At 71.2% G+C, this 82,086-nt stretch carries 81 protein-coding genes and 1 pseudogene; 38 read left to right on the plus strand and 44 right to left on the minus strand.

The features are described from left to right. Together ACGFYU_RS33205 and ACGFYU_RS33210 are read left to right on the plus strand one after the other, a co-directional pair. A partial coding sequence (locus ACGFYU_RS33205; RefSeq protein ID WP_393831009.1) for an RHS repeat-associated core domain-containing protein occupies positions 1 to 4,503 on the plus strand: 4,503 nt, incomplete at its 5' end. A 17-nt stretch (positions 4,504 to 4,520) separates the two neighbouring features. Continuing rightward, positions 4,521 to 4,931 carry a hypothetical protein gene (locus ACGFYU_RS33210; protein WP_393831010.1) on the plus strand — a complete coding sequence of 137 codons (411 nt, stop codon included), beginning with the start codon at positions 4,521 to 4,523 and terminating at the stop codon, positions 4,929 to 4,931. 74 nt (positions 4,932 to 5,005) lie between these two features. Here the strand turns inward: ACGFYU_RS33210 and ACGFYU_RS33215 are convergent, their stop codons facing one another. Next, entirely contained in the window at positions 5,006 to 5,956 is a 951-nt protein-coding gene (locus tag ACGFYU_RS33215) for a DeoR/GlpR family DNA-binding transcription regulator (RefSeq protein WP_393831011.1), read from the minus strand. Between the two features lie 175 nt (positions 5,957 to 6,131). Continuing rightward, positions 6,132 to 7,571 (minus strand): NAD(P)H-quinone dehydrogenase, encoded by a 1,440-nt coding sequence (locus ACGFYU_RS33220; protein ID WP_393831012.1) that lies wholly within the window; start codon positions 7,569 to 7,571, stop codon positions 6,132 to 6,134. Between the two features lie 194 nt (positions 7,572 to 7,765). Here ACGFYU_RS33220 and ACGFYU_RS33225 point away from each other — a divergent pair, with 194 nt between their 5' ends. The 4 genes from ACGFYU_RS33225 to ACGFYU_RS33240 all read left to right on the plus strand — a co-directional run bounded on the left by ACGFYU_RS33225 (position 7,766) and on the right by ACGFYU_RS33240 (position 12,862). Beyond that, the gene (locus ACGFYU_RS33225; RefSeq protein WP_007266087.1) at positions 7,766 to 8,203 is read left to right on the plus strand and encodes a gamma-glutamylcyclotransferase; all 438 of its coding nucleotides are present in this window, start codon (positions 7,766 to 7,768) and stop codon (positions 8,201 to 8,203) included. Positions 8,204 to 8,496: 293 nt separating this feature from the next. Beyond that, positions 8,497 to 9,303 carry a purine-nucleoside phosphorylase gene (locus ACGFYU_RS33230; RefSeq protein WP_393831013.1) on the plus strand — a complete coding sequence of 269 codons (807 nt, stop codon included), beginning with the start codon at positions 8,497 to 8,499 and terminating at the stop codon, positions 9,301 to 9,303. A gap of 35 nt (positions 9,304 to 9,338) precedes the next feature. Beyond that, complete coding sequence (locus ACGFYU_RS33235) at positions 9,339 to 10,991, plus strand: phospho-sugar mutase (RefSeq protein WP_393831014.1); 1,653 nt, start codon at positions 9,339 to 9,341, stop codon at positions 10,989 to 10,991. 1,244 nt (positions 10,992 to 12,235) lie between these two features. Then, entirely contained in the window at positions 12,236 to 12,862 is a 627-nt protein-coding gene (locus tag ACGFYU_RS33240) for an XRE family transcriptional regulator (RefSeq protein ID WP_393831015.1), read from the plus strand. An 800-nt stretch (positions 12,863 to 13,662) separates the two neighbouring features. On the opposite strand, the gene ACGFYU_RS33245 is transcribed toward ACGFYU_RS33240, so the two are convergent. From ACGFYU_RS33245 to afsQ1, 3 genes are all read right to left on the minus strand, one after another. Beyond that, positions 13,663 to 14,232, minus strand: coding sequence for a hypothetical protein (locus ACGFYU_RS33245; RefSeq protein ID WP_393831016.1), 570 nt, complete (start codon positions 14,230 to 14,232; stop codon positions 13,663 to 13,665). A gap of 76 nt (positions 14,233 to 14,308) precedes the next feature. After that, positions 14,309 to 15,793, minus strand: coding sequence for an ATP-binding protein (locus ACGFYU_RS33250; RefSeq protein ID WP_393831017.1), 1,485 nt, complete (start codon positions 15,791 to 15,793; stop codon positions 14,309 to 14,311). Then, positions 15,790 to 16,467, minus strand: coding sequence for a two-component system response regulator AfsQ1 (afsQ1, locus tag ACGFYU_RS33255; RefSeq protein ID WP_063754818.1), 678 nt, complete (start codon positions 16,465 to 16,467; stop codon positions 15,790 to 15,792). The genes ACGFYU_RS33250 and afsQ1 overlap by 4 nt, the downstream gene beginning before the upstream one ends. 192 nt (positions 16,468 to 16,659) lie before the next feature. On the opposite strand from afsQ1, the gene ACGFYU_RS33260 reads away from it, so the two are divergent. Then, entirely contained in the window at positions 16,660 to 17,355 is a 696-nt protein-coding gene (locus ACGFYU_RS33260; protein WP_393831018.1) for a SigE family RNA polymerase sigma factor, read from the plus strand. 160 nt (positions 17,356 to 17,515) lie between these two features. On the opposite strand, the gene ACGFYU_RS33265 is transcribed toward ACGFYU_RS33260, so the two are convergent. Beyond that, positions 17,516 to 18,151: a uridine kinase gene (locus ACGFYU_RS33265; protein WP_393831019.1), complete on the minus strand. Its 636-nt coding sequence runs from the start codon at positions 18,149 to 18,151 to the stop codon at positions 17,516 to 17,518. A 146-nt stretch (positions 18,152 to 18,297) separates the two neighbouring features. Between ACGFYU_RS33265 and ACGFYU_RS33270 the strand changes: the two genes are divergently transcribed. After that, a complete protein-coding gene (locus tag ACGFYU_RS33270) occupies positions 18,298 to 18,654 on the plus strand; it encodes a hypothetical protein (protein WP_393831020.1) in 357 nt (118 codons plus the stop codon). Positions 18,655 to 18,808: 154 nt separating this feature from the next. On the opposite strand, the gene ACGFYU_RS33275 is transcribed toward ACGFYU_RS33270, so the two are convergent. Genes ACGFYU_RS33275 through deoC form a run of 3 tightly spaced genes read right to left on the minus strand, consistent with a single transcriptional unit; the run spans position 18,809 to position 22,105 of the window. Then, positions 18,809 to 19,708 (minus strand): aldehyde dehydrogenase family protein, encoded by a 900-nt coding sequence (locus tag ACGFYU_RS33275; RefSeq protein ID WP_393831021.1) that lies wholly within the window; start codon positions 19,706 to 19,708, stop codon positions 18,809 to 18,811. Beyond that, the gene (locus ACGFYU_RS33280; RefSeq protein ID WP_393831022.1) at positions 19,701 to 21,137 is read right to left on the minus strand and encodes an aldehyde dehydrogenase family protein; all 1,437 of its coding nucleotides are present in this window, start codon (positions 21,135 to 21,137) and stop codon (positions 19,701 to 19,703) included. The genes ACGFYU_RS33275 and ACGFYU_RS33280 overlap by 8 nt, the downstream gene beginning before the upstream one ends. Positions 21,138 to 21,142: 5 nt before the next feature. Then, a complete protein-coding gene (gene deoC, locus ACGFYU_RS33285) occupies positions 21,143 to 22,105 on the minus strand; it encodes a deoxyribose-phosphate aldolase (protein WP_393831080.1) in 963 nt (320 codons plus the stop codon). Positions 22,106 to 22,359: 254 nt separating this feature from the next. Here deoC and ACGFYU_RS33290 point away from each other — a divergent pair, with 254 nt between their 5' ends. The 6 genes from ACGFYU_RS33290 (at position 22,360) to ACGFYU_RS33315 (ending at position 26,118) form a co-directional block, all read left to right on the plus strand. Then, positions 22,360 to 23,310: a hypothetical protein gene (locus tag ACGFYU_RS33290; RefSeq protein ID WP_393831023.1), complete on the plus strand. Its 951-nt coding sequence runs from the start codon at positions 22,360 to 22,362 to the stop codon at positions 23,308 to 23,310. A gap of 77 nt (positions 23,311 to 23,387) precedes the next feature. Beyond that, complete coding sequence (locus ACGFYU_RS33295; protein WP_393831024.1) at positions 23,388 to 24,002, plus strand: class F sortase; 615 nt, start codon at positions 23,388 to 23,390, stop codon at positions 24,000 to 24,002. A gap of 25 nt (positions 24,003 to 24,027) precedes the next feature. Further along, positions 24,028 to 24,675 (plus strand): PH domain-containing protein, encoded by a 648-nt coding sequence (locus ACGFYU_RS33300; protein ID WP_393831025.1) that lies wholly within the window; start codon positions 24,028 to 24,030, stop codon positions 24,673 to 24,675. 80 nt (positions 24,676 to 24,755) lie between these two features. Beyond that, complete coding sequence (locus ACGFYU_RS33305) at positions 24,756 to 25,226, plus strand: hypothetical protein (RefSeq protein ID WP_393831026.1); 471 nt, start codon at positions 24,756 to 24,758, stop codon at positions 25,224 to 25,226. A gap of 69 nt (positions 25,227 to 25,295) precedes the next feature. Next, positions 25,296 to 25,880, plus strand: a complete 585-nt coding sequence (locus ACGFYU_RS33310; protein ID WP_393831027.1) for a VanZ family protein — start codon at positions 25,296 to 25,298, stop codon at positions 25,878 to 25,880. Between the two features lie 37 nt (positions 25,881 to 25,917). Beyond that, entirely contained in the window at positions 25,918 to 26,118 is a 201-nt protein-coding gene (locus ACGFYU_RS33315; protein ID WP_393831028.1) for a PspC domain-containing protein, read from the plus strand. Between the two features lie 25 nt (positions 26,119 to 26,143). Here the strand turns inward: ACGFYU_RS33315 and ACGFYU_RS33320 are convergent, their stop codons facing one another. From ACGFYU_RS33320 to ACGFYU_RS33330, 3 genes are all read right to left on the minus strand, one after another. Then, a complete protein-coding gene (locus ACGFYU_RS33320) occupies positions 26,144 to 26,899 on the minus strand; it encodes a hypothetical protein (protein ID WP_393831029.1) in 756 nt (251 codons plus the stop codon). Positions 26,900 to 27,041: 142 nt separating this feature from the next. Then, a complete protein-coding gene (locus tag ACGFYU_RS33325) occupies positions 27,042 to 27,302 on the minus strand; it encodes a hypothetical protein (protein ID WP_393831030.1) in 261 nt (86 codons plus the stop codon). 139 nt (positions 27,303 to 27,441) lie between these two features. Further along, the gene (locus tag ACGFYU_RS33330; RefSeq protein WP_393831031.1) at positions 27,442 to 28,590 is read right to left on the minus strand and encodes an adenosine deaminase; all 1,149 of its coding nucleotides are present in this window, start codon (positions 28,588 to 28,590) and stop codon (positions 27,442 to 27,444) included. Between the two features lie 113 nt (positions 28,591 to 28,703). Between ACGFYU_RS33330 and ACGFYU_RS33335 the strand changes: the two genes are divergently transcribed. Both ACGFYU_RS33335 and ACGFYU_RS33340 read left to right on the plus strand, forming a co-directional pair. Further along, complete coding sequence (locus ACGFYU_RS33335; RefSeq protein WP_393831032.1) at positions 28,704 to 29,429, plus strand: alpha/beta hydrolase; 726 nt, start codon at positions 28,704 to 28,706, stop codon at positions 29,427 to 29,429. A 75-nt stretch (positions 29,430 to 29,504) separates the two neighbouring features. Then, positions 29,505 to 29,873, plus strand: coding sequence for a cupin domain-containing protein (locus ACGFYU_RS33340; protein WP_393831033.1), 369 nt, complete (start codon positions 29,505 to 29,507; stop codon positions 29,871 to 29,873). Between the two features lie 19 nt (positions 29,874 to 29,892). Here the strand turns inward: ACGFYU_RS33340 and ACGFYU_RS33345 are convergent, their stop codons facing one another. Then, positions 29,893 to 31,098, minus strand: coding sequence for an ATP-grasp domain-containing protein (locus ACGFYU_RS33345; protein WP_393831034.1), 1,206 nt, complete (start codon positions 31,096 to 31,098; stop codon positions 29,893 to 29,895). A gap of 155 nt (positions 31,099 to 31,253) precedes the next feature. Between ACGFYU_RS33345 and ACGFYU_RS33350 the strand changes: the two genes are divergently transcribed. After that, positions 31,254 to 32,267, plus strand: a complete 1,014-nt coding sequence (locus tag ACGFYU_RS33350) for a LuxR C-terminal-related transcriptional regulator (protein WP_393831035.1) — start codon at positions 31,254 to 31,256, stop codon at positions 32,265 to 32,267. 121 nt (positions 32,268 to 32,388) lie between these two features. On the opposite strand, the gene ACGFYU_RS33355 is transcribed toward ACGFYU_RS33350, so the two are convergent. Then, complete coding sequence (locus tag ACGFYU_RS33355) at positions 32,389 to 33,327, minus strand: LysR family transcriptional regulator (protein WP_393831036.1); 939 nt, start codon at positions 33,325 to 33,327, stop codon at positions 32,389 to 32,391. 98 nt (positions 33,328 to 33,425) lie between these two features. Here ACGFYU_RS33355 and ACGFYU_RS33360 point away from each other — a divergent pair, with 98 nt between their 5' ends. From ACGFYU_RS33360 to ACGFYU_RS33370, 3 genes are all read left to right on the plus strand, one after another. Then, on the plus strand, positions 33,426 to 34,709 hold the full coding sequence (locus ACGFYU_RS33360) for an MFS transporter (protein ID WP_393831037.1): 1,284 nt from the start codon (positions 33,426 to 33,428) through the stop codon (positions 34,707 to 34,709). A 114-nt stretch (positions 34,710 to 34,823) separates the two neighbouring features. Beyond that, a complete protein-coding gene (locus tag ACGFYU_RS33365) occupies positions 34,824 to 35,537 on the plus strand; it encodes a L,D-transpeptidase family protein (protein WP_393831038.1) in 714 nt (237 codons plus the stop codon). A 93-nt stretch (positions 35,538 to 35,630) separates the two neighbouring features. After that, on the plus strand, positions 35,631 to 36,629 hold the full coding sequence (locus ACGFYU_RS33370) for a sigma-70 family RNA polymerase sigma factor (RefSeq protein ID WP_393831039.1): 999 nt from the start codon (positions 35,631 to 35,633) through the stop codon (positions 36,627 to 36,629). Here the strand turns inward: ACGFYU_RS33370 and ACGFYU_RS33375 are convergent. Then, positions 36,525 to 36,860, minus strand: coding sequence for an STAS domain-containing protein (locus ACGFYU_RS33375; protein WP_393831040.1), 336 nt, complete (start codon positions 36,858 to 36,860; stop codon positions 36,525 to 36,527). The two genes, ACGFYU_RS33370 and ACGFYU_RS33375, sit on opposite strands and share 105 nt — an antisense overlap. A gap of 55 nt (positions 36,861 to 36,915) precedes the next feature. Between ACGFYU_RS33375 and ACGFYU_RS33380 the strand changes: the two genes are divergently transcribed. Further along, positions 36,916 to 37,482 carry a ferredoxin gene (locus ACGFYU_RS33380; protein ID WP_393831041.1) on the plus strand — a complete coding sequence of 189 codons (567 nt, stop codon included), beginning with the start codon at positions 36,916 to 36,918 and terminating at the stop codon, positions 37,480 to 37,482. Between the two features lie 57 nt (positions 37,483 to 37,539). Here ACGFYU_RS33380 and ACGFYU_RS33385 read toward each other — a convergent pair whose 3' ends face one another. The 11 genes and pseudogenes from ACGFYU_RS33385 to ACGFYU_RS33435 all read right to left on the minus strand — a co-directional run bounded on the left by ACGFYU_RS33385 (position 37,540) and on the right by ACGFYU_RS33435 (position 51,121). Further along, positions 37,540 to 38,817: a thymidine phosphorylase gene (locus ACGFYU_RS33385; protein WP_393831042.1), complete on the minus strand. Its 1,278-nt coding sequence runs from the start codon at positions 38,815 to 38,817 to the stop codon at positions 37,540 to 37,542. A gap of 87 nt (positions 38,818 to 38,904) precedes the next feature. Continuing rightward, positions 38,905 to 39,303, minus strand: coding sequence for a cytidine deaminase (locus tag ACGFYU_RS33390; protein WP_393831043.1), 399 nt, complete (start codon positions 39,301 to 39,303; stop codon positions 38,905 to 38,907). After that, positions 39,300 to 40,565 (minus strand): ABC transporter permease, encoded by a 1,266-nt coding sequence (locus ACGFYU_RS33395; RefSeq protein ID WP_393831044.1) that lies wholly within the window; start codon positions 40,563 to 40,565, stop codon positions 39,300 to 39,302. The genes ACGFYU_RS33390 and ACGFYU_RS33395 overlap by 4 nt, the downstream gene beginning before the upstream one ends. After that, positions 40,562 to 41,677: an ABC transporter permease gene (locus tag ACGFYU_RS33400; RefSeq protein ID WP_393831045.1), complete on the minus strand. Its 1,116-nt coding sequence runs from the start codon at positions 41,675 to 41,677 to the stop codon at positions 40,562 to 40,564. Before ACGFYU_RS33400 ends, ACGFYU_RS33395 begins: the two co-directional genes overlap by 4 nt. Then, entirely contained in the window at positions 41,674 to 43,344 is a 1,671-nt protein-coding gene (locus ACGFYU_RS33405; protein WP_393831081.1) for an ABC transporter ATP-binding protein, read from the minus strand. The genes ACGFYU_RS33400 and ACGFYU_RS33405 overlap by 4 nt, the downstream gene beginning before the upstream one ends. 227 nt (positions 43,345 to 43,571) lie before the next feature. Further along, positions 43,572 to 44,627 (minus strand): BMP family protein, encoded by a 1,056-nt coding sequence (locus ACGFYU_RS33410; protein WP_393831046.1) that lies wholly within the window; start codon positions 44,625 to 44,627, stop codon positions 43,572 to 43,574. A 229-nt stretch (positions 44,628 to 44,856) separates the two neighbouring features. Next, a complete protein-coding gene (locus tag ACGFYU_RS33415; protein WP_393831082.1) occupies positions 44,857 to 46,101 on the minus strand; it encodes an amidohydrolase in 1,245 nt (414 codons plus the stop codon). 137 nt (positions 46,102 to 46,238) lie between these two features. Then, the gene (locus ACGFYU_RS33420) at positions 46,239 to 47,432 is read right to left on the minus strand and encodes a hypothetical protein (RefSeq protein ID WP_393831083.1); all 1,194 of its coding nucleotides are present in this window, start codon (positions 47,430 to 47,432) and stop codon (positions 46,239 to 46,241) included. Between the two features lie 150 nt (positions 47,433 to 47,582). Continuing rightward, entirely contained in the window at positions 47,583 to 48,494 is a 912-nt protein-coding gene (locus ACGFYU_RS33425; protein WP_393831084.1) for an N-acetylneuraminate synthase family protein, read from the minus strand. A 345-nt stretch (positions 48,495 to 48,839) separates the two neighbouring features. Continuing rightward, positions 48,840 to 49,589 (minus strand): annotated as a pseudogene (locus ACGFYU_RS33430) (cytidylyltransferase domain-containing protein); the annotation flags it as partial. Between the two features lie 44 nt (positions 49,590 to 49,633). Then, positions 49,634 to 51,121: a DUF6716 putative glycosyltransferase gene (locus tag ACGFYU_RS33435; protein WP_393831047.1), complete on the minus strand. Its 1,488-nt coding sequence runs from the start codon at positions 51,119 to 51,121 to the stop codon at positions 49,634 to 49,636. A gap of 176 nt (positions 51,122 to 51,297) precedes the next feature. Between ACGFYU_RS33435 and ACGFYU_RS33440 the strand changes: the two genes are divergently transcribed. Then, positions 51,298 to 52,332 (plus strand): glycosyltransferase family 2 protein, encoded by a 1,035-nt coding sequence (locus ACGFYU_RS33440; RefSeq protein WP_393831048.1) that lies wholly within the window; start codon positions 51,298 to 51,300, stop codon positions 52,330 to 52,332. Further along, complete coding sequence (locus ACGFYU_RS33445) at positions 52,332 to 53,654, plus strand: polysialyltransferase family glycosyltransferase (RefSeq protein WP_393831049.1); 1,323 nt, start codon at positions 52,332 to 52,334, stop codon at positions 53,652 to 53,654. Before ACGFYU_RS33440 ends, ACGFYU_RS33445 begins: the two co-directional genes overlap by 1 nt. A gap of 6 nt (positions 53,655 to 53,660) precedes the next feature. Here the strand turns inward: ACGFYU_RS33445 and leuE are convergent, their stop codons facing one another. Further along, positions 53,661 to 54,311: a leucine efflux protein LeuE gene (gene leuE, locus ACGFYU_RS33450; protein ID WP_393831050.1), complete on the minus strand. Its 651-nt coding sequence runs from the start codon at positions 54,309 to 54,311 to the stop codon at positions 53,661 to 53,663. Positions 54,312 to 54,356: 45 nt separating this feature from the next. Beyond that, on the minus strand, positions 54,357 to 55,937 hold the full coding sequence (locus ACGFYU_RS33455; protein ID WP_393831051.1) for a methylmalonyl-CoA mutase: 1,581 nt from the start codon (positions 55,935 to 55,937) through the stop codon (positions 54,357 to 54,359). A gap of 207 nt (positions 55,938 to 56,144) precedes the next feature. Between ACGFYU_RS33455 and ACGFYU_RS33460 the strand changes: the two genes are divergently transcribed. Then, complete coding sequence (locus tag ACGFYU_RS33460; protein ID WP_393831052.1) at positions 56,145 to 57,011, plus strand: peptidoglycan-binding protein; 867 nt, start codon at positions 56,145 to 56,147, stop codon at positions 57,009 to 57,011. Between the two features lie 204 nt (positions 57,012 to 57,215). Here the strand turns inward: ACGFYU_RS33460 and ACGFYU_RS33465 are convergent, their stop codons facing one another. Together ACGFYU_RS33465 and ACGFYU_RS33470 are read right to left on the minus strand one after the other, a co-directional pair. After that, positions 57,216 to 58,244 (minus strand): hypothetical protein, encoded by a 1,029-nt coding sequence (locus tag ACGFYU_RS33465; RefSeq protein ID WP_393831053.1) that lies wholly within the window; start codon positions 58,242 to 58,244, stop codon positions 57,216 to 57,218. After that, positions 58,244 to 58,975: an RNA polymerase sigma factor gene (locus ACGFYU_RS33470; RefSeq protein WP_393831085.1), complete on the minus strand. Its 732-nt coding sequence runs from the start codon at positions 58,973 to 58,975 to the stop codon at positions 58,244 to 58,246. The genes ACGFYU_RS33465 and ACGFYU_RS33470 overlap by 1 nt, the downstream gene beginning before the upstream one ends. A 328-nt stretch (positions 58,976 to 59,303) precedes the next feature. On the opposite strand from ACGFYU_RS33470, the gene ACGFYU_RS33475 reads away from it, so the two are divergent. From ACGFYU_RS33475 to ACGFYU_RS33520, 10 genes are all read left to right on the plus strand, one after another. After that, positions 59,304 to 59,909: a 2-oxo-4-hydroxy-4-carboxy-5-ureidoimidazoline decarboxylase gene (locus ACGFYU_RS33475; RefSeq protein WP_393831054.1), complete on the plus strand. Its 606-nt coding sequence runs from the start codon at positions 59,304 to 59,306 to the stop codon at positions 59,907 to 59,909. 152 nt (positions 59,910 to 60,061) lie between these two features. Further along, positions 60,062 to 60,442, plus strand: coding sequence for a succinate dehydrogenase, cytochrome b556 subunit (gene sdhC, locus ACGFYU_RS33480; RefSeq protein WP_365917729.1), 381 nt, complete (start codon positions 60,062 to 60,064; stop codon positions 60,440 to 60,442). 5 nt (positions 60,443 to 60,447) lie between these two features. Further along, positions 60,448 to 60,930 carry a succinate dehydrogenase hydrophobic membrane anchor subunit gene (locus ACGFYU_RS33485; RefSeq protein ID WP_393831055.1) on the plus strand — a complete coding sequence of 161 codons (483 nt, stop codon included), beginning with the start codon at positions 60,448 to 60,450 and terminating at the stop codon, positions 60,928 to 60,930. Between the two features lie 23 nt (positions 60,931 to 60,953). Further along, positions 60,954 to 62,708, plus strand: a complete 1,755-nt coding sequence (sdhA, locus tag ACGFYU_RS33490) for a succinate dehydrogenase flavoprotein subunit (protein ID WP_393831056.1) — start codon at positions 60,954 to 60,956, stop codon at positions 62,706 to 62,708. Next, positions 62,708 to 63,475, plus strand: a complete 768-nt coding sequence (locus ACGFYU_RS33495) for a succinate dehydrogenase iron-sulfur subunit (protein WP_393831057.1) — start codon at positions 62,708 to 62,710, stop codon at positions 63,473 to 63,475. Before sdhA ends, ACGFYU_RS33495 begins: the two co-directional genes overlap by 1 nt. Positions 63,476 to 63,627: 152 nt before the next feature. Next, a complete protein-coding gene (locus ACGFYU_RS33500; protein WP_393831058.1) occupies positions 63,628 to 64,758 on the plus strand; it encodes a serine hydrolase domain-containing protein in 1,131 nt (376 codons plus the stop codon). A gap of 49 nt (positions 64,759 to 64,807) precedes the next feature. Continuing rightward, positions 64,808 to 65,332 (plus strand): hypothetical protein, encoded by a 525-nt coding sequence (locus tag ACGFYU_RS33505; RefSeq protein WP_393831059.1) that lies wholly within the window; start codon positions 64,808 to 64,810, stop codon positions 65,330 to 65,332. Positions 65,333 to 65,802: 470 nt separating this feature from the next. Further along, positions 65,803 to 66,207: a hypothetical protein gene (locus tag ACGFYU_RS33510; protein WP_393831060.1), complete on the plus strand. Its 405-nt coding sequence runs from the start codon at positions 65,803 to 65,805 to the stop codon at positions 66,205 to 66,207. A 36-nt stretch (positions 66,208 to 66,243) separates the two neighbouring features. Then, on the plus strand, positions 66,244 to 66,636 hold the full coding sequence (locus ACGFYU_RS33515; protein ID WP_393831061.1) for a thiol-disulfide oxidoreductase DCC family protein: 393 nt from the start codon (positions 66,244 to 66,246) through the stop codon (positions 66,634 to 66,636). Positions 66,637 to 66,647: 11 nt separating this feature from the next. Then, positions 66,648 to 67,394: a TetR family transcriptional regulator gene (locus ACGFYU_RS33520; protein ID WP_393831062.1), complete on the plus strand. Its 747-nt coding sequence runs from the start codon at positions 66,648 to 66,650 to the stop codon at positions 67,392 to 67,394. 35 nt (positions 67,395 to 67,429) lie between these two features. Here ACGFYU_RS33520 and ACGFYU_RS33525 read toward each other — a convergent pair whose 3' ends face one another. Genes ACGFYU_RS33525 through ACGFYU_RS33535 form a run of 3 tightly spaced genes read right to left on the minus strand, consistent with a single transcriptional unit; the run spans position 67,430 to position 69,743 of the window. Beyond that, a complete protein-coding gene (locus ACGFYU_RS33525) occupies positions 67,430 to 68,080 on the minus strand; it encodes a LysE family translocator (protein WP_393831063.1) in 651 nt (216 codons plus the stop codon). 47 nt (positions 68,081 to 68,127) lie between these two features. Next, positions 68,128 to 69,432: a metallophosphoesterase gene (locus ACGFYU_RS33530; RefSeq protein ID WP_393831064.1), complete on the minus strand. Its 1,305-nt coding sequence runs from the start codon at positions 69,430 to 69,432 to the stop codon at positions 68,128 to 68,130. Further along, positions 69,429 to 69,743 (minus strand): SCO4848 family membrane protein, encoded by a 315-nt coding sequence (locus ACGFYU_RS33535; protein WP_393831065.1) that lies wholly within the window; start codon positions 69,741 to 69,743, stop codon positions 69,429 to 69,431. The genes ACGFYU_RS33530 and ACGFYU_RS33535 overlap by 4 nt, the downstream gene beginning before the upstream one ends. Positions 69,744 to 69,864: 121 nt before the next feature. Between ACGFYU_RS33535 and ACGFYU_RS33540 the strand changes: the two genes are divergently transcribed. After that, positions 69,865 to 71,127 (plus strand): D-alanyl-D-alanine carboxypeptidase family protein, encoded by a 1,263-nt coding sequence (locus ACGFYU_RS33540; protein ID WP_393831066.1) that lies wholly within the window; start codon positions 69,865 to 69,867, stop codon positions 71,125 to 71,127. A gap of 39 nt (positions 71,128 to 71,166) precedes the next feature. Here ACGFYU_RS33540 and ACGFYU_RS33545 read toward each other — a convergent pair whose 3' ends face one another. The 5 genes from ACGFYU_RS33545 to glyA form a co-directional block, all read right to left on the minus strand. Next, on the minus strand, positions 71,167 to 71,610 hold the full coding sequence (locus tag ACGFYU_RS33545; RefSeq protein WP_393831067.1) for a hypothetical protein: 444 nt from the start codon (positions 71,608 to 71,610) through the stop codon (positions 71,167 to 71,169). 117 nt (positions 71,611 to 71,727) lie between these two features. After that, complete coding sequence (locus ACGFYU_RS33550) at positions 71,728 to 72,642, minus strand: YihY/virulence factor BrkB family protein (RefSeq protein WP_393831068.1); 915 nt, start codon at positions 72,640 to 72,642, stop codon at positions 71,728 to 71,730. Positions 72,643 to 72,808: 166 nt separating this feature from the next. Further along, entirely contained in the window at positions 72,809 to 73,405 is a 597-nt protein-coding gene (locus tag ACGFYU_RS33555; protein WP_393831069.1) for a 2'-5' RNA ligase family protein, read from the minus strand. A 140-nt stretch (positions 73,406 to 73,545) separates the two neighbouring features. Beyond that, a complete protein-coding gene (gene trpS / locus ACGFYU_RS33560) occupies positions 73,546 to 74,559 on the minus strand; it encodes a tryptophan--tRNA ligase (protein ID WP_393831070.1) in 1,014 nt (337 codons plus the stop codon). A 364-nt stretch (positions 74,560 to 74,923) separates the two neighbouring features. After that, entirely contained in the window at positions 74,924 to 76,192 is a 1,269-nt protein-coding gene (gene glyA, locus ACGFYU_RS33565; RefSeq protein WP_393831071.1) for a serine hydroxymethyltransferase, read from the minus strand. Between the two features lie 234 nt (positions 76,193 to 76,426). Here glyA and rocD point away from each other — a divergent pair, with 234 nt between their 5' ends. Next, positions 76,427 to 77,632: an ornithine--oxo-acid transaminase gene (gene rocD, locus ACGFYU_RS33570; protein WP_393831072.1), complete on the plus strand. Its 1,206-nt coding sequence runs from the start codon at positions 76,427 to 76,429 to the stop codon at positions 77,630 to 77,632. A 52-nt stretch (positions 77,633 to 77,684) separates the two neighbouring features. Here the strand turns inward: rocD and ACGFYU_RS33575 are convergent, their stop codons facing one another. Next, the gene (locus ACGFYU_RS33575) at positions 77,685 to 78,875 is read right to left on the minus strand and encodes a glutathionylspermidine synthase family protein (protein ID WP_393831073.1); all 1,191 of its coding nucleotides are present in this window, start codon (positions 78,873 to 78,875) and stop codon (positions 77,685 to 77,687) included. Between the two features lie 14 nt (positions 78,876 to 78,889). After that, positions 78,890 to 79,192, minus strand: coding sequence for a hypothetical protein (locus ACGFYU_RS33580; RefSeq protein ID WP_393831074.1), 303 nt, complete (start codon positions 79,190 to 79,192; stop codon positions 78,890 to 78,892). A 116-nt stretch (positions 79,193 to 79,308) separates the two neighbouring features. Between ACGFYU_RS33580 and ACGFYU_RS33585 the strand changes: the two genes are divergently transcribed. Then, the gene (locus ACGFYU_RS33585; RefSeq protein ID WP_393831086.1) at positions 79,309 to 80,127 is read left to right on the plus strand and encodes a hypothetical protein; all 819 of its coding nucleotides are present in this window, start codon (positions 79,309 to 79,311) and stop codon (positions 80,125 to 80,127) included. On the opposite strand, the gene ACGFYU_RS33590 is transcribed toward ACGFYU_RS33585, so the two are convergent. From ACGFYU_RS33590 to ACGFYU_RS33605, 4 genes are read right to left on the minus strand one after another with little or no spacing between them, the layout of a single operon-like run. Further along, positions 80,114 to 80,299: a DUF397 domain-containing protein gene (locus tag ACGFYU_RS33590; RefSeq protein WP_393831075.1), complete on the minus strand. Its 186-nt coding sequence runs from the start codon at positions 80,297 to 80,299 to the stop codon at positions 80,114 to 80,116. The genes ACGFYU_RS33585 and ACGFYU_RS33590 overlap by 14 nt on opposite strands. Beyond that, the gene (locus ACGFYU_RS33595; protein WP_393831076.1) at positions 80,296 to 80,490 is read right to left on the minus strand and encodes a DUF397 domain-containing protein; all 195 of its coding nucleotides are present in this window, start codon (positions 80,488 to 80,490) and stop codon (positions 80,296 to 80,298) included. Before ACGFYU_RS33595 ends, ACGFYU_RS33590 begins: the two co-directional genes overlap by 4 nt. Further along, complete coding sequence (locus tag ACGFYU_RS33600) at positions 80,487 to 80,684, minus strand: DUF397 domain-containing protein (RefSeq protein WP_393831077.1); 198 nt, start codon at positions 80,682 to 80,684, stop codon at positions 80,487 to 80,489. Before ACGFYU_RS33600 ends, ACGFYU_RS33595 begins: the two co-directional genes overlap by 4 nt. Continuing rightward, positions 80,681 to 81,508 (minus strand): helix-turn-helix domain-containing protein, encoded by an 828-nt coding sequence (locus ACGFYU_RS33605; protein ID WP_393831078.1) that lies wholly within the window; start codon positions 81,506 to 81,508, stop codon positions 80,681 to 80,683. Before ACGFYU_RS33605 ends, ACGFYU_RS33600 begins: the two co-directional genes overlap by 4 nt. 108 nt (positions 81,509 to 81,616) lie before the next feature. Between ACGFYU_RS33605 and ACGFYU_RS33610 the strand changes: the two genes are divergently transcribed. Next, on the plus strand, positions 81,617 to 82,086 hold a 470-nt coding region (locus ACGFYU_RS33610), incomplete at its 3' end, for an ATP-binding protein (RefSeq protein WP_393831079.1).

Here is an 82,086-nt window from a genome sequence, read left to right on the forward strand (position 1 = left end):
GGCGCCCTCGAAGCGGCCACGACCTACACCCCGTGGATCTACGGCCCCACGGCAACGCGCCTCCGCAAGGGCGCCACGCCCGAGGAGGACATCGAACCCCAGCAGTCCTTCGTCCAGCAGACCACAGGGGTCAACTCCCGCATCCTGCTCTCCGACGGACGCGGCTGGCGCCGCACCGCCATGGAAACCAAGTACGACACCCGAGGCTTCGCCGAATGGGTCTCGAACAAGGGAGACCTCGCTGATCCGTCCGACGACAGCTGCAGCCGCTACGAGTACGACTCGGACGAGACGCGCTGGATCATCGCCCGCCAGAAGCGGGTCGAGTCAGTCGCCAAGGCCTGTGACGCCACCAACCTTCAGCGCCCGGCGGACGTGACCGCGGACATCCGCATCTCCTACGACGCCGCCGGCAACGTGAAGTCCACGGAGTCGCTGACCGGGTACTCCAACGGCGCTCCGGTCTACCAGGTGGACGGCAGCGCGACCTTCGACGCCTACGGTCGCCCCAAGACCAGCACCGACGTGTTCGGCAAGGTCACCAAGCTCGACTACACCCCTGCCTCGGGTCAGATCGTCACCAAGGTCGTCACCACCAACCCGGCGGGTCACACCCAGACGACCGAGACCGACCAGGGCCGCGGATCGATCCTGGCCAAGCAGGACACCAACGGCCGCCGTCAGGTCATGCAGTACGACGGCCTCGGCCGCCTGCTCAAGGTCTGGTCCCCGGACCGCGACCCGCTCTCGAAGTCGCCCGACGGCGAGTTCTCCTACGACGTCCGCACCGACGGTCCGGTCGTCATCTCCAACAAGAGTCTCCTGGATGACGGCACCTACCGCACCAGCTACGACATCTACGACAGCAGCCTGCGCATCCGCCAGACCCAGATGGAGGCACTGGGAGGCGGCCGGCTCATCACCGACACCTTCTACAACAGCCTCGGCCAGGTCTGGAAGAGCAACGGCGCCTACTACACCGATGGCGCTCCCTCGGGCGTCCAGTGGGCACCGAAGGACAACGAGGTCCCGTCCTCGACGATGACCTTGTACGACGGCTCCGGCCGCTCGACCGCGCAGATCTCCCGCAAGTTCGGCCTGGAAACCTCCCGTACGACCACCACGTACGGCGGCGACAACATCACCGTCGACCCGCCCAAGGGCGAAACCCCCACCCGGGCCTTCCTCGACGGCGCGGGCCGCAAGACCGAGCTCCGCTTCTTCCGCTCGGACTCGCCCACCGGCGCGTACGACAAGACGCTCTACTCGTACAACCAGCGCGGCGCGCTGGAGTCGGTCGTCAACCAGGCGGGCGACAAGTGGGGCTTCGAGTACGACATCCGCGGTCGCCAGACCAAGCAGACCGACCCCGACAAGGGCACGTCGACGATGACGTACGGGCAGGGCGACCGACTGGCGACCGTCACGGACGCCAGGGGCAAGGTCGTCGCCCCGGAGTACGACGGCCTGGGACGCGTCATCGCCACCCATGAGGGTTCGGTGACGGGCCCGAAGCTGACGTCGACTACGTTCGACACCCTGCCGGGTGCCGTTGGCCTGCCGGTCGCATCGACCCGCTACGTGAACGGCAACGCCTACACGCAGGAGGTGACCGGCTACGACAGCGAGTACCGCCCGACCGGGACGAAGATCACCATCCCGGCATCGGAGGGTGATCTCTCCGGTTCGTACAACTTCTCCACCGGATACCGGCCGAACACCGGCCTGACGGCGTGGACGAACCAGCCCGCAGTCGGCGGCCTGCCCGCCGAAGTCAGCACCATGAAGTACAACCACCTCGAACTGCCCACCATCATGGGCATCCAGGGGAAGACCTTCGTCGGCAAGGTCGACTACTCGCCCATGGGCGACGTGCTGCGCACGGAATCCGGCCCCGCCGGATCCCAGATCTACTCGACCAACTTCTACGACGAGCAGACCCGCCTCCTCACCCGAACGGTCAACGACAAGGAACAGTCGCCGAGCCGGATCAACGACACGTCGTTCCAGTACGACACCGTCGGCAACATCCTGAAGATCACCGACAAGGAGGGTCCGGAGGCCACTGCGACCACCGACGTCCAGTGCTTCGCCTACGACTACCTGCGCCGCATGAACGAGGCTTGGACCGCCACGGACGACTGCGCGGCCCAGCCGAACGCATCCGGCCCCGGCTCCAAGCCCCAGGTCGGCGGTCCGAGCGCGTACTGGAGCTCGTACAGCTTCGACGCGGCCGGCAACCGCACCAAGGAGGTCCAGCACAACCCGACCGGTGACCTCACCAAGGACGTCACCCGCACCTACACCTACGGCACCCCCGGCCAGCCCGGCGCCAACGGACTGCAGAAGGTCGACACCACCGGACCGGGCGGCACCCGCACCGAGTCGTACACGTACGACGAGGCGGGCAACACCAAGACCCGCACCGTCTTGGGTGACACCCAGAACCTGGAGTGGGACGCCTCAGGTCAGCTGGCGAAGGTCACGAAGGGCACGGAGTCGACGGAGTTCGTGTACGACTCCGGCGGCAACCGCCTGATCAAGCGCGAACCGTCCGGCACCACGCTGTACCTGCCGGGCACCGAGGTCAAACTCACGACCGCGGGCAAGCTGGAGAGCACCCGGTACTTCGGCCACCCGGCCGGACCGACGATGGTCAAGACGGCCAAGGACGGCGTCATCACGACGTCGTACCTGATGACCGACCAGAACGGCACGGCGACCACCTCGGTGGACGCCACCACCATGGCGGTCACCCGCCGCAAGTTCACGCCCTACGGCGAGGTCCGCGGCGCGGCCCCGTCCATGTGGCCGGGCAAGAAGGGCTTCGTCGGCGGAGAGGTCGACGAGTCCACCGGGCTCGTGCATCTGGGCGCGCGTGAGTACGACCCTGCGACGGGCCGGTTCATCTCCGTCGACCCCATCGTCGACTTCAACGAGCCCAAGCAGCAGAACCCGTACGTCTACGCGAACAACTCGCCGGTGACGTTCAGCGACCCCAGCGGCCTGTCCATCGCACCGCCCGTGATGCCCATCAAGGACTTCACGGACGCCGAAGCCGCCTGGGCCAACATGATCCAGGGCAAGAGCGCCCTGGACATCGCCCTCGAAGTCGCCATGGGCATCCTCAAGGACGCCTCCGGCTACAACGACATCCGCGACTGCCTCGGCGGCGACTGGGGCGCATGCGCCGGACTCGCCCTCGACGCCGCACTCCCCTTCGCAGGACGCGCCAAGCGCATCCTCAAGGCACTGGACCGAGCCTGGGAAGCCTTCAACAGCTGGGCACAGAAACTGTCCCTGGCCCGCGACATCCTCAGGCGGGTCGAGCGCTACCAGCAGGCCATGGCCAAATACGCCGAAGACCTCGCCGAATGGAAACGGCAGATAGAGGAAGCCGCCGAACGAGCCAGAAAACTGGAGGAAGAAGCAGCAGCGGCCCGAAGAAAGGCACAGGAGGCAGCAGCCGCAGCAGCGAAGCGAGCCGACGAGGCCAAGGCCACGGCGGCCAAGCAGGGCAAGGCCTCCGCACAGAAGGCCAAGAAGGCCGACGGCGACGGCAAGGCGTCCAAGTCCTCGGAGACCAAGAAGGGCGATGGCCCGAAGAAGTCGCAGGGCAAGGACAACGACTCCGGCGGGTCGATGACCGAGGGCGCCAGCTGCAAGAACAGCTTTGTCCCCGGCACGAAGGTCCTGATGGGGGACGGCTCGGCCAAGCCCATCGAGGACGTCGAGATCGGTGACGAGGTCGTTGCCACCCGCCCGGAGACGGGGCAGACCGAGGTCGAGAAGGTCAGCGCCGAGTTCAATTCCCAGGGCTTCAAGAACCTCGTGGAGATCACCGTCGACACCGACGGCGACCCGGCGACGGCCGATTCCTCGGTAACGGCCACCGGAGGGCACCCGTTCTGGGTCGAGGACCTGGACGAATGGGTGGACGCCACCGACCTGCGGCAAGGCCAGTGGCTGCGCACCAGCGCCGGCACGGTCGTCCAGATCACCGCGGTCGAGCACCGGATGGCGCTGTCCGCAACCGTGCACAACCTGACGGTCAGCGACCTGCACACGTACTACGTGCTCGTCGACGACTCGCCCGTCCTGGTCCACAACAACAAGTGCGGTGGCCTGTCGAGCAAGTGGACCCAGGAGGAGAACCAGGGTTCCATCGACGGGAACGCGCCCGATTTGGCGTACAGCGGGATCTACGATCCCAAGACCGGACATTTCGAGGCTCGTCGCAGCGACCGGGATACCCCGGGCGGGATCCTGCCGCGGCGCGGCGGGCACGACATCCTGAACAAGGGCATGTTCGGCGATTCGCAGGACACGGTCGGGTTCACCGCGGTCATCCAGGAGGGCGGCGGCCTGCATGTGACCTGGCTGTCCCGCGGTGTCAACGGGCGGAACTTCCCGCAGCACGGAGGCTTCGCGCCGCCCGAGCACCGGGCCGCGATCCTCGGCGCCCTGCGGACCGCGACGGGCAGAAGGGTGACGGGCGATTGAAAACGACAATCCCCACGGTGAGCATCGGGACCTTCGAACTTCCGGAGGAGATCGTGGGCGCCATGCTCGCGGGCTCCTGGAAGTTCGAGCGGGCCGCCGGGTTCCTGACGGAGGTCCTGCCCGACCGTCCGACCGCCCAGGCAGTGCTGTACTCCCTGGAGGCGATGGTTCGGGAGACCGGTCACTGGTGGGCCGAGACTCCGGAACAGGCCTCGCTCTACGGAGCCGGCCCGGTTGCCGCCGACGGGTACGTGTCCGTCCCGGTGGCGGAATCGGTGCTGATCGGAGATCTCGGGTTCGACATGCCACTGGCACTGCACTACCGCGTCGGTGAGCCCGGCCCTCGGCTGATGTACCTGCCGGCCGGTGGTCCGGGCTGGATCGAGGTGGCACCGGACGTCCGGCCGTTGACTGACGCACTGCGCTGACGTCGGCGAGTCAGGAACCGATACGAAAGGGGTGATGCCCGCCGCCACCGGCGGCGGGCATCACCCCTTTTCCCTCAGCGGCGGCGCATGTCCGCCACGCGCGCCCGCTCCCCGGCCTGCTGTTCCAGCATCCCGGCGGGCGCGCTGCGGAGCTGCGCCGTCGGGCCGCCTCGCCTCTGGACCGGGAGGGGGGTGTCGCGGCGGGGTCGGCGGCCCTGCATGCCGTCCACCTGGCCGGGGGCGGCCGCGCCCGCGACCGTGATCTGGACGCCCTGGTCCGCCAGGGCCTGGAGCTCCGTGGCCGCCCGGTCGTCGTGCGGCGGGGGCTCGTCCGTGACCAGGCGGGTCATCACGTCCGTCGGCACCGTCTGGAACATGGTGTCCGTGCCGAGCTTCGTGTGGTCGGCCAGGACGACCACCTCCGCCGCCGCCTGGACCAGGGCGCGGTCGACGCTCGCGCTCAGCATGTTGGACGTCGACAGGCCGCGCTCGGCGGTCAGGCCGCTGCCGGAGAGGAAGGCGCGCGAGACCCGGAGGCCCTGGAGGGACTGCTCCGCACCACTGCCCACGAGGGCGTAGTTGGAGCCGCGCAGGGTGCCACCGGTCATCACCACCTCCACGCGGTTCGCGTGGGCCAGCGCTTGGGCGACCAGCAGCGAGTTGGTGACCACGGTCAGTCCGGGCACCCGGGCGAGCCGGCGGGCCAGCTCCTGGGTCGTGGTGCCCGCGCCGACGACGACGGCCTCGCCCTCTTCGACGAGGGAGGCCGCGACATCGGCGATGGCGGTCTTCTCCGCCGTCGCGAGATGGGACTTTTGCGGGAAGCCGGATTCACGGGTGAAACCGCCCGGCAGCACCGCACCGCCATGCCGGCGGTCGAGGAGTCCTTCGGCCTCCAGTGCCCGCACGTCCCGCCGTACGGTCACTTCGGAGGTCTGGACGACGCGGGCGAGCTCCCGGAGCGACACGGCTCCGTTGGCCCGCACCATTTCGAGGATCAATTGGCGACGTTCTGCAGCGAACACGAAACTGACAGTAACCCCAACGACCGTCTACTTTCAGCTCCTTGCGCCGGAATACCGAAGTTGTCCATACGGCGGGGCGACTAGTGGTATACGCGGCCGGAGAGTTGCGTGAACGGCCGGCCACGAGACGGCGCCCCGCCCCAAACCCCTTGCGGTATGCGGCGGTTCGAGCCGGTTACGCCTCCCCGGCGGCCTTCCGCGTGTGCAGCTGGCGGGCCACCTCCGCGATCGATCCCGACAGGGAGGGGTACACGGTGAACGCGTTTGCGATCTGCTCGACCGTCAGGTTGTTGTCGACCGCGATCGAGATCGGGTGGATCAGCTCGCTCGCGCGCGGGGAGACGACCACGCCGCCGACGACGATTCCGGTGCCCGGGCGGCAGAACAGCTTCACGAAGCCGTCCCGGATGCCCTGCATCTTGGCGCGCGGGTTGCGCAGCAGCGGCAGCTTCACCACGCGCGCGTCGATCTTGCCGGCGTCCACGTCGGCCTGGGTGTAGCCGACGGTGGCGATCTCGGGGTCGGTGAAGACGTTCGACGACACCGTCTTGAGGTTCAGCGGGGCCACCGCGTCGCCGAGGAAGTGGTACATCGCGATGCGGCCCTGCATGGCGGCCACGGAGGCCAGCGCGAAGATGCCGGTGACGTCGCCGGCCGCGTACACGCCGGGCGAGGACGTACGCGAGACCTTGTCGGTCCAGATGTGCCCGGAGTCCTTGAGCCGGACCCCGGACTCCTCCAGGTTCATGTCCTTGGTGTTGGGGATCGCGCCGACCGCCATCAGGCAGTGGGTGCCGGTGATGACCCTGCCGTCGGAGAGGGTGACCTCCACCCGGTCGCCGACGCGCTTGGCGGACTCGGCACGCGAGCGGCCGATGACGTTCATGCCGCGCCGCCGGAAGACGTCCTCGAGGACGGCGGCCGCGTCCGGGTCCTCGCCCGGCAGCACGCGGTCACGGGAGGAGACCAGGGTCACCCGGGACCCGAGGGCCTGGTACGCGCCGGCGAACTCGGCGCCGGTCACACCGGAGCCGACCACGATGAGCTCCTCGGGGAGCTCGTCGAGGTCGTAGACCTGGGTCCAGTTCAGGATCCGCTCGCCGTCGGGCATGGCGTCGGGGATCTCGCGCGGGGTGCCGCCGGTGGCGATCAGTACGGCGTCGGCGGTCAGGATCGTCTCCGTGCCGTCGGCGGCGGTGACGATGACGTCCCGCGTGCCGTCGATGCCCTGCGGCCCGCCGAGCTTGCCCCGGCCGCGTACGACACGGGCGCCGGCCCGCGTGACGGAGGCGGTGATGTCGTGCGACTGGGCGAGCGCGAGGCGCTTCACGCGCCGGTTCACCTTGCCGAGGTCGACGCCGACGACGCGCGCGGCCTGCTCGATGTGCGGGGTGTCGTCGGCGACGACGATGCCGAGCTCCTCGTACGACGAGTCGAAGGTCGTCATGACCTCGGCGGTCGCGATGAGCGTCTTGGAGGGCACGCAGTCGGTCAGGACCGAGGCCCCGCCCAGACCGTCGCAGTCCACGACGGTCACCTCCGCGCCGAGCTGGGCCCCTACGAGGGCCGCCTCGTACCCGCCGGGTCCGCCGCCGATGATCACGATCCGGGTCACGAAAACTCCGCCTCACGTCTACCCGGCCGGCTGCCGCCCCGACCGGTCGTCCGGGGGGTCTCCCCGGGGGATGCATTCCGTGCCCCATTGTCCCGCACGCTTCAAGGTGCTTCGCGCCCGGTCCCTCCATACGAGGACCCCGGGGCACCATCCGGGCACGCGTGCACCGGCACCCCTCCCGTACCCTCGACCTCATGTCGCTCTACGCCGCGTACGCCGGCAACCTCGACCCGCGGCTGATGACGCGCCGCGCTCCCCATTCGCCGCTGCGCGGCACGGGCTGGATCAACGACTGGCGGCTGACCTTCGGCGGCGAGCAGATGGGCTGGGAGGGCGCCCTCGCCACGATCGTCGAGGCCCCGCGCCAGCAGGTCTTCGTCGCCCTGTACGACATCGCGCCGCTGGACGAGGACTCGATGGACCGCTGGGAGGGCGTGGGGCTGGACATCTACCGCCGCATGCGGATCCGGGTCCACACCCTGGACGGCGAGGAGGCGGCCTGGTGCTACGTCCTCAACGGCTACGAGGGCGGCCTGCCGTCGGCACGCTACCTGGGGGAGATCGCGGACGCGGCCGAGTCCGCGGGCGCCCCGCACGACTACGTGATGGAACTCCGCAAGCGCCCCTGCTAGCCGCAGCCCGTGCGGTCCCCGGCCGGACCAGGGCCGTCCCGCGGGTGCGGCACCGCTGCGGGGGGGCTCCGCCCCGGACCCCGCGCCTCAAACGCCGGCGAGGCTGAAATTGCCCTGCGGGCAATCCAGCCCACCGGGCCGCAGATGCAAGCCAGGACAGCGTCCCGTCGGCGGCGCCGTACCGGCCCGAACACCCGTCGGGGACGATTCGGCGGAAACGACAAGGCAACGATCCGAACACCGTGAGCTGTGCCATCTACGCGCGTAGGCAATGCTCGGCTACGCTCGTCCGCGTGAACGCATCTGTTACCGACCCCTTCGCCGCCGCCTCCGCCGCCGCCGCCCGCCTCCGCGAGCTGACGGGCGCCGAGACCCACGATGTCGCCCTCGTGATGGGCTCCGGCTGGGCCCCCGCCGCCGAGGCGCTCGGCGCTCCCGAGGCCGAGTTCTCCGTCACCGAGCTGCCCGGGTTCCCGCCCGCCGCAGTCGAGGGCCACGGCGGCAAGGTCCGCTCGTACAAGATCGGCGACAAGCGCGCCCTGGTCTTCCTCGGCCGGACCCACTACTACGAGGGCCGCGGCGTCGCCGCCGTCGCCCACGGCGTCCGTACCGCCGTCGCCGCCGGCTGCAAGACCGTCGTCCTGACCAACGGCTGCGGCGGCCTGCGCCAGGGCATGCAGCCCGGCCAGCCGGTCCTGATCAGCGACCACATCAACATGACGGCCACCTCGCCGATCATCGGCGCGAACTTCGTGGACCTCACCAACCTGTACTCGCCGCGCCTGCGCGAGCTGTGCAAGCAGGTCGACCCGACCCTCGAAGAGGGCGTCTACGTCCAGTTCCCCGGCCCGCACTACGAGACCCCGGCCGAGATCAACATGATCCGCGTCATGGGCGCCGACCTGGTCGGCATGTCCACCGTGCTGGAGGCCATCGCCGCCCGTGAGGCCGGCGCCGAGGTGCTCGGCATCTCCCTGGTCACCAACCTGGCGGCGGGCATCTCCGGCGAGCCGCTGAACCACGAAGAGGTCCTCCAGGCCGGCCGCGACTCGGCCGCGCGCATGGGCAAGCTGCTGACCCAGGTCCTCGCCCGCATCTGAGGCACGGGCCCGTACGAGAAGCTAAGGCGGAAGTAGTGCAGGAACAGGCACAGGACGACCTGATCACCCAGGCCCAGGCCTGGCTGGCAGAGGACCCGGACCCGGAGACGGCGGCCGAGCTCGCCAAGCTCATCGAGGCCGGCGACGTGACGGAACTGGCGGACCGGTTCTCCGGCACGCTCCAGTTCGGCACCGCCGGACTGCGCGGCGAGATCGGCGCGGGCCCGATGCGGATGAACCGTTCCGTGGTCATCCGCGCCGCGGCGGGCCTGGCGGCCTACCTCAAGGCCCAGGGCCACGAGGGCGGCCTGGTGGTCGTCGGCTACGACGCCCGCTACAAGTCCGCGGACTTCGCCCGCGACACGGCGGCCGTCATGACCGGCGCCGGACTGCGCGCGGCCGTCCTGCCCCGCCCCCTCCCCACGCCCGTCCTCGCGTACGCCATAAGGCACCTGGGCGCCGTCGCCGGCGTCGAGGTGACCGCGAGCCACAACCCGCCCCGGGACAACGGCTACAAGGTCTACCTCGGCGACGGCTCCCAGATCGTCTCCCCCGCGGACGCCGAGATCGCGGGGCACATCGCCCGCGTGACGACACTCGACTCGGTCCCCCGTCCCTCGGAGGGCTGGCTCCAGCTCGACGAGGAGGTCCTGGAGGCCTACCTGACCCGCACGGACTCCGTCCTGACCCCCGGCGGTCCCCGGGGCGTGCGGACCGTCTACACGGCCATGCACGGTGTCGGCAAGGACGTCGTCATGGCGACCTTCGCCCGCCACGGCTTCCCGACCCCCGTCCTGGTCGCGGAGCAGGCGGAGCCCGACCCGGCCTTCCCCACGGTCGCCTTCCCCAACCCGGAGGAGCCGGGCGCGATGGACCTGTCCTTCGCGAAGGCCGCCGAAGTGAACCCGGACATCGTCATCGCCAACGACCCGGACGCGGACCGCTGCGCGGTGGCGGTGCCGGACAACGGCGGCTGGCGCATGCTCCGCGGCGACGAGGTGGGCGCCCTCCTGGCGGCCCACCTGGTCCACAAGGGCGCAGAGGGCACCTTCGCGGAATCCATCGTCTCTTCCTCCCTCCTCGGCCGAATCGCAGAGGCCGCAGGCCTCCCGTACGAGGAAACCCTCACGGGCTTCAAGTGGATCGCCCGCGTGGAGGGCCTGCGCTACGGCTACGAGGAAGCCCTCGGCTACTGCGTGGACCCGGAGGGCGTCCGCGACAAGGACGGCGTAACGGCGGCCCTCCTGGTGGCGGAACTGGCCTCGGAACTCAAGGAACAGGGCCGCACCCTCACGGACCTGCTGGACGACCTGGCGATGGCCCACGGCCTGCACGCCACCGACCAGCTCTCGGTCCGCGTCTCGGACCTCTCGGTCATCACCTCGGCGATGGCCCAACTCCGCGCACAGCCGCCGACGTCCCTGGCGGGCCTGCACGTCACCTCGACGGAGGACCTGACGCAGGGCACGGAATCCCTCCCGCCCACGGACGGCCTCCGCTACTACCTGGACGGCGACTACAAGGCCCGCGTGATCGTCCGCCCGTCGGGCACGGAGCCGAAGCTGAAGTGCTACCTGGAGGTCGTGGTCCCGGTACCCGAACCCTCCGACCTGCCCCCGGCCCGCACCCGCGGCCAGGAAATCCTGGACGCGATCAAAAAGGACCTGGCAGCAGCCATGGGCATCTGATCCTTTCCCGCGCCGCACTCCGTCCGTCGGCCCCCTGAGCTCCTCCTCGGGGGGCCGACGGCGTCTTTGGGGGATGCCCTACGCCCAGGTGAGGCGCTGCCCATCCGGACCGACGTGCAACTGCATCCGATCCGCCGATGGCCGCCCGTCCACCTGCCACTGGGCAAGGCGCTCGGTGATCCGGTCCCACAGGCCCGTCGTACCCCCCTGCCGGACCATCCACCTCGCACCGTCCCACCTGAATGCAATCAAGAAGGGCCTGGCAGCAGCCATGGGCATCTGACCCCAGCCCTCAACGGCCCCCTCAGGGAGCCGTCTCTTCTGCCTGGTGCAGTTCCCCAGCTCCCGGCCGCCCGGAGCAACGCCTCCGGCAAGTACTGATCGATGTAGTCCAATACCGGATCGAACAGGGCCCAGGAGTGTTCATCGGGGTGACCTGCGAATTGCACGCATGCATCATCGTTCCCTGCACCCAGACCATTGGTCGCGCCACAGTTCCCCAGCACTTCAACGGCGGACGGCGACTCGCCCGTGCGCCAGGAGGTCCACACCGCGCTGTCTTCCCGGTCCATGTCCAAGACCACATCATGATGGCGCCCACGGTGCGGCCCGAGGGTGCACCGGAGGCCCGGATCGACGAGCTCGAGAGCATCCCGCCCCTCGTCGGCGACCTGTACCGCGGCAAGGGCCAGCACCAAGGGCAGCTCACTCGTCGCCCCGCAGACATGCCGCGTCTCACCGTCGCGCAAGGTCATCACCCGGCGCCGCGAGGATCCGCAACCGGCGTTCACAGCCTTCGCCAAAGAGGCGGCGGGCGCGGTCGTGCTCGTCCGAGCACACGACAGCCAGCGCAGCCACCAACTGTTCCAGTGAGATGAAGCGTTCAGGTGGAGTCAGAATGACCCCACCCATGACCGCACGTCGATACCCGTCCATCAGACCTCCCGCGCTCTGGTCGCCGATGAACTCAGACTGCTCCGCCCGTGCGGACGTATCTGCCCATATCCCGGGACGGTTGGGCCGTCCCGCGCTATGTTCCACAGAACGCCCAAATGTCCAGTGGAGGACCCTTGAACACGGCCCTGAGTTCAGCTATGGCCGACGCTGGTATGAGGCCGCACCAGTTGGCTGATCGGGTAGGGGTGTCCGGGAGAACGGTCACTCGTTGGTTAGCAGATCCCGCGCTGGTCCCGCATGCTCGAAACCGTGCGGATGTGGCGCGGGTGTTGGGAGTTGAAGAGCGCATGATCTGGCCCGAAGCAGTGACCAGCCGCGTGAAGGTCGGGCAGGACAGGGAGCTGGTCCACTCGTACCCCTACCGTTCCGCGTGCCCTTCCACGACGTGGGCGAAGCTGGTCACCGAGACGACCGCCGACATGCTGCTGTCGGGGTACACGAACTACTTCTTCTGGACCACGATCCCCGACTTCTCCGGGATCATTCGAAAAAAGATCAAGAGCGGATGCCGGATCCGTTTCCTCTTGGGCGACCCGAACGGCGAGACCACTCGCCAGCGCGAGGCAATCGAGGACGCGGCCCTGACCGTCTCCACTCGCATCCGCATGACTCTGGAACAACTGGATCGGCTCGGCCCCCTGGACGGCTTGGAAGTCCGAGTCAGCGCCCCGGAAGACGCCACGAACCACGTCGGCCTGAGCGTGTTCCTTTTCGACTCCGACGCCCTCGTCACACCTCACCTCGCGCGCGTGATCGGGCATGACTCGCCCATGTTCCACCTCCGCCGACACGGCGAGGAAGGCATGTTCGACCGCTTTGCCGGCCATGCCGAGGAGCTGTGGGAGCGGGGCACCCCGTACGCGTTCGACCAACCCCAGACAGCCGGCGGACGCCGAGACGACAGGAGCGCGTAGCGATCCAATGCGCCGGGCTGCCCCGCAGGGCGATGAGGTCAGCATTTGGCGCAGGCACGAGCCTCAGGCGGCCGGCGGACGCCGAAGAGAGAGAAGCGCGTAGCGATCCGACGCGCCGGGCTGCTCCGCAGGGCGATGAGGTCGGCATTTGGTGCGGGCACCAGCCCCAGACGGCCGACGGCCGCCGGGAAGAGCGAAGCGCGTAGCGATCCGACGCGCTCGCCCGGCGCGGAATCAGCTGGACACCTCCCCGGCTGCCCGACGGGCGGAGCCCCGGCCCCTCGCCGCATCCCTGACGGGCCCGTCCCTTCACCCATCACCCGTGCCGTTCTTTTGGGGGCTTCCCGGCAGTCTTCGTTTTTCCGGGGCGGGTCGGCCTGTCAAGGGTGGCCGAAGGCCATCGCGCAAGCGACGCGACGACGAAGGAGGAGCGCCCTTTACAGGCCGACCCGCCCCGGAAGGACGATGAGACTGACGGGAAACCCCCAACCCTCCCTGAGACCGCCCAGCCGAGGCCCTGCCAATCGGGGTCCTGGCCGACGGGGCCAGGCGCCGCGCCACAAGGCGCCCCACCCACCGGCCGAGCCCGGGAGCCCGAGGGGAAAGCAGGCCCGCGCCGCAAAGCGACGCACCAGCCCGCACCCAGGGGGGCGGGTGGGCAGCCACCGACCGGGCCCGGGAGCTCGAGGGGGCAAAAGCCGGCCCGCGCGAGGCGACGTAAGCCACCACCCGCACCCGCACCCGCACCCGCAGCAGCCCCGCACGCTCTCAAGCCCCCGCCAAGGCCCCCGCCGAGCCCCCTACCGCCCCGCAGTCGCCCCCGCCGTAGCCCCCGCCGAGGCCGTAGGCCGGGCGATCTCCCCCAGCGTCAGGACCGACTCCGGCCGGGAACGGACCGCGTCCGTGCATTCCCAGGTGCGCGGCGGATCCGCGTTCGGGCCGCCCAGGACCACCGGTCCCGGCCCCGCCGACACCGCGTCGCTGCCCGCCAGCGTGCACACGATCTGCGACAGCGCCACCGGCGGCAGATCCTCCGGCTTGCGGCTCAGCCGTACCGTGCCCGCCGGGTCCCCCGCCCTCGGCGCGACCGCCGTCAGCCCCTCCGGGACCCCGGTCGTGAAGCCCGCGTCCCGCTCCTCCCCGGAGGGCGTCCGCTCCAGCGCCTCCAGCAGCGCCTGCGCGACGAGCGCCACGGGGTCCTTCAGCGTCCGCTTCTCCGGTACCGGAACCACCCGCTCCACGCCCACCAGCTGCGATCCGCAGACCAGTTCCACCGTGGCCCGGAAGCCCTGCACCCCGCTCTGCCCGCTCGGCTGCTCCGGGGTGTCGCACGACACCCGCGAGGGCGCCGGCCCCACGTCCACCGGCACGGTAGTCGCCCTGATCCCGCACCCGGAAACGGCGCCCGCGAGCAGACCCGTCGACAACACCAGCCCCGCCAAAGACCTACGCCTGGTCACCCGCGATCACCTTCCCCACATCCACCGGCAGCCGCAGCGTGAACAGAGCCCCGCCCCCCGGCCCGTTGGCCGCAGTGATGTCACCGCCGTGGATGTGCGCGTTCTCCATGGCGATCGACAGCCCCAGGCCACTACCGTCCGACTTCGGCCGCGAAGCGCTCGCCTTGTAGAAGCGGTCGAAGACGTGCGGCAGGACCTCCTCCGGGATGCCCGGCCCGTTGTCCTGGACCGCGATGACCAGCCACTCCCCCTCCACGACCACCTTGACCCGCACCGGCGAGCCCCCGTGCTTGAGGGCGTTGCCGATCAGGTTGGCCAGGATGACGTCCAGGCGGCGCGGGTCGAGCCGCGCCACGATGCCCCGCTCGGCGTCGAGTTCGACCGCGTCGAGCCAGGCCCGCGCGTCGATGCACGCCGTGACCTGGTCGGCCACGTCCACGTCGTCCAGCACCAGTTTGGCCGTGCCCGCGTCGAAGCGGGTGACCTCCATCAGGTTCTCCACCAGGTCGTTCAGCCGCCGCGTCTCGCTCACGACGAGCGCCACCGCCGGTGCGATCATCGGATCGAGGTCGTCGACCTCCTCCTCCAGCACCTCGGAGACCGCCGTCAACGCCGTCAGCGGCGTGCGCAGTTCGTGCGACATGTCCGCGACGAAGCGCCGACTCGCCTCCTCCCGCGCGCTCATGTCGGCGACCTTCTTCTCCAGCGCCTCCGCCGTCTTGTTGAAGGTGTGCGACAGATCGGCGAGTTCGTCCGTCCCCGACACGTCCAGCCGGTGGTCCAGCTCCCCCTCGCCCAGCCGCCGCGCCGCGTCGCCCAGCCGCTGCACGGGCTTGAGCACGGTCCGGGCCGCGGCCTGCGCGAGCAGCGCCGACCCGAGCAGCGCCAGCCCCGTCGCGATCGTCAACGACCACGCAAGCGCATTCAAATCGTCCCGCTCCTGGGCCAACGACTTGTACATGTACCCCGTCGGCCCGCCGCCCACGATCCGCGTCCCGCCGACCAGGTACGGATTGCCGCGCGGCTTCGTCCGCTGCCAGTACACGTGGTACTGGGACTCGTTCGCCGACGTCGTCTTCTGCTTGTCGTTCACGGCGTCCTGCAGGGACTTCGGTACGTCGGCCAGCCCGAAGGCGTCCGGCCCCGCCTGCCCGGACACCTGACGGCCGTCCTTGCGCTCCTGTACGAGCAGCACGCTGTAGCCGGGGCTGCTGCCCGCCATCAGCTCGGCGGTGCGCTGCATCTCCTCGGGCGTCGGATCGGCGGGCAGGGCGGCGGCACGGTTCTGCATCTCCTGCCGGAAGTCACCGAGGGCCGCGTCCTGGGTACGGGTGAGGACCGCCTCGCGGTTGAGCCAGTACGCGATCCCGGAGGCGGAGACGGCGGCCGTCAGCGCGACCAGGGCGAAGACGACGAGGAGCCGCAGCCGCAGGCTGGTCCAGCGCCGGCCCGCGAGCAGCGCGCGGATCACTGCGGGGAGTCCAGGCGGTAGCCGACGCCGCGGACGGTCCGGATCAGGGTGGGCGAGGACGGCACGTCCTCGACCTTGGCGCGCAGCCGCTGTACGCAGGCGTCGACGAGCCGGGAGTCACCGAGGTAGTCGTGCTCCCACACCAGCCGCAGCAACTGCTGGCGGGACAGCGCCTGCCCGGGTCGCCGGCTCAGCTCCAGCAGCAGCCTCAGCTCGGTCGGCGTGAGCTGCAGATCCTCGCCGTTCTTCGTGACCGTCATCGCGGCCCGGTCGATGACGAGGGAGCCGAAGCTCGCGGAGTCGCTGGACTCGCGCTCGCCGCGGCGCAGCACGGCCCGGATGCGGGCGTCGAGGACGCGCCCCTGGACGGGCTTGACCACGTAGTCGTCGGCACCGGACTCCAGGCCGACGACCACGTCGATGTCGTCGCTGCGCGCGGTGAGCAGGATGATCGGCAGCTGGTCGGTGCGGCGGATCCGCCGGCACACCTCGAAGCCGTCGATCCCGGGCAGCATGACGTCCAGCACGATCAGGTCCGGCCGCTGCTCGCGGAGCAGTTTCAGGCCGTCCTCGCCCGTCGCCGCGGTGGCCACACGGTGGCCCTGGCGAGACAGGGAGAGTTCGAGGGCCGTGCGGATGGCGTCGTCGTCCTCGATCAGCAACAGGAAAGGCACGGGCTCATTCTGTCCCATCGGCACTCGGGAGTTCGACCGTCGGGGGCACGGGATCCATCGGAGTCCGCTGTGACAGGCCTGTGACAGTCGGCGGACACCCCGGTTAAGTCGGCGGGGCAGTCTTCTATCAGCGAACGAAAGCACGGAACCGAACACCGAAACCGAAGCAGACTCCACGACGGGGGGCGCGAGATGAACACGCTGCACAGCACCACGACCAGCGCGGTTGTCACGCGGCTGCACGATGTGAACCGTCGGGCGGGTGTCCGTTCGGTGACGGTCGCCCGTCCCCGGCCGGCCCATCTCGTAGCCATTGACGCAGAGCAGTACCAGGCGGTTCCCGCACAGCCCACCCCGTCCTCCACGTCGGAGGCGGAGTTCACGGCGTACGTCCAGGAGCGCCGGGCCGCCCTCTACGCGACGGCCTTCCACCTCACCGGGGACCGGTACGAGGCCGAGGACCTGCTGCAGAGCGCGCTGTTCTCGACGTACCGCGCCTGGGACCGGATCAGCGACAAGGCGGCGGTGGGCGGCTACCTGCGCCGCACGATGACGAACCTGCACATCAGCGCGTGGCGCCGGCGCAAGCTCAACGAGTACCCGACGGAGGAGCTGCCGGAGACGGCCTCGGACACGGACGCGATGCGCGGTACGGAGCTGCGCGCGGTGCTGTGGCAGGCGCTGGCCCGCATCCCGGAGCCGCAGCGCACGATGCTGGTGCTGCGCTACTACGAGGGCCGCACGGACCCGGAGATCGCGGAGATCCTGGGGATCAGCGTCGGCACGGTGAAGTCGAGCATCTGGCGGTCGCTGCGGCGGCTGCGCGAGGACGAGGCGCTGAGCTTTGGTGCCGACGAGGCGGAGTCGTTCGAGGAGCTGGTGGCCTGACGGCCGCCACACGAAGACCATCCGGCCAGGGGGTCCGTCCTACGGGGGTGGGGCGGAGGCCGCGGGGGGAGAGGGCGGGATCACGCGGCCGGGGGTCCGCGGGGTCCCGCCCTTTCGCATGCGCGGCTCAGCAGGTCAGCCCGGCTCCGCCGGGACCTGGCTATGCCGCCGCCGCGGCGGCGCGGTGGCGGCCGGCTGCGGCGGCGGCCAGGCGGCCCAGGGCCTCGTCGCGGGCGCAGGCGTGCGCGCCCAGCGCGACGTGCCGGGCGACGATGCCCCGCTCGGCGCGCATCAGGCGCAGGCCCCGCCTCAGCAGGAACAGCACGGACTTGCGGCCCTCCCGCAGATCGCGCGCGAGCCGCCGCCGGAAGGTGGTGGACGGCCGCCCCCGCAGGCAGATCGCGTCGGCGAGGAGGCCGAGCTCCTGGCAGCGGGCGGCGATGTCGGCCGCGAAGATGCCTTCCGCGATGAACAGCGGGGTGCGGGAGATGTCCAGGGTCTCGGTGCCGGTGCGGGAGCTGGTCGCGATGTCGTACACGGGGACCTCGGTCCGACCGGAGCGGCACAGTTCGGCGACGGCCGCGACGGCGACCTCGGCGTCCCACGACTGCGGCGAGTCCCAGTCGATGTCGGAGCTGCCCTCGACCAGGGGGAGGGTCGGGTCCGTCCCCTCCTTGTAGAAGTCGTCCAGCCGCAGTACGGGCAGACCCGAGCGGGCCGCCAGCGAGGACTTTCCGGAACCCGAGGGACCGGTCAGCAGTACGACGCGCGTGGGAAGGGGAGATGAACAGCTCACGGGAGACCAGTGTGAGGCATTACCCGGCGTATCAACACACTGCCGACAGCCCCTGCGACCCGTCTCACACGGCGGGTTGGAATCAGGGAAGCCCGCTCGACTACGCTGTGTGCACACGCGACTACCACCGACCACAGGCGGGAACCATGGCACGTCACGCAGCCTCCGACCCTTCGCCCAAGCGGCTCCGCTCCGCCGGCCTGACCCTCTCCATGGCCGGGGCCGCCCTGGCGATGGCCGCAGGCGGTGCGCAGGCCGGGGAGCTCGACGTCCCGGCGGCCCTGGCGGGGGTCACGGACCCGATCGCGAACCTGAAGGTGAACCCCCTCGCGCACACCGGCGTGGACCCCCTCGACAACGGCGTGGGGACCAAGGTGGCCGACTTCCCCGCCGTCAGCACCAAGACGGTTACGGGGATCCTGACGCAGGGTCCGTCCGTGGGCGAACTGCCCGCCGCGACCGCCTCAGCGCTGCTCGGGCCCCTGATGCCCCCGCAGCAGTAGAGGTGGGAGCGGGAAGCACGAGGCCCCGGCAGCGCTGGGGGCACCTCCCAGCGGTAGCTGGGGGAGGGACGCTGCCGGGGCCGGTTCGTGGGGCTCCGCTCCTACGCGGGCTCGTATGCGGGCTCGTACGAGAACCCGTACGACGACGATCCGTCTAGTACGAGGATCCGCCCGAGCCCAGCGACCCCGTCGGGTGCCAGACGGTCTTGGTCTCCAGGAACGCCGTCATGCGGTGCGTGCCCGGGTCCGCGCTCCAGTCGTCCACAGGCTGTGGACGCAGGACGCGCTTGAGGTTGTCGGCGGCCGCGATCTCCAGCTCCTTGGCCAGCGCGGTGTCCGCGCCCGCCAGGTCGATCGCGTTGACGTCCTGGTGCGCGGCCAGGTGCGGGCCCATCTCGGCGGCCTTGCCGGACAGGATGTTGACCACGCCGCCGGGCAGGTCGGAGGTGGCCAGCACCTCGCCCAGGGAGAGGGCGGGGAGCGGGGCCTTCTCCGAAGTGATCACGACGGCCGTGTTGCCGGTCGCGATGACCGGGGCGATCACCGAGATCAGGCCCAGGAAGGACGAGTCCTGGGGGGCGATGACGGTGACGACGCCGGTCGGCTCCGGGGTGGAGAGGTTGAAGAACGGGCCCGCGACCGGGTTGGCCCCGCCCACGACCTGGCCGATCTTGTCGGTCCAGCCCGCGTACCAGACCCAGCGGTCGATGGCCGCGTCGACGACCGCGCCGGCCTTCGACTTGGACAGGCCCTCGGCCTCGCCGACCTCGCGGACGAACTGGTCCCGGCGGCCCTCCAGCATCTCGGCGATGCGGTAGAGGATCTGCCCGCGGTTGTACGCGGTCGCGCCCGACCAGCCGCCGAAGGCCTTGCGGGCGGCGACGACCGCGTCACGCGCGTCCTTGCGGGAGGACAGCGGTGCGTTCGCCAGCCAGTTGCCCTTGGAGTCCGTCACCTCGTACACCCGGCCGCTCTCGGAACGCGGGAACTTCCCGCCCACGTACAGCTTGTAGGTCTTGAAGACGCTCAGACGCTGCTCGGACTTCTCAGACATCGAGGTAGGCCTCCAGACCGTGGCGACCGCCCTCGCGGCCGAAGCCCGACTCCTTGTAGCCGCCGAAGGGCGAGGTCGGGTCGAACTTGTTGAACGTGTTGGCCCAGACGACACCCGCGCGGAGCTTGTTGGCGACCGCCAGGATGCGGCTGCCCTTCTCCGTCCAGATGCCGGCGGACAGGCCGTACTGGCTGTTGTTGGCCTTGGCGACGGCCTCGTCGGGCGTGCGGAAGGTCAGCACGGACAGCACGGGGCCGAAGATCTCGTCACGGGCGACGGTGTGCGCCTGGGTGACGTTGGTGAAGAGCGTCGGGGCGAACCAGTAGCCGGCGGACGGCAGCTCGCACGCCGGGGACCAGCGCTCGGCGCCCTCGGCCTCGCCGGTGTCGGCGAGCGCGGTGATCCGGGCGAGCTGCTCGGCGGAGTTGATCGCGCCGATGTCGGTGTTCTTGTCGAGCGGGTCGCCCAGGCGCAGCGTCGACAGCCGGCGCTTCAGGCTGTCCAGCAGCTCGTCGTGGATCGACTCCTGGACGAGGAGCCGGGATCCGGCGCAGCAGACCTGGCCCTGGTTGAAGAAGATGCCGTTGACGATGCCCTCGACGGCCTGGTCGATGGGGGCGTCGTCGAAGACGATGTTGGCGCCCTTGCCGCCCAGCTCCAGGGTGACCTTCTTGTCGGTGCCTGCGACGTGGCGGGCGATCTTCTTGCCCACGGCGGTCGAGCCGGTGAAGGCGACCTTGTTGACGTCCGGGTGCTCGACGAGGGCCGCGCCCGCGTCCCCGTAGCCGGTGAGGATGTTGACGACGCCCTTAGGCAGGCCCGCCTGGCGGCAGATGTCCGCGAAGAACAGCGCGGAGAGGGGGGTCGTCTCGGCCGGCTTCAGCACGACGGTGTTGCCGGTGGCGAGCGCCGGGGCGATCTTCCACGCGAGCATCAGGAGCGGGAAGTTCCACGGGATGACCTGGCCGGCCACACCGAGCGGACGCGGGTTCGGGCCGTAGCCCGCGTGGTCGAGCTTGTCGGCCCAGCCCGCGTAGTAGAAGAAGTGCGCGGCGACCAGCGGGAGGTCCGCGTCGCGGGTCTCCTTGATCGGCTTGCCGTTGTCCAGGGTCTCCAGGACGGCCAGCTCGCGGCTGCGCTCCTGGATGATCCGGGCGATGCGGAAGAGGTACTTGGCGCGCTCGGAGCCCGGCAGCGCGGACCACGCGGCGAAGGCCTTGCGGGCGGCCTTGACGGCGCGGTCCACATCGGCGGCACCCGCCTGGGCGACCTCGGCCAGGACCTCTTCGCTGCTCGGCGAGACGGTCTTGAAGACCTTGCCGTCGGCGGCGTCGGTGAACTCGCCGTCGATGAAGAGCCCGTAGGAGGGGGCGATGTCGACGACCGAGCGGGACTCGGGAGCCGGTGCGTACTCGAATACAGATGCCATGGTGATCAGTCCACCGTCACGTAGTCGGGACCGGAGTAACGGCCGGTGTTCAGCTTCTGCCGCTGCATCAACAGGTCGTTGAGCAGGCTGGAGGCGCCGAAGCGGAACCAGTGGTTGCTCAGCCAGTCCTCGCCCACGGTCTCGTTGACCAGGACCAGGAACTTGATCGCGTCCTTGGTGGTGCGGATGCCGCCGGCCGGCTTCACGCCGATCTGGATTCCAGTCTGCGCCCGGAAGTCGCGGACGGCTTCGAGCATGAGCAGGGTGTTCGCCGGAGTGGCGTTCACCCCCACCTTGCCGGTCGACGTCTTGATGAAGTCGGCGCCCGCGAGCATGCCGATCCACGAGGCGCGGCGGATGTTGTCGTACGTCGACAGCTCGCCGGTCTCGAAGATGACCTTGAGGCGGGCCGCGGTGCCGTCGGGGCGGACGCAGGCCTCCTTGACGGCCTTGATCAGCTCGTACGTCTCCAGGTAGCGGCCGGCGAGGAAGGCGCCACGGTCGATGACCATGTCGATCTCGTCGGCACCCGCGGCGACGGCGTCGGCGGTGTCCGCGAGCTTGACCGGCAGGGCGGCGCGGCCGGCGGGGAACGCGGTGGCGACGGAGGCGACCTTGACGTCGGCGCCGTTCAGCGCCGCCTTCGCGGTGGCCACCATGTCGGGGTACACGCAGACGGCGGCCGTCATCGGGGTGCTGCGGTCGGTCGGATCGGGGTTGACGGCCTTGGCGGAGAGCGCCCGGACCTTGCCCGGGGTGTCCGCGCCTTCCAGCGTCGTCAGGTCGATCATCGAGATGGCCAGGTCGATGGCGTACGCCTTGGCCGTCGTCTTGATCGAACGGGTGCCGAGGGAGGCCGCGCGGGCCTCCAGGCCGACAGTGTCGACGCCGGGCAGCCCGTGCAGGAAGCGGCGCAGCGCACTGTCGGACGTCGTCACGTCAGCGAATGCGGTGAGGGTGGTGGGCATGGTCACCACATGAGCATATCTACGCGCGTAGCGACCTGTCACCCCCTCCCTCCGATTCCGCCCGATCGCTGCGGAATTGACACCTCCACTCTCCGTTACACGGCGATGACAGGAAGCAGATCATCCACCCGCACAAGATCCGTAAATTCTTCCTCAGCAGCCCGCCACACCTGACCCGGTGAACCAGACCGAACAGACTCAACGCGGCATGCGACTCTCCTCCACCTTCCTCACCCACGCTTCAAGGAGTCGTTATGCGTGCCGCCCTCGCCCTCCGCACCTCGATCGCCACCGCCGCCCTCGCGGGCGCGATGCTCCTCCCGGCCGCCGGCGCCGCGTTCGCCGCACCGGTCACCGCCGTGCCGCAGACGGCCGCCGCATCGGACAACGACCGTAACGAGAGCGAGGTCGTCGCCATCGGCCAGGGACTGATCGCGGTGCTGCGCAACCAGGAGGAGGGCCCTGAGGCCTCGATCCACTGGGTCGGCTACGAGTGGAAGCCGGGCGACGCCTACCCGAGCAAGGCCTCGGCGAAGCTGACCCGGACCTCTCCCTCCGACAAGATCGGCGACGTGTACCTGGAGCTCACCAAGGCCGAGACCGCCAACCCCGTGCTCGTCGTCACCCGGGGCGGGGTCGCCAAGTCCTACCCGCTGCCGAAGTCCTCGAAGCCGGTCGACAAGTGCGTCTCCAACGTCGAGCGGGTTGACCTCGGTCACGGCAGCGTCGTGGACCTGACGATGTCGCCTGAGGGTCCCAAGGCCGTCGCGCACGGCGCCGACCCGGCCAGCACCTGGTCTGTGACGCTGACCCGCACCGCGCCCGAGGGCCGGGACTTCCGCATCGTCAACCCGAACGGCGCCCACCCGGTCCTGGAGTGGTGGACCCCCCGTGCCAATCAGACCCCCATCCCGGGCGGGCGCGCCTCCTTCCCCGCGCTCCCCAAGGGCTGCAAGCCCGACTACAAGGTGCAGGACGACGCGCCCGCGCCGAAGCCCACCTCGTCCACCCCCGCCCCGGCGAAGCCGCAGACCGCCGGCCAGACCTCCGTCGTCCCCAAGGGCGGGGTCGCCGCCGGTGCCGAGATCGCCGTCGAGGACACCGACAACACCGCCACCGTGGCGGCCGGCGCCGGGCTGGTCGCCGCCTTCGGCGCCCTGGGGGCCAGCGTGGTCCTGCGGCGCCGTCGCACCGCACAGCGCTGACGCTCCTCTGCCTCCCTGCCCTCCCCCGGCGGGCCACCGACCCGGTGGCCCGCCGTAAGCCGTCCCGGAGCATCCCCATGGCCCACCGCGCCGCCCGCCCCCTGCTCGCCGCCGTTCTCCTCGCCGCCGCTCTGACCGGGTGCGGCGGGTCCGCCGGAACCGCCGCGCCGCCCGCCGACTCCGCCCCGCCCGCCGTCACGCCCACCACCGCCCCCGCGGCCCCCGCACCGGCCGCCCCGATGCCCGCCTCCGCGCCCGTGCGCGTACGGATCCCCGCGGCCGGGGTCGACGCCTCGCCGCTGCTGACGCTCGGGCTGGCCGCCGACGGGACCGTGGAGGTGCCCTCCGTACCGGAAGCGGACAAGATCGGCTGGTACGGGAAGGGCGTCACGCCCGGTGAGACCGGACCCGCCGTGCTGATCGGGCACTTCGACACCGCCCGCGGGCCCGCCGTCCTCAAGGACGTCTCCAAGGTCCACACCGGCGACGACATCACCGTGTCCCGCGCCGACGGCAGCACCGCCGTCTTCCGTGTCCGCGAGCTGGAGCAGGTCGACAAGAAGCGGTTCCCCACCGACAAGGTCTACGGGGACACCGCCCGGCCGGAGCTGCGCGTCATCACCTGCGGAGGCGCGATCACCGACGGCCACCGGCCCGACAACATCATTCTGTACGCCGATCTCGTGGGGTGAGACAGCGTGGGGCAGAATCGGCCCCATGAGCAGCCAGCAGCAGCCGACCCCCGACGAGCCGGTCTACGACGACCGGGTGTACCGCTCCTCCATGGGCGTGGCCGGCGGGATCGCGCTGCTCGCCCTGACCGTGTGGCTCTGCGGCGACGCCGTGGTGCGGGGCTCCGGCAACACCCCCTGGATCGCGCTCGCGGTCGCGCTCTGCGCGATCCCGCTGATCGTGGCCTTCACCCTCCGCCCGGCCGTCTTCGCCAACGACGACCGGATGCGCGTACGGAACCCCTTCCGCGTGATCGAGCTGCCCTGGGCGGCCGTGGACGCGGTGCGCGCCGGGTACTCGACGGAGGTGCTGGCCGAGGGCGCGAAGTACCAGCTCTGGTCCGTCCCCGTCTCGCTGCGCGAGCGGAAGAAGGCGAGCCGCGGGCAGCTCAGCCGCCGCGGCGGCCTGACCGGCAAGGGCCTGTCCACCCCGGAGGCCGACAAGACGGCCACCCCGGCCGCGCCGCAGCGCGCCCGGGCGGACCAGGTCGTGGACGAGCTACGGGAACTGGCGGAGCGCGGTGCTTCGCGGTCCGGCGCCCAGGGCAGCGTGCGGGTGCACTGGTCGTACGAGGTGATCGTGCCGGCTCTGGCCGGTGCGCTGCTCCTGATCGTGCTTCTCTCCGTCAGCTGACAGGATCCCTCACCGGGTGCACGGCCGATGCCCGGGTGGGAACCTGACACGGGGGCCGACGCTCTCGAACCGAGGCGGCCATGACGCACAGATTCCCCATCGGCAACGTTCGTCACATAGGGCACATCGAGGTCGGCACTCGGGCCATGGACGAAAGCCCCGCCTTCCTGGAGATCTACACCGGCTGGATCGACGTGGGCCTCGGTCCTGTGCCCGGGACTCTGGTCCACGAGGAGCTCGTGTCGTTCGTGCCGATCGAGAGCACGGTCGTCAAGCAGTACCCGGAAAAGCTCACACCCACCACGGCCGTCGTGGCCGGTCTCGAAACCATCGGGGTCCGGCACGAGAACGCGACCCACGGCGTGGATTTCGCCACGGTGGCCCTGGAGCGGCAGCAGTTCGCCACGGAGCCCTTGTGCCTGGTGCTGCGGGCCCACATCGGATTCCAGGACGTCTGGGTCTACAACATGACCTACCACGTGACGCTGCTCTGGAGCCTCCACCAGAACCTTCCGTTGATCGACCTGCCCCCCTCCGCGAAGCCGAACTAGGAAGCCACCGGGCTCCACCGGTGTGGGCCCGGCGGAACCGGCGCCGCCGCCGGGCGCGTCCTCGCAGGTGTGCAGCGCAATGAGGCAGGCGGCAGCCCCGCCAATGCCATCTCCCTCCGGGCCCGGCTCCTGGCCGCCGCCCTGCTCGCCGCCCATCTCCTGATCGTCGGGTGGCTCACCCTCCGGCCACTGGACGTCCCCTGGGCCGCCGCCGCCAATCTGACCCCGCTGGAGGGGATCAGGGCGCACCTGGCCCTCGGGCCGTTGGAGGCCGCCCGGCGGATCGGCGAGGGGCTGGCGCTCCTGGCTCCGCTCGGGGTCCTGCTGCCGCTGGTCAGCGGGCGGCTCGCGCCGTCGCCGCTGTCCGCCTGGTCCTCGCTGGCCCGGACCGCCGCCGCGGGCGCGCTGGTCTCGGTGTGCATCGAGATGCTCCAGACCGCCGTTCCGGGCCAGGTCGTCGACGTGGACTCGGTACTCCTGAACACCGCCGGGGTCCTGCTCGCGCACGTGGCCGTCGTACCGGCGCTGCGCGCCCGCCTGCGCCGGAGCCGCGCGGCCTCACAGACCGCTTATCAGGGGGCGACCCCGAGAATTACCAGGGTCGGGCTCGGCCCCTGGACCGAGGTTCTTTCGGCGGTCCCACGGGAGTATTGAGTCATCGCAGAAAGCGATACCGACGAAGGAGAAAACCATGAGCGCCCTTGTCCGCCCCCGTGACGGCCGATGGATCGGCGGAGTGTGCGCCGGGCTGGCGCGCCGCTTCGGAATTTCCGCGAACACGATGCGCGTCATTTTCGTCGTCTCGTGCCTGCTGCCCGGCCCGCAGTTCCTGATCTACCTGGCGCTGTGGCTGCTCCTGCCGAACGAGAAGTCCGGCTCCGCCGCCTGGTAGTCGGCGGCAGGACGTCCGGCCTGGGTCAGCCGGCCCGCTTGACCTTGTCGAGCTGCTTGTCGGCGACCTCCTGCGGCACCCGCGCCTGCTGCTCACCGGCGGCCACGTTGAGGGCCATCAGCCGCACGACGGTGTCGCCCTCGCGTACGACGACGAGGTGGACCTGCGCCGAGACGCCCTCGGCGGCCGCGACCGTGGTCCAGCTGACGCTCTCGTCGCCGGCCGTGCGGAAGTCGGCCGCCTTCACCTCGCGGTAGCTGCCGGTCTGCTTCTCGACCTTGGCGGAGAATCCCGTACCGCAGGCGGCGACGGCGGCCTTGAGCCGGGCGATCAGCGCCTTGGCGTCGCTCTCGGCGTAGGAGCTGACGGAGGCGGAGACGGCGAGTCCGACCTGCTTGCGGGAGCCGATGCCCCGGTTGACGGTCTCGCGCGCGGCCGGGTCCGGCTTGTCGCCCATGATGTCGGCCAGGGGCTGGCAGGCCTTCTTGTCGGCCTGCGGCTGGCCGTCGGGGGCGTTCGGGTTCTTGCCCTGGGCGGAGATCTGGTAGTCGGGCAGGTCCCCCTGTTCCAGGGCGGACCGCTCCAGCCTGCTGCCGGTCCTCGGCGCGGCCGATCCGCCGGGGGCGGTCGCCGCCGGGGCACCGGGCGCGCCGGAGGCGTGGCCCGGGGAGCCCTTGGGGTCCGGGTCCTTGCCCTTCGCGGGGGCGTCGGCGCTGCCGCACCCGACCGCCGCGAACAGCAGGGCGGGGACCAGCGCGACCATCGTCGCTCGTGCCTTCATGCGCATGACCAATGACCTCAAACCGAGTGCGTCGGCGGGCAGTTGGTGGTGATCGTGGCACACGGAGCGGCGGGGTACACACCTCGTCGAAGAGGCGTACGCCCGCCGCACGCGCGTACGTTTCACGGCGGGAGCGGCAGGATCAGCCGCCGAGGCCGTTCAGGCTGTTGGTGAGCGGGTTCAGCAGGCCGGTGACCTGGGAGGTGGGGTCGCTCGACTGCTGGCCGTCCTGGGCGCCCATGTGCTGCTGGCTGGTGACGCCCTGGAGCCCACCCGTGACCGTGCCCAGCGCGTCGGTGAGGCCGACGGCCGGAACGGCGGCCGAGGCGGTACCGGCGGCAGCGACGGCGAAGGCGGCACCGAGAGCAGCGGCACCGAGGGTCTTGGCAGCTGACTTCTTCATGAAAGATTGTCCTTGCGACGGGGAACTGAGCGGCTCCGCAAACTAGTCACTTCAAACCCCCGCCCGCAAACATCCGTAAATACGAGAAAGCGCCCGGGAATTGCTCCTCCCGGGCGCTTTCAGTACGTCACGCCATGGCCTACGCCGATACAGAACCGCTGGTGGAAGCGGTCTGCTGGAACAGCCACTCCGACTTCAGCTCCGCGTAACCGGGCTTGATCACCTCATTGATCATGGCCAGTCGTTCATCGAAAGGAATGAACGCGGACTTCATCGCATTGACGGTGAACCACTGCATGTCGTCGAGCGAGTAGCCGAAGGTGTCGACCAGGTGCTCGAACTCGCGGCTCATGCTGGTGCCGCTCATCAGGCGGTTGTCCGTGTTGACCGTGAGCCTGAAGTGCAGCTTCCGCAGCAGACCGATGGGGTGGTCGGCGTACGAGGTGGCCGCGGCGGTCTGGAGGTTCGAGGTCGGGCACATCTCCAGGGGGATGCGCTTGTCCCGGACGTACGAGGCCAGGCGGCCCAGCGTCACGGAGCCGTCCTCGGCGACCTCGATGTCGTCGATGATCCGCACGCCGTGACCGAGGCGGTCGGCGCCGCACCACTGCAGGGCCTGCCAGATCGACGGCAGGCCGAAGGCCTCACCCGCGTGGATGGTGAAGTGGTTGTTCTCGCGCTTGAGGTACTCGAAGGCGTCGAGGTGGCGGGTGGGAGGGAACCCGGCCTCGGCGCCGGCGATGTCGAAGCCGACGACGCCGTTGTCGCGGTAGCGGTTGGCCAGCTCGGCGATCTCCAGCGCGCGGGCGGCGTGGCGCATCGCGGTCAGCAGGGCGCCCACGCGGATGCGGTGGCCGTTGGCCCGCGCGCGACGCTCACCCTCGCGGAAGCCCTCGTTCACGGCCTCGACGACCTCTTCGAGGGTCAGGCCTGCTTCGAGGTGCTGCTCGGGCGCGTAGCGGATCTCGGCGTACACGACGCCGTCCTCGGCCAGGTCCTCGGCGCACTCGGCGGCGACCCGGAAGAGGGCGGCCTTCGTCTGCATGACCGCGCAGGTGTGCGCGAAGGTCTCCAGGTAGCGCGGGAGGGAGCCTGAGTCGGCGGCTTCGCGGAACCAGATGCCCAGCTTGTCGGCATCGGTCTCGGGGAGGTTCTCGTAGCCGACTTCGCCGGCCAGCTCGATGATGGTCCCGGGGCGCAGCCCACCGTCGAGGTGGTCGTGGAGCAGCACCTTCGGGGAGCGGCGGATCTGATCCGGGGTCGGCAGGTTGGGGGTCTCGCTCGTCATCTGGGCACTCTAACTCCTACGCGCGTAGAGCGTGCCCCGACGGCGTGCGCCGATATGTAACAGAGACCGCACGGACCGGTGGCGTACACCTCGAAGTCTGAGACTGTTCCGCCATGGCACAGCATGCGCCGCCGGCGCGCGGGGCCCGTCTGGGGCGGGCGGCCGGCGCGAACGGCTCGGGTTCGACGGTCAGTGGTGTGGTGCTCCTGCTCCCCGGGGCGTCCAGGTTCTCCCCCGGTCCGGTACGTCCGCTCGCGCGGGCGCTGGCCCGGGCGGGCGGGACGGAAGGGCTGGTCGCGCACACCCTGATCCACGGCGGGGGCGCCTCCCGGGAGGAGGAGGCCGGATGGGCCGCGGACGAGGTGGTGCGGCGGTACGGGGACGTGCCGGTGTGCCTGGCCGGCTATGACGCCGGGGGCGTGGCCGCGCTGCGGGCGGCGGGGCATGGGGCCGTCAACTCGGTCCTGGCGCTCGCCCCTTGTTTAGGGGAATCGGCCACCGCGGCGGATTCCCCGGAACCGGTGAAACAGCTGTCGGGCCGTCAGGTGCTGATCGTGCACGGCACGAACGACGCGCGCAGCGACCCGGAGGGATCGTTCCGGCTGGCGGCGCGGGCCAAGAAGGCGAACCGGTCGACGTGCCGCTTCGAGGTCCACTCGGACGGGCACGCGCTGCGCGAGCACCAGGCGGAAGTGGTGGCGCTGTCCGTGGACTTCGTCCTCGGCGCGGTGTTCTCGGGCCGGTACTCCCGGCCGGTGACGGACGCGCTCGCCGCCCCGCCGCCACTGGGTCTGCGGATGCCCCTGGCCTCCGGCTTCGGGCGCGCGCTGCGGAGGTGACGCGCGGGGCGCGCGCGTACTGTGGTGAGTGGACTCGGGGCGGCTCGGGGTGCCATTCCTCCGGAGGCGATGGGTATGGGCATCGTGCGCAGGAGCTTCGAGGCGGCCGACGAAACGCGGCCGTTCGTGGACGGCAAGGGCCGGCTGGACCTGATCCAGGCGGAAGGCGGCCCGGTCGGCCGCGCGGTGTTCGAGCCGGGCTGGAAGTGGTCGGAGCACATCAAGCCGCTGGCCGGGACGGACAGCTGCCAGTCCGCGCACACGGGGTACGTGGTGAGCGGCAGGATGCACGTCGTCATGGACAGCGGGGAGACCGACGACTACGGGCCCGGCGACTTCATGCAGATCTCGCCGGGACACGACGCGTGGGTCGTGGGCGGCGAGCCGTGCGTGGCCATCGACTGGACCGGCTTCGGCGACTACGCGAAGGCCGCAGGCGGCTGACGGTCGCGGGCACCCGGTTCTACGCCAGGCCGACCTCCTGGCCGATGAGGCCCATCAGCGCGGTGGCCCGGTCCAGGACGCGGGCCACGGCGTCCGTCCTCGCCGCGGTCGCGAGTACGTACGCGTGGTGCCGGGCGCCCGTCGGCGGGCGGCGGACGGTGGCGCCCGACGGGATCTCCAGCTGCACCCTGACCACGCCCGGGACGGCCCGCGCGGCGGCCAGGCCCGGGCGGAAGCCGTCGACGCGCCGGCCCGGCGGGAAGTCCACGTACCGCAGTCCGGCGTACGCGGCGCGCGGGTTGCGCACCGGGTCGGGCAGGCCCAGCCCGGCGGCGAGCGCGAGGCCGAGGACGTCGGTGCCGTGGGCGGCCCGCAACAGCCGGCTGAACTCCTCGCCGCCGGGGCGGGCGTGGGCCTCGACGAGCCGCGGCCCGTGCGGGGTGAGGATGAGCTCGGTGTGGGAGGGGCCGTCGCGGTGCCCGGCGAGGTCGAGGACGCCGCGTACGAGGGCCCGTACGGCCTGCGCTGTCCCGGGATCCAGGGCCACCGGGAGGTCGTGGCCGGTGGCGGTCAGCCGGGGGCCGGTGAGCCGGCGGGTCCAGCCGAGGATGCGGTGGCGGCCCGCGCGCGAGAGGGTCTCGACGGTGAGCTCGGGCCCCTCCAGGTACTCCTCGACGAGGAGGTCGGTGACGCAGGGGTAGCCGCGGGCGGCGGCGCGCGCCTCGGCCTCGTCGCGTACCAGCCGGACCCCTTCGCCGTCGGCGCCCGCGCTGGGCTTGATGACGCACGGGTATCCGATGAGGGTGGTGATGAACGGGAGCGTCGCGGCGCGGCCGCAGCGCGCGAAGGACACGGGGCGGGCGGGGTGCAGGGTGTTGGAGCGGGCGCGCAGGGCGGCCTTGTCCATGAGGGCGGTCACGGCGGAGGTGGGGGTGCCGGGGAGGCCCAGTTCCTCGTTGGCGCGGGCGGCGGCGAGTGCTCCGGCGGCGTCGAAGCCGAAGACGGCGGCGCGGCCGTGCCGTACGGCCTCCAGCCGGCCGACGGCCCCGACGAGGAGCCGGTGGTCGCGCCAGTCCGTCCGTACCCGCCGCTCCGCCCCCTCCCGGTCGGATGGCACCGATGGATCCGGCGCGACCACCACGGTGTGCGCGCCCGCACGGCGGGCGGCCGCCACCACGGCGGGTCGCGGGCTCAGCAGGACGGCCAGGGGCCCCCGCCCCCTCATGGGTGTCCGCTCCTGCATACCGCGCTCCCCCCTCACGCCGTGGAGCCACTGTGCCTCTTGGGCATATGCCGACGGCCGCCGGACAGGCGTCGTCTTGCCGCCTTGCGGGAACACGAGGGGTTTATAAACGGATGCAATCCGGGACCAATACGCATATGCCAGCCGAAGAAGCCGAAGAACTGAGCCCTGCGGCCCGGCGCCTGTACGCCTACGCGGTCGAGCGGCACGCCTTTGACGCCGGAGAGGCCACCGAGGCCCTGGGCGTGCGCGCGGCCGCCGCGATCACCGAGCTGGCCGCCGCACACCTGCTCCAGCGGGCGCCGGGCGGGGCGCCGGACCGGTGGAGCGCGGTGGCGCCCCGGGCGGCGGCCGCCCGGGCGCTGGCCCCACTGGCCCTGCTGGTGCGGGAGACCCACGACGAGATGGACCGGCTGCGGGGGCGGCTGGAGGCGCTGGTGCCGGCGTACGAGGCGGGCACGGCGCACCGGGACCTGAGCGGGGCGGCGCGCCTGGAGCTGGTCACGGACCTGGGCGCGGTACGGGCACTGATCGCGGAGCTGGTCGCGGGGTGCGAGAGGGAGCTGCTGACCTCGCAGCCGGGCGGGGGCCGGCCGCTGGAGACGCTGGAGGAGTCGATCGGGCGGGACGAGCAGCTGCTGACGCGCGGGGTGCGGATGCGGACGCTCTACCAGCACACCGCGCGCTACTCGCGGCCGACGGCTGCGTACGTCGAGCGGGTGACGGCGCTGGGGGCGCAGGTGCGGACGCTGGGCGACGGGCTGATGCGGATGCTGGTCTTCGACGGGCACACGGGGCTGATGGCGGTGCCGGACCGGAGCGGGGCGGCGCTGGTGGTGCGGGAGCCGAGTGTCGTGCACTTCATGACGTCGGCGTTCGAGCGGTCGTGGCTGGGGGCGGAGCCGTTTCCGACGACGGTGAGTCCGGAGGCGGCGCGGTCGATCTCGGACGAGCTGCGGCAGACGATCGTGCGGTTGCTGGCGGAGGGGCTGGAGGACAAGGTGATCGCGCGCCGCCTGGGCATGTCGGAACGCACCTGCCAGCGGCACATCGCGGAGATCATGCGGGCCGTCGGGGCCAAGTCCCGCTTCCAGGCCGGGTACTTGCTGGCCCCGACGCCGGCCCCGGCCCAGGCGCCGCCGGAGGGTTAGCCGGGCTCCGCCCGGACCTGGGGCTCCGCCCGGACCTGGGGCTCCGCCCCAGACCCCGCGCCTCAAACTCCCCCAGCTACCGCTGGGTGGTGCCCCCAGGCGGGGCTGGATTTGGCTGCGGCTAAGTGGGGCGCTCCACATCCGGGATCAGGCGGCCTCTGTGGGACAGCAGGAAGCGTTTGAACTCCGCCACCGGTGGCGTGTCGGGGTGGCCGTCCAGCCAGGCCACGCCGATCTCGCGGACGGCTCGGGGGGCCGTGACCGTCAGCTCGACCACGCCGGGGCGGGCCACGGCCGGGGGTGGCAGGAGGGCCACGCCGAGGCCGGCGGCGACGAGGCCGCGCAGGGTTTCGGCCTCTTCGCCCTCGAAGGCGACGCGCGGGGTGAACCCGGCCTCCGCGCACAGGTCGTCGGTGATGCGGCGCAGGCCGTAGCCGGGCTCCAGGGTGACGAAGGTTTCCTCGGCGGCCTCGGCGAGGCGGATCCGCTTGCGGCCGGCGAGGCGGTGGTCGTCGGGGACGACGAGGCGCAGGCGCTGCTCGTCGAGGCGGCGGGCGACGAGGTCGGGGGCGTCGGGGAGGGGCGAGGTGAGGCAGAGGTCGAGTTCGCCGGCCCGGAGCTTCTCCAGCATGGCCTCGCCGTAGTTCTGCACCAGGGAGAACCGTACGCGCGGATGGTCGGCGCGGAAGGCGCGGATGAGGCCGGGTACGGTCTCGGGGCCCAGGGTGTGCAGGAAGCCGAACGCGACCTTGCCGAAGGCCGGGTCGGCGTCCTGCTGCACGGATTCGGCGGCGCGGGCGATCCCGTCGAGGGCCTGTTCGGCGGAGGCCAGGAAGGTGCGGCCCGCCGTGGTGAGGGCGACGGTACGGCCCTTGCGGGCGAACAGCGTGACGCCCAGGTCCTGTTCGAGGCGGACCATGGCCCGGGACAGGGTGGACTGGGGGACGCCAAGTTCGTGGGCGGCGCGCGTGACGTGCTCGTGCCGGGCCACCGCCGCGAAGTACGCGAGGCGCGGGGCCAGCAAACGTGTCACCGGCACGTCTTCTTCGTAACGGTTCATCGACATGCGCCGCCCTGAGCTCTACTGATGCGTGAATGGATCGATTATCGCGAATCCGTGCATTGGACGCATCAAAAAGACGGGCCTACCTTCGAGGTATGCCTCCCGCTCATACCGGGGCACCCGTCATCCCGGGTGCCTCCACCCCGTCGTTCCCCCGGCCCGAACCCCACTCCCCCGGCCGCCCCGGCTACCGCCGGATGAGCCTCGCGCTCTTCGCCGCCGGACTCGCCACCTTCGCGCTCCTCTACTCCACCCAGGCGCTGCTGCCCGCGATCTCCGACGGCTTCGGGGTGACGGCGGGCCAGGCCAGCTGGACGGTGTCCGCGGCCACCGGCGCGCTCGCGCTGTTCGTCCTGCCGCTCAGCGCGCTGTCCGAGCGGTTCGGGCGCACCCGGATGATGACCTGGTCGATGGCGGTGGCCGTCGGCGTCGGCCTGCTGGTGCCCTTCGCGCCGAGCCTGGAGTGGCTGGTGGCGCTGCGGGCCGTACAGGGCGCGGCGATCGCCGGGATCCCGGCCTCCGCGATGGCGTACCTGGCGGAGGAGGTCAAGCCGAAGGCCCTGGTCGGCGCGATCGGCCTGTTCGTGGCGGGGAACTCCATCGGCGGCATGAGCGGCCGCCTCGTCACCGGCTGGGCGGCCCAGGCCTGGGGCTGGCGCGGCGGGCTCGCCGCGGTCGGCGCGATGGCGCTGGCCTGCGCGGTGGCCTTCCTGGTGCTGCTCCCCCGGGCCCGGTTCTTCCGGCCCGCGTCGCTGAACCCGCGCGCGGTGGGCCGTACGGTCGCCGGGCACCTGCGCGATCCGCTGCTGCTGCGGCTGTACGGGATCGGCGCGCTGTTCATGACCGTCTTCGGCGCGGTGTACACGGTGATCGGCTACCGCCTCGTCGACGAGCCGTTCTCGCTCGGGCAGGGCGTGATCGGGTCGATCTTCCTGATCTACCTGGTCGGTACGGTCTCCTCGGCGGCCGCCGGGCAGCTGGTGGCGCGGACGGGCCGGCGCGGTGCGCTGTACCTGGCGGTGACCACGACGGCGCTGGGGCTGCTGCTCTCGCTGGCGGAGTCGCTGGTGGCGGTCCTGCTGGGCCTCGTCCTGATCACGGCGGGCTTCTTCGCGGGCCACGCGGTGGCCTCCTCGGCGGTGAGCCGTACGGCGAAGACGGGCCGGGCGCAGGCCTCCGCCCTCTACCAGTCGGCGTACTACCTGGGCTCCAGCGCGGGCGGCACCCTGGGCGCCCTCGCCTACCACTCCGCGGGGTGGGCGGCCACGGTGGGCATCGCGCTGCTGGCGGTGCTCGGCGTCGTCTCGATCACGCTGTACGGGTCCCACGCGGCCCGCGCGGAGCGCCGGATCCCGACGGTGGCGGGCGCGGCGCGCTGACGCGCACCGGCTCGTACAGGCGCTCGCCGGGAAAATACGCCTCCCCCGCACGCAACCCGTGTTCGTTTTCCGGGCATTCACTACAGAGGACGTGGTGCGAGCCGGGGAGGGCACATGGAAACGCGGACGGTGCGGGGACGCGCGGGGTGGCGGGCCGCGGTGGTCCTGGGCGGGGCGTTGGCGCTGACGCTGTCAGTGCCGGCCGCGGGCGGCGGCACGGCGCGCGCCGCCTCCTGCAACCTCACCACCGGGCCCTACCAGCGGCAGGTGGAACAGTTCCTGGGCCGTCCGGTGGACGGGAAGCAGTCGGCGGCCGACTGCACGGCCATCAGGTCCTTCCAGGCGGCCCACGGCATCACCCCGACCCAGGGGTACGCGGGGCCGCTGACCTGGCAGACGATGAGCACGATGCTGGCCCAGCGGGCGGCCGGCACCACCCCCAACCGGGCCGGGGACTGCCCGGTGAACCGGGGGCGGATCGCCTGCGTCGACCTGACGCGGCAGCTGAGCTGGATCCAGGACGGCTCCGTCCTGAAGTACGGGCCCGTGCCGGTCCGCACCGGCAAGGACGGCACGGAGACCCGGACCGGCCTGAAGAAGATCTACTACCGCAGCATCGACCACTGGTCGACGCTGTACAACGTGGCGATGCCGTACGCGCAGTTCTTCGACGGCGGGATCGCCTTCCACTCGACCACCAAGAGCATGTGGAACCCGCCCGGTTCGGGCGGCTGCGTGAACATGCGCCCGTCCGACGCCAAGGCGTACTGGAACATGCTGGGCAACGGCGAGGACGTCTACGTGTACGGCCGCAAGCCGGGCACGTAGGGCAACCGCCCGGTGCCGTCCGGTGCTTCCGGCTGCCGTTGTCGGACCCTTCCGGTAGTTTCCGAAGGACCGGACTACTGGGGGACGACAGCCATGAGTGACCTCGCGACCACACCGGCGGACCTGGATTCCGCGCTGGACCGCTACCGCGTCGAACTGACCGGCTACTGCTACCGGATGCTCGGCTCCTCCTTCGACGCCGAGGACGCGGTGCAGGACACGTACATCCGCGCCTGGCGCAGCTTCGAGAAGTTCGAGGGGCGGTCCTCGCTGCGGTCGTGGCTGTACCGGATCGCTACCAACGTGTGCCTGGACCTGCTGAACGCGGGGAACAAGCGGGCCCGCCCGATGGACCTGACCGCACCGCAGCACCAGGCCTCGGCGGTGCTGAACGAGCGGCCGGAGGTGACCTGGCTGGAGCCGGTCCCGGACGGCCGGGTGCTGCCGCAGACCGCCGACCCGGCGGAGATGGCGCTGGCCAAGGAGTCCGTACGGCTCGCGTTCGTGGCGGCGCTCCAGCACCTGCCGGCGAAGCAGCGGGCGGTGCTCATCCTGCGCGAGGTGCTGGCCTGGAAGGCCGATGAGGTCGCGCAGCTGCTGGACACCACGGTGGCGTCGGTGAACAGCGCGCTGCAGCGGGCGCGGGCCACGCTGGCCGGCAGCCGGATCCGGGAGAGCGAGGCCGCCGACCCGCTGGACGAGGAGCAGGCGAAGCTGCTGGAGCAGTACCTGTCCGCCTTCGAGGCGTACGACATCACGCGGCTCACCACCCTCCTGCACGAGGACGCGGTGCTGTCGATGCCGCCGTTCGACCTGTGGCTCCAGGGCCACGCCGACATCGCGGCCTGGCACCTGAACCAGGGCATCGGCTGCAAGGGCTCCCGCCTGATCCCGACCACGGCGAACGGCATGCCGGCCTTCGGCCAGTACCGCCCGGCGGCCTCGGGCTCGGGCCACGTGCCGTGGGCCCTCCAGGTCCTGGAGATCTCAGAGGGCAAGATCGTCGGCCTCAACGCCTTCCTGGACACCGCCCGCTGGTTCCCCCTGTTCGGCCTCCCCGAGCAGCTCGACGAGGCCTACGAGGCCCAGTAGGGCCCGTAGCGCGGGGCCGGCGCCGGTCACCCGCAGCGGCCGCCCCCGCGCGGTGAGCCGCAGCCGGGCCAGCACCTCGACGGTGCCGAGGCCCGGCGCGGTGACGGCCTGCGCATCGCACTCCACCGCGACCGCCCCGTCCTCGTACAGTCGGGCCAGGCGCGCGCAGAGCCGCGCGGCGTCGTGTCGCGTGGGGCCGGGTCCGGGCAGCACGAGCCGTTTGATCTCCACGAGGGGGTGACTCCCCGGCCCGCCGGAACTCATCGCAGGCCAGCACAATGGCCGGATGGATCACCCTGGCTACTGGAACCCGCTGCCCACCGCGCACGCGCTCGCCGCGTTCGAGGCACCCACGCGGTTCCCGACGTTCTCCGGGAAGTGGGAAGAGCGGAACTGGCGCAACGTCCCCGGCCCGTTCTACGGCGCGGACACCGACTGCATGGAGATGGGCCGGTACGAGGCGCCGCGCCACATCGCCTACGACGGGGAGCACGAGTTCGTGTTCCGGCAGCCGGTGAACGCGGCCGAGACCGAGTGCCTCGTAGCGGCCGCGCAGCTGGAGCTGTACTCCGGCTACGCCTGGGACGGCGACGAACACTGGACCCCCGAGACGGTCCGCGACTGGTGGCGGGACCGGGGGCGGGTGCGGCAGTGGGCAGTGGCCGCCGCCGCCGAGTGGGCCGGTTACGACGAGGAGCCGCAGTACTTCGCGCACTACCACGAAGCCGCCCAGGGCCACCGGGACTTCGTCGCGTACATCGACGACGGCCTGGAGGCGCACCTGCGCGGCTACCTGTTCTGGCTGGAGCAGCGTCGCGAGCCGCGGCCCGGGGAGGCCCTGCCGGGCCTGTGAAAGGACGCCGGCGCGGCTCCGGACGGGGAGCCGCGCCGACGGGATCGAGGTCCTGGATCAGGCGATGCGGTCCAGGACGATCGGCGTGGCGGTGAAGGACGTGCCCGCCGGAGCGATGTCGTGGGAGCCCTCCAGGGAGGCCAGGGCGTAGTCGAACTTCTCCGGGGTGTCCGTGTGCAGGGTCATCAGCGGCTGGCCGGCGGTGACCGTGTCACCCGGCTTGGCGTGGAGCTCGATGCCCGCGCCCGCCTGCACCGGGTCCTCCTTGCGGGCGCGGCCCGCGCCGAGGCGCCAGGCGCCGACGCCCACCGCGTACGCGTCGAGGCGGGTCAGGACGCCCGAGGCCGGGGCGGTGACCACGTGCTGCTCGCGGGCCACCGGCAGGGTGGCGTCCGGGTCGCCGCCCTGGGCCGCGATCATGCGGCGCCAGTGGTCCATCGCGGAGCCGTCGGCGAGGGCCTTGGCCGGGTCGGCGTCCTTGATGCCCGCCGCGTCCAGCATCTCCTTGGCCAGCGCGATGGTCAGCTCGACGACGTCCGCCGGGCCGCCGCCGGCCAGGACCTCGACCGACTCGCGGACTTCGAGAGCGTTGCCGGCGGTCAGGCCGAGGGGGGTGGACATGTCCGTCAGGAGCGCGACCGTCTTGACCCCGCTGTCCGTGCCCAGGCCCACCATGGTGCGGGCCAGCTCGCGCGCGTCCTCGATGTTCTTCATGAAGGCGCCGCTGCCGACCTTCACGTCCAGGACGAGCGAGCCCGTACCCTCGGCGATCTTCTTCGACATGATCGAGGAGGCGATGAGCGGGATGGCCTCGACCGTGCCCGTGACGTCCCGCAGCGCGTACAGCTTCTTGTCCGCCGGGGCCAGGCCGTCGCCCGCCGCGCAGATGACCGCGCCGGTGGCGTCCAGGACGTGCAGCATCTCCTCGTTGGACAGCAGCGCGCGCCAGCCGGGGATGGACTCCAGCTTGTCGAGGGTGCCGCCGGTGTGGCCGAGCCCGCGGCCCGACAGCTGGGGCACGGCCGCGCCGCAGGCGGCGACGAGCGGGGCCAGCGGCAGCGTGATCTTGTCGCCGACGCCGCCGGTGGAGTGCTTGTCGGCGGTCGGGCGGGAGAGGGAGTCGAAGTTCATGCGCTCGCCGGAGGCGATCATCGCGGCGGTCCAGCGCGCGATCTCGGCGCGGTTCATGCCGTTCAGCAGGATGGCCATCGCCAGGGCCGACATCTGCTCGTCGGCGACGACACCGCGCGTGTACGCGTCGATGACCCAGTCGATCTGCTCGGGGCTCAGCTCGCCGCGGTCCCGCTTGGTCCGGATGACGGAGATGACGTCCATGTGGTGCTTCCTTCTACGCGCATAGAGAGAGGGGGTTGCGGAAGTACGACGGCCCTCCGCCCGGGGGGTGGAGGGCCGTCGGCACGGCTATCTCAGATGGTCGGGCCCGAAGGCCTGCGGCAGCATCTCCGCCAGCGGAAGGATCCCCTTCGGGGTTTCCACCAGCAGTTCCGGTCCGCCGAATTCGAAGAGCAGCTGTCGGCAGCGGCCGCACGGAACGAGGATCTCGCCCCGGCCGTCGACGCACGTGAAGTGCGTCAGCCGGCCGCCGCCCGTGGCCTGGAGCGAGGAGACCAGGCCGCACTCGGCGCACAGTCCGAGCCCGTAGCTCGCGTTCTCGACGTTGCAGCCGACGACCGTCCTGCCGTCGTCGACGAGCGCGGCGACACCGACCGGGAAGCCCGAGTACGGGGCGTACGCCCGGGACATGGCGTCCCGGGCGGCCTCGCGCAGGGCCTCCCAGTCGACGGTGGGCACCGCCGTCACTTGCCCTGGCCCTTGCGGTACGGCATGCCGTCCGCCTTCGGCATCCGCAGGCGCTGCGCGGACAGCGCGAGCACCAGCAGGGTGGTCACGTACGGGGCGGCGTCCACGAACTGGCTCGGCACCGAGTCGGTGAGCGCGTACCAGAGGAACAGCAGCGCGGCGCAGACCGCCGAGATGCCGGCCTGGAGGTACTTCTTCTTGTACAGCTGCCAGACGCAGACCAGGATCAGCACGATCGCGATCAGCAACAGCATCGCGTGGACGTTCGTGGCGCCGCCGCGCAGCTTGAGGCTGTCGATGAAGCCGAACAGGCCCGCGCCCAGCGCCATGCCGCCCGGCATCCAGTTACCGAAGATCATCGCGGCGAGACCGATGTAGCCGCGGCCGCCGGTCTGGCCCTCCTGGTAGATGGGGCTGGCGACCTCGGAGAGGAACACGCCGCCGAGGCCCGCGAGGGCGCCCGAGACGATCACGGCGATGTACTTGTACTTGTAGACGTTGACGCCCAGCGACTCGGCGGCGACGGGGTTCTCACCGCAGGAGCGCAGCCGCAGACCGAAGGTGGTCCGCCACAGCACCCACCAGGTGCCCGGGATCAGCAGCAGGGCGACGACGGTCAGCAGGGACAGCTCGGTGATCAGGCCGCCGATGACGCCGGCGAGGTCCGAGACGAAGAACCAGTGCTTGCCCTGGAGGTCCGACATCCAGTCGGACAACCCCGGCACGGTGATCTTGTAGATCGGCTCGACCTGCGGCGACTGCTTGGAGGAGCCGCCCGGCGCGTCCGCGAAGGTGAAGTTCGACAGGTACTGGGTGAAGCCCAGCGCCAGGATGTTGATGGCCACACCGGAGACGATGTGGTTCACGTTGAAGGTGACCGTGATGATCGCGTGCAGCAGGCCGCCGATGGCGCCGCCGGCGATACCGGCGATGACGCCGGTCCACGGGCCCCACTGGTAGCCCGCCCAGGCACCGAACCAGGTACCGAGGATCATCATGCCTTCGAGGCCGATGTTGACGACGCCCGCGCGCTCGGCCCACAGGCCGCCGAGACCGGCGAGGCCGATCGGCACCGCGAGGGAGAGGGCGCCGGAGACCTGGCCGACCGAGGTCAGGTCGTTCGCGCCGCTGATCAGGCGGACCACGGAGACCAGCGCGAGGGCGCCCGCGATGATCAGCATGATCCAGGGCAGGGTGAGCTTCTTGCGGCCGCCGGACTTCTTCGGGGCGGCGGCCGTCGCGGAGACAGTGCTGGTGCTCACGCCGCGACCTCCTTGTCGGTCTTGATGGCGTGCCCGGCGGCGAGCTCCTCGCCGACCTTCTGCTGCTGGCGCCGGATGCCGTAGCGGCGGACGAGTTCGTACGAGACGACGACCGCGATCACGATCAGGCCCTTCATGATCGTGCCGATCTCCTTGGCGTAGCCGGCCGTGTCGAGGCCCGCGGACGCCTTGTCGATGAAGGCCATCAGGAACGCGGCGAAGAAGATGCCGACGGGGCTGTTGCGGCCGAGCAGCGCGATGGTGATGCCGGTGAAGCCGACGCCGGTCGGGAAGGCCAGGTTGTACGTGTGCGTCTCGCCCAGCAGCTGCGGCATGCCCGCGAGGCCCGCGACCGCGCCGGAGATGAGCATCGCGGTGATGATCATCTTCTTGGCGTCGACGCCCGAGGCCTGGGCGGCGGACTCGCTGGCGCCGGTGGCGCGCAGGTCGAAGCCGAAGCGGGTGCGGTTGAGCACGAACCAGTAGACGATGCCGAGGACGAAGGCCACGAAGGTGAAGCCGTAGATCTCCAGCCCGTCGCCGACGGTGACGGCCGGGAACCAGCCGGACTCGGCGATGTCACCGGTCGTCAGGTCGTTGGAGCCCGCCGGCTGGACGCCGAGGTTCTTCGTCAGCATCAGCCAGGCGATCAGGCTGGTCGCGATGGCGTTCAGCATGATCGTGGAGACGACCTCGCTGACCCCGCGCTGGGCCTTGAGGACACCGGCGATGCCGGACCAGAAGGCGCCGACGAGCATCGCCACGAGGACGATCAGCAGCAGGTGCAGCGGGCCCGGCAGGGCCACGGCCGCGCCGACCACGGCGGAGAGCATCGCCGCGAGGCGGTACTGGCCGTCGACGCCGATGTTGAAGAGGTTCATCCGGAAGCCGATGGCCACGGCCAGGGCCGCCAGGTAGTACGTACCGGCCTGGTTCACGATGAGGACCTGGACGTCCTCGAAGCCGGCGTTCTCCACCATGATGCGCAGCGGCTCGATCGGGTCGATGCCCGTCGCGGCCAGCACGATCACGGTCAGCAGGAAGGCGCTGACCAGCGCGAGCGCGGGCCCGGCGAAGCCGAGGATCAGCCGGTCCTTGTCGAATTTCTTCATCGGGCCTCGTCCTCCGGTGCATCGGTACCGGGCTCGGTTCCGGCGGCGGAGTGGTTGTTGTTTGCTTCCAGGTGCCCGGAGGCGGCGCCCGTCATGGCGGTGCCCAGCTCCTCCGGGGTGACGGTCGCCGGGTCGGCGTCCGCGACCAGGCGGCCGCGGTAGATCACCCGCAGGGTGTCGGACAGGCCGATGAGCTCGTCCAGGTCCGCGGAGATGAGCAGGACGGCCAGGCCCTCGCGGCGGGCCTCGCGGATCGCGTCCCAGATCTGCGCCTGCGCACCGACGTCCACACCGCGGGTGGGGTGGGCGGCGATGAGGAACTTCGGGTTGTGGCTCATCTCGCGGCCGACGATCAGCTTCTGCTGGTTGCCGCCGGAGAGCGAGGCCGCGGTGACCTCGATGCCGGGCGTGCGGACGTCGTACTCGCGCACGATCCGCTCGGTGTCCTTGCGGGCGGCCTTCGGGTCGAGGATGCCGCGCTTGGAGTTGGGCACCTCGGTGACGTGGCCGAGGATGCGGTTCTCCCACAGCGGGGATTCCAGCAGCAGGCCGTGGCGGTGGCGGTCCTCGGGGATGTAGCCGATGCCGTTGACGCGGCGCTTGCGGACGGGGGCCTTGGTGATGTCCTCGCCGTCCAGCGTGATCACGCCCGCGTCGGGGGTGTTCATGCCCATGAGGGCTTCGATCAGCTCGGTCTGGCCGTTGCCTTCGACACCGGCGATACCGAGGACTTCGCCCTTGTGGATCGTGAAGTCGATGTTGTCGAGCAGCAGGCGGCCGACGGACACGTTCTCGTGGACGTACGTGTCGTCGGTCGTGCCCTCCGGCGGGGCCATGGGCAGCGGTGCGGCGGGCACCCCCGACTCGGCCAGGGACAGGCCCCGGACCTCCAGCATCGGGACGTCCGTCACGGTCGACTCACGGGTCTCCGGGGAGGGCAGCTCCGCGCCGACCATCAGCTCGGCGAGCTGCTTGGTGGTGGCGGTCTTCGGGTCGGCGGTGCCGACCGTGGTGCCGCGCCGGATGACGGTGATGTCGTCCGCGACCTTCAGGACCTCGCCCAGCTTGTGCGAGATGAAGATGACCGTCAGGCCCTCGGCCTTGAGCTCCCGCAGGTTGTCGAAGAGCGCGTCCACCTCCTGCGGCACGAGCACGGCGGTCGGCTCGTCGAGGATGAGGATCTTCGCGCCGCGGTAGAGGACCTTGAGGATCTCCACGCGCTGCCGGTCGGCGACACCGAGGTCCTCGACCAGGGCGTCGGGACGCACGCCGAGGCCGTACGCGTCCGAGATCTCCTTGATCTTCTTACGGGCCTTGGCGCCGATGCCGTAGAGCTTCTCGCCGCCGAGGACCACGTTCTCCAGGACGGTGAGGTTGTCGGCGAGCATGAAGTGCTGGTGCACCATGCCGATGCCGCGCGCGATGGCGTCGCCGGGGCTGTGGAAGGAGACCTGCTCCCCGTCGATGGCGATGGTTCCCTCGTCCGGCTTCTGCATGCCGTAGAGGATCTTCATCAGGGTCGACTTGCCGGCACCGTTCTCGCCGATCAGGGCGTGGACCGTGCCCTTGCGGACGCTGATCGCGATGTCCTTGTTGGCGACGACGCCGGGGAAACGCTTGGTGATGCCGTGCAGTTCTACGGCGAGAGGGGGGCTGGACGCGTTGATGACGCACTCTCCTTGGCGCGGAAGGAGCGGAGGCAGGGGGGACAGGGCGGGGAGAGAAAGTATCGCGTCCACGATGCTTCTACGCGCGTAGCACTGTCGAAAGTGAAAACCTGTGGCCAACTGGCCACAAGGATCACGGACTGGGGTCGGACGCGGTGCGGGGCCCGGGAGCGGTAGAGACCGCTTCCCGGACCCCGGAGACCACGAACCATCCGTCAGGAAGGGCCTTACGGGGCGGTCTTGACGGTGATCTTCTTCGCGATGATGTCGGCCTTCGCCTTGTCCACCGCGGCGATGACGTCGGCCATCTTCTTGTACTCGGGGTTGGAGTCGGCCAGGCCGACGCCGTCCTTGTCCAGGCCGTAGCGGATCTCACCGGTCTCCGGCTTGCCGTCCTTGACCGACTTGATCAGGTTGAAGACGGAGTCCTGCACGTCCTTGGTGACCGAGGTCAGGATGTGCTCCTTGTACTTCGACAGACCGGCCTGGTTGTACTGGTCGGAGTCGACGCCGATGGCCCACTTGCCCTTGGCGGAGGCGGCCTCGATGGCGCCCGAGCCGGCGAGACCGGCGGCGGCGTAGACCACGTCGGCGCCCGCGTCGATCTGGCCCTGCGCGGCGGCCTTGCCGAGGTCGGGCTTGGCGAAACCGTCGAAGTTCGGCGGCTGGGTCAGGTACTGGGAGAGCACCTTGGCGTTCGGGTTGGTGTCCTTGACGCCCTGGGTGAAGCCCGCCTCGAACTTCTTGATCAGCGGAACCTCGACACCGCCGATGAAGCCGACCGTGCCGGTCTTGGAGACCTTGGCGGCGGCGACGCCGGCCAGGTAGGAGCCCTGCTCCTCGTTGAAGACGAGGTTGGCGATGTTCGGGCCGGTCACCGAGGTGTCGTCGATGATGCCGAAGGTGGTCTTCGGGAACTTCGGCGCGACCTTCTTGATGGCCGGGGCGTAGGCGAAGCCGACGCCGATGACCGGGTTGTTGCCCTTGCGCGCGAGCTCGGTGAGGCGCTGGACCTTGTCGGCCTCGCCCTCGCCGTCGGTGGGCTCCGCCTCGGCGGTCTTGATCTTCAGGTCGTTCTTGGCCTGCTCGAGGCCCGCGAAGGCGGCGTCGTTGAACGACTGGTCGCCGCGGCCACCGATGTCGTACGCGATGGCGGCGCTGGCTTCGCCCGCCGACGGGGAAGATCCGGTGTCCGAAGACTTCTTACCGCCACAGGCGGTGGCCGAGAGGGCCAGCGCCGCGGACGCGATGCCCACGGTGGCGATCCTGGTGATCCGGCGCAAGGGGAGGCTCCTTCAAAACCTGACCGAAGCGCCACGACCGGCGCTGGTTTCGCCGCGATCGTAACGCGCGTAGATGTCAGTTAAAGGCCCGTTCATGAGTCGTTATCGGATCGTCGCGAACCGGACAGTGACCGATCGGTAACTCCTCACGCGTCCAGCCCTTGTGTACCAAGGGCTGGACACACCCGCCGGGAGACACGCGAATGTTGTACGGACTTTGCCCGGCGCTTTACCTCACATGGCGGACGCGCCGCCCGTCCAGCAGGGCCGCGGCCGTGAAGAACTCCACTCCGACGGCGATCGCCGACTCGTCCACGTCGAAGTCACCCCGGTGCAGGTCCCGCTTGGCCGTGTCGCCGGGCGTACGGACCCCCAGGCGGGCCATGGCGCCCGGAACGTGCTCCAGGTACCAGGAGAAGTCCTCCCCGCCCAGGCTCTGCTCGGTGTCCTCGATCGCCTCGGGGCCGCGCCGGACCGCCATCGCCTCACGGAGCAGTTCGGTGATCACCGGGTCGTTGACCACCGGCGGCACCCCGCGGACGTGGTTGATCTCGAACTTGGCCCCGTGCATGGTCGCGACCTCGTCGATCGCCGCGTGGATCATGTCCGGGGCGTCGTGCCAGGCGTTCAGGTCGAGGCACCGAACGGTTCCGGACAGCTCGGCGTGCATCGGGATGACGTTGCAGGCGTGCCCGGCCTCGATCCGGCCCCAGGTGACCGACATGCCCGAACGGGCGTCCATCCGGCGGGTCAGCAGGGCCGGGACGTCCACGGCCACCCGGGCGGCGGCCGTCACCAGATCGGTGGTCAGGTGCGGCCGCGCGGTGTGCCCGCCGGAGCCGGTCAGGCTGACCTCCAGCCGGTCGCACGCCGAGGTGATGGGGCCGGGCCGCAGCCCGATCCGCCCCGCGTCGACGCGGGGGTCGCAGTGCACGGCGACGATCTTCCCCACGCCGTCCAGGACCCCGGACTCGATGGCGTCGGTCGCCCCGCCCGGCAGGACCTCCTCGGCGGGCTGGAACAGCAGCCGCACCGGCCGGGGCAGCAGGCCCTGGCGGTCGAGCTCGGCGAGGACCAGGCCGGCGCCGAGGACGACGGCGGTGTGCACGTCGTGGCCGCAGGCATGGGCGCGGTCCGGGAAGGTCGAGCGGTACGAGACGTGCGTCTTGGCATCCGGGATGGGCAGGGCGTCGATGTCCGCGCGCAGGGCCAGCATCGGCCGCGCACCGTCCCAGGTCCCCACGTCACAGACCAGGCCCGTGCCGGACTTCAGCACCCGTGGTCGCAGGCCGGCTTTCTCGAGCCGGGCCTTGATCGCGGCCGTGGTGCGGAATTCCTGGTGTCCGAGCTCCGGGTGCATGTGCAAGTCCCGGCGGAAGGCGATCAGTTCGGCACGCAGGTGATCCGGAAGCTTGCCGGGCAGCTCGGGCCGCTCGGGCGCGTCGGGCCGGTCGGTCAGGGACTCGCGGGACATCAACTGGTTCACCCGTTGAAGGGTAGGCGCACGGATGGCTCAACTGGCGGGGGATCACGAAAAGTTCATGCCGTTAGGGGAAAGAAACCCGGCCTCTGGACGCATGACCGGGCGAGCCCGGGGGTAAACTCGCGCGCTCATCCGGCCGCGGGAGCCGCCTGGGCTGGGAGTCTGTGCACATCGCGGGCGGTGTCGGTGACCCCGGCGAGGAAGCCGCGGGCCCTCGGGGAGGCGGACCCGGTGAGCCAGTCGGGGTCGATATCGCATACGGCCACGGTCACGCCGGTACCGGCCAGCGCGTACGGCAGCGTGTGGACGACCGTGGACGGAAAGCTGACGATCGTACGTCCGACGGGTCCGCGCCGGGCGATCAGCTCCAGCGGCAGGTCCGGCCGTACGATCTCCAGCCCGGTCGCCTCGCTGAGGGAGCGCAACTTCTCGGGGGACTCCCGGCGGTGCGCGAAGTAGCGGGTGGCACCGTGCTCCAGGGTCAGGGCGCGCACGGCCTCCAGGTAGCGGGCCGGGTCGACCACGCCGGTCTCCACGAGCGAGGTGCCGACGAGGTCGGTGCCCTTGGTCAGGCGGGGCGGACCGAAGCGGGCGCGGGTCCAGGCGAAGTCGTTGACGCGCAGCTCCATCCCGGGCAGCGGGGTGACGGGCATGGAGGTGAAGACCTCCACGCGGCGGCCCGCGCCCGGGGTCAGCCGGCGCCGGGCCCGGCCGGAGACCGGGGCGTAGGCGAGCTCCTTGAGCCGGCCGAGGGTGCCGCCGCCGACCCGGTGCCAGCGGCGGAGCCGTTCGCCGCGGCCGGCCTGCGCCAGGAACTCCATGGTGGCGGTGCCGTCGTCGACGACGACGAGTTCCTTCGCCCGGGCCGGGACCAGCAGGAGCTGGACGAACCGGGAGAAGGGGTCGCCGACGACGATCCGCTCGGCCCGGCGGACCTGTCCGGCGAGCGCCGCCAGCGCCCTGAAGGGCGCGCCGGCGCCGCCGCGGGCCTCCTGCCACTGCACGGCGTGTCCCTCGTCCCGGGCGATGCCGGAGACGCGGCGCAGCTGGCCGCGGGACATCGGGTCGGTGGGCGGCAGCACGACGATTCGTACTCCGCCCGGCGCGGGGGCTGCCGCGCCGCGGCCCGGCTGACCGGGAACCCCGTTGAGCAGGGGCCGCTGCCCGGTCCGCTGGTGGGCCCACTCCAGGACGTTGAGGAGCTGGACCGGGCTCTCGACGAAGGCGAGGGTGGATGCAGGGATGTTCACGACGACTCCTCTTCGGGGTGCGGAGCCGCTGCGCGGTGCCGTTTCCCCCGCCCCGCCCCTTCCCGGAACCAGGGCCTGCGGCCCCGGACCCCGCTTGCCGGCCGGTACGGCCGGGCACCCCCGATCGGGGGACGAGGACGAGCCCCCGCCGCGCGGCGGAGTCGCATGTCGGCACAGCGGGAAGGGGCGGGGCGGGGAGAGCCTCGTGCAGCGGACCGCAGGTCAGACGGCGGCGAGTTCGCCCTGGACGCGGCGGAGCTTCTTCATGGGGCCCAGCTCGGAGTCGTAGACGCGCTTGACGCCGTCGCCGAGGGCGGTCTCGATGGTGCGGATGTCGCGGACCAGGCGGGTGAGGCCGCCGGGCTCGACGGAGGCGGCCTGGTCGGAGCCCCACATCGCGCGGTCGAGGGTGATGTGCCGCTCTACGAAGGTGGCTCCGAGGGCGACGGCGGCGAGGGTGGTCTGCAGGCCCGTCTCGTGGCCGGAGTAGCCGATCGGGACGTTCGGGTACTCCTCCTGGAGGGTGTTGATCACCCGCAGGTTGAGCTCCTCGGCCTTGGCCGGGTACGTCGAAGTGGCGTGGCAGAGAAGGATGTTGTCGCTGCCGAGCACCTCCACCGCGTGGCGGATCTGGCGCGGGGTGGACATGCCGGTGGAGAGGACGACGGTGCGGCCGGTGGCGCGCAGGGCGCGCAGCAGCTCGTCGTCGGTGAGGGAGGCGGAGGCCACCTTGTGGGCGGGGACGTCGAACTTCTCCAGGAAGGCGACGGCCTCGGTGTCCCACGGGGAGGCGAACCAGTCGATGCCGCGCTTGGCGCAGTGCTCGTCGATGGCGCGGTACTCGGCCTCGCCGAACTCGACGCGGTGGCGGTAGTCGATGTAGGTCATGCGGCCCCAGGGGGTGTCGCGCTCGATGTCCCACTGGTCGCGCGGGGTACAGATCTCGGGGGTGCGCTTCTGGAACTTGACGGCGTCGCAGCCGGCTTCGGCGGCGGCGTCGATGAGGGCGAAGGCGTTGCCGAGGTCGCCGTTGTGGTTGATGCCGATCTCGCCGACGACGTAGACGGGGCGGCCGGGGCCGGCGATGCGCGAACCGAAGCTACGAGTACGGGCGTTGGGGGTGGCGGCGGTCATGGCAGGTGACGTCCTTCGTTCGGTACGCGGGGTGTCGAGCGGTGGGGTGAACAGCGGGGCGAGCAGGCGGGCCCGCTCCAGGTCGTGCGGGTCGTCGATCTCCAGGACCCGCGCGGGGTCGGTGGCGACGGGGAGGGTGCGGCCGAAGAACCGGTGCCGGGCGGCCCGGAAGCCGGCGGTGTCCATGGCGTAGGCGGCGCCGGTCTCCAGGAGGTCCTGGGGGCGGTCCTGGCGGCGGGGGCGGACGGCCTTGTCGTGGTTGACGCCGGCGCCCTCCCCGTCGTGGTCCCGCCAGAGGAATCCGTGGAAGGGAGCGACGGTGAGGGCCGAGTCGGCCGCGCCGGTGGCGACGGCGGCGGCGACCGACTCGACGTCCGAGGGGGTGAGGAAGGGGCTGGTGCACTGGACGAGGAGGACCACGTCCACGGCGAGGGAGTGCAGTTCCTCGAAGGCGTCGAGGGCGTGCAGCAGGGCGGCTTCGCTGCTCGCCGTGTCGCCGGAGATGGCGGCGGGGCGGGAGATCACATCGGCCCCGGCGGCGCGGGCCGCGTCGGCGATGCCCGCGGAGTCGGTGGAGACCACCACGTCGGTGACGGTCGGCGCGGCGAGGCAGGCCCGGACGGCCCTGGCCACGAGCGGCACCCCGGCCACCTCGGCGAGGTTCTTGCCCGGGACCCCCTTGGAGCCGCCACGCGCCGGGATCACGGCGAGCACGCGGGGGCCGCCGGGGGCGGTACGGGGCCACGTGCCGGGCGCCGTGCCGGGCGCCGTGCGGGGCCCCATCCCGGTCCCCGGGCCGGGCCCCATGCCGGGTCCCGCGCCGGGCACCATGCCGGGTCCCGCGCCGGGCGCCGTGCGGGGCCCCATGCCGGACCCCGTGCGGGGGCTCACAGGGGGCGCTGTGCGGGGCCCCATGCCGGGCACCATGCCGGGCCCCGCGCCGGTCCCCGTGCCGGGCACCATGCCAGGTCCCGCGCCGGGCGCCGTGCGGGGCCCCGTGCCGGGCACCATGCCGGGCCCCATGCCGGGCCCCATGCCGGGCCCCATGCCGGGCCCCATGCCGGGCCCCATGCCGGGCCCCATGCCGGGCCCCATGCCGGGCCCCGTGCCGGGTCCCGCGCCGGGCGCCGGGCGGGGGCTCACAGCTCCCCCATCCGGCGGATCACGGGGGCCACGCGCTGCACCCCGTGCCGGTACGCCCCCCTGGCCGCCTCGCGCAGGTACGACCTCAGCCGCTGCCGCACCCGGGACCCACCCGCCGTCGGGCGGACGGCCCCGGGCAGCGGAGTCCCGTCGGGCCCGAGGTGATGCCGCGCGAGGATCCCGGGCAGGTAGCCGGGGGCGGTGGTGAGCGTGTAGTACGGAGCGGGGGAGGGAAGTTGGGGCTGTCCCGCGAGCTCGGCGACCTTCGCCCGGGCCACGGCGTAGGCGTCGTACGGGCCGCCTGGCTCGGTAACCGCAGCCGCAGCCGACCCGGCCGAGGCCGGGGCCGGGGCCGGGGCCGGGGCACCCGACACCGGCACGTACGCAGCACCCGCGGCAGCGGGCCCCGGCGCGGCTGAGGCCGGCGCGGCCGACCCCGGCGCATCCGGAGCCGCCGTGTGCGCGGCACGCCCGGCGGCCGCGGGCCGGACGCCCTGGGCGGCCAGCCAGTCCGCGTCCCCTTGCGGGAGCAGACCCGCGTCGAGTTGGTCCCACGAGGCCAGGCAGCCCGAGCCGAGGAAGTGGTGGTTGCCGAGGGCCTCGCGGACGCCGAGGTCGGTGAGGACGGCCGTCGGGATGGAGCGGTGCAGGGATTCCAGGGCGGCGGTCGAGGAGACGGTGACCAGCAGGTCGGTGCCGTCCAGGACCTCGCCCATGTTCCCGTACACGAGGCGGCAGTTGGCCGGCAGCCCGCCGGGGACCTTGGCGGCGAGCCGCTGGTACGGCTGCTCCTCCAGGTGCGTGGTGTGCTCCCCAGGCCGGCTGCGCAGCTTGATCAGCACCTCGCGGTCCGGGTGCAGCCGCGCGTGCCCGGCCGCCCGCTCCAGCAGGTACGCGCGGTCGGCGCGGCTGTCGGGGACCGAGGGCTGCACGGCGAAGACCACCGTGTGGGCCCGGCTCCCGGCCGGCTCGTACGGCGCCCCGCCCAGGAACGGCAGCGCGGTCTCGGTGACGGCGTCCGCGTCCGCCCCGACGCCCTCGTACACGGCACGGAACCGCTCCGCGTCGTGGCGGGAGTTGGCGAGGACGAGGTCGGCCCCGTGCCGCAGCAGCAGCCCGTCGGCGAGCTTCTCGTACACGACGCCCACGTAGCCGGTGACGAGGACGGGCCGGGCCGCCGGGGCGGGCCACAGGGCGCGGGCCCCGTGCAGGACGGCCTGGACGGCCCCGCCGACGAGGGCGAGGACGACCACGTCGTACTCCTCCCGCCCGAGTTCGGCGAGGAACTCCGCGCAGGTCACCTCGGTCAGCCGGTCGGCTTCGACCCCCACCTCGCCGAGCTGGCGGGCGGTGGGCGTGGCGCGGCCCCGCAGCAGGTATCCGGTGAGCTGGTGGTCGGGCACGAGACGGCGGGCGGTGAGTGCGCCCCATTTCCATCGCGTATCGGAATCGGCGAGTACGGCGACGCGTTTGCGTTCTGGCACGCCGGAGAAGCTATTCCGCAATTTCGGTGATCGGCCCAACGAATGCACAACAGAGGGTTAACAGCCCGTCGACTAAATGCGAATCTGCCCGGGTTAACGCGCCCGCCCCGCGCCGTTCATGTGGAATCCTCATCCGGGCCACAGTGAATGCCAAGCGGCGTCCTAATGTCTTGCAGGTGCCCAAGCTCTCTGTTGTCGTGCCGTTCTACAACGTGCAGACATACGCACCGGATGCCCTGAAGAGTCTCGAACTCAACGCCCGGGACGATTTCGAGTTCCTGCTCGTCGACGACTGCTCGACGGACGGGACGCCCGGCCTGCTGGAGCGGGCGGCGAACGAGCTGCCCGGGGCGGTGCTCCTCAGACACGAGCGGAACGGCGGCCTGGCCACCGCGCGGAACACCGGTCTGGACGCGGCCCGCGGCGAGTACCTCGCCTTCCTGGACGGGGACGACTGGCTGGCCCCCGGCCACCTCGGCAGGACCCTGGCCGCCATAGAGGCCCTGAGCTGCGACTTCGTCCGTACCGACCATGTGCAGTGCACCGGCAGGGCGCGCAGCGTGCGCCGCGTCCCCTGCGGGCCGCAGTCGGTCGTGGCCGACCCGCGCTCCGCGATCCTGCCCGCCGACCGGGCCACCTCGGTGGACTACCCGTACGCGTGGGCCGGCATGTACCACCGGCGGCTGCTGGACCGCGGGCTGCTGCACTTCACCGACGGGCTGCGCACGGCGGAGGACCGGCCGTGGATCTGGCGGCTGCACCGGGAGGCGGAGTCCTTCGCCGCGGTCGGAATGCCCGGAATCTTCTACCGGCGCGGGGTTTCCACCTCGCTGACGCAAATCGGTGACGAACGGCAGCTCGATTTCATCCGCGCATTTGATCAAGTGATCTCGGACGTCGTCGCGGACCGAGAATCCGACCTGCTGCTCCCGAAAGCCGTCCGAACATATTGCGCGATTATCGCGCACCATTTCGGCTCCATCGAGAGGTTCGAACCGGCCGTGGCCAAAAAACTCCGTTCGATGAGCACGGCCGCGCTCGGTCGCATGCCCCAGGACGTACTGGAACGGGTCCTGGACTCGATGGACCTGGAGCGCTCCACCCTGCTGCGCCGCGTGCGCACCGGTGGCCGCCTCACCTCCCTCGGCGCCCTCACCGGCCGCAAGGGCCATGCCGGCCGCACCGCCTCCGCCCCGGGGGCGACCGCCTGATGCCCACGCAGATCTTCCTGGCCTCCACCCTCTACGGCGCGGCCACCCTCGCCGCGGGCATCGACTCCGGCTGCTTCCCGCCCGCCGACCGCCGCATCCTCCTGACCAGCAACCACTCCGTCACCGCCGAGGTCAGTCCCGGCGTCGCGGACATGCCGGGCTTCGCCACCCTGCGCACCCGCTTCGACGAGGTGCTCGACTGGAACCGGGTCATCGCACCGCAGCACCCGAGCACCTGGGCCCCGCGCACGGAGGACGTCCCCCTGTGGGAGCGGCAGCTGCGCGCCCTGTGGGGCCTTGGCGAGGACCGCGTCGAGCTGATCGTCGAGTCCCTCCAGGTGCCGCCCGCCCAGACCCTGTGCCGGCTCTTCCCGGGGGCCGCCGTCGACGTCTACGCCGACGGGCTGATGAGCTACGGGCCCACCCGCTTCCGGCTCGACCCGCAGCTCGGGATGCGCGTCCGGCGGGTGCTCCACCTGGACCTCGTACCGGGGCTGGAGCCGCTGCTGCTGACCGAGTTCGGGGTACCGGCCGAGCTGGTGCCGACGGAGCCGTTCCTGAAGGTCCTGGCGGACCTGCCCGCGCACGACGCGGACCTGGCCGGCATCGGCCCAGACGGGATCGGAGAGGCCCCCGCGCTGCTCCTGGGCCAGTACCTCTCTGCGCTCGACCTCATGACCCCGGAAGAGGAGGAGGAGCTCCACGTCTCGATGGTCCGGGGCGCGTACGCGCGCGGCCACACCGAGCTCGTCTTCAAACCCCACCCCAGCGCCCCGGCCGCCTACTCGCGCCGCGCGGAGGCGGAGGCCGAGCGGCTCGGCGCCCGCCTGACCGTGATCGACACCCCGGTCCTGGCCGAGACCCTCTACCAGCGGCTGCACCCGGCCCTCGTCGTCGGCTGCTTCTCCACCGGGCTGCTGACCGCCGCCACGCTGTACGGGCTCCCGGTGGCCCGGACCGGTACGGACGCCATACTGGCCCGCCTGACCCCGTACCCGAACAGCAACCGGATCCCGCTGACCCTGGTGGACGCCCTGGTCCCGGAGCTGGCGGCGGATGAGCCCAAGGAACCCCCGGCGGATCTCACCGGGCTGGTCACCGCGGTCGGCTTCACCATGCAGCCGCACATCCTGGCCGCGCGCCGGCCGGCCGCCGAGGCCTACCTCCTGCGGCACCTGACCACCCGCACCTGGCGCTACTTCACCCGCCGCCGGCTGACCTCCCTGGGCCTGCCCGGCGGCATCCCGGCACAGCTGTCGTTCCTGCCGCGGAGCCGGGCGGTGCGGCGCGTGGCCCGGCGGCTGCGCCGCGTCATCAGCTGAGGCGCCTCAACCGGTGGCGAGCTTGGCCGCGAAACCGAGGAACAGCACGCCCGCCGCCGAGGTCGCCCCGGCCGACAGCCGCTTGCGCCGGCGGAACGCGGCGGACAGGCGGGTACCGCCGAAGATCAGCAGCGTCAGGTACAGGAAGCTGCCGGTCTGCAGCAGCCCGCCCAGGACCAGGAAGGACAGGGCCGGGTAGGCGTAGGACGGGTCCACGAACTGCACGAAGAAGGACATCAGGAAGAGGATGGCCTTCGGGTTGAGGAGGCTGATCAGCAGCGCCCGCCGGTAGGGCCGCTCGCTCTCGGCGGGGTCGGCGGGGGCGGCGGCCGGCTCCTCCTCCCGCTCCCGTCGCGTGCGCCACAGCGCCCAGGCGCCGCGCATCATGCCCACGGCCAGCCACGCCAGGTACCCGGCTCCGAGTACCTTGACCACGGTGAACACCAGCGGGCTGGCCTGGAGCAGCGCCCCGGCGCCCACCGCGGTCAGCAGCATGAGGACGGCGTCGCCGGTGAACACGCCCGCGGCGGCCTTGTACCCGGTGCGCACCCCGCGGCGGGCCGCGACGGACAGCACGTAGAGCGAGTTCGGCCCCGGCAGCAGAATGATCAGCACCAGGCCGGCGAGATAGGTCGGAAGATCTGTCACACCCAGCATGTGCAGGAGTGTCCCATAGGGACGCACCTGTCGGTCCAGCGAGTTTCACCATGCGGAATCGACCGGCTCGTACGTCCCCCACACCTCCCGCAGCGCCCCGCACACCTCCCCCACCGTGGCCCGGGCCCGCAGCGCCTCCTTCATCGGATAGAGCACGTTGTGCGTCCCGGCCGCCGCCTCCCGCAGCGCCCCGAGCGCCGCCGCCACCGCCGCTCCGTCCCGTTCCGCCCGCAGCCGGGCGAGGGCCTCGCACTGGCGCGCCTCGATCGCCGGGTCCACGCGCAGCGGCTCGTACGGCTCCTCCCGCTCCAGCGCGAACCGGTTGACCCCGACCACCACCCGCTCCCCGCTCTCGGTCTCCTGCGCGATGCGGTAGGCGTTCTTCTCGATCTCCGCCTTCTGGAAGCCGTTCTCGATCGCGGCCACCGCCCCGCCCTGGTCCTCGACCCGGCGCATCAGGTCCCGGGCCGCCGCCTCCAGCTCGTCCGTCATCCGCTCCACCGCGTACGAGCCCGCGAAGGGGTCAACGGTGTGCGGCACGTCCGTCTCGTACGCGAGCACCTGCTGGGTGCGCAGCGCGAGGCGGGCCGACTTCTCCGTCGGCAGCGCGATCGCCTCGTCGAAGGAGTTGGTGTGCAGCGACTGCGTGCCGCCCAGTACGGCGGCCAGCGCCTGCACGGCCACCCGTACGAGGTTCAGCTCGGGCTGCTGCGCCGTCAGCTGCACGCCGGCGGTCTGGGTGTGGAAGCGCAGCATCAGCGATTTCGGGTCCCGGGCCCCGAACTCCTCCCGCATGACCCGGGCCCAGATCCTGCGGGCCGCCCGGAACTTCGCGACCTCCTCCAGGAGGGTGGTGCGGGCGACGAAGAAGAAGGAGAGCCGGGGCGCGAACTCGTCGACCGCCATTCCGGCCGCCAATGCCGTACGGACGTACGCGATGCCGTCGGCGAGCGTGAAGGCCACCTCCTGCGCGGGCGAGGCCCCCGCTTCGGCCATGTGGTAGCCGGAGATGGAAATGGTGTTCCACCTGGGGATCTCGGCCCGGCAGTAGCGGAAGGTGTCGGCCGTCAGCCGCAGCGAGGGCCCGGGCGGGAAGATGTACGTCCCGCGCGCGATGTACTCCTTCAGCACGTCGTTCTGGACGGTCCCGGTCAGCTGCGCGCCCTCGATCCCGTGCTCCTCGGCGACCAGCTGGTAGAGCAGCAGGAGCAGCGCGGCGGGGGCGTTGATGGTCATCGAGGTGGAGACCCGGTCGAGGGGGATCCCGTCGAACAGGACCCGCATGTCGTCGACGGAGTCGATGGCGACCCCGACCTTGCCGACCTCGCCGTGCGCGAGCGGGGCGTCGGAGTCGTGCCCCATCTGCGTCGGCAGGTCGAAGGCCACGGACAGCCCGGTCCCGCCGCCCGCGATGAGCTGCCGGTACCGGGCGTTGGACTCGGCGGCCGTCCCGAATCCGGCGTACTGCCGCATGGTCCACGGCCGGCCGGTGTACATGGTCGGGTAGATGCCCCGCGTGTACGGGAATGCCCCCGGCTGGCCCAGTTCGGCCGCCGCATCCCACCCCGTCAGATCGCCTGGCCCGTAGACGGGTTCGATCGGGTTTCCGCTCTCGGTGCGTGCCATGTGACGAACCCCTCCGTAGAGCGAGCGGGCCCCGGGCTGGTACAACCTTCCCCGGCGAACGCCGGGGAGCGCCCCGGCCGCTCATCGCTTCGTAAGGCCGCGGACGGGCCCTGGTCACAATGGCGCAACATCCCGGGGCGGAGTGCAACTCTCCACGCGCGCGAGGCATCACCTAGGTACACGACGTAGAAATCGGGGGACTGCATCATGCACCGCCAGAGAGTCATAATCCGCGCGCTCGGGGTGGCTACCGCCGTCGCGCTCGCCGCGACCGCATGCGGACCGCAGAAGGACGAGTCCAAGGGCTCGGCCTCCTCGGCTCCGTCCTCGCCCGCGGCGGGAGCCACACCCGAAGCCTCGCCGTCCACGGACAACAAGCCCGGCGAGGCCTCGCCGTCGGCCTCGCCGTCCGCCTCGGCGTCCCCGTCCGCCTCGCCCTCCGTGAAGCAGATCATGGCGAACGGCGACGACAGCGATCAGGTGCGCGAGCTCCAGGCCCGCCTGAAGCAGCTCAAGCTGATGTCGGTCGCGCCCACCGGTTTCTACGGCACGAAGACCACCGCGGCGGTCAAGTCCTTCCAGTCGAAGAACGGGCTGAACCCCACCGGTTCGGTCGACGAGGCCACCTGGAAGAAGATCCAGAGCGTCACGAAGAAGCCCACCGCCGACGAGCTGGACCCGCCGACGACCAACGAGGTCGACGCGCCGGACCCGCGCTGCATGACGGGCCGCGTCATGTGCATCAGCAAGGAGAGCCGCACCCTCGCCTGGATGATCGACGGCAAGGTCGTCTCCACGATGGACGTGCGCTTCGGCTCGGAGAACACCCCGACCCGCGAGGGCGAGTTCAAGGTGGAGTGGAAGGCCAAGGACTGGACGTCGACGATCTACCACACGCCGATGCCGTACTCGATGTTCTTCAGCCGCGGCCAGGCGGTGCACTACTCGGCCGACTTCGCGGCCCGCGGCTACGCCGGCGCCTCGCACGGCTGTGTGAACGTCCGGGACAAGGGGAAGCTGTCGGCGCTCTTCGACCAGGTCCAGGTCGGCGACAAGGTCGTCGTCTACTGGTGAGAAGTAGAGGGCGCGGGCAGGGCCGGGGGAACGTGCCCCGCCCGCGCCGGTTGCGCAGAGCCCAGGGGTACGGGGGGAACCCCGGCTCATGCGCGGCCGATGACCAGTCGGCTCGTTACGTACTGCGTCACCGGTTCGAAAAGTGTTACAGCAGGGTCGGCACATGCGTCCGGTCATGTGCCGGGGGCATGTTCCAGCGGCGGATCAGTGGGTCGCCGCAGGGGTTCCGGAGAGCGCCGGCGCCAGGGACGGGGCCTTGAGCACGCCGTCCGACGCGCCGTCGGTACGGCGGCCGCCGTCGGTGACCCCGTCGAGCAGCGCCTCGCAGTAGAACGGGATGCGCGCGAGACCGTTGGCCAGGGCCGAGAGCCGCTTGCGCCGGTCGTCGTTGAGGTGGCCCGCCCGGTAGTCCTTGCAGAGGTCCACGGCCCTGCGGTGGTTCTCCCGGTCCTTGTCGCGGTCCTTGCCGTCGGTTCCGGTCGTGCCTCCGCTGCCGAAGCCCTGCCGGTCTCCGTCCTTGCCGCCCTGGGCGTCCTTGCCCGAACCGCCGGTCACGCCCGCGCCCGGTGAGGCGCCGGAACCGGCCGAGGCCGCGCCGTCCGTGGTCGCGTTCTCCCCGGTGCCGCCCGAGGGCGCGGGCGTGCCCGCGGCCGCCGACTCCCCGGTGCCGTCCCGCAGCGGGTTCGGCCGGAGCTGCGGGCTGAGCGTGGGCGAGCCGCTGTCGGCGCCCTGGGCCGGGGTCCCGTCCGCGCTGACGGACATCGCCGGTCCGGGGCCCGCGGCGGTGCGCCGGGGCTGGTCCAGCAGTCCGGCCCCCGCCGCGGCGGCGAGTCCGCCGACCGCGATGCTCGCCAGGGCGGCCGCCAGGCCGAACCGTACGGGCCGCAGGGCCCGGCCGCGCCGGGGTACGGGGACCGTGGCGCTGCTGATGAGGGTGCGGCCGAGGTCGACCGGGGGTGCGCCGGAGCCGCCGGCGCGGGATCCGGCCGCTGCCGGACCGGCCGTGCCGCGCGCCGCGCGGAAGGCGGCCAGGGCCGCGGCCTCGCCGGGCAGTTCCGTGCTCGCGGACGCGGGGGCGCCCAGTGCGTTCAGGGAGTCGAGGGCGGCGCGCAGCCGGGCGGCTTCATGCCGGGCTCCCGCTTCGGCGGCTGGCCCCACAGGTTCCACCGGTTCTCCGCGCAGCAGTCGTTCCGCCGCGGCTGGGTCCAGCCACCTCTCGCGCTCGTCGGCCATCACATGTCCTTCTGCGTCCGCCAACGTGAATGCGTCACACCGGTTTGTTCTACGAGGCCCCCGCCATGGCCGCGCTGCGCGGGTACGGCGTCGAGATCCCTCCCGCCCCCGCCGCCCCGTGCCTGGCCACCGGCATTATGGCCGACCCTGCCCTCCAGATCCGAGTCCGTATCCGGGCCCGGTTGGTCGCCGAGGAGCTCGGCGAGCTTCTTGAGGCCCCGGTGCGCGGCGGTGCGTACGGCTCCGGGCCGCTTGCCGAGGGTCTCGGCGGCGCTCTTGGCGTCCAGGCCGACCACCACCCGCAGGACGACGGCTTCCGCCTGATCCTGGGGAAGTTGCGCGATGAGCGCCATGGTCACCCCGGTGGAGAGGGCCTCCATCGCCGCGCCGGCCGTGTCGCAGTCGGCGGCCCAGCCTGTGAGCTCCGTCTCGTCGCCGCCGATGGCGGGGCGGCGGCCGCGCATCCGGATGTGATCCAGGGCACGGTTGCGGGCGATGCGGGCGGCCCAGCCGCGGAAGCGGTCGGCGTCGCCGGTGAAGGAGTCGAGGTCGCGGGCGATCTGCAGCCAGGCCTCGGAGGTCACGTCCTCCGCGTCGCCGTCCCCGACGAGCGTGCGTACGTATCCGAGCAGGCGCGGGTGCACGGCGCGGTACACAGTACGGAACGCGTTCTCGTCGCCGTCCTGTGCCGCGAGCACCGCGGCGGTCAGCTCCGCGTCGTCCCCCAGCAAAGTCCCCAACCCGTTCACTGTCCTGTACGTGTGGCGCAAATCAGCACGTTACGGCTTTCAAGCACCTCTCGTCCACGAGTTGTACAACCAGCAACGATCCCTGCGCGGAGCGAGGTGTGACACAAAACGCACTTCGGGCGCTGACAGGGATACGGGCTTGTCGCACGAGTCCGTGACGGATGGCGACCGGGGCCTCTCCTGTGGGGGGTGGCGGCCTCGGTCGCCCTCCCCTCTTCGTTCACGCCTGTGGCGCCCACGTCATCCTTTCGGCTCACTTCCGGGTGAAATCCTCGAATGGGTACGACACAGCCTGCCCTGCGTCGATAGCGTGGCGGTACACCCGCGCCGCGCCCCGAGGAGCCCCCCGCTGTCCAGCCACCTTCCGGCACAGGCCCGCGGCAGTTCCGACTCCTCTCACGGCTCCGGGCTGGCGCGGTTCAACACCCTGCCACTCGAAGCCGCCCAGGCGGCCCTGATGCACTGCTGCGGCAGCCGGCGCTGGGCGCACCGGGTGGCCGCACACCGCCCCTACCCAGATTCCGGCGCTTTGCTCGCCGCCGCGGACGAGGCCTCGTACGACCTCTCCCAGTCGGACCTGTCCGAGGCACTGACCGCCGAGTTCTCGGTGGAGCTGGCCCACGGGGCCCCGTACGCCGCACTGCTGGCGCTCGACGCCGCACACGCCGAATACGAACGGAAGTTCGGCCACGCATTCGTGATCTGCCTCGACGGGCATCCGCCGGAGGAGCAGGCGGACCAGCTGCTGGGCGCGATCCGGCGTCGAATGGGTCACGAGGTGGACGAGGAGCGGGCGATCTCCGCCGACGAGCTGCGCCGCGTCGCGCAGGCGCGGCTGCTGGACCTGACACGCTGGCTGACCTCGGCAGATGGCCCGTCTGCGGCGGAAATCGGGCTATTCGCGCCTGTGGGATAGTCCGTCCGTGCCTGTTTGATCACACCGAAGACCCCCGGGCGAAGGAACCGACAAAGCGTCGCTACGATGTGCGGGGCCGGAGGACCGTACCCGGCCGGGCCCGACCGACAACGAAGCCGGCTGGCCCCCATCCCGCTTCCGGAGGGTTTTCCGTGCCGGCTGGAACGTTGTACCGCGGCCGGGAAGGAATGTGGTCCTGGGTGGCTCATCGAGTCACCGGCGTCCTCATTTTCTTCTTCCTGTTCGTACACGTCCTCGACACCGCTCTCGTTCGCGTCTCCCCCGAGGCGTACGACGATGTCGTGGCTACCTACAAGACCCCGATCGTCGCGCTGCTGGAGTACGGCCTCGTCGCCGCCATCCTCTTCCACGCGCTCAACGGTCTCCGTGTCATCGCTGTGGACTTCTGGTCCAAGGGCCCGCGCTACCAGAAGCAGATGCTCTGGACCGTCGTGAGCATCTGGATCGTGCTGATGGCCGGGGCCGTGTACCCCGTCCTGAACCACGCGTACCTCGAACTGTTCGGGAAGTGACACGCATGTCTTCTGACACTTCTTTCGAAAAGTCGATCGGCGACGTGGAGGGCGTTTCCCTCTACGACGTCGAGAACCCGGCTCCGTACATCGAGGCCCCGCGCAAGCGCACGGGCAAGACCCCGCGCTCGACCCGCGGCAACTTCGAGATGGCCGCGTGGCTCTTCATGCGCCTCTCGGGCATCGTCCTCGTCGTCCTGGTCATCGGCCACCTGCTGATCCAGCTGGTGCTCGACGGCGGCGTCTCCAAGATCGGCTTCGCCTTCGTGGCCGGCCGCTGGGCGTCCCCGTTCTGGCAGGTCTGGGACCTGTTGATGCTGTGGCTGGCCATGCTGCACGGCGCCAACGGTCTGCGTACGGTCATCAACGACTACGCGGAGCGCGCCAACACGCGGCTGTGGCTGAAGGGCCTGCTCTACACCGCCACGGTGTTCACCATCCTTCTGGGCACGCTGGTGATCTTCACCTTCGACCCGAACATCCGCTAGGCAACGGGGCTGAGGCGAATCCAATGAAGATCCACAAGTACGACACCGTCATCGTCGGCGCCGGTGGCGCGGGCATGCGCGCCGCCATCGAGGCGACGAAGCGCAGCCGCACCGCCGTGCTGACGAAGCTCTACCCCACCCGCTCCCACACGGGCGCCGCGCAGGGCGGCATGGCCGCCGCGCTGGCCAACGTGGAGGACGACAACTGGGAGTGGCACACCTTCGACACGGTCAAGGGCGGTGACTACCTGGTCGACCAGGACGCCGCCGAGATCCTGGCGAAGGAGGCCATCGACGCGGTCCTCGACCTGGAGAAGATGGGCCTGCCGTTCAACCGCACCCCGGACGGCACCATCGACCAGCGCCGCTTCGGCGGCCACTCCCGCAACCACGGCGAGGCCCCGGTCCGCCGGTCCTGCTACGCCGCGGACCGCACGGGCCACATGATCCTCCAGACGCTGTACCAGAACTGCGTCAAGGAGGGCGTGGAGTTCTTCAACGAGTTCTACGTCCTGGACCAGCTGCTGGTCGAGGAGGACGGCGTCAAGAAGTCGGCCGGTGTGGTCGCGTACGAGCTCGCCACCGGCGAGATCCACGTGTTCCAGGCCAAGGCCGTCATCTACGCCTCCGGCGGCACCGGCAAGTTCTTCAAGGTGACCTCCAACGCGCACACCCTGACGGGTGACGGCCAGGCGGCCTGCTACCGCCGCGGCCTGCCGCTGGAGGACATGGAGTTCTTCCAGTTCCACCCGACGGGCATCTGGCGCATGGGCATCCTGCTGACGGAGGGCGCCCGCGGTGAGGGCGGCATCCTCCGCAACAAGGACGGCGAGCGCTTCATGGAGAAGTACGCGCCGGTCATGAAGGACCTCGCGTCCCGTGACGTCGTCTCGCGCTCCATCTACACGGAGATCCGCGAGGGCCGCGGCTGCGGTCCGGCCGGTGACCACGTGTACCTGGACCTGACGCACCTGCCGCCGGAGCAGCTCGACGCGAAGCTCCCGGACATCACCGAGTTCGCGCGTACGTACCTGGGCATCGAGCCGTACACGGACCCGATCCCGATCCAGCCCACCGCGCACTACGCCATGGGCGGCATCCCGACCAACGTCGAGGGTGAGGTCCTGGCGGACAACACCACCGTCGTCCCCGGCCTGTACGCGGCCGGCGAGGTCGCCTGCGTGTCCGTGCACGGCGCGAACCGCCTGGGCACCAACTCGCTGCTGGACATCAACGTCTTCGGCAAGCGCTCGGGCATCGCGGCGGCCGAGTACGCCGCCGAGAACGACTACGTCGAGCTGCCGGAGAACCCGGCGCAGCAGGTCGCCGACCTCGTCGAGCACCTGCGCAACTCCACGGGCAAGGAGCGGGTCGCCGACCTGCGCCTGGAGCTCCAGGAGACGATGGACGCGTGCGTGATGGTGTTCCGTACGGAGCAGACCATCAAGACCGCGGTCGAGAAGATCGCGGAGCTGCGCGAGCGGTACAAGAACGTGTCCGTCCAGGACAAGGGCAAGCGCTTCAACACGGACCTGCTGGAGGCCATCGAGCTGGGCAACCTGCTCGACCTGGCCGAGGTCATGGCCGTGTCCGCGCTGGCGCGCAAGGAGTCCCGCGGCGGCCACTACCGCGAGGACTACCCGAACCGCGACGACGTCAACTTCATGCGCCACACCATGGCGTACCGCGAGGTCGGCGCCGACGGCAAGGACTCCGTCCGGCTGGACTACAAGCCCGTCGTCGTCACCCGCTACCAGCCGATGGAGCGTAAGTACTGATGGCCACCCCGACCCTGAGCAAGACGGACAAGATGGAGGCCGCGGCCGCGGCCTCGCCCTTCATCACGGTCACGTTCCGGATCCGCCGCTTCAACCCCGAGATCTCGGACGAGGCGCAGTGGCAGGACTTCCAGATCGAGATCGACCCGAAGGAGCGCGTGCTCGACGGTCTCCACAAGATCAAGTGGGACCTCGACGGCACGCTGACCTTCCGCCGCTCGTGCGCGCACGGCATCTGCGGCTCCGACGCGATGCGGATCAACGGCAAGAACAGGCTCGCCTGCAAGACGCTGATCAAGGACATCAACCCGGAGAAGCCGATCACCATCGAGGCCATCAAGGGCCTCACGGTGATGAAGGACCTCGTCGTCGACATGGAGCCCTTCTTCCAGGCGTACCGGGACGTCATGCCGTTCCTGGTCACCAAGGGCAACGAGCCGACGCGTGAGCGCCTGCAGTCGGCGGAGGACCGCGAGCGCTTCGACGACACGACGAAGTGCATCCTGTGCGCGGCCTGCACCTCCTCCTGCCCGGTGTTCTGGAACGACGGCCAGTACTTCGGCCCGGCGGCCATCGTCAACGCGCACCGCTTCATCTTCGACTCGCGTGACGAGGCCGGCGAGCAGCGGCTGGAGATCCTGAACGACAAGGACGGCGTGTGGCGCTGCCGCACGACCTTCAACTGCACCGACGCGTGCCCGCGAGGCATCGAGGTCACGAAGGCGATCCAGGAAGTGAAGCGGGCGCTGATCACGCGTCGCTTCTGAGCCGGTCCTGCTGATCCTTTCGACGGCCGGCGGCCGCTGAGGCCCGTACCCCTCTCGGGGTGCGGGCCTCACGCACCCTCGGGGGTGGGTCAGGGTCGGATCAGGGTGCGCCCTCATGGCTCGGGGATCTTCCTCACTGCAGGCTTACAGCCATGACGAACCCCGCGAACTCCGCCTCGCACAAGGCCCGTTGGATCTCCCTCGCCACCGCCGGCGCGGCCCTCGTGGCGGTCACCGCCGCCACCCTCCCGGCCTCGGCCGCCACCGCAGACCGTCGCCCGGTCCCGGTGACCTCCACCCTGGGCGACCGACACCCGGTGGACGAAGCCGGGCTGGCGAAGCTGATGGCCCCCGACACGGTCGCGAACGGCACGATGGTGCGGATCTCCGGCTCCGGCGTCCCCGGCCACCGCTGGACGAAGACGGCGGGCCCGGTGTCCCAGGACCCGGCGGCCTCCTACCGGATCGGCAGCATGACCAAGCTGTTCACCTCCGCCCTGGTGATGCAACTGGTCGCGGACGGCCGGTTCACCCTCGACACCCCGATCCGCGAGGTCCTCCCCGAAACCATCCCCGCGCACTGGAAGCCGATCACCATGGGCCAGCTGCTCAGCCACACCAGCGGCCTGGGCATGCCCTGCGCGAAGCTCGACGACGGGATGGGCCTGACCCCGGAGAAGGTCGTCGCCGCCTGGACCGCGGACGGCTGCCCCGCGCCCGAACACCCCGTCACCGCACAGCAGTACAACGGCGGCAACTACTTCATCCTCGGCCTGGCCATCGAGAAGGTCACCGGCCGCTCGTACGCCGACGAACTCCAGCGCCGCATCGCCCGCCCCCTCGGGCTGCGCCACACGTACCTCCCGCGGACCAGGGACGCCTCCATGCCCACCCCGTCGCTGGCCGCGCCGACCCCGAAGGAGCCGTGGGCCTGGGCGGAGGGCGGGGTGATCTCCAACGCCCCTGATATGGAGCGCTTCATGAAGGCGCTGCTGGGCGGCCGGCTGCTGCCTCCGGCGCAGCAGAAGCAGCTCTTCGTCAAGCCGGAGCTGTCCAAGACGACCCAGGGTTTTCCGTACAGCCAGGGCGGGTTGATGTTCTTCACGCTGTCGGACGGGACCGAGGTCTGGGGGAAGACGGGCAGCATGGCCCAGTACTCCAACGGCGTCTTCGGCACGGTCGGTGGGCGACGGATCGTCACCTGGTCCTTCCTGCCGACGGCGATGGCGACCAAGGCGGGCGTCATCACGCGCGTCACCGGGATCGTGGAAGCAGCTCTCTGAACGGGGGTACGGGACCCGCGGTCGCCATGGCTGTGGAAGGATCGGCCGCATGAGCGAGCAGCAGCCGAACCCGTACGCGAGTGACCCCTCCCAGGGCGGGGACGCCTACAAGTGGGGCCCCGGTGAGGCCAGTTACGGCTACCCGCAGCCGTATCCGGCGGCCCCGGCCTACCAGCCCACCATCGGCGGCACGGGCATGCCGACCCCCGCCTACCCCACCGCCGCCCCGGGCGGCGCCGGCTTCACCATCGGCGACATCAGCGTCGCCGGCGACCAGATCATCACCCCGTCGGGCCCGATGCCGCTCAGGGGCGCGATGTGGAACGCGACGGACTTCTCGCGCACCGAGGAGAAGATCCCCGCGCACGCGATCGTGCTCGCCGTCATCTTCTTCCTGTTCTGCCTGCTGGGCCTGCTCTTCCTCCTGATGAAGGAGAAGAAGACCACGGGCTACATCCAGATCACGGTCACCAGCGGCGGCCGCCACCACTCCACGATGCTCCCGGCCACGGACGCCATGGCGTACCAGCGGGTTATGGCGCAGATCAACTATGCGCGATCGCTGAGCATGTAAGGGGGGCGGGGGCGTCAAGGGGGGGGCGGAGGGCTGCGGGCTCGCCTCCCTAGGCCCGCCAGTCCCGACCGCCACGTTGGACGGCGGCGCAGGCCCGGGCACCAGGCACACCACCGCCCAGGCACGGTATGGATTCCTGTTCCGGGCCGGGGGCGGCCCTACCTGCACGAAACAGCGGCGAGCAGCCCATCGGGAGCCGCCAGCGCGTCAAATCGCTACGCGCTCCCCACGGCTTGGCGTCCGGCCGCCGTCTGGGGCTGGGAATAGGCCGCCACTGATCGCTACGCGGCTGAGGTGACCTGGCGGCGATCAACCCGCCCTGGGCTGAACATGGGCCGCCGACGGGCACCCCGTCGAGGGCGAGTGCAAGGGGCACCGCGTCCACGTTCCGCTCGGACTTGAACATGTTCAAGTGAAGGCCTACAGTCAGTGCTGTCAGCAATTGAACACGTTCAAGGGGGCTGAGGGCTATGGACCTCACCGTGGTCGCGTACGTCATCTACCTGCTCATCAGCATCGGGCTCACCGTCTGGGTCGCCCGTACGCTCAGCCGGAACGGGCGCGTCTTCATCGGCGACGTCCTTCAGGGCAACGAGAAGCTCGCGGACGCCGTCAACCAGTTGCTCGTCGTCGGCTTCTACCTCGTGAACATCGGGTTCGTGACCCTCTACCTGCGGTCGTACGAGGAGATCGTCCAGGCCCGCGACCTCTTCGAGGCGCTGTCGGTCAAGCTCGGCGTCGTCCTGCTGGTCCTCGGGGTCATGCACCTGGGCAACGTGTGGGTGCTGAACAAGATGCGCCGCCGGGGGATCATGGAGCGGCAGCAGACCCCGCCCGTCGCCCCGCAGGGGTGGACCGCTCCGGCCGGGGCCTGAGCGGTGGCCGCCCCGGGAGCGGTCCGGAGGCTGACCGTGCTGTACGACGCGAACTGCCCGCTCTGCGTGCACATCCGGCACTGGCTGCTCGCGCAGCGATGGCTGGTGCCGCTCCGGCTCATGCCCGCCGGCTCCTACGAGGCGCAGCGGAGGTACCCGCGGCTCGACCACGCGGCGACGCTCCGGGAGATCACCGTCATCGGGGACTCCGGCCAGGTGTGGACCGGGACCGACGCCTTCATCGTGTGCCTGTGGGCGCTGGTCGAGCACCGGCCGAAGGCCAACTGGCTCGCCACCGCGGCCGGTCGGCCCTTCGCCCGGGCGGCCATGTACTCCGCCTCGAAGTGGCGGGCGGCCGTACGGACCGAGGGTCCCCCGCAAGGGGCGGAGGACCCGGCCTGTGACGAGCAGTGCTCCGTCCCCCGATAGGCTCGTGCACCGTGACTGATCAGAAGGCTCCCAAGAGCGAGCAGACCCGCACGCTCATCCTCGAAACCGCGCTCCGGCTCTTCCAGGAGCGCGGCTTCGACAAGACGACGATGCGGGGTATCGCGAAGGAGGCCGGTGTCTCGGTCGGCAACGCCTACTACTACTTCGAGTCGAAGGAACACCTGGTCCAGGGGTTCTACGACCGGATCAGCGCCGCCCACCAGGCAGCCGTCCGGCCCATCCTGGACAGCGAGACCGACCTGCAGAAGCGGCTCGCGGGCGTGCTGACGAGCTGGATGGACATCGCGGCCCCGTACCACGAGTTCGCCTCCCAGTTCTTCAAGAACGCGGCGGACCCCGAAAGCCCCCTCAGCCCCTTCTCCCCGGAGTCGGAGCCCGCGCGCCAGGCGGCCATCGACATCCACCGCGAGGTGCTGGCGGGGGCGAAGACCAAGGTGCCGGCGGAACTGGCCGACGTACTGCCGGAGCTGATGTGGCTCTCGCAGATGGGGCTGGTCCTGTACTGGGTCTTCGACCGTTCGCCGAACAGCGAGAAGACGCGGCGGCTCGCGGAGCGCGGGGCGCAACTGACGACGCGGGGCATCGTGCTGGCCCGGTTCCGGGTGCTGCGGCCACTGGTGCGCGAAGTGCACGAGCTGTTCGCGGACTTCCTGCCCGGTATGGCCCAGACGGCCACTGCGGGGGCCCGTAAGCGGGCCTCGGATCCGGCCCCTGATTCGGCTTCGGATTCGGATTAAGGGCAGGATCCCGATCCGGATCCCGCCCGCGGTCCTCAGTCCTTGCGGCCCGTCGCGGCGACCGTGACGCCGAGGCCGATCATCGTGAGCCCGCCGGCTCCGCCCACCAGGGCGAGCCTTCGGGGGGAGCGGCCGAACCAGTCCCGGGTGGTGGCCGCGACCAGGCCCCACACGCTGTCGGAGGCCACCGCGATGATGTTGAAGACGAGGCCGAGCAGCAGCATCTGGGCCGTGACGTGCCCCTGGGCGCGGTCGACGAACTGGGGCAGCACGGCGGCGAAGAACACCATGGTCTTCGGGTTGGCCACGCCGACCGCGAACCCCTCCCCCAAGGTGCGCAGGCCGCTGTGCGCCGCGGGGGCCCCGCCGGTGAACGCCGCGTGCAGGGAGCCGCGCTGCCGGAACGCCTTGACGCCCAGGTAGACCAGGTACGCGGCGCCGACGAGCTTCAGGGCGGTGAAGACGAGGACCGAGCGCTCCACGACGGCGCCGACCCCGAGGGCGACGGCCACGACGAGGACGTAGGCCCCGAGGGTGTTCCCGACCACCGTGGTCAGCGCGGCGCGGCGGCCCTGCGCCAGCGCGCGGCCGATCACGAACAGCACGCTGGGGCCGGGGATCACGATCAGCAGGAAGGACATGGCGGCGAAGGCCAGCAGTCGGTCGGTGGACACCATGCGGGCCATGTAAGCACGGGGCCCGGCCCCGCCCCCAGGGGTTTTCCCGGGGCCGGTCAGGCCTGGGGCGAGGCCAGTTCGACCACCGTGATGTCGGACGGCGCGCCCACCCGGACCGGGGGTCCCCAGGCGCCGGCGCCCCGGGACACGTAGAGCTGGGTGTCCCCGTAGCGCTCCAGGCCGGCGACGGTGGGGTTGGCGAGCTCGGCGAGGTAGTTGCCGGGCCACAGCTGGCCGCCGTGGGTGTGGCCGGAGAGCTGGAGGTCGACGCCGTGCCGGACGGCGTCGTGGATGACGACGGGCTGGTGGGCGAGGAGTACGGCGGCCCGGGCCCGGTCCCGGTCGCCGAGGGCGGCCCGGAAGTCGGGGCCGTGGCCCTCGCTCTCCCCCGCGATGTCGTTCACGCCGGCGAGGTCGAAGTACGGGAGCGCGCGGCGGGCGTTCTCCAGTGGGGTCAGGCCGAGTTCGCGGACGTGGCCGACCCACTGCTGGGCGCCGGAGAAGTACTCGTGGTTGCCGGTGACGAAGTACGAGCCGTGGCGGGCGCTGAGCCGGCGCAGCGGCTCGGCGGCCGGGCCGAGGTCGTGGACGTTGCCGTCGACGAGGTCGCCGACGATGGCGATGAGGTCGGGCTGGGTGCGGTTGACGGAGTCGACGATGCGCTGGGTGTGGGCGCGGCCGAGGATCGGGCCGAGGTGGATGTCGCTGACGACGGCGATCCGGAAACCGTGGGCCGCGCGCGGCAGTTTGGCGAGCGGTACGCGGACGCGGCGGACGCTCGGGCCGCGCAGGACTCCGTAGGCCCCGTTCGCGACGGTCCCGACGGCCACGGCGGCGGCCGCGCCGCCGATCGCCCGCGCCACGAACCTGCGGCGGTCCAGCAGATCGGCTCCCGGGCCCGCCCCGGACCCGGGCTCCTGGGCCGGGCCGCCGCCGTCCGGCGCCGGCGCGGAGGCGGGGTCCTGCGGGGCCGTTCCCCCGCCCACCCCCGCGAGGTGCGGCTCCGCCGCGGGGCGGGGCTCCGTCCCGGCGGGGGGCCGCTGGGCCAGACGGCGGAGCGACAGCGCGCGGATCGGTTCCGCGACCAGCATCGTCAGGGTCAGGTACAGGAGGAGCGCGAGCCAGAGGAACCCCGGCCAGGACACCGCCCGCTGGAGCGGGAAGGGGGCGCCCGCGCGGCCCGCGGTCAGGGCGGCCACGGAGAGGAGGGGCAGCGCGATGATCAAGGTCGTGCCGATGCGGCGGGGCAGGCCGCCGGGGGCCGTGGTGTCGCGGACGAGGCGGATCCAGAGCCAGCGGTGGACCAGCACGAGGAGGGCGAGGACCGCCAGCGCGATCAGCGCGAAGGCCACGATCTTCATGCCGCGCCACCCGCGCCGGAGCCGCCGCCCGAGCCCGAGCCCGTACCGGAGCCCGTACCCGCACCCGTGCGTGATGCGCGCCGCAGGGCCCGGACCCCGCGCAACCCGATCACACCGACGGCCGTCCCCAGGAGAAAGGACGTCACCGCGAGCGCCAGGTGCACCCAGAAGTAGGACGTGGGGTCGCCCGCCGCATCGAATGCCAGGCCGCTGCCGTTCTTCCACAGGTTCCGGACGAAAGACACCCAGATGAACCAGCTCCACACTCCGAACGCGAGCAGGAACCAGGAGGCGGCACGGCTGAGTTTCATGCCCCCAGTATCGGATCGGTCCCCGGGACGGACGCGCCGGGGTGGGCTGTCCCGGCAGTGGTTCTACCGAATTGGCCGGTCCGTGACGGCGTACAACCCATCGGGATGTACTTTCACCTGCGTGTCTGCCAAGAAGACCGCGCTGACGGTCCTTTCCGCCGCGCTGCTGGTCCCCGCCATGCTCGTGGCCCCCGCGCACGCCGCGCCGACCACCCCGGCGCCGCCGGCCGACGGAAAGGGGCAGCCGGGCACGGCCCCGGCGGCGCCCGCGCCGCCCGTCTCGATGTCCACGGTCGGGGGTTCGGCCCTCGGCCAGCCGGGCACCCAGGTGAACCTGCTGCCCGGCGCGCCCGCCCTGCCTGCGAACCTCACGGGGCGGTCGTGGATCGTGGCGGACGCCGAGTCCGGGGAGGTGCTGGCGGCGCACAACGCGCACTGGCGGCTGCCCCCGGCCTCGACCATGAAGATGCTGTTCGCGGACACCGTTCTGCCGAGCCTGCCCAAGGACCAGGTCCACAAGGTCACCGACAAGGACATGGACGGCGTCGGCCCGGGCAGCAGCCTGGTCGGGGTCAAGGAGGACCTCGAATACACCGTCCACGACCTGTGGCTCGGGGTGTTCCTGCGCTCCGGGAACGACGCCGTGCACGTACTTTCGGCCATGAACGGCGGCATCGAGAAGACCGTCAAGGACATGCAGGCGCACGCCGAGGAGCTCCAGGCCCTCGACACCCACGTGGTGTCCCCCGACGGCTACGACGCCCCGGACCAGGTGTCGAGTGCGTACGACCTCACGCTGATCGCCCGCTCCGGTCTGCAGAAGCAGGACTTCCGGGAGTACTGCGGCACGGCCCACGCCAAGTTCCCCGGCAAGCAGGAGGACGGGAAGCCGCGCGACTACTTCGAGATCCAGAACACCAACCGGCTGATGACGGGCGCCGGCGGCATCTCCCCGTACAAGGGCATCGCCGGGGTGAAGAACGGCAACACCACGATGGCCGGCTCCACCTTCACCGGCGCCGCGCAGCAGGGGAACCGGAAGCTGCTCGTCACGGTGATGAACCCGAGCACCGGCGGCGTCAACTCGGTGTACGAGGAGACCGCCGCGCTCTTCGACTGGGGGTTCGCGGCGGCCGGGAAGGTCAAGCCGGTGGGTGAGCTGGTGCCGCCGAAGGGCGCGGACACCAGGCCCCACGGCTCCCCGGCTGCCCAGCCCCACGAGAACAACGCGTCGGCGGCGGGCGAGGGCTCGGGCGGCGGCGGCCTCGGCACCGCGCTCGGCGTCGCGGGCGGCGCGCTGGCGATCCTGGCGGGCGGGGCCTTCGTGGTGAACCGACGCTGGCCCCGGGGCCGCCGCGGGCGCGACGAGGACGTGGTCCACTGACCGGTCGTCCCCGCCGCCCGTGCCTCCCGTCCGGTCGGGTCAGAACATCCGGTCGGTGCGCCAGGTCGACTGGCTGGAGGGGTTGGTCAGGTCGAAGGTGGTGCCGGAGAGCCGGCGGTCCGGGCCGCGGACGCCGGTGTACCGGCCGACCGGTCCGTGGTTCCAGCCGACGGTGAAGTAGATGTTCTCCCCCTCCACGTAGCCGTCCCTCAGGGTCCCCACGGTGTTGCCGGAGGAGGCGGTTCCGTAGAGGGTCCCGTCGGAGTCCTGCCTCAGGTCCACCCGCACGGTGGCGTTGGTCTGGAAGAGGTACCAGACTCCTTCGGCGCTGTACGCGGGCGGCACCCGTACCTCCTGCACCGCACTGGCGGTGGCGGCGGTGGTGGCGTTGGCGGGGGCGGCGAGGCCAGCCCCGGCGACGGAGAGGAGCAGGGCGGCGGCGGTCGTGGTGAGGAGCTTGCGCGTACGGCGTGAAGCGGACATGAGCCCTCCAGGGGCAGCCAGGACGATCGATCCCGTTGCATCGTGCACGGAACCTCGCGGCAGGCCTACCCAGGCCCCATGCGGACGATCTCCGGATTCACCCGAACGGGAATCGGGCTAGGCGGGGGACGCCGCCGGGGCGGGAGCCGGCTTCTCGTCGCCCGTTTCGCCGTCGGCGGTTTCGTCGTCGCGGGTGGCCGTCCAGGAGGCGACGAAGAGGAGCAGCTTCGCCGTGAAGTTGATCCAGAGCAGCAGGGCGATCGGCACGCCGAAGGCCCCGTACATGCTCTTCGCTGCGACCCCCTGCATGTAGCCGCTGAGCAGCAGTTTCAGCAGCTCGAAGCCGGCCGCGCCGATGAGGGCCGCCTGGAGCAGGCGACGGCGGGGCGGCTCGACGCCGGGGAGCAGGGTCAGCACGTAGAGGAGGAGCAGGAAGGCGGCCAGGACGCCGACGAGGAAGGCGCCCGAGCGCAGGAGTGCGCCGCCGGCGCCGGAGCGCGGGATGCCCAGCCACTCGGCGGCCTTCCCCACCGCGCCGGCTCCGAAGATCGAGGCGGCGGCCGAGGCCAGACCCACTCCGCCGAGCCCGAGGAGGACCAGCGCGTCCTTGCCCTTGCGGACGAAGGGGTTGCCCTGGTCCTCGTCGTCCTTCTCCCACACCGCGCGCAGGCAGTCGCGCATCGAGCCCACCCACCCGATGCCGGTGAGGAGCAGGATCGCGGCGGCGACGAGACCGACCGTGCCCGCGTTCGCCACGAGTCCGTCGAGGTCGAGCTGGTCGGAGATGCCGGGGACCTGTTCGGCGAGGTTCTCCTGGAGCTTGTCGAGCCGCTTCTGGCTGAGCAGCGCCGCGCCGATGGCGGCGGCCACGGTGATCAGCGGGAAGAGGGCGAGGAAACTGATGAAGGTGATCGCCGCGGCCAGCCGGCTCCAGTGCACGCGGTCGAGACGCTGGTACGAGCGCCACGCGTGCGTCCGCATCAGACGGGTCACCAGGGGCCCGATCACCGGGATCTTCGTCAGCCAGTCCATGACGTCACCGTAATTGAGCCGCCGCAAATAGCCGGGATTGCCGGTTTCGGGGACTACGGTCGTCGATTGTGACTTTTCGCGAAGTGCGCCCGATGGGTCGCCCGTTCCACGCCCTGGTCCTGCGCGGGCTCCGGTTCCGCACGCACCGTGCCCTGCGCCCGCTCCGTCAGGAGGGGCGTACGGCCCGCTCAGCCGCGGTGTCGGTGAGGGAACCCGGCTGTGCGGGGACGCCGGTGGGGCCGCTCCCGAAAGGGTACTCGCGCAGCTTGCGCCAGACCCCGTCGGAGCCCTGCTCGTAGAGCGCGAAGCTGTCGCAGACCCACTCGGCGGAGTACTCGGCGAGGGTCGAGAACGCCAGGTCCATCGCCTCCTCGGAGATCCCGTGGGCGACCGTGACGTGGGGGTGGTACGGGAACGCCAGCTCGCGGCTGAGCGGCCCCTCGGGGTCGCGGACCTCGGCCTGGAGCCGGGTGCAGCCATTGCCGCCTTCTACGACCTGGACGAAGACGACCGGCGAGAGCGGGCGGAAGGTTCCCGTCCCGGCGAGCCGCATCCCGAAGGCGCGGAAGGCCGCGGCGACCCCGGCCAGGTGGGCCCGGATCGCCGGGAGCCGGTCCGCGTCCACCTCGGTCGGCGGGACGAGGGTGACATGCGTGGGGATGCCGTACGCGGCGGCGTCCCCGAAGCCGGCACGCAGCTGCTGGAGCTGGCTGCCGTACGGCTCCGGGACCGCGATCGAAACGCCGAGCGTTACGGTCCCCACGTATCTCTCCTCGCGTCTGTCGGGATGTGCCCGCGTGGTCTGGGCGGGTCTGTGTGGATGCTGCTCCGCCTCAGTGTGAGGCCAGCACCCCCCGTCCCGCCAGGGCCGACCGTCCGTAAGTACTTCCGTCGGTGTTTCGGTCAGTGCTTGGCGGGCAGGAAACCAAGTCGGTCGTACGCCTGTGCCAGGGTCTCGGCGGCGACCGCGCGGGCCTTCTCCGCGCCCTTGGCCAGGATGGAGTCCAGCGTCTCGGGGTCGTCCAGGTATTCCTGCGTGCGCTGCTTGAACGGTGTGACGAAATCGACCATCACGCCGGCCAGGTCGGTCTTCAGCGCGCCGTACCCCTTGCCCTCGTACTTGGCCTCCAGGGCGGGGATCGTCTCGCCCGTGAGGGTGGAGTAGATCGTGAGCAGGTTGCTGACCCCGGGCTTCATCTCGGCGTCGAAGCGGATCTCGGCCTCGGTGTCCGTGACCGCGCTCTTGATCTTCTTCTCGGTGGCCTTGGGCTCGTCGAGGAGGTTGATCAGGCCCTTGGGGGACGACGCGGACTTCGACATCTTGATCGCCGGGTCCTGGAGGTCGTAGATCTTCGCGGTCTCCTTGACGATGTGCGCGGCAGGGAGGGTGAAGGTCTGACCGAAGCGGTGGTTGAAGCGCTCGGCCAGGTCGCGGGTCAGCTCGACGTGCTGGCGCTGGTCCTCGCCGACGGGGACGGCGTTCGCCTGGTAGAGCAGGATGTCGGCGACCTGCAGGATCGGGTACGTGAAGAGGCCGACGCTGGCGCTGTTGACACCGCCCTTGGCGGACTTGTCCTTGAACTGGGTCATCCGGCTGGCCTCGCCGAAGCCGGTGATGCAGTTCATGACCCAGGCGAGCTGCGCGTGCTCGGGCACGTGGCTCTGGATGAAGAGCGTGCAGCGCTCGGGGTCCAGGCCGGCGGCGAGCAGCTGCGCGGCGGAGAGACGGGTGTTCGCGCGGAGGTCCTTCGGATCCTGCGGCATGGTGATCGCGTGCAGGTCGACGACCATGTAGAAGGCGTCGTGCGTCTCCTGCAGGGCGACGTACTGGCGAATGGCTCCGAGGTAGTTCCCGAGGTGGAACGAACCGGAGGTGGGCTGGATGCCGGAGAGCGCGCGAGGACGATCAGAAGCCATGGCTCCATTCTCTCAGGTGCGGGGGCGGGCTCGGGCCCGCCACTGGCCGGATCCTTCCGGGTCGCGCCCGGCCGGCCCGCGCCGCGTACGGGTACCGCGCAGTAGCGGGGCGTCCGGATCTCGCCTCGGCCGAGCGACCGCTTTCCGTCCACCGCGGGGGATACCGCTGCGCGGGGCTTCGTGGGCGCTGCCCACACCCGCGCCTCAAACGCCGGCGGGGCTGGAATTGCCCTGCGGGCAATCCAGCCCGGCCGGGGCAAATCAAGCCTCGCCGGCGTTTGAGGCGCCGCCGGAGGCAAATCGAGCCTCGCCGGCGCTTGAGGCGCGTGGTCTGGGGCGGAGCCCCAGGACGCGGCGCCGCAGGTCAGGAGAGGGGGAGGCCCGGGGCCGGGAAGGCGGCCATCAGGGAAGCGACCTCCGCGCGGACCGCCGCCAGGACCCGCTCGTCACCCTTGGCGGCGGCGTCGACGGAGCGCGAGATCCAGTCCGCCACGAGCGGCATGTGCTCGACCGACAGGCCCCGGGACGTCAGCGACGGCGTACCGATCCGCACTCCCGAGGGATCGAACGGCTTGCGGGGGTCGAAGGGGACGGTGTTGTAGTTCACCACGATGCCCGCGCGGTCCAGCGCCTTCGCCGCCACCTTGCCCGGCACGTCCCGCGAGGTCAGGTCCATCAGGATCAGGTGGTTGTCCGTACCGCCCGAGACCAGGTCGAAGCCCCGGGACAGCAGGGCCTCCGCCAGGGCCTTCGCGTTGGCGACGACCGCGTGCGCGTACGAGACGAACGCCGGCTGCGCCGCCTCGTGCAGGGCCACCGCGATGCCCGCCGTCGTCTGGTTGTGCGGACCGCCCTGGAGGCCCGGGAAGACCGCCTTGTCGATGGCCTTCGCGTGCTCCTCCCGGCACATCAGCATCGCGCCGCGCGGACCGCGCAGGGTCTTGTGCGTGGTGGTGGAGATGACGTCCACGTGCCCCGCCGGGGACGGGTGCGCCCCGCCCGCGATCAGGCCCGCGATGTGGGCCACGTCCGCGACCAGGATCGAGCCCGCCTCCTCGGCGATCGAGGCGAACGCCGCGAAGTCGATCGTACGGGGCAGGGCCGTGCCGCCACAGAAGATGATCTTCGGGCGCTCCGCCAGGGCCAGGTCGCGGACCGCGTCGTAGTCGATCAGGCCGGTGTCGGCCTGGACGCCGTACTGGATGCCCCGGAACCACGAGCCCGTCGCCGAGACGCCCCAGCCGTGGGTCAGGTGCCCGCCCATCGGCAGCGCCATGCCCATGACCGTGTCCCCCGGCTTCGCGAAGGCCAGGTACACCGCCAGGTTGGCCGGGGAGCCGGAGTACGGCTGCACGTTGGCGTGGTCCACGCCGAACAGGCCCTTGGCCCGCTCGATCGCCAGCGCCTCGACGCGGTCGATGTTCTGCTGGCCCTCGTAGTAGCGGCGGCCTGGGTAGCCCTCGCTGTACTTGTTCTGCAGGACGGTGCCGGAGGCTTCGAGCACGGCCGCGGACACGTAGTTCTCGCTGGGGATCAGGCGCAGGGTCTCCGCCTGGAGTACTTCTTCCGCCGCGACGAAGGACGCCAGTTCGGGGTCGGTCGCGGAAAGGGCGGGGTGGCGGCTCGCGGACATGGCGGGCTCCTCCGGGGTCGATGTGATCGGTACCCCGCGAGGCCCAGGCGAGCGGCCCTGTATGCGGTCGAGCGCGCACGACTCCCCCGGAGTCCGTTCTCCGTGCGCCAGTCGCCGTGCGTACCCGTCACCTTAGCGGGCGCGCCACAAGAAAGGTTTCTCCGTCCGGTATACGAGCGAGGATGGAAAGTGACGCCACCCTCGTCACAGGCCTGACGGACGATCGGAGACCCCGTGTCGACAACTGCTGATGCCATCCGTACCGCCGACGCGCACAGCGCGCACACCTACCACCCGCTGCCCGTGGTCGTCGCCTCCGCGGAGGGCGCGTGGATGACCGACGTGGAGGGGCGCCGCTACCTGGACATGCTCGCCGGCTACTCGGCGCTCAATTTCGGCCACGGCAACCGCCGCCTGCTCGACGCCGCCAAGGCGCAGCTGGAGCGGGTCACGCTGACCTCGCGCGCCTTCCACCACGACCGCTTCGCCGACTTCTGCACCGAACTCGCCGCGCTCTGCGGCAAGGACATGGTGCTGCCCATGAACACGGGCGCCGAGGCGGTGGAGACGGCCGTCAAGACCGCCCGCAAGTGGGGCTACGAGGTCAAGGGCGTCCCGGACGGGCACGCCAAGATCGTGGTCGCCGCCGACAACTTCCACGGGCGGACGACGACCATCGTCTCCTTCTCCACGGACCACGAGTCGCGCGACCACTTCGGCCCCTACACGCCGGGCTTCGAGATCGTCCCGTACGGGGACCTCACCGCGCTGGCCCACGCGGTCACCGAGAACACCGTGGCCGTGCTGCTGGAGCCGATCCAGGGCGAGGCGGGGGTGCTGGTGCCGCCCGCCGGGTACCTGAGGGGCGTACGGGAGCTCACGCGCGAGCGGAACGTGCTCTTCATGGCCGACGAGATCCAGTCGGGCCTCGGCCGCACCGGGAAGACCTTCGCGTGCGAGCACGAGGGAGTCGTCCCGGACGTATACATCCTCGGCAAGGCGCTCGGCGGCGGCGTGGTCCCGGTGTCGGCGGTCGTCGCCGACACGGACGTGCTCGGGGTGTTCCGGCCCGGCGAGCACGGGTCCACCTTCGGCGGGAACCCGCTCGCCTGCGCGGTCGCCCTGGAGGTCATCGCGATGCTGCGGACCGGCGAGTACCAGCAGCGGGCCACCGAGCTCGGCGACCACCTGCACCGGGAGCTGGGCCTGCTGGTCGGCGGGGGCGCGGTGACCGCCGTACGGGGGCGGGGGCTGTGGGCGGGCGTGGACATCGACCCGGCGCGCGGCACGGGCCGCGAGATCTCCGAGAAGCTGATGGAGCGGGGCGTGCTGGCGAAGGACACCCACGGCTCGACGATCCGGCTGGCCCCGCCCCTGGTGATCTCCAAGGAGGACCTGGACTGGGGGCTGGACCAGCTCAGGGCGGTGCTCGGCGGCTGACCCGCCGGTGCGGGGGCGGGGCTCCGGCCCCGGCCCCGCGCCGATCGCGGCCCTACAGGATGACGTGGGGCAGGAAGCGGGCGTACTCGTCCGTGACCGGCCCCGCGGATTCGCGGATGCCGAGGCCCGCCGCCTCGTCCTCGACGACCCACGCGCCGAGCACCACCCGGTTGCCGTCGAAGTCGGGCAGCGGGGCGAGGGCCTGGAAGCAGTACCGCTCGTCCTCCTGCGCCACGAAGGGCTCGCCGCCCGGTTCGTGGAGGGTGACACCTGCGCCCTCGCGGCCCAGCAGCGGCTTCGCGACGTAGCCGCCCTCCTCCGCCAGCTCGCGCGGGCCGTCGAGGTAGGCGGGCAGCAGGTTCGGGTGCTCGGGGAAGAGCTCCCACAGGATCGCCAGCAGCGCCTTGTTGGACAGCAGCATCTTCCACAGCGGCTCGATCCAGCAGGTGGTGCCGGAGCCGCCGCCGTGGTCGTAGGTGCCGAGGACCTGGGGGGCGAACTCGTCGGTGGCCAGCCACTCCCACGGGTAGAGCTTGAAGCAGCCGCGGATGAAGCGGAGCCGGTCGTCGACGAACCGGCCGGAGAGGCTGTCCCAGCCGATCTGCTCGACGGACAGGGCGTGGGTCTCGATGCCGGCCTGCTCGGCGGTCTCCTGGAGGTAGGCGACCGTCATCAGGTCCTCGCCGAGCTCGTCGGTCTCGGAGTGCGCGAAGTGCAGCGGGCCGGGCGGGAGCAGCTCGGCCTGCCGGCGCCAGGCGTCGACGAGGCGCTCGTGGAGGGAGTTCCACTGGTCGGCGCCGGGGAAGCGCTCCTCCATCCAGAACCACTGGGGGCTGGCCGCCTCGACGAGGGAGGTGGGGGTGTCGGCGTTGTACTCCAGCATCTTGGCCGGGCTGCCGGTGCCGTCGTAGCGCAGGTCGAAACGGCCGTAGAGGGAGGGCTGTTCGGCGCGGCGGCGCCAGGACTCGGCGATCAGGGCGGCCAGCTTCGGATCGTCGATGCCGAGGTCCGCGAAGTGGTCGTGCTCGACGATGTGCGCGGCCGCGGCCAGGCACATGGCGTGCAGTTCCTCGACGACGTTCTCCAGGGCCTCGACCTCGGGGAGGGAGAAGGAGTAGTACGCGCTCTCGTCCCAGTAGGGGCGCAGGGAGTCGTCGGGGTAGCGGGTGAGGGGGTAGATCAGGCCCTGCTCCTCGACGGTCTTCTGCCAGTCGGGGCGGGGCTCGATGGTGTGCCGCTGCATGGGTTCCGGTTTCCTCAGCCGCCGCTGGAGCCGGAGCTGGAGTGGCCGCCGATGCCGCCGCGGGTGACGGCGGACTTGTCGAAGCTGCCGCCGGTGACCTTGCCGCTCTTGACGGTGCCGCCGTAGTACCAGGAGCCGCGGCCGCCGCTCTTGCAGTCCTTGCTGTTCAGGTGGTCCAGCGTGGAGCGGGACGCGCAGCGCTTGTCGGGCTCGTCGCTGCTGCCGCAGGCCACGAGCGTGGCCGCGAGCAGGCCCATGCCGCCGAGGGCGACCGCGCCGGAGCGCATGCGGCGCTGGTTGGTGCTGCTGCTGTCCATGTCTGCTGCTCCCCCTGGGGCCTCGCGTACTGCCGACAGACTAGAGCGGGGCGGCGGGCCGATGGAATCCGGCCGTCGCCAGATCCGTGACCTAGAGTCAGTTCGTGCTGATTGGGATGATTTGCGCGCTGGGTGCGGCGGTCTGCTTCGGTACGGCGTCCGTTCTGCAGGCGGTGGCGGCACGGGCCGCGGAGCCGGGTTCCGGGTCCGGGGTGGACCCGGCGCTGCTGATGCGGGCGGTACGCCAGTGGCGGTACGTGGCCGGGCTGGGCCTCGACGCGGCCGGATTCGTCCTGCAGATCATCGCGCTGCTGCACATCCCGATCTACGCGGTGGGGGCCGCGCTGGCGGCCAGCCTGGCCGTGACGGCGGTGGTGGCGGCGCGGCTGCTCCGGGTGCGGTTGTCTCCGACGGAGTGGGGCGCGGTGGGGGTGGTGTGCGCGGGGCTGCTGATGCTCGGCCTCGCCTCGGGCGAGGAGGGCGCGGGGCAGGGCTCGCTGGCCCTCAAGCTGGGGCTGCTGGGTGTGGCGGTACTGGTGCTACTGGTGGGCGCGGCGGCGGGCCACCTCCCGGACGGACCCCGGGCGCTGGTCCTGGGCTTCGCGGCGGGGACGGGCTTCGGGGTGGTGGAGGTGGCGGTCCGGCTCCTCGACTCGGTGCTGGACTGGCGCAACCCGGCGCTGTACGCGCTGCTCCTGGGCGGGGGCGCGGCGTTCCTCCTCCTCACCTCGGCGCTGGCGCGCGGCTCGGTGACGGCGGCCACCGCCGGGATGGTGATCGGGGAGACCATCGGCCCGGCGGCGGTCGGCGTGGCCTGGCTCGGCGACCGCACCCGCGAAGGCCTGACCTGGCTGGCCGTGGCCGGCTTCGCCGTGGCGGTGGCGGGCGCCCTGGCCCTGTCCCGCTTCGGCGAACCCCCGCCTAGCCGGCCTTGACCCCGGCCAGGAACACCCCGAACGCCTCCGCCCCGAATCCGAGCACCGGCCCGTCCGGGTTCTTGGAGTCCCGTACGGGGACCGTGCCGACCAGGTTGGTAGCCACCTCCACGCACTGGCCACCGTTGCCGCTGTACGAGGACTTGGCCCAGCGGGGCGACTCGGCCGTCACCGGAGACCACCGCCCTTGAGGCCCGTCACGAACACGGCGAACGCGTCGGCGGAGAAGCCCAGCACCGGACCACCCGGGCTCTTCGAGTCCCGGACCGGTACGACGCCGACCAGGTTGGCGGCGACCTCGACGCAGTTACCACCGTTGTTGCTGTAGGAGGACTTGAACCAGCGGGGAGACTCGGCCGTCACAGGGCACCACCCTTGATCCCGGCCACGAACACGGCGAACGCCCCGGCGGAGAAGTCCAGCACCGGACCCTCGGGGTTCTTCGAGTCCCGGACGGGGACGACACCGAGCAGGTTGGCGGCGACCTCGACGCAGTCACCGCCGTTGGCGCTGTAGGAGGACGTGAACCAGTGGGGTGAGTCGCTTGTGGTCGTCACGGGGTGCCCTTTCGTACCTCATTGATCACGGCTACAGAGGCCGCCTGGGACAGCGATTCGGCCTGGAGTTGATGGTAGGCCGTCAACAGGGGCAGGACCGCTGCGCTCTCACGGTCCACGTGCCCCTGAGCATGGGTCTCGGCATACGCGAGCATGGAGCGATCAACCAATGTGAGCAGGTTGACGGGCAGGTTGAACGGCCGACGTTCACCTATCTCGAAGGGCGCCACCTGGAGCACGGTGTGCGGTAGCTCGGCGAACTGGACCAGATACGCCAACTGCGCGTCCATCACTTCGGGCCCGCCGACCTGGCGGCGGATACAGCTCTCGTCCATGACCACAAGCAGCATGGGGGGCCTGGGCCGAACCAGGGCTGCCTGGCGCTTCGCCAGGAACGAGACGCGTTCGTCGGCCTGCTCCGGCGTGATCGAACCCCGTCGCACATCACCGCGCGTCAAAGCCTCCGCGTACTCCGGCGTCTGCAACAGGCCCGGAATGATCCCGATGTTGAAGAGCCGGATCTCCACGGCCAGCCCCTCGTGCCTGACGTACTCCGGGAAGCCCTCCAGCAGTGCTGTGTTCCGCACGGCCCGACTGCGCCGTTCGAACTGGCCTCCGGTCCCGAACGCCCGGTCTGCGCTTGCCGCAAAGCGGGTAGTTGGAGGGCGCCGACCAGTTTCGACGGCAGAAATATGCGTGCCGGAGAAGCCTATGCGTTCCCCCAGTTCATCCTGGGTCCAGCCTCGTTCGTCCCGTAGCGCGCGAAGACGCTCGCCGAATGCCGCACCGGGTGATGCCTCAGGGTCGAGCTCCTTGCGATTCAACTGGCGCCCCCTAACTCTCCGTTCAATTCCTGCAAGTTGAAGACTGCCCACCAACCGGCCACGCTGAACCCATCCAGTAGCGGAATAGTTACGGAGAGGAACGGCAGCATGTCCGAGGCGGGAAACGAATGGCGGCAGCGGTTCAGCAGTACCCGGCGCGGAGCGCGACTGGCCCGGCATCTCGCAGAGCTCGAACTCTGCCGGTGGGACTTTCCGCTCGGCGGGGACGAGTCCGACCGGGTCGCCCAGGTCGTCGCCGAGCTCACGGCGAACGCCGTGGCGCACGGCTCCGTGCCGGGGCGGGACTTCGAGCTCGGGATCCGGGAGCTGGACCGGGTACTGCGGGTGGAGGTGTCCGACGCGCAGGCCGGGGCGCGGCCCGCCCTCCGGCCGGGGCAGCCCCAGCCCGCGGAACACGGCTACGGCCTGCGGATCGTGGAAGCGCTCTGCGTCGGCTGGGGCGTGTCCGGGCGGGTGGTCGGCAAGACCGTATGGGCCGAGTGCGCCTTGGAGGCGTCTGAATGTATCCCCGGCTCAGCCGGGAGGGATTTGGAGGATATCCCTGGGTCGAATGACTC

It is taken from the genome of Streptomyces sp. NPDC048337 (assembly GCF_043201175.1).
In the GTDB taxonomy this organism is placed as follows: Bacteria; Actinomycetota; Actinomycetes; order Streptomycetales; family Streptomycetaceae; genus Streptomyces.

Coding starts and splice junctions, on each gene's coding strand:
- ACGFYU_RS33225 (WP_007266087.1), top strand. CDS start 7,766: ATGTCGCTCTACGCCGCGTACGCCGGCAACCTCGACCCGCGGCTGATG.
- ACGFYU_RS33240 (WP_393831015.1), top strand. CDS start 12,236: ATGATCTGGCCCGAAGCAGTGACCAGCCGCGTGAAGGTCGGGCAGGAC.
- ACGFYU_RS33260 (WP_393831018.1), top strand. CDS start 16,660: ATGAACACGCTGCACAGCACCACGACCAGCGCGGTTGTCACGCGGCTG.
- ACGFYU_RS33270 (WP_393831020.1), top strand. CDS start 18,298: ATGGCACGTCACGCAGCCTCCGACCCTTCGCCCAAGCGGCTCCGCTCC.
- ACGFYU_RS33275 (WP_393831021.1), bottom strand. CDS start 19,708: ATGTCTGAGAAGTCCGAGCAGCGTCTGAGCGTCTTCAAGACCTACAAG.
- ACGFYU_RS33280 (WP_393831022.1), bottom strand. CDS start 21,137: ATGGCATCTGTATTCGAGTACGCACCGGCTCCCGAGTCCCGCTCGGTC.
- deoC (WP_393831080.1), bottom strand. CDS start 22,105: ATGCCCACCACCCTCACCGCATTCGCTGACGTGACGACGTCCGACAGT.
- ACGFYU_RS33290 (WP_393831023.1), top strand. CDS start 22,360: ATGCGTGCCGCCCTCGCCCTCCGCACCTCGATCGCCACCGCCGCCCTC.
- ACGFYU_RS33295 (WP_393831024.1), top strand. CDS start 23,388: ATGGCCCACCGCGCCGCCCGCCCCCTGCTCGCCGCCGTTCTCCTCGCC.
- ACGFYU_RS33300 (WP_393831025.1), top strand. CDS start 24,028: ATGAGCAGCCAGCAGCAGCCGACCCCCGACGAGCCGGTCTACGACGAC.
- ACGFYU_RS33305 (WP_393831026.1), top strand. CDS start 24,756: ATGACGCACAGATTCCCCATCGGCAACGTTCGTCACATAGGGCACATC.
- ACGFYU_RS33315 (WP_393831028.1), top strand. CDS start 25,918: ATGAGCGCCCTTGTCCGCCCCCGTGACGGCCGATGGATCGGCGGAGTG.
- ACGFYU_RS33320 (WP_393831029.1), bottom strand. CDS start 26,899: ATGAAGGCACGAGCGACGATGGTCGCGCTGGTCCCCGCCCTGCTGTTC.
- ACGFYU_RS33325 (WP_393831030.1), bottom strand. CDS start 27,302: ATGAAGAAGTCAGCTGCCAAGACCCTCGGTGCCGCTGCTCTCGGTGCC.
- ACGFYU_RS33330 (WP_393831031.1), bottom strand. CDS start 28,590: ATGACGAGCGAGACCCCCAACCTGCCGACCCCGGATCAGATCCGCCGC.
- ACGFYU_RS33335 (WP_393831032.1), top strand. CDS start 28,704: ATGGCACAGCATGCGCCGCCGGCGCGCGGGGCCCGTCTGGGGCGGGCG.
- ACGFYU_RS33340 (WP_393831033.1), top strand. CDS start 29,505: ATGGGCATCGTGCGCAGGAGCTTCGAGGCGGCCGACGAAACGCGGCCG.
- ACGFYU_RS33345 (WP_393831034.1), bottom strand. CDS start 31,098: ATGAGGGGGCGGGGGCCCCTGGCCGTCCTGCTGAGCCCGCGACCCGCC.
- ACGFYU_RS33350 (WP_393831035.1), top strand. CDS start 31,254: ATGCCAGCCGAAGAAGCCGAAGAACTGAGCCCTGCGGCCCGGCGCCTG.
- ACGFYU_RS33355 (WP_393831036.1), bottom strand. CDS start 33,327: ATGAACCGTTACGAAGAAGACGTGCCGGTGACACGTTTGCTGGCCCCG.
- ACGFYU_RS33360 (WP_393831037.1), top strand. CDS start 33,426: ATGCCTCCCGCTCATACCGGGGCACCCGTCATCCCGGGTGCCTCCACC.
- ACGFYU_RS33365 (WP_393831038.1), top strand. CDS start 34,824: ATGGAAACGCGGACGGTGCGGGGACGCGCGGGGTGGCGGGCCGCGGTG.
- ACGFYU_RS33370 (WP_393831039.1), top strand. CDS start 35,631: ATGAGTGACCTCGCGACCACACCGGCGGACCTGGATTCCGCGCTGGAC.
- ACGFYU_RS33380 (WP_393831041.1), top strand. CDS start 36,916: ATGGATCACCCTGGCTACTGGAACCCGCTGCCCACCGCGCACGCGCTC.
- ACGFYU_RS33385 (WP_393831042.1), bottom strand. CDS start 38,817: ATGGACGTCATCTCCGTCATCCGGACCAAGCGGGACCGCGGCGAGCTG.
- ACGFYU_RS33400 (WP_393831045.1), bottom strand. CDS start 41,677: ATGAAGAAATTCGACAAGGACCGGCTGATCCTCGGCTTCGCCGGGCCC.
- ACGFYU_RS33415 (WP_393831082.1), bottom strand. CDS start 46,101: ATGTCCCGCGAGTCCCTGACCGACCGGCCCGACGCGCCCGAGCGGCCC.
- ACGFYU_RS33425 (WP_393831084.1), bottom strand. CDS start 48,494: ATGACCGCCGCCACCCCCAACGCCCGTACTCGTAGCTTCGGTTCGCGC.
- ACGFYU_RS33445 (WP_393831049.1), top strand. CDS start 52,332: ATGCCCACGCAGATCTTCCTGGCCTCCACCCTCTACGGCGCGGCCACC.
- leuE (WP_393831050.1), bottom strand. CDS start 54,311: ATGCTGGGTGTGACAGATCTTCCGACCTATCTCGCCGGCCTGGTGCTG.
- ACGFYU_RS33455 (WP_393831051.1), bottom strand. CDS start 55,937: ATGGCACGCACCGAGAGCGGAAACCCGATCGAACCCGTCTACGGGCCA.
- ACGFYU_RS33460 (WP_393831052.1), top strand. CDS start 56,145: ATGCACCGCCAGAGAGTCATAATCCGCGCGCTCGGGGTGGCTACCGCC.
- ACGFYU_RS33465 (WP_393831053.1), bottom strand. CDS start 58,244: ATGGCCGACGAGCGCGAGAGGTGGCTGGACCCAGCCGCGGCGGAACGA.
- ACGFYU_RS33485 (WP_393831055.1), top strand. CDS start 60,448: ATGTCTTCTGACACTTCTTTCGAAAAGTCGATCGGCGACGTGGAGGGC.
- sdhA (WP_393831056.1), top strand. CDS start 60,954: ATGAAGATCCACAAGTACGACACCGTCATCGTCGGCGCCGGTGGCGCG.
- ACGFYU_RS33495 (WP_393831057.1), top strand. CDS start 62,708: ATGGCCACCCCGACCCTGAGCAAGACGGACAAGATGGAGGCCGCGGCC.
- ACGFYU_RS33500 (WP_393831058.1), top strand. CDS start 63,628: ATGACGAACCCCGCGAACTCCGCCTCGCACAAGGCCCGTTGGATCTCC.
- ACGFYU_RS33505 (WP_393831059.1), top strand. CDS start 64,808: ATGAGCGAGCAGCAGCCGAACCCGTACGCGAGTGACCCCTCCCAGGGC.
- ACGFYU_RS33510 (WP_393831060.1), top strand. CDS start 65,803: ATGGACCTCACCGTGGTCGCGTACGTCATCTACCTGCTCATCAGCATC.
- ACGFYU_RS33525 (WP_393831063.1), bottom strand. CDS start 68,080: ATGGCCCGCATGGTGTCCACCGACCGACTGCTGGCCTTCGCCGCCATG.
- ACGFYU_RS33530 (WP_393831064.1), bottom strand. CDS start 69,432: ATGAAGATCGTGGCCTTCGCGCTGATCGCGCTGGCGGTCCTCGCCCTC.
- ACGFYU_RS33535 (WP_393831065.1), bottom strand. CDS start 69,743: ATGAAACTCAGCCGTGCCGCCTCCTGGTTCCTGCTCGCGTTCGGAGTG.
- ACGFYU_RS33545 (WP_393831067.1), bottom strand. CDS start 71,610: ATGTCCGCTTCACGCCGTACGCGCAAGCTCCTCACCACGACCGCCGCC.
- ACGFYU_RS33550 (WP_393831068.1), bottom strand. CDS start 72,642: ATGGACTGGCTGACGAAGATCCCGGTGATCGGGCCCCTGGTGACCCGT.
- trpS (WP_393831070.1), bottom strand. CDS start 74,559: ATGGCTTCTGATCGTCCTCGCGCGCTCTCCGGCATCCAGCCCACCTCC.
- glyA (WP_393831071.1), bottom strand. CDS start 76,192: ATGTCCGCGAGCCGCCACCCCGCCCTTTCCGCGACCGACCCCGAACTG.
- ACGFYU_RS33575 (WP_393831073.1), bottom strand. CDS start 78,875: ATGCAGCGGCACACCATCGAGCCCCGCCCCGACTGGCAGAAGACCGTC.
- ACGFYU_RS33580 (WP_393831074.1), bottom strand. CDS start 79,192: ATGGACAGCAGCAGCACCAACCAGCGCCGCATGCGCTCCGGCGCGGTC.
- ACGFYU_RS33585 (WP_393831086.1), top strand. CDS start 79,309: ATGATTTGCGCGCTGGGTGCGGCGGTCTGCTTCGGTACGGCGTCCGTT.